103 protein-coding genes (2 of these 103 only partly in view) are annotated in these 113,922 nt (G+C 64.8%); 38 read left to right on the forward strand and 65 right to left on the reverse strand.

Features of this window, described 5'->3' with window-relative positions; all coding sequences use genetic code 11:
• The 7 genes from miaB to JN302_RS00295 form a co-directional block, all read right to left on the reverse strand.
• Positions 1 to 507: the 5' end (the start) of a tRNA (N6-isopentenyl adenosine(37)-C2)-methylthiotransferase MiaB gene (gene miaB, locus JN302_RS00265; protein WP_202309556.1), read on the reverse strand. 918 nt of this gene lie to the left of the window's left edge; 507 of the gene's 1,425 nt are visible here — the first part of the coding sequence; it begins with the start codon at positions 505 to 507; its stop codon lies off the left edge, out of view.
• A gap of 131 nt (positions 508 to 638) precedes the next feature.
• Positions 639 to 1,427, reverse strand: coding sequence for a lysophospholipid acyltransferase family protein (locus tag JN302_RS00270; RefSeq protein ID WP_202309557.1), 789 nt, complete (start codon positions 1,425 to 1,427; stop codon positions 639 to 641).
• A gap of 31 nt (positions 1,428 to 1,458) precedes the next feature.
• Entirely contained in the window at positions 1,459 to 1,953 is a 495-nt protein-coding gene (gene rimI / locus JN302_RS00275; RefSeq protein ID WP_202314415.1) for a ribosomal protein S18-alanine N-acetyltransferase, read from the reverse strand.
• A gap of 2 nt (positions 1,954 to 1,955) precedes the next feature.
• A complete protein-coding gene (gene tsaB / locus JN302_RS00280; RefSeq protein ID WP_202309558.1) occupies positions 1,956 to 2,636 on the reverse strand; it encodes a tRNA (adenosine(37)-N6)-threonylcarbamoyltransferase complex dimerization subunit type 1 TsaB in 681 nt (226 codons plus the stop codon).
• 262 nt (positions 2,637 to 2,898) lie between these two features.
• On the reverse strand, positions 2,899 to 5,076 hold the full coding sequence (locus JN302_RS00285) for a malate synthase G (protein WP_202331200.1): 2,178 nt from the start codon (positions 5,074 to 5,076) through the stop codon (positions 2,899 to 2,901).
• A 287-nt stretch (positions 5,077 to 5,363) separates the two neighbouring features.
• Positions 5,364 to 7,382 (reverse strand): hydantoinase/oxoprolinase family protein, encoded by a 2,019-nt coding sequence (locus JN302_RS00290; RefSeq protein ID WP_202331201.1) that lies wholly within the window; start codon positions 7,380 to 7,382, stop codon positions 5,364 to 5,366.
• Positions 7,383 to 7,494: 112 nt separating this feature from the next.
• Positions 7,495 to 8,178, reverse strand: coding sequence for a DUF1236 domain-containing protein (locus JN302_RS00295; RefSeq protein ID WP_202331202.1), 684 nt, complete (start codon positions 8,176 to 8,178; stop codon positions 7,495 to 7,497).
• 856 nt (positions 8,179 to 9,034) lie between these two features.
• On the opposite strand from JN302_RS00295, the gene JN302_RS00300 reads away from it, so the two are divergent.
• Entirely contained in the window at positions 9,035 to 9,979 is a 945-nt protein-coding gene (locus tag JN302_RS00300) for a LysR family transcriptional regulator (protein WP_202309562.1), read from the forward strand.
• Here the strand turns inward: JN302_RS00300 and JN302_RS00305 are convergent.
• Positions 9,970 to 10,563 carry a RidA family protein gene (locus tag JN302_RS00305; RefSeq protein WP_244846141.1) on the reverse strand — a complete coding sequence of 198 codons (594 nt, stop codon included), beginning with the start codon at positions 10,561 to 10,563 and terminating at the stop codon, positions 9,970 to 9,972. The two genes, JN302_RS00300 and JN302_RS00305, sit on opposite strands and share 10 nt — an antisense overlap.
• A gap of 182 nt (positions 10,564 to 10,745) precedes the next feature.
• On the opposite strand from JN302_RS00305, the gene JN302_RS00310 reads away from it, so the two are divergent.
• The 4 genes from JN302_RS00310 to JN302_RS00325 are packed head-to-tail and all read left to right on the forward strand — an operon-like array spanning position 10,746 to position 14,983.
• Positions 10,746 to 12,134 (forward strand): amidase, encoded by a 1,389-nt coding sequence (locus JN302_RS00310; RefSeq protein WP_202331203.1) that lies wholly within the window; start codon positions 10,746 to 10,748, stop codon positions 12,132 to 12,134.
• 39 nt (positions 12,135 to 12,173) lie between these two features.
• Positions 12,174 to 13,166, forward strand: a complete 993-nt coding sequence (locus tag JN302_RS00315) for a TRAP transporter substrate-binding protein (protein ID WP_202309565.1) — start codon at positions 12,174 to 12,176, stop codon at positions 13,164 to 13,166.
• Positions 13,167 to 13,185: 19 nt separating this feature from the next.
• Positions 13,186 to 13,695, forward strand: a complete 510-nt coding sequence (locus JN302_RS00320; protein WP_202331204.1) for a TRAP transporter small permease — start codon at positions 13,186 to 13,188, stop codon at positions 13,693 to 13,695.
• 13 nt (positions 13,696 to 13,708) lie between these two features.
• A complete protein-coding gene (locus JN302_RS00325) occupies positions 13,709 to 14,983 on the forward strand; it encodes a TRAP transporter large permease (protein WP_202331205.1) in 1,275 nt (424 codons plus the stop codon).
• Between the two features lie 415 nt (positions 14,984 to 15,398).
• Here the strand turns inward: JN302_RS00325 and JN302_RS00330 are convergent, their stop codons facing one another.
• Positions 15,399 to 15,980 (reverse strand): AAA family ATPase, encoded by a 582-nt coding sequence (locus JN302_RS00330; RefSeq protein WP_244846788.1) that lies wholly within the window; start codon positions 15,978 to 15,980, stop codon positions 15,399 to 15,401.
• Between the two features lie 58 nt (positions 15,981 to 16,038).
• Complete coding sequence (locus JN302_RS00335) at positions 16,039 to 17,049, reverse strand: LacI family DNA-binding transcriptional regulator (protein WP_202331206.1); 1,011 nt, start codon at positions 17,047 to 17,049, stop codon at positions 16,039 to 16,041.
• A 178-nt stretch (positions 17,050 to 17,227) separates the two neighbouring features.
• Between JN302_RS00335 and JN302_RS00340 the strand changes: the two genes are divergently transcribed.
• The 8 genes from JN302_RS00340 to JN302_RS00375 all read left to right on the forward strand — a co-directional run bounded on the left by JN302_RS00340 (position 17,228) and on the right by JN302_RS00375 (position 27,015).
• Positions 17,228 to 18,571, forward strand: a complete 1,344-nt coding sequence (locus tag JN302_RS00340; protein WP_202331207.1) for an amidohydrolase family protein — start codon at positions 17,228 to 17,230, stop codon at positions 18,569 to 18,571.
• Positions 18,572 to 19,537, forward strand: coding sequence for a nucleoside hydrolase (locus JN302_RS00345; RefSeq protein WP_202331208.1), 966 nt, complete (start codon positions 18,572 to 18,574; stop codon positions 19,535 to 19,537). It abuts the gene before it with no gap.
• Between the two features lie 57 nt (positions 19,538 to 19,594).
• A complete protein-coding gene (locus JN302_RS00350; protein ID WP_202331209.1) occupies positions 19,595 to 20,641 on the forward strand; it encodes a BMP family lipoprotein in 1,047 nt (348 codons plus the stop codon).
• A gap of 66 nt (positions 20,642 to 20,707) precedes the next feature.
• Entirely contained in the window at positions 20,708 to 22,252 is a 1,545-nt protein-coding gene (locus tag JN302_RS00355; protein ID WP_202331210.1) for an ABC transporter ATP-binding protein, read from the forward strand.
• Positions 22,249 to 23,367 (forward strand): ABC transporter permease, encoded by a 1,119-nt coding sequence (locus tag JN302_RS00360; protein ID WP_202309573.1) that lies wholly within the window; start codon positions 22,249 to 22,251, stop codon positions 23,365 to 23,367. The genes JN302_RS00355 and JN302_RS00360 overlap by 4 nt, the downstream gene beginning before the upstream one ends.
• Positions 23,364 to 24,311, forward strand: coding sequence for an ABC transporter permease (locus tag JN302_RS00365; RefSeq protein ID WP_202331211.1), 948 nt, complete (start codon positions 23,364 to 23,366; stop codon positions 24,309 to 24,311). The genes JN302_RS00360 and JN302_RS00365 overlap by 4 nt, the downstream gene beginning before the upstream one ends.
• Positions 24,308 to 26,164, forward strand: coding sequence for an adenine deaminase (locus JN302_RS00370; RefSeq protein ID WP_202331212.1), 1,857 nt, complete (start codon positions 24,308 to 24,310; stop codon positions 26,162 to 26,164). Before JN302_RS00365 ends, JN302_RS00370 begins: the two co-directional genes overlap by 4 nt.
• 191 nt (positions 26,165 to 26,355) lie before the next feature.
• Positions 26,356 to 27,015 (forward strand): peroxiredoxin, encoded by a 660-nt coding sequence (locus JN302_RS00375; protein ID WP_202309576.1) that lies wholly within the window; start codon positions 26,356 to 26,358, stop codon positions 27,013 to 27,015.
• 647 nt (positions 27,016 to 27,662) lie between these two features.
• Here the strand turns inward: JN302_RS00375 and JN302_RS00380 are convergent.
• The 8 genes from JN302_RS00380 to ubiE all read right to left on the reverse strand — a co-directional run bounded on the left by JN302_RS00380 (position 27,663) and on the right by ubiE (position 33,947).
• Positions 27,663 to 28,414 (reverse strand): IS5 family transposase gene (locus JN302_RS00380; RefSeq protein ID WP_202331213.1). Its coding sequence is split into 2 segments (ribosomal slippage): positions 27,663 to 28,084 and positions 28,084 to 28,414, totalling 753 coding nucleotides; the frame shifts between segments, so codons are not numbered across the junction.
• Between the two features lie 187 nt (positions 28,415 to 28,601).
• Entirely contained in the window at positions 28,602 to 29,123 is a 522-nt protein-coding gene (locus JN302_RS00385; RefSeq protein WP_202331214.1) for a GNAT family N-acetyltransferase, read from the reverse strand.
• A gap of 86 nt (positions 29,124 to 29,209) precedes the next feature.
• Positions 29,210 to 30,433, reverse strand: a complete 1,224-nt coding sequence (coaBC, locus tag JN302_RS00390; protein WP_202331215.1) for a bifunctional phosphopantothenoylcysteine decarboxylase/phosphopantothenate--cysteine ligase CoaBC — start codon at positions 30,431 to 30,433, stop codon at positions 29,210 to 29,212.
• A 9-nt stretch (positions 30,434 to 30,442) separates the two neighbouring features.
• The gene (locus JN302_RS00395; RefSeq protein ID WP_202309579.1) at positions 30,443 to 30,853 is read right to left on the reverse strand and encodes a type II toxin-antitoxin system VapC family toxin; all 411 of its coding nucleotides are present in this window, start codon (positions 30,851 to 30,853) and stop codon (positions 30,443 to 30,445) included.
• Positions 30,850 to 31,095, reverse strand: a complete 246-nt coding sequence (locus JN302_RS00400; protein ID WP_202331216.1) for a FitA-like ribbon-helix-helix domain-containing protein — start codon at positions 31,093 to 31,095, stop codon at positions 30,850 to 30,852. Before JN302_RS00400 ends, JN302_RS00395 begins: the two co-directional genes overlap by 4 nt.
• Positions 31,096 to 31,117: 22 nt before the next feature.
• Positions 31,118 to 31,513 carry a FitA-like ribbon-helix-helix domain-containing protein gene (locus JN302_RS39735; protein WP_342215904.1) on the reverse strand — a complete coding sequence of 132 codons (396 nt, stop codon included), beginning with the start codon at positions 31,511 to 31,513 and terminating at the stop codon, positions 31,118 to 31,120.
• Between the two features lie 69 nt (positions 31,514 to 31,582).
• Positions 31,583 to 33,157, reverse strand: a complete 1,575-nt coding sequence (gene ubiB / locus JN302_RS00410; RefSeq protein ID WP_202331217.1) for a 2-polyprenylphenol 6-hydroxylase — start codon at positions 33,155 to 33,157, stop codon at positions 31,583 to 31,585.
• Positions 33,158 to 33,170: 13 nt separating this feature from the next.
• Entirely contained in the window at positions 33,171 to 33,947 is a 777-nt protein-coding gene (gene ubiE / locus JN302_RS00415) for a bifunctional demethylmenaquinone methyltransferase/2-methoxy-6-polyprenyl-1,4-benzoquinol methylase UbiE (RefSeq protein WP_202309582.1), read from the reverse strand.
• Between the two features lie 110 nt (positions 33,948 to 34,057).
• Between ubiE and JN302_RS00420 the strand changes: the two genes are divergently transcribed.
• The 3 genes from JN302_RS00420 (at position 34,058) to JN302_RS00430 (ending at position 36,467) form a co-directional block, all read left to right on the forward strand.
• Positions 34,058 to 35,038: an adenosine deaminase gene (locus tag JN302_RS00420; protein WP_202309583.1), complete on the forward strand. Its 981-nt coding sequence runs from the start codon at positions 34,058 to 34,060 to the stop codon at positions 35,036 to 35,038.
• A 112-nt stretch (positions 35,039 to 35,150) separates the two neighbouring features.
• On the forward strand, positions 35,151 to 35,780 hold the full coding sequence (upp, locus tag JN302_RS00425) for a uracil phosphoribosyltransferase (protein WP_202331218.1): 630 nt from the start codon (positions 35,151 to 35,153) through the stop codon (positions 35,778 to 35,780).
• A 123-nt stretch (positions 35,781 to 35,903) separates the two neighbouring features.
• The gene (locus JN302_RS00430; protein WP_202309585.1) at positions 35,904 to 36,467 is read left to right on the forward strand and encodes a TIGR02281 family clan AA aspartic protease; all 564 of its coding nucleotides are present in this window, start codon (positions 35,904 to 35,906) and stop codon (positions 36,465 to 36,467) included.
• 292 nt (positions 36,468 to 36,759) lie between these two features.
• Here JN302_RS00430 and deoA read toward each other — a convergent pair whose 3' ends face one another.
• From deoA to JN302_RS00460, 6 genes are all read right to left on the reverse strand, one after another.
• Positions 36,760 to 38,079 (reverse strand): thymidine phosphorylase, encoded by a 1,320-nt coding sequence (deoA, locus tag JN302_RS00435; protein WP_202309586.1) that lies wholly within the window; start codon positions 38,077 to 38,079, stop codon positions 36,760 to 36,762.
• Between the two features lie 200 nt (positions 38,080 to 38,279).
• Positions 38,280 to 39,083 carry a purine-nucleoside phosphorylase gene (locus JN302_RS00440; protein ID WP_202309587.1) on the reverse strand — a complete coding sequence of 268 codons (804 nt, stop codon included), beginning with the start codon at positions 39,081 to 39,083 and terminating at the stop codon, positions 38,280 to 38,282.
• On the reverse strand, positions 39,080 to 39,472 hold the full coding sequence (locus JN302_RS00445; protein ID WP_202309588.1) for a cytidine deaminase: 393 nt from the start codon (positions 39,470 to 39,472) through the stop codon (positions 39,080 to 39,082). The genes JN302_RS00440 and JN302_RS00445 overlap by 4 nt, the downstream gene beginning before the upstream one ends.
• A gap of 3 nt (positions 39,473 to 39,475) precedes the next feature.
• Positions 39,476 to 40,438: an ABC transporter permease gene (locus JN302_RS00450; protein WP_202309589.1), complete on the reverse strand. Its 963-nt coding sequence runs from the start codon at positions 40,436 to 40,438 to the stop codon at positions 39,476 to 39,478.
• A 1-nt stretch (position 40,439) separates the two neighbouring features.
• Positions 40,440 to 41,579: an ABC transporter permease gene (locus JN302_RS00455; protein ID WP_202331219.1), complete on the reverse strand. Its 1,140-nt coding sequence runs from the start codon at positions 41,577 to 41,579 to the stop codon at positions 40,440 to 40,442.
• The gene (locus tag JN302_RS00460) at positions 41,576 to 43,108 is read right to left on the reverse strand and encodes an ABC transporter ATP-binding protein (RefSeq protein WP_202331220.1); all 1,533 of its coding nucleotides are present in this window, start codon (positions 43,106 to 43,108) and stop codon (positions 41,576 to 41,578) included. Before JN302_RS00460 ends, JN302_RS00455 begins: the two co-directional genes overlap by 4 nt.
• Positions 43,109 to 43,281: 173 nt before the next feature.
• Between JN302_RS00460 and JN302_RS00465 the strand changes: the two genes are divergently transcribed.
• Both JN302_RS00465 and JN302_RS00470 read left to right on the forward strand, forming a co-directional pair.
• Positions 43,282 to 43,491 (forward strand): SlyX family protein, encoded by a 210-nt coding sequence (locus JN302_RS00465; protein WP_202331221.1) that lies wholly within the window; start codon positions 43,282 to 43,284, stop codon positions 43,489 to 43,491.
• Between the two features lie 7 nt (positions 43,492 to 43,498).
• Positions 43,499 to 43,828 carry a hypothetical protein gene (locus JN302_RS00470; protein WP_244846142.1) on the forward strand — a complete coding sequence of 110 codons (330 nt, stop codon included), beginning with the start codon at positions 43,499 to 43,501 and terminating at the stop codon, positions 43,826 to 43,828.
• An 87-nt stretch (positions 43,829 to 43,915) separates the two neighbouring features.
• On the opposite strand, the gene JN302_RS00475 is transcribed toward JN302_RS00470, so the two are convergent.
• Positions 43,916 to 44,836, reverse strand: a complete 921-nt coding sequence (locus JN302_RS00475) for an MFS transporter (protein ID WP_342215998.1) — start codon at positions 44,834 to 44,836, stop codon at positions 43,916 to 43,918.
• A 32-nt stretch (positions 44,837 to 44,868) separates the two neighbouring features.
• Here JN302_RS00475 and JN302_RS00480 point away from each other — a divergent pair, with 32 nt between their 5' ends.
• On the forward strand, positions 44,869 to 45,129 hold the full coding sequence (locus JN302_RS00480) for a hypothetical protein (protein ID WP_202331223.1): 261 nt from the start codon (positions 44,869 to 44,871) through the stop codon (positions 45,127 to 45,129).
• A 126-nt stretch (positions 45,130 to 45,255) separates the two neighbouring features.
• Here the strand turns inward: JN302_RS00480 and JN302_RS00485 are convergent, their stop codons facing one another.
• Together JN302_RS00485 and JN302_RS00490 are read right to left on the reverse strand one after the other, a co-directional pair.
• Entirely contained in the window at positions 45,256 to 46,245 is a 990-nt protein-coding gene (locus JN302_RS00485) for a BMP family lipoprotein (protein ID WP_202309595.1), read from the reverse strand.
• A 240-nt stretch (positions 46,246 to 46,485) separates the two neighbouring features.
• Positions 46,486 to 47,379 carry a LysR family transcriptional regulator gene (locus JN302_RS00490; RefSeq protein ID WP_202331224.1) on the reverse strand — a complete coding sequence of 298 codons (894 nt, stop codon included), beginning with the start codon at positions 47,377 to 47,379 and terminating at the stop codon, positions 46,486 to 46,488.
• Between the two features lie 116 nt (positions 47,380 to 47,495).
• On the opposite strand from JN302_RS00490, the gene JN302_RS00495 reads away from it, so the two are divergent.
• The 6 genes from JN302_RS00495 to JN302_RS00520 are packed head-to-tail and all read left to right on the forward strand — an operon-like array spanning position 47,496 to position 55,474.
• On the forward strand, positions 47,496 to 48,551 hold the full coding sequence (locus JN302_RS00495) for a TRAP transporter substrate-binding protein (protein WP_202331225.1): 1,056 nt from the start codon (positions 47,496 to 47,498) through the stop codon (positions 48,549 to 48,551).
• A gap of 2 nt (positions 48,552 to 48,553) precedes the next feature.
• The gene (locus JN302_RS00500; protein ID WP_202331226.1) at positions 48,554 to 49,183 is read left to right on the forward strand and encodes a TRAP transporter small permease subunit; all 630 of its coding nucleotides are present in this window, start codon (positions 48,554 to 48,556) and stop codon (positions 49,181 to 49,183) included.
• The gene (locus JN302_RS00505; protein WP_202331227.1) at positions 49,180 to 50,463 is read left to right on the forward strand and encodes a TRAP transporter large permease; all 1,284 of its coding nucleotides are present in this window, start codon (positions 49,180 to 49,182) and stop codon (positions 50,461 to 50,463) included. Before JN302_RS00500 ends, JN302_RS00505 begins: the two co-directional genes overlap by 4 nt.
• A gap of 57 nt (positions 50,464 to 50,520) precedes the next feature.
• Positions 50,521 to 52,593 carry a hydantoinase/oxoprolinase family protein gene (locus JN302_RS00510; RefSeq protein ID WP_202331228.1) on the forward strand — a complete coding sequence of 691 codons (2,073 nt, stop codon included), beginning with the start codon at positions 50,521 to 50,523 and terminating at the stop codon, positions 52,591 to 52,593.
• A complete protein-coding gene (locus tag JN302_RS00515; RefSeq protein WP_202331229.1) occupies positions 52,590 to 54,329 on the forward strand; it encodes a hydantoinase B/oxoprolinase family protein in 1,740 nt (579 codons plus the stop codon). Before JN302_RS00510 ends, JN302_RS00515 begins: the two co-directional genes overlap by 4 nt.
• Positions 54,326 to 55,474, forward strand: coding sequence for an alanine racemase (locus JN302_RS00520; protein WP_202309602.1), 1,149 nt, complete (start codon positions 54,326 to 54,328; stop codon positions 55,472 to 55,474). Before JN302_RS00515 ends, JN302_RS00520 begins: the two co-directional genes overlap by 4 nt.
• Before the next feature lie 261 nt (positions 55,475 to 55,735).
• On the opposite strand, the gene msrA is transcribed toward JN302_RS00520, so the two are convergent.
• Together msrA and JN302_RS00530 are read right to left on the reverse strand one after the other, a co-directional pair.
• A complete protein-coding gene (gene msrA / locus JN302_RS00525) occupies positions 55,736 to 56,407 on the reverse strand; it encodes a peptide-methionine (S)-S-oxide reductase MsrA (protein ID WP_202309603.1) in 672 nt (223 codons plus the stop codon).
• Between the two features lie 53 nt (positions 56,408 to 56,460).
• Entirely contained in the window at positions 56,461 to 56,784 is a 324-nt protein-coding gene (locus tag JN302_RS00530; RefSeq protein WP_202309604.1) for a hypothetical protein, read from the reverse strand.
• A 384-nt stretch (positions 56,785 to 57,168) separates the two neighbouring features.
• Between JN302_RS00530 and JN302_RS00535 the strand changes: the two genes are divergently transcribed.
• From JN302_RS00535 to JN302_RS00560, 6 genes are all read left to right on the forward strand, one after another.
• A complete protein-coding gene (locus JN302_RS00535; RefSeq protein WP_202309605.1) occupies positions 57,169 to 58,425 on the forward strand; it encodes an ABC transporter substrate-binding protein in 1,257 nt (418 codons plus the stop codon).
• 106 nt (positions 58,426 to 58,531) lie between these two features.
• Complete coding sequence (locus tag JN302_RS00540; protein ID WP_202331230.1) at positions 58,532 to 59,407, forward strand: carbohydrate ABC transporter permease; 876 nt, start codon at positions 58,532 to 58,534, stop codon at positions 59,405 to 59,407.
• Positions 59,404 to 60,330, forward strand: coding sequence for a carbohydrate ABC transporter permease (locus JN302_RS00545; RefSeq protein ID WP_244742744.1), 927 nt, complete (start codon positions 59,404 to 59,406; stop codon positions 60,328 to 60,330). The genes JN302_RS00540 and JN302_RS00545 overlap by 4 nt, the downstream gene beginning before the upstream one ends.
• A gap of 58 nt (positions 60,331 to 60,388) precedes the next feature.
• The gene (locus tag JN302_RS00550; protein ID WP_244846143.1) at positions 60,389 to 61,399 is read left to right on the forward strand and encodes a LacI family DNA-binding transcriptional regulator; all 1,011 of its coding nucleotides are present in this window, start codon (positions 60,389 to 60,391) and stop codon (positions 61,397 to 61,399) included.
• A gap of 31 nt (positions 61,400 to 61,430) precedes the next feature.
• A complete protein-coding gene (locus JN302_RS00555; protein WP_202309608.1) occupies positions 61,431 to 63,335 on the forward strand; it encodes a glycoside hydrolase family 127 protein in 1,905 nt (634 codons plus the stop codon).
• Positions 63,336 to 63,369: 34 nt separating this feature from the next.
• Positions 63,370 to 64,470 (forward strand): ABC transporter ATP-binding protein, encoded by a 1,101-nt coding sequence (locus JN302_RS00560; RefSeq protein WP_244846144.1) that lies wholly within the window; start codon positions 63,370 to 63,372, stop codon positions 64,468 to 64,470.
• Positions 64,471 to 64,802: 332 nt separating this feature from the next.
• Here the strand turns inward: JN302_RS00560 and JN302_RS00565 are convergent, their stop codons facing one another.
• The 27 genes from JN302_RS00565 to ehuR all read right to left on the reverse strand — a co-directional run bounded on the left by JN302_RS00565 (position 64,803) and on the right by ehuR (position 95,415).
• Positions 64,803 to 65,999, reverse strand: a complete 1,197-nt coding sequence (locus JN302_RS00565) for a thiolase family protein (protein WP_202331232.1) — start codon at positions 65,997 to 65,999, stop codon at positions 64,803 to 64,805.
• 16 nt (positions 66,000 to 66,015) lie between these two features.
• On the reverse strand, positions 66,016 to 67,845 hold the full coding sequence (locus tag JN302_RS00570; RefSeq protein WP_202331233.1) for a feruloyl-CoA synthase: 1,830 nt from the start codon (positions 67,843 to 67,845) through the stop codon (positions 66,016 to 66,018).
• A 216-nt stretch (positions 67,846 to 68,061) separates the two neighbouring features.
• The gene (locus JN302_RS00575; RefSeq protein ID WP_202331234.1) at positions 68,062 to 69,375 is read right to left on the reverse strand and encodes a TRAP transporter large permease; all 1,314 of its coding nucleotides are present in this window, start codon (positions 69,373 to 69,375) and stop codon (positions 68,062 to 68,064) included.
• Positions 69,362 to 69,955, reverse strand: coding sequence for a TRAP transporter small permease (locus tag JN302_RS00580; RefSeq protein WP_202309612.1), 594 nt, complete (start codon positions 69,953 to 69,955; stop codon positions 69,362 to 69,364). Before JN302_RS00580 ends, JN302_RS00575 begins: the two co-directional genes overlap by 14 nt.
• A 60-nt stretch (positions 69,956 to 70,015) precedes the next feature.
• Complete coding sequence (locus JN302_RS00585) at positions 70,016 to 71,059, reverse strand: TRAP transporter substrate-binding protein (protein WP_202331235.1); 1,044 nt, start codon at positions 71,057 to 71,059, stop codon at positions 70,016 to 70,018.
• Positions 71,060 to 71,221: 162 nt separating this feature from the next.
• A complete protein-coding gene (locus JN302_RS00590; protein WP_202331236.1) occupies positions 71,222 to 72,664 on the reverse strand; it encodes a 3-hydroxyacyl-CoA dehydrogenase in 1,443 nt (480 codons plus the stop codon).
• A 186-nt stretch (positions 72,665 to 72,850) separates the two neighbouring features.
• Positions 72,851 to 73,813, reverse strand: a complete 963-nt coding sequence (locus tag JN302_RS00595) for a helix-turn-helix transcriptional regulator (protein ID WP_202309615.1) — start codon at positions 73,811 to 73,813, stop codon at positions 72,851 to 72,853.
• Positions 73,814 to 73,868: 55 nt separating this feature from the next.
• Entirely contained in the window at positions 73,869 to 74,327 is a 459-nt protein-coding gene (locus JN302_RS00600) for an acyl-CoA thioesterase (protein ID WP_202331237.1), read from the reverse strand.
• A gap of 3 nt (positions 74,328 to 74,330) precedes the next feature.
• The gene (gene boxA / locus JN302_RS00605; protein ID WP_202331238.1) at positions 74,331 to 75,512 is read right to left on the reverse strand and encodes a benzoyl-CoA 2,3-epoxidase subunit BoxA; all 1,182 of its coding nucleotides are present in this window, start codon (positions 75,510 to 75,512) and stop codon (positions 74,331 to 74,333) included.
• 251 nt (positions 75,513 to 75,763) lie between these two features.
• The gene (gene boxB / locus JN302_RS00610; RefSeq protein WP_202309618.1) at positions 75,764 to 77,215 is read right to left on the reverse strand and encodes a benzoyl-CoA 2,3-epoxidase subunit BoxB; all 1,452 of its coding nucleotides are present in this window, start codon (positions 77,213 to 77,215) and stop codon (positions 75,764 to 75,766) included.
• Between the two features lie 21 nt (positions 77,216 to 77,236).
• On the reverse strand, positions 77,237 to 78,895 hold the full coding sequence (gene boxC, locus JN302_RS00615; protein ID WP_202331239.1) for a 2,3-epoxybenzoyl-CoA dihydrolase: 1,659 nt from the start codon (positions 78,893 to 78,895) through the stop codon (positions 77,237 to 77,239).
• Between the two features lie 170 nt (positions 78,896 to 79,065).
• Complete coding sequence (locus tag JN302_RS00620; RefSeq protein WP_202309620.1) at positions 79,066 to 79,500, reverse strand: DUF309 domain-containing protein; 435 nt, start codon at positions 79,498 to 79,500, stop codon at positions 79,066 to 79,068.
• Positions 79,501 to 79,502: 2 nt separating this feature from the next.
• Entirely contained in the window at positions 79,503 to 81,056 is a 1,554-nt protein-coding gene (locus tag JN302_RS00625) for a 3,4-dehydroadipyl-CoA semialdehyde dehydrogenase (protein WP_202331241.1), read from the reverse strand.
• The gene (locus JN302_RS00630; RefSeq protein WP_202331242.1) at positions 81,053 to 81,877 is read right to left on the reverse strand and encodes an alpha/beta fold hydrolase; all 825 of its coding nucleotides are present in this window, start codon (positions 81,875 to 81,877) and stop codon (positions 81,053 to 81,055) included. Before JN302_RS00630 ends, JN302_RS00625 begins: the two co-directional genes overlap by 4 nt.
• Positions 81,877 to 83,415: a benzoate-CoA ligase family protein gene (locus tag JN302_RS00635; protein ID WP_202309623.1), complete on the reverse strand. Its 1,539-nt coding sequence runs from the start codon at positions 83,413 to 83,415 to the stop codon at positions 81,877 to 81,879. Before JN302_RS00635 ends, JN302_RS00630 begins: the two co-directional genes overlap by 1 nt.
• A 52-nt stretch (positions 83,416 to 83,467) precedes the next feature.
• Positions 83,468 to 83,935 (reverse strand): 4-hydroxylaminobenzoate lyase, encoded by a 468-nt coding sequence (locus JN302_RS00640; protein ID WP_202309624.1) that lies wholly within the window; start codon positions 83,933 to 83,935, stop codon positions 83,468 to 83,470.
• 362 nt (positions 83,936 to 84,297) lie between these two features.
• Positions 84,298 to 85,545, reverse strand: a complete 1,248-nt coding sequence (locus tag JN302_RS00645) for an MFS transporter (RefSeq protein ID WP_446720706.1) — start codon at positions 85,543 to 85,545, stop codon at positions 84,298 to 84,300.
• Positions 85,546 to 85,716: 171 nt separating this feature from the next.
• Positions 85,717 to 86,724, reverse strand: a complete 1,008-nt coding sequence (gene doeB / locus JN302_RS00650; protein WP_202331243.1) for a N(2)-acetyl-L-2,4-diaminobutanoate deacetylase DoeB — start codon at positions 86,722 to 86,724, stop codon at positions 85,717 to 85,719.
• Between the two features lie 7 nt (positions 86,725 to 86,731).
• Positions 86,732 to 87,913, reverse strand: coding sequence for an ectoine hydrolase DoeA (doeA, locus tag JN302_RS00655; RefSeq protein WP_202331244.1), 1,182 nt, complete (start codon positions 87,911 to 87,913; stop codon positions 86,732 to 86,734).
• A gap of 49 nt (positions 87,914 to 87,962) precedes the next feature.
• Positions 87,963 to 88,949, reverse strand: a complete 987-nt coding sequence (gene eutC, locus JN302_RS00660; RefSeq protein ID WP_202331245.1) for an ectoine utilization protein EutC — start codon at positions 88,947 to 88,949, stop codon at positions 87,963 to 87,965.
• Positions 88,946 to 89,932 (reverse strand): hydroxyectoine utilization dehydratase EutB, encoded by a 987-nt coding sequence (eutB, locus tag JN302_RS00665; RefSeq protein WP_202331246.1) that lies wholly within the window; start codon positions 89,930 to 89,932, stop codon positions 88,946 to 88,948. Before eutB ends, eutC begins: the two co-directional genes overlap by 4 nt.
• A gap of 8 nt (positions 89,933 to 89,940) precedes the next feature.
• Entirely contained in the window at positions 89,941 to 90,714 is a 774-nt protein-coding gene (gene eutA / locus JN302_RS00670) for an ectoine utilization protein EutA (RefSeq protein ID WP_202309629.1), read from the reverse strand.
• A gap of 5 nt (positions 90,715 to 90,719) precedes the next feature.
• Entirely contained in the window at positions 90,720 to 91,379 is a 660-nt protein-coding gene (gene ehuD, locus JN302_RS00675) for an ectoine/hydroxyectoine ABC transporter permease subunit EhuD (RefSeq protein WP_202309630.1), read from the reverse strand.
• Between the two features lie 2 nt (positions 91,380 to 91,381).
• The gene (gene ehuC, locus JN302_RS00680; RefSeq protein WP_202309631.1) at positions 91,382 to 92,041 is read right to left on the reverse strand and encodes an ectoine/hydroxyectoine ABC transporter permease subunit EhuC; all 660 of its coding nucleotides are present in this window, start codon (positions 92,039 to 92,041) and stop codon (positions 91,382 to 91,384) included.
• Positions 92,042 to 92,200: 159 nt separating this feature from the next.
• Positions 92,201 to 93,058: an ectoine/hydroxyectoine ABC transporter substrate-binding protein EhuB gene (gene ehuB, locus JN302_RS00685; protein WP_202309632.1), complete on the reverse strand. Its 858-nt coding sequence runs from the start codon at positions 93,056 to 93,058 to the stop codon at positions 92,201 to 92,203.
• 62 nt (positions 93,059 to 93,120) lie between these two features.
• Positions 93,121 to 93,906 (reverse strand): ectoine/hydroxyectoine ABC transporter ATP-binding protein EhuA, encoded by a 786-nt coding sequence (ehuA, locus tag JN302_RS00690; protein WP_202309633.1) that lies wholly within the window; start codon positions 93,904 to 93,906, stop codon positions 93,121 to 93,123.
• 123 nt (positions 93,907 to 94,029) lie between these two features.
• Positions 94,030 to 95,415: a MocR-like ectoine utilization transcription factor EhuR gene (gene ehuR, locus JN302_RS00695; protein WP_202331247.1), complete on the reverse strand. Its 1,386-nt coding sequence runs from the start codon at positions 95,413 to 95,415 to the stop codon at positions 94,030 to 94,032.
• 86 nt (positions 95,416 to 95,501) lie between these two features.
• Between ehuR and JN302_RS00700 the strand changes: the two genes are divergently transcribed.
• Positions 95,502 to 95,999, forward strand: a complete 498-nt coding sequence (locus JN302_RS00700) for an Lrp/AsnC family transcriptional regulator (protein ID WP_202331248.1) — start codon at positions 95,502 to 95,504, stop codon at positions 95,997 to 95,999.
• Positions 96,000 to 96,466: 467 nt separating this feature from the next.
• Positions 96,467 to 97,960, forward strand: a complete 1,494-nt coding sequence (locus JN302_RS00705; RefSeq protein ID WP_202309636.1) for an NAD-dependent succinate-semialdehyde dehydrogenase — start codon at positions 96,467 to 96,469, stop codon at positions 97,958 to 97,960.
• 218 nt (positions 97,961 to 98,178) lie between these two features.
• On the opposite strand, the gene JN302_RS00710 is transcribed toward JN302_RS00705, so the two are convergent.
• The gene (locus JN302_RS00710; RefSeq protein ID WP_202331249.1) at positions 98,179 to 99,129 is read right to left on the reverse strand and encodes an IS110 family transposase; all 951 of its coding nucleotides are present in this window, start codon (positions 99,127 to 99,129) and stop codon (positions 98,179 to 98,181) included.
• 250 nt (positions 99,130 to 99,379) lie between these two features.
• Here JN302_RS00710 and JN302_RS00715 point away from each other — a divergent pair, with 250 nt between their 5' ends.
• On the forward strand, positions 99,380 to 100,753 hold the full coding sequence (locus tag JN302_RS00715; protein ID WP_202331250.1) for an aspartate aminotransferase family protein: 1,374 nt from the start codon (positions 99,380 to 99,382) through the stop codon (positions 100,751 to 100,753).
• Positions 100,754 to 100,894: 141 nt separating this feature from the next.
• Here JN302_RS00715 and JN302_RS00720 read toward each other — a convergent pair whose 3' ends face one another.
• Entirely contained in the window at positions 100,895 to 101,320 is a 426-nt protein-coding gene (locus tag JN302_RS00720; protein WP_202331251.1) for a hypothetical protein, read from the reverse strand.
• On the reverse strand, positions 101,310 to 102,365 hold the full coding sequence (locus JN302_RS00725) for a hypothetical protein (RefSeq protein WP_202331252.1): 1,056 nt from the start codon (positions 102,363 to 102,365) through the stop codon (positions 101,310 to 101,312). Before JN302_RS00725 ends, JN302_RS00720 begins: the two co-directional genes overlap by 11 nt.
• Before the next feature lie 395 nt (positions 102,366 to 102,760).
• Between JN302_RS00725 and JN302_RS00730 the strand changes: the two genes are divergently transcribed.
• The 4 genes from JN302_RS00730 to JN302_RS00745 all read left to right on the forward strand — a co-directional run bounded on the left by JN302_RS00730 (position 102,761) and on the right by JN302_RS00745 (position 107,280).
• Positions 102,761 to 104,083: an ABC transporter substrate-binding protein gene (locus tag JN302_RS00730; RefSeq protein WP_202331253.1), complete on the forward strand. Its 1,323-nt coding sequence runs from the start codon at positions 102,761 to 102,763 to the stop codon at positions 104,081 to 104,083.
• A gap of 202 nt (positions 104,084 to 104,285) precedes the next feature.
• Complete coding sequence (locus JN302_RS00735; RefSeq protein WP_244743718.1) at positions 104,286 to 105,173, forward strand: carbohydrate ABC transporter permease; 888 nt, start codon at positions 104,286 to 104,288, stop codon at positions 105,171 to 105,173.
• Between the two features lie 88 nt (positions 105,174 to 105,261).
• Positions 105,262 to 106,146 (forward strand): carbohydrate ABC transporter permease, encoded by an 885-nt coding sequence (locus tag JN302_RS00740; protein WP_202309641.1) that lies wholly within the window; start codon positions 105,262 to 105,264, stop codon positions 106,144 to 106,146.
• A gap of 186 nt (positions 106,147 to 106,332) precedes the next feature.
• Positions 106,333 to 107,280 carry a ring-cleaving dioxygenase gene (locus JN302_RS00745; protein WP_202331254.1) on the forward strand — a complete coding sequence of 316 codons (948 nt, stop codon included), beginning with the start codon at positions 106,333 to 106,335 and terminating at the stop codon, positions 107,278 to 107,280.
• 141 nt (positions 107,281 to 107,421) lie between these two features.
• On the opposite strand, the gene JN302_RS00750 is transcribed toward JN302_RS00745, so the two are convergent.
• The 6 genes from JN302_RS00750 to JN302_RS00775 form a co-directional block, all read right to left on the reverse strand.
• A complete protein-coding gene (locus tag JN302_RS00750) occupies positions 107,422 to 108,366 on the reverse strand; it encodes an NAD(P)H-dependent flavin oxidoreductase (RefSeq protein ID WP_202331255.1) in 945 nt (314 codons plus the stop codon).
• A 132-nt stretch (positions 108,367 to 108,498) separates the two neighbouring features.
• The gene (locus JN302_RS00755) at positions 108,499 to 109,668 is read right to left on the reverse strand and encodes an ABC transporter substrate-binding protein (protein ID WP_202309644.1); all 1,170 of its coding nucleotides are present in this window, start codon (positions 109,666 to 109,668) and stop codon (positions 108,499 to 108,501) included.
• A gap of 43 nt (positions 109,669 to 109,711) precedes the next feature.
• On the reverse strand, positions 109,712 to 110,731 hold the full coding sequence (locus JN302_RS00760) for a branched-chain amino acid ABC transporter permease (protein WP_244846145.1): 1,020 nt from the start codon (positions 110,729 to 110,731) through the stop codon (positions 109,712 to 109,714).
• Positions 110,732 to 110,760: 29 nt separating this feature from the next.
• On the reverse strand, positions 110,761 to 111,633 hold the full coding sequence (locus JN302_RS00765) for a branched-chain amino acid ABC transporter permease (protein WP_202331257.1): 873 nt from the start codon (positions 111,631 to 111,633) through the stop codon (positions 110,761 to 110,763).
• Positions 111,633 to 113,474, reverse strand: coding sequence for an AMP-dependent synthetase/ligase (locus JN302_RS00770; RefSeq protein WP_202331258.1), 1,842 nt, complete (start codon positions 113,472 to 113,474; stop codon positions 111,633 to 111,635). Before JN302_RS00770 ends, JN302_RS00765 begins: the two co-directional genes overlap by 1 nt.
• On the reverse strand, positions 113,471 to 113,922 hold the 3' portion of the coding sequence (locus JN302_RS00775; protein WP_202309648.1) for an ABC transporter ATP-binding protein. The gene runs 322 nt beyond the window's last position; only the last 452 of its 774 coding nucleotides appear in the window; its start codon lies off the right edge, out of view; it ends in the stop codon at positions 113,471 to 113,473. The genes JN302_RS00770 and JN302_RS00775 overlap by 4 nt, the downstream gene beginning before the upstream one ends.

Genomic DNA, 113,922 nt, shown 5'->3' on the forward strand with positions numbered 1-113,922 from the left:
GCGTTTCGGCTGCGGCAGATGCTCGAACTTGTCCTCGATTGCATAATCGGTCTCGACGACTTTCGCGCCGCCGCGCGCCTTGCGCACCACCTCGGGCAGCCGGTGATATGTCTGGGGACCGACGACAAGGTCGACGACGGGCGCGCGCCGGATGATCTCCTGGCCTTCGGCCTGCGCCACGCAGCCGGTGACGCCGATCATCATCTCGCGGCCGGCGCGTTCGCGTTCCGTCTTCAGCCGGCGGATGCGGCCGAGCTCGGAATAGACCTTCTCGGCCGCCTTCTCGCGAATATGGCAGGTGTTGAGAAGGACGAGGTCGGCGTCCTCCATCGCATCGGTCCGGGAATAGCCGTCGGCGGCCAGCGCGTCGGACATGCGCTGGCTGTCATAGACGTTCATCTGGCAGCCATAGGTCTTGACGAAGACCTTGCGTGTCGCCGCCGGGCTTGCCTGAGGCAGGTCCACCGCGTCAGCGGCGCCGCGCTCCCCAATCTGGTCGAGTTCCATTCCGCGGCTTTTAGCGCTTCTCGATGACAAAGGACAGACGCTTTGTGGCGTCCGATTCAGGCAGCGAAGCCAATGCCGGCAGGGCGTCCTTCACGCCCCGAAGGCGCGCGGCGCTCTGGTCGGCGACGGCCTCAAGGATGGTGCAGCGCCTCGATCATCATGGCGCGGACCGCCTGCTGCGCCTGGCGCGCGGCCTGCTTGCGGTTGCTCTCGGACGTATATTCGACCGCCTCCCCGAACCGGACATGGACATCGATCGCCCCTTCGCGCAGGAGCCGGCCGACATGGGGCACAAGGTCGGCGTCGCCGATCCACGAGGCGATCACGCGGTGGCGCCGGCCCATGGGCAGGCCGTGAAGGCGCGTATAGGCGATCGCGACGGGCTGGATATACATCTTCTCGGCACCGCCGTCGGTCAGCGCGATATCGGCGGCCGCAAAGAGCGTGCTCTTGAACGGCGACAGGAAATTGCCGTCGGAGGTCGTTCCCTCGGCGAAAAGCACGATCGCCTCCTTGCCGGCAAGCCGCTTGCCGACTTCAGACACCTGCTCGCCCGATTTGCGCTTGCGGTCCCGCTCCACGAACACCGTGCGCTGCAGTTTCGCCAGCGAGCCGAGCACCGGCCAGCCGTTCAGCTCCGACTTGGCGATGAACGCCACGCCGCCGAGCGAGCCGAGCGCGATGATGTCGGTCCAGGAAATGTGGTTGGAGGCGATCAGCAGCGGTCTGTTGCGTGCCATCTCGCCATGCACATGGACCCGCAGACCGAGGATCCTGAGCAGGAACTTGTGCCACAGTTGCGGCATGACATGCTCGTTCATGAATCCGGACTTCATGACCACGAGCTGCGTCAGCGCCAGGACCGGCGTGACGATGGCAAGGCAAAGAAGCGCCAACCACGTCCTGATCGTTCCGACCATCGCCTCTCCCTGCCTTTTCCGGATGAACTGGCTAGCGAAGATCGCGCCGCATGACAAGCGCGCCGGAGCGGCCCTTGTCCGCGGTCTGATAATAAGCTGGGCGCCTGCCCACCTCCTGGAAGCCGAGCCGCCGATAAAGATGCACTGCCGGCACGTTGCTTTCGTCGACCTCAAGGAAAAGAGCCTCGGCGCGTTCCGAGTGGAGCTCGCGCAGGACCGCGTCCATCAACTGCCAGCCGAGGCCCTGCCGGCGATGGGCCCGCGCCACGGCGATCGTCAAGATCTCGCCCTCCCCTGCGGCCAGCCGCGCCAGCACGAAGCCCGCCGGGCCGGCGCTCGCCCGACCCGTCTCCAGCACGGTGAAGCCGAACACCGTGTCCTGGCTGAGCAGGGCGGTGAATTCGTCGTCGGTCCACGGCCGCACGAAGTCTTCCCGGTGCAGCGTCGCAATGGCCGGCGTATCCTTGACGGTCAGGCGAGCGATCGAGAAATCCCGCCGCTTCGGACGCATGAATGGAAGGCGCATCATCATGACGATCTCGGCAGGATGAAGCCGGCCTGGGGCTTGGCGTCGGGCTCGCGCAGATAGGCGGGCTTCGGCTTTTCGGACGCAGGCCCGCGCTCAGCGGCGAGGCGCGCATAGGTCGCGATATCTGCCGTGGCAGAACTCGGGCAGGTGGCGAGCGCCAGCGGCAGGGCGGCTTCAGCAAGACTGGCCGCTGCCGTTCCGGAAATCACCGGAGCCGTGTCCTTTGCGAGAGCGAGTGCGTCTGCGAAACTCAACACGGCCGCATCATAGCGCATTTTGCCTGCTGCATCGTAGACTGCCACATAGAGGTCGCCGCGCCCGGCGTCGATCGCCACCATGGCCGGCCGGCCGGGGAAGGCGGCGTGCGTTTCGGCCGCAATCGCATCGAGCGTCGTGATGCCCCGCGCCGGAAGCTTCAGCGCCAGCGCGAGGCCGCGAATGGTCGAGACACCTACGCGAACGCCGGTGAATGAGCCGGGTCCGGTCGAGACGGCGAGCGCCCCGAGACCCGCATAGTCCGTTCCGCCGGCGTCGAGCGCCTCGCCGATCGTCGCCATGAGCCGCTCGGCATGACCCTTGCCCAGATCCGCGACCGAACGGCCGAGCTCACGGGCAGCGACCGTGTCCCAGACGCAGGCGGCGCAGAGATTGGCCGCGGTATCGACGGCAAGAAGCTTCATGGGAACGCGCGGCCGGAAGGCTGGATGCGGACGGCATTGTTGAAGCGGAGCGCTCTACGTTGCCCCCCTCTGTCCTGCCGGACATCTCCCCCACAAGGAGGGAGATCGGCCGGCAGCATGGCTTTCGCCAATCGCCAACGTTGCAGGACAAGCGCCGTCGTCGATGACAGCCGATCTCCCCCCTTGTGGGGGAGATGTCCGGCAGGACAGAGGGGGGCAGCGTAGAGCGCCATCATTGCCGAAAGGATATCATGCCTTCCTATCAGGCAGCACTGCCCGTCGCCTTCAGCTCCAGCCGCCTTCTGTGCAGCACCGGCTCGGTGTATCCGCTGGGCTGGATGCGGCCCTCGAAGACGAGGTCGCAGGCGGCCTGGAAGGCGATCGAGGCGTCGAAGTCGGGCGCCATCGGCCGGTAGAGCGGGTCGCCGGCATTCTGCCGGTCGACGATCGCCGCCATGCGCTTCAGCGTCGCCAGTACCTGGTCCTTGCCGCACACGCCGTGATGCAGCCAGTTGGCGATGTGCTGGGAGGAGATGCGCAGCGTCGCGCGGTCCTCCATCAGCCCGACATCGTTGATGTCGGGGACCTTCGAGCAGCCCACGCCCTGGTCGATCCAGCGCACCACATAGCCCAGGATGCCCTGCGCGTTGTTGTCGAGCTCGAGCTGGATCTCGTCGGCCGTCCAGTTCGGCCGCGCCGCCACCGGCACCGACAGGATGTCGTCGAGTTTCGCCCGGGCCCTGTTCCGCAGCCCCGCCTGCACCGCCTTGACGTCGACCTTGTGGTAATGCGTGGCATGCAGCGTCGCCGCCGTCGGCGACGGCACCCAGGCGGTGTTGGCGCCGGCCCGGGGGTGGGCGATCTTCTGCTCCAGCATCGCCGCCATCAGGTCCGGCATCGCCCACATGCCCTTGCCGATCTGGGCATGGCCCGACAGCCCGCAGTCCAGCCCGATGTCGACGTTCCACGCCTCATAGGCGGCAATCCACGCCGCCTGCTTCATGTCGCCCTTGCGGATCATCGGCCCGGCCTCCATCGAGGTGTGGATCTCGTCGCCGGTGCGGTCGAGGAAGCCGGTGTTGATGAACACCACCCGCTCGCTCGCCGCGCGGATGCACTCCTTCAGGTTGACCGTGGTGCGCCGCTCCTCGTCCATGATGCCCATCTTCAGCGTGTTGGGCGCCATCCCAAGCGCGGCCTCGACCCGGCCGAAGATCTCCACCGCGAAGGCCACCTCGTCGGGCCCGTGCATCTTCGGCTTGACGATGTAGACCGAGCCGGCCGGCGAGTTCTTGCGGCGGCCGGCAGGGCCGACGTCGTGCAGCGCGATCAGGCTGGTGATCATGGCATCCATGATGCCTTCCGGCACCTCGTTGCCGTCGCGGTCGAGAACGGCCGGATTGCCCATCAGGTGGCCGACATTCCTGACCAGCATCAGCGAACGGCAGCGCAGCGTAAAGCGCGAGCCGTCGGGTCCGGTGTAGTCGCGATCGGGATTGAGCGTGCGGGTGAAGGTCTTGCCGGCCTTGGCCACTTCTTCAGCAAGGTCGCCCTTCATCAGGCCGAGCCAGTTGCGGTAAACCACCACCTTGTCGGCGGCATCGACGGCGGCGACCGAATCCTCGCAGTCCATGATCGTGGTGATGGCCGATTCCAGCCACACATCGGCGATATGGGCCGGATCGTCCCTGCCGATGGCGGAGCCGGCATCGATCAGCACCTCGACATGGATGCCGTTGTTGCGCAGCAGGATCTGGCCGGGGGCGGACGCTTCGCCGAGATAGCCGGCGAACTGTTCGGGCTTCTTCAGCCCCGTCGTGCGGCCGCCGTCGAGCGACACGACAAGCGCGCCGCCCTTGACCGCGAAGCCGCGGGCTTCCTGCCAGGGTGCACCGGCGAGCGGCACGGCCTCGTTCAGGAAGTTGCGCGCCCATTGGATCACCTTGGCGCCGCGCACCGGATTGTAGCCCTTGCCCTTCTCCGCCCCGTCGGTCTCGGGGATGGCATCGGTGCCGTAGAGCGCATCGTAGAGCGAACCCCAGCGGGCATTGGCGGCGTTCAACGCATAGCGCGCATTCATGACCGGCACGACGAGCTGCGGCCCGGCGACCGAAGCGATCTCGGGATCGACATTCTGGGTGGTGACGGTGAAGGCCGGCCCTTCGGGCACGAGATAGCCGATCCCGGACAGGAAGGCCTTGTAGGCGTCCATGTCGGCGGGGGCGCCATGCTCCCGGTACCAGCCGTCGATCTTCTCCTGCAGCGCGTCGCGCCTGGCCAGCAGCGCCCGGTTCTTCGGCGCCAGATCGTGCACGATCGCCGCAAACGCCTGCCAGAACGCCGCCGCCTCGACGCCCGTCCCCGGCAGCGCCTCCCTCTCCACGAAGTCACGCAGCTCGCGCGCGACCTTCAGGCCGGCAGTCTCGACACGGTCGCTCATCAATTCTTCTCCACAGGTCGGGATCGGCATTTCGGTTTGCCGGCCTTTTACATGGGAAGGATGCGCGGTCAATTCATCCTAAGGCTCAAGGGCCTCCGACCAGGAATGATTTGGGGCCTGTCGGCCGCCGGCTTCAGGCCACCGCGCTTGGGGCGCCGGGCGCTGGTGCGACGTGTCGAGATACGCGACTTCCTGATCCAGCTCTGATCCATCTACCTCGATCCGGATTGTGCCGGAAAGGACACTGCGCGTCGCCTTGGATCGAAACGTGCCGGTCAGGCTGAACTTCAGGCCGCGATACGCGGCCTGCCGCTCGCTGTCGCGACGAGGATCGCCTCGATGAAGGTGCGCTGCCCTTCGACGGTCGCGCTCTTGATGTCGCGATCCATCGTGATCTCTGCCGTGTCGGTGCCGGCCGCACCCGCCTTGCCTGCGACGAGCCGCCGGATCTCCGCCTCGGCGGCGGCCAGCGCCTCGTCCTCATCCAGGAAATCCTTGACGAGATCGCCGGCGCTGATGCGGAACAGGCCTTCCTTGGGCTGGCTGACGCGCGCCTCGGCCGAGACGCGCACCTGGCCGACCACCGCGCCGAGCGCATTGGCGACATCGGTGTCGTCCGGCACCAAACAACTATTGCCGACGAGCGGGGGCAGGCCGGCATAGTGCAGAGGCGCCGAAGCGCCGAGACCGATGACCGGCCGGTCGAGCGCGACCGTCAGCCGCGCGATGCCGTCATGGCCGTCGACCGCGCGCTGGACGAGCGCATGAGCGACCGTCGCGGCCCCGTCGAGACCGTCCTCGGCGAAAGCGGTCTCCAGGATGACCTCGGCGGAGAAGCGGGTCAGTGCAGCGAGCACGCGTTCCGAAATCGCCTCCGGAGACTTCGCGATCGGCTGGCCGCGACCGTCGCGCCTTCGGGCGAAAAGCTCGGCGCCGAGCCGCGCTGCGTCCCTGTTCCAGTTGGCCTGTCGGCCGAGCGTGTGCGCGGCGTCTGACGGCGTGAAGCCCAGGACATGAACGAGGCCGCGCGTTACCAGCCGGGCGAGCGTCGCATTCTGCGCGGTCGAGGCAAGCAGCCTGTCGAGCGGCTGCGGCGTCGCCGTGATCGTCCCGAAGAGCTTGGCTTCCGGCCCGGTCAGGCCGGCTGCGAGACGGTCGGGAACACCGGTGCGTAGCGCGAAACGTCCGTCCATGCGGCCGGGATTGGGCGCGCGCAGCTGCCGCTCGAGCTCGGGGATCACCACATCGGCATGCGCCATGCCCGCCAGTGCCAGCGGCACCAGGCGGCGCGGCCCGAGCAGGATGCGCGGCGTCAGCCCACCATCCTCCAGCGATATCTCGGAATCGCCACCGAGCCCGAAGGTGCGCATGGCGACAGCCTCGACCATGGTGCGGAAGCCACCGACCGTGGCTCCTTCGGGGTCGAGGCGCGGCCGGCCGCCGTCGAGCACCGCGACGTCGGTCGTCGTGCCCCCGATATCGGAGACCACGGCGTCGTCGAGCCCTGTCATGTGACGGGCGCCGACGAGGCTGGCGGCCGGGCCGGACAGGATCGTCTCGATCGGCCGCTGCCTCGCGAAGGCTGCCGAAACCAGGGCGCCGTCGCCGCGCACGACCATCAGCGGCGCCGCGATGCCGCGCTTTTCCAGGAAGCCCTCGGTCGCTGCGGCGAGCCTGTCGATCATCGAGATCAGGCGGGCGTTGAACAAGGTCGTCAGGGCGCGGCGCGGGCCGCCGAGCTTGGCCGAGAGTTCGTGGCTGGCGGTGACGGGCAGGCCGGTCCGCTCGCGGATGAGTGTGCGCGCCGCCAACTCATGGGCGGGATTGCGGGTGGCGAAATAGGCGCAGACGGCGAAACCCGAGACGCTGCCGGCGAGTTGCGGCAGCGCTTCCTCGAGCGCGCCGAGATCGAGCGGCTGGGCGTTGCCGTGGACGTCGTGTCCGCCGGGGCAGAAGATGACGGGATCCGTGCCGAGCGCCCTCTGCAGCCCGTCGCGGGCGAGATCGGCCTCGGAGAAACCGATCATGACCAGCGCGACGCGCCCGCCCTGTCCTTCGACCAGGGCGTTGGTGGCAAGGGTCGTGGACATCGACACCAGCTTGACGGCTGTCGGATCGACGCCGGCCTTGTCGAGCACTGCATCCACCGCACCCGATATGCCGACCGCGAGGTCGTGCCGGGTTGTCAGCGCCTTGGCCTTGGCGGCGACGCCTGTCGCCTCCGACCACAGCACCGCATCGGTGTAGGTTCCGCCGGTGTCGATGCCCAGGAAAAATGCCGGCTGCTCCTGGGAGATGACGTTCATTTCTGCTGCCGTTCCGTCGCGACGTGGTCTTGCCGCACGCCCTTACAGCAGCTTCACGATGCGAGGAAGGCCGGCCCGGTTGGGCCAGGCCGGCCTTTTCTGACCCTAAGTGCTACTGGTTCTGGACCCAGACGACTGTGCGGCTGCCGCGATTGACGACAACAGGGCCTTCGTCCGTGTAGACATAGCCATAGGCCGGATCGGCGGGGATCTCGACGAGCCGGACGGTCTCGGGCACGATCGTGCCAACCGTTGCGCCGCGCTCGATGACCACGGGATCGCTCGGATTGGCGCGGACATAACCGATCGCCTCGTCACGCACGACGTAACCCGGCGAGTAGAGCATCTCGCGGTTCTCGAGAGAGACGACGACGGGCCGACCCTCCGAGTAGAAATAGCCGAACTGCGGATATTCCGGGATCGGCGTGACCGCGACCGCCGCGGGGACGACCACGCCAGGCCTGACGCCGCCCTCGATGACGACCTGCCGGGTCGGGTGCGCCACCACATAGTCGACCGCCGGGTCCGGAACCGCCGTGGCGGAGCCGAGCATGGCGCCGGCAAAGCCGCCAACCACCGCTCCGACCGGGCCAGCGACGACAGCGCCGGTCACGGCACCGGCCGTGCCGCCGACCGCGACGCCGGCGTCCACTCTGGGATTGGTGCTCTGGGTCGTCATGTCGTCCATCGCTCTCTCGGCGGCAGGAGCATTGGGCGACTGTACGGGCGCTTCCTGAGCGTAGGCGCCCAAGGTAAGGGCCGAAATGGCCACGGAGGCAAACAGGATTTTGCGCATGGCTTTTCCTTTCGCTTCGGTTGTCCCTCGGCGGGCAAACGCAACTGCTCCCGGGTGGGTTCCTCTTTTTCGGATCGACTGCAAAGGCTTCTCGGGCGGTCAACGCCTCAAGGGTTCGACCGACTGGAATACTTTTCCTGCGACTTCGCGGGACCGGAAGGTCATGGACGGCGCCGGAAATCTCGACCAGATGTCGATACCGTCACGCGGCTTCAGCGGCATGACGCTGCGCCTCCACGACCCGCAGCCGGAGCGTGGCTGATCTGTTTGGTCCGATACCAGGAGTTTCCGCCTGTCTCCGCCGACGATCGGCAGTTTCGACAATGGACGCGGCGAACTCTTCGGCGACGGCGTCGAAGTCGGCAGGCCAGTTCGAGAACGCTTCCTTTGGACCGCAGGTGCGGGCCCGCGTTGGGAGCAATCCTTTTCAACCGATGGCGGCCGGTTGAACTGGGTGATGCGAGAGGGCTTGGCTCCGCGCTACCCCGCGACCTGCTCTTCCTGTTCCATCGTGAGCGGCTTGATCTCGGGCGGGAGCGGCTCCGCTTCGATCGGCACCTCCACGCGTGGCACTTCCACGCGCGGAGGTGCCGATCGCGGCGTGCAGGCGGATAGGAAAACGATGCACAAGGCGAAAACGATGCGAAAAGGCATGGGGTGGCGGTAGCGATGACCTGTGGCGGGATCGGGGCGAAGCGACGAGGTGCGGATTGATCGCCCGAGGCACGTCCCGCCTGCAAGCCCTTTCCTTCATCCACCTTGCCAGGCTTAACCATTGTGGATCGTCAAAGCGTAGGTTACGAAATTCCGGAAATGCGATCTGCCGTTGAGAATCTCACCTTTGCCGCAACTATCGATGCTGAATCTGGTGGCCGGGCGCTACTTTCTCGAGGTCGCTCGCGCCCAGTCCATACGCCAGGCCGCCGACCGGCTGCAACTGGCCCCTTCGGCCATCAGCCGCCAGATCAGCAAGCTGGAGCATGACCTGAACATCCGGCTGGTGGAGCGTCGGTCGGGAGGCGTCGTATTGACGGAGGCCGGACGCATTCTGGTCGGCCATCTGGAGGAAATCTTCGATAGGGTGGACAGGATCGAAGGAGAGATCGCCGACCTCCAAGGGCTGAAGGGAGGCACAGTGACGGTGGCGACCGTCGAGGGCATCACCCGGCCCTTCCTTGCCGATCAGATCGCCTCATTCCGGAAGACACACAGCGCGGTGAATTTCCGGGTACGGGTCAGAGGACGGATGCGGGTGCTGGAGGCGCTTGAACAGCACATCTGCCAGATCGGCTTCATCTATGACCATTACTCGCACCCGATGATCGAAACCGTCGGTTCATGGCGCCAGCCCTTGCTGGCTCTCGCCGGACCGAGCCATCCTTTCGCGGACGGCCGGGAAGTCACGCTGCACGACCTCGCCGAAATGCCCTGCGTGCTGCCGGACGACACTTTTGGTATCCATCACCTCGTCAAGCGTGCGTTCTCCCGTATCGACCGCCATCCGAGGGCTGCGCTGGTCGCCGACCAGTTCCACTTCCTTGCCTACCATGCCAGCAACACGGGCGCAGTCATCTACCTTCCGCTGCAGGCGGCCCTGAATGAGGTAAAGGCGGGGTTGCTTGTGCCCCTCAATCTGAAATGTCCGGAGTTCGAGCACCGGCACATCCATGCCGTTGTCCGGGCCAACCAGCAACTCCCGCCCGCCGCCGCAGCCTTCTTGAGATTCATCGTCGAGGCCTTCGCCGTCGGCGAAATGGCTGACGCCGAACTGATGGCCCGCCTGTCCGGCGGTCAGTCGTAGATTTCGATCGTCATCTCCGCTTCCACCGGCGCGTTGAAGCCCAACTCATGTTGTGTCAGGGCCGCACGGGCATGTTTGCCACGCTCTTCGCCCCACAGCGCCACATAGAGATCGGAAGCGCCGTTGAGAACCAGGTGGGGCAGAGTGAAGTCCCGGCCGCAGGTTATATAGCCGACCATCTTCACGATCCGCTTCACGCGATCCAGATCGCCAAGCACAGCCTTCATCATGGCGAGATGATTTATGGCCATCAGCCGAGCCGAGGCGTAGCCTTGCTCAATGGTCAAATCGGTGCCGACTTTGCCGACATAGGGAAGCACGTCGTCGTCATTCTCGTCCGGCAGCGTGCCCAGTGTTCCGGCCAGATAGAGAATATTGCCCACAACGACACCCGGAACATAGTTGCCGACGGCCTTGGGAGCCCTCGGCAGGACGATTCCCATTTCCTTCAGCCGCTTTTCGGTTTCATGCGCCATTTCTTTCTCCCATCGAAGTCGGGCCGAACCTAATTCGAAACGGCAGGCAATCGAGTGCGATCCAGGCAACAGACTTTTGCCTTCCCGGCAACACGCAGCCTGATCCAAGGACCGGCCCGGTCGCCATTCTTGCGAAAAAGCCAATAAATTTCAAAGCATTACAGTTCCGTATCAAGATCGACCGATCGCCGTCGCCCCGCAAGATCGCGCCCAACTCCACTGCACAAAACCGTTGCCGCGCTCCGTCGGTCCGGTCTTAGTCGTCGCCGATGAGAAGCGAGGAGAAACCGATGCTGCGTGCCGACAGGTCGCTTCATCAGATAGCAGGCGATTTGAGGGAAGGCCGTCTCACCGCGCAGGCGCTGATGGAGGAAGCGGCGGAGCGCCATCGCGCCACCGAAGGCCGGCTGAATGCCTACAAGACCTGGGCAGGCGAGCGCGCGAGACTTCACGCTCAGGCGGCGGACATGTTGCTGGGAAGCGGTGTGGATCTCGGCCCGCTCATGGGCATGCCCGTATCCGTGAAGGATCTCTACGGCGTTCCCGGTCTCCCTGTCTTCGCAGGCACGGACACGGCCTTTCCCGAAAGCTGGACAAACCCCGGACCGCTTGTGCGCCGGCTGCAAGGCCAACTGGGTATCGTGACAGGCAAGACCCATACGGTGGAGTTCGCCTTCGGCGGTCTGGGCGTCAATGCGCATTGGGGGTCACCGGTGAACCCGTGGTCCGCTCCGGGTGAACCGCGCGCGCCCGGCGGCTCAAGCTCGGGGGCGGGCGTGTCGCTCGGGCAGGGATCCGCGCTGGTGGCGCTCGGCACCGATACGGCCGGTTCGGTCCGCATTCCTGCCTCGCTGACCGGGCAGGTGGCACTAAAGACCACGCATGGGCGCTGGTCGGGTGAAGGGATCGTTCCGCTGTCTCCTTCGCTCGACACTCCCGGCATCCTGTGTCGCACGGTCGAGGATCTGGCTTTCGCCTTTGCCGCGCTCGATGGCAGCGCGGACAAGCCGGCTCCGCCGCGGTCTGTCGACGGGCTGCGGATCGGTGTTCCCCGCAACTTCTTCTGGGACGAGGCCGATGCTTCGATCGTCGAGATCACCGAAGCGGCGCTGCGCAAGCTCGAATCGAAGGGCGCGCGGCTCGTGCCGCTGGAATTGCCGGGCTGCGATGAGGTGATCGCGGTATTCCAGCAGGGCGGGCTTGCCGCTTCGGAATTGCACGCCTTCCTCAATGCCCGTTTCCCCGAACGCATCGCCCGGCTCGATCCGGTTGTGCGCATGCGGGTCGCGGGCGCCGACAGCGTCACCGCCGCGGAATATCTTCGACGGCGTGCGGTGCTGGCCGAGAATGGCCAGCGATCGAGGCAGGCCTTCGATCACTGCGACGTTCTCATGACCCCTACGGTGCCGATCAGCCCCCCGCTGCTGTCGGAACTGCAGGATGCCGAGACCTATCGCAGGGCCAACATGCTGGTGCTTCGCAACACCGCGATCGCGAACCTGTTCGGCTGGTGCGCCATGAGCCTGCCGGCCGGTCTCGACGCCAACGCCATGCCAGTGGGGCTGCAGCTAATCGGCCCGCCCTTGTATGAGCCGGGGCTGATCGCCGCGGGGCTCGCCACGGAGGCCGTTCTGGGGCGTGCGGCGGACTTGCTGGGCCAGGTTCCCCTGTCACGCTGAAGCAGCCCATCCATTGATCAACCAGAGAGGAAAAGAACCATGACGCTCCACAAACTCGGACTGTCCGTCGCGACAACCATCGCGGTCTGCTTCGGCGGGCTCCCGGCGGTGGCCGCGGAGTTCGATTTCACCTTCGCCCACGTGCTGTCGGAGGAAACCCCGAATGCGCGTGCCGCCGAGCGGTTCAAGGAAGAAGTGGAGAAGAATTCCGGGGGACGCATCCAGATCAACATCCGGCCGGCAGCGCAACTGGGAGGCGACGTCGAGATCATCGAACAGACCCAGATGGGACTTGTCCATATCGCCATTCCTCCGACGGGCAACCTCGCCAATTTCAATGAGAAGATGTACCTGATGGATCTGCCATTCCTGCTGACCGACGACGCGTCGATGAAGCGGGTGCTCGACGGCGAGGTCGGCGGAGAACTGCTCGACTCGCTCGAGCCGAACAACCTGAAGGGTATCGCCATCTGGGGCGCCGGTTTCCGGCACATGACCAACAATGTGCGCCCGATCGAAGGCCCGGACGATCTGAAGGGCATCAAGATGCGCACGCTGCAGGCCCCGGCGATCCTGTCCACCTATCGCGCCTACGGAGCGAACCCGACGGCGATGGCCTATACCGAGGTCTATAACGGGCTCCAGCAGGGCGTTGTCGAAGGGCAGGAGAATCCCTTTGCCAACATCCATTCCATGAAATTCTACGAAGTTCAGAAATACATGACGCTGACTGCCCACACCTATCACACCTACGCGGCGGTCATGAACAAGCAGGCCTGGGACAACCTGCCGGACGATCTGAAGAAAGTCGTCGAGGACGCCATGATCGTGGGCCGCGACGCGGGGCGCGAATACACGCTCGAGGACGAGTCCAAGATCCTCGAGGAGATCAAAGGTTCCACCGAGGTTCGGGAGCTTTCGGCCGAGGGCCGCGAGGCCTTCATCGAACGGTCGAAGCCGATCTATGACGAGTTCCGTCCCAAGGTGACGCCGGAACTGCTGGACAAAGCCATAGCCGCAGCGAAGGGCTGACGGTTCCAGGGGCCGGACGATGATCGAGGCACTGAACCGGGTCGTGGATTGGATCGAGAACGCCTTGGTCACGATCCTGATGCTCACTGCAACGATCGTCGCCATCACCCAGGTGGTGGCGCGATACGTCTTCAACAACTCCATCTACTGGTCGGAAGAGTTGATCCTGTACTCCCTCATCACCATGAGCTTCCTGACCATGGGAATGGGCGTTCGGTACGGCGCGCATATCAGTGTCGAAGCCGCCTATGCATTTTCCGGCCGCCGGCTGTCACAGGCCTTGCGGATAGGGTCTGCCTGTCTCGGCCTGATCTTTGCGGGCGCTCTGATCTACTACGGCAGCCGCCTGTCGATTAATACGCTGCGCATGGGGCAACTATCGCCTGCGATGCGCGCGCCGGTCGGCTACATCTATCTGGTCATACCGGCCGCCGGAGCGTTCATGACGCTGCGCTACCTGCTGGTGCTCGGCAATCTGCTCGCCGGGCGGGAATATGTCCCGCCGCAGGCCGACATCAAGAATACCTGAAGGGGACACGACCATGGTGGGAACGCTCGTTCCAGCCTTTTTCGGGCTGCTGGTGCTCGGCTTGCCGATCTTTGCGGCCCTGTCCTTGTCGGTCGCATTGATTCTCTACTTCGCGGGAGGGATCGACCCCCTCGTGGTGCCGATGCGCATGTTCTCGGGCATGAACAATTTCTCTCTCATGTCCATTCCCTTCTTCGTCCTGGCCGCCGAATTGATGCGCATCGGCGGCCTTTCGGACCGGCTGATCGACGTGGCACGGGCGCTGATCGGCTGGCTTCCGGGCGGGCTGGCGGCCGCCACGGTGGTGGCCTGCCTGATGTTCGGTTCGATTTCCGGTTCAAGTCCCGCCACCGTCGTCGCCATCGGTACGATCATGTATCCGGCCATGGTCAAGGCAGGCTATGATCGCTTCTTCTCGATCGGGCTCGTCACCACCGCCGGCACGCTCGGCCCGATCGTACCACCTTCGATCGCGCTGATCATATACGGTTCGGTAACCGGCACTTCGGTCGGCAAGCTGTTTGCCGCCGGGCTGCTGCCGGCGCTCCTGATCGGTGGGTTGCTGATCGGCTTTGCCTGCTGGTACTCCGCGCGCAAAGGCTATCCGCGCGATCCATTCCCCACCTTCGAGCGCATCGTGACAGCTTTCAAGCGCGCCGCCTGGGGACTGGGGTTGCCCGTGATTCTGCTGGGCGGAATCTATTCGGGCGTATTCACGCCTACCGAATCGGCTGCGGCCGCCTGCATCTACGGCTGGTTCATCGGTGCCATCGTCTATCGCGCCATCTCCGCGCAGGAGACCCTCGTCATATTGCGCAATACCGGGTTGCTCGCCGGGCCACTCCTGTTGATCACAGCCGGTGCTTCGGCTTTTTCCTGGCTCCTGGCCACGACGGGTGCGCCATCGCAACTGGCGAGCCAGGTCCTTTCGGGGACCGACAATCCGGTTCTGATCGTGGCGCTCTTCAACCTCATCCTGCTGGTGGCAGGCTGCCTCCTTGACAGCGCGTCCGCGATTATCGTCCTGGGCCCGCTGATGCAGCCCATCGCACAGCAGGTCGGTGTCGACCCGATCCACTTTGGCATCATCATGCTCGTCAACCTGTCGGTGGGCATGCTCACTCCTCCGGTCGGCCTGAACCTGTTCGTGGCCATGGGCGTGGCCGAGATGACCCTGTTCGAGGTCTTCAGGGCAACATTGCCGACTATTGTGCTGATGTTGGTGGCCCTGATCATCGTGTCATACGTCCCGGTGCTTAGCCTGTTCCTGCCGAGCACTCTGTTCTGAAGGGGATGGAACCATGTGCAGCGGCTCATCCGATCCGGCTGGGATCCGTTCGCTTTCAAAGGCTCCTATCCAAGCCGGCGGGTGCCACGCTGCCCTCGCCGCACTTTGATCGCTGTGCCCGCGCAATGCCAGCGGTCGATGGAATCGACCGCTGGAGCGCGCGACTCTATGGCCCGTGCCTCCTTTGAGGCGAAGCCAAGCGGCCCAGAGGGCCGCACCGGTGATTCAGACCGCGCGGATGCGCCGGCATCCATGTCCCCTGGATGTGTGAACATCCAGTGCTGGTGGCACAGGATGGCCATGAGGATCGGCTGAGCGAAAACTGCCCTCTTACCAGGTAGCGCCCTCCATTCGGGCTGTCTTTATGGAGGACCAGGCTGCATCTCAGAAGGTAGTCCCGGCGGCGCCTTCATCCCTATTCCAGCTTCCCCTTATCCAGCGCATCGATGATCCAGTCGCGCCAGGTCTGGTCCTTGTCGGCGATCTCGGGCACCACGCGCGACGCTTCCTCCATGAAGAAGCGGTAGTCGCGCCCCATCTCCTGGCCGCGCCGCGTGTGCATGTCGAGCGCCACGTCGATGATCTCGGGCAGCCTCTCGCCGAGCGCGACGGAATGTTTCGCCCAGTTCACAAGATCGTCGCTGGTGCGGTCCTTGGCGCTGGTGGCGAGCAGGCGGATGGCGTGCGCGGCGAACAGGAACCTGTCTCCGCTCGGCCGCTCGTGACGTTCATGCTGCCGGTAGAGCGTCTCCACCAGAACGGGCGCCTGCCTGTTTCCGAAACCGATGTCTTCGACCGAAATGACCGAGAGCCGCGACCACAGCTTCTCCTCAAGGGCCTCGCTCGTGAAATACATTTCCCAGCCGAGCAGGACGGCATTTTCGAGCAGGCCGCGCCTGATGCTCTTCTGCAAGGCCGAAATCACCTCGTCGGCCGCGAAGCCGTTCGCGGTCCTCACCTCCTGCCACGGATCCGGCGGCTGCTGGACCTTCATCATCACGTCAATCTCCTCTTCATATGCCGTATGTTCGCGCAGCGCGCCCGCAGTCGTCCCGTCACGGAGACTTGTCCTGCCGCCGGGCGACCGAGCGGCGGACCACCAGTTGCACGGGCAGCCGCGTCAAGGGCGCCGCCTCGGTGTTGCCGAGCAGGGCCACGAGCCGCTCGAAAGCGATCCTGCCCATCTCGGCCACGGGCTGCCGCACGGTGGTCAGCGGCGGATCGACCAGTTCGGCGAAAGGCATGTCGTCGAAACCGACCAGGGACATGTCGGCCGGGACGGCGAGCCCGCGCTGGCGCGCGGCCTGGAGCACGCCGACGGCGATATAATCGGAGCAGGCGAGGATGGCGGTCGGCCTTTCCCCGCGGTCGACCAATTGCAGCAACGCCTCATGGCCGAACTGCCGGGAATAGTCTCCCAGCAGCATCCTTTCCGGCCGCACCGGCAGGCCGCGCTCGCGCATCGCCCGCTCGAACCCGGCGAGACGTTCGCGCACGCTGAGCAGCCCGGGCGGACCGCCGATGAGTGCAATGTCCCGATGCCCGGCGTCGATCAGGTGCATGGCGGCGAGATAGGCACCGTTCTCATTCTCCACGAAGATGCGAGGCAAATCGACGCCGGGCACGTCTTCATCGACCAGCACGACATTGGCATGCCGGCGCAGGAGCGCCGCCAGCGTGCCGTCGTCCGGACGGTTGGTCATCATGATCAACCCGTCGACATGCTGGTCCGCAAGGCGACGGATCGCGTCGACCGCGCGCGCGGGGTCGCCATGGGTGGAGGAGATATAGACCGCATAACCGTGACGTTCCGCCTCCGCCTCGATCGCCGCGGCGAGTTCGGCGAAAAAGGGATTGGCGATCTCGGGCGTGACCAGGCTGATCGACTCGGTCCTGCCGGTGGAGAGCCGTTTCGCCAGGAGATTGGGCCTGTAGTCCAGCCTGGCGACCGCCTCGTCGATGCGCTTCCGGGTCGCCGCAGGCAATTCGATGCGGTGGTTGAGATAGCGCGACACCAATGTCGGCGAGACGCCCGCCGCTTCGGCAACGTCGTTCAGCGTCGCCATGGACTCACCCCGCTTCTCCCACGACAGTGCGCCGCTCACGGATGTGTCGAAGTCCCGCCTCTTTCACACTTGAGCGCCGCTCGAAAAACATGCGTCGACGCCTCTTTTGCATTTGACAGCACCGCGGCGAATGGACTTACATGAGCGCAATGTAAAGCGGTTTACACACGCAGGTCAAATGGGTTCAGTCCTCGTCCACGACGCCACCGTCCTGACCGTCGACAGTGACGGCACGGTCTTCGCCGATGGCTGGGTCGCTTTCGCCGACGGCCGCATCACCGGCGCTGGCCCCAGGGCCACCACGCCCGACAAGACAGGGTTCGACGAGGCCCACTCGCTCCCCGGACATCTGGTGATGCCGGGGCTGGTCAATGCCCACACGCATTCCGCCATGATCCTGTTCCGCGGCTGCTCCGAAGGGCAGAGCCTGCTCACCATGGAAGGCTGGTACAACGCCATTCGCGAGCCGGAACAGTCGCTCGACGCCTCCGATATCGGCCCCGCCGTCGCGCTCTCCTGCGCGGAAATGGTGCTGTCGGGCACGACCACCTTCTGCGACCAGTATTTCTTCGCCGACGAGATCGCCGATGCCGCCGCGGCCAGCGGCATGCGGGCCGTCATCGCCTACGGCATCGTCCAGCTCGGCGACAGCGCGCGCGGCCTGGAGGAACTCGACAAGGCGGCCGCCTTCATCGAGCGGCAACGATCGGGCGGCGGGCGCATCGTCCCCTGGTTCGGTCCGCATGCGCCTTATGTGGACAATTCCGAGGATCTGCTCCGGGCCGAGGCGGCGTTGGCCGTCAAATATGGCTGCGGCATGCATCTGCACATGGCCGCCGGTCCGGAGGACAATGCCGAGACGATGGCCCATTACGGCCTGACGGCGACCGAGGCGCTCGCGCGCGACGGCTTCTTCGCCGGCCGCGTCCACGCCGCCCACTGCCTCGACCTTTCCGAGGCCGACATCGCCATCTTCGCGGCAGCACCCGCCGCCTCGGTCGCCCACTGCGCCAGCGCCGGCCTGCGCTCCGGCCGCGAAGGCATCTGTCCGGTGGTCGACCTTCGCCGGGCGGGCGTGACCGTCGCGCTCGGCACCGACAATGTCGCGGCCAACAATTCCTACGACATGGTTTCGGAGATGCGGGTCGCCGGCCTCGTCGCCTCTCACCGGGAAGGCCGGGCGCAGCCCATCTCCAGCCGCGAGTTGATCCGCATGGCGACGATCGAGGGCGCGCGAGCGCTCGGACTGGAGAACGAGATCGGCTCGATCGAGCCGGGCAAGGCCGCAGACATCATCGCGATCGACATCTCCGGGCCTGGCTATTCCGAAACACCCGACGTCGAGACCCTGCTCGTCTATTCCGGCAGCGGTCGCGATGTCCGCCATGTCTGGGTTTCCGGCGAGGCGCTGGCGCGCGACGGGAAGCTGACACGCACCGACCATTCAGCCATCCGCAACAATTATTCGAAGACCTACCAAAACTTCTGGGCCCGTGTCGCCGCGAGAAGAAAGGCCGCCTGATTGACGCACAACAAGCTGATCCTCGATACCGACGGCGGCGTCGACGACGCCCAGGCCCTGCTCCTGCTGATCGCGGCAGGCCGCGCGCCCGACGCGATCACTACCGTCTTCGGCAATGTCGGGCTCGATGCCGCCACCCGCAACATGCTGGCGACGCTCGCCGTCGCCGGCGTCGACATACCGGTCTACAAGGGGGCGGCCGGCCCGCTCACCCAGCCGATCATCGACGCAATCCATATCCATGGCGAGGACGGGCTCGGCGGGGCGCCACGTCCGGGCAATATCGGCGATGTCGCCGGCACCGACGCAGTCGGCTTCCTTCGCGAGACGTTGCGCGCCGCGGCGGCCGATGGGCGCCGTGTCGACCTCCTGATGATCGGCCCGCTCACCAACCTCGCTCTGGCGCTTCGGCTCGAGCCGGACATCGTGGCCGGCATCGGTCAGCTTACCATCATGGGCGGCACCGTCTACGGCCGCGGCAACACCACCCCGGCGGCCGAATTCAACATCTATGCCGATCCGGAAGCCGCGGCGATCGTCTTCGCCGCGGAAATCCTGACGGTGGTCGTCCCGTGGGAACCCTGCGTCACCCACAATCTGACCGGCATGGAGATCGACAGGCTGTTCGGACAGGTGAGCGAAGGCCTGGAGAAAACCTTCTCGCAGGCGCTGGCGCGTCATTCCCGTCAGATCGTCGCCGGCTTCGGTGCCGGTGACCTCTTCCGCTTCGTCGACCCCTTCGCCGCGGCCGTGGTGGTGGAGCCCGATATCGTGACGAAATCGGTGCGGGCCTCGGTCGAGGTGGCGCTTGCGCCCGGCGTAACGCGCGGCATGACCGTCGTCGACCCGTCAGGGCGGCTGGGTACGCCCATGGTCACGCTGGTCGAGGAAGCCCGACTCGAACGCCTCGTCGCGCTCTATGCCGCGTCGATCGCCTATGTCCCAAAGCGGAGCCGACCCGGTTGACAGCGCCGACACGCAGTCGATCATAAGAAGAAACAAGAACCACAGAGGTGAACAGAAATGAACAACCCGATTTCGCGCCGGGCCTTCGCCGGCTTCGTGCTGGCCGCCAGCCTGTCGATCCCGGCCATGTCCGCGGCCCAGGCCGCTGACTACTCCAAGGACAATCCGCTCAAGGTCGTGCTGGTGCTGCATGGCACGCTGGGCGACAAGAGCTTCTTCGATTCCGCCGCCGCCGGACTGGAGAAGGCCAAGGCCGAACTGCCGGTCGACGTCAAGATCATCGAGGCCGGTTACGACCGCGGCCGCTGGCAGCCGGCGCTGGCCGACGCGACCGACGGCGGCTACGACGTGGTCATCGCAGGCACCTTCGACATGACTGGCTTCGTGGCGGAGCTCGCGCCGCAATATCCCGACACCAGGTTCATCATCTTCGACGACGCGCCCGACTACTCGACCGGCTGCTGCGGCAACGTCATGGGGCTGCTCTACCAGACCTCTTCGGCTGGCTATCTCGCTGGTTTTGCGGCCGCCAAGCTCAGCAAGAGCGGCACGCTCGGCACCATCATCGGCATGGATTTCCCGACGGTGACGGACTTCAAGGTCGGCTTCGACGAGGGCGCCAAGGCCGCCAAGCCTGACATCAAGCTGCTCAATGCCGTCTCCGGCACCTTTTCCGATCCGGCGAAGGGCAAGGAGATGGCGCTCGCCCAGCTCGGCCAGGGCGCGGACATCATCTTCCCGATCGCCGGAGGCACTGGAATCGGTGCGCTGCAGGCCGTGCGCGACGCCCACAAGCTGGCCGTCGGCGTCGACAGCGACCAGGCATCGATCTTCGAGGCGACCGACCCGGCCCAGGCGGCCGTGATCTTCACCTCCGTCGAGAAGAAGGTCGGTGAATCGCTCTTCATCGCGCTCAAGGACACGATCGACGGCAAGGCCGAATACGGCAAGCGACTGCTGCTCGGATTGAAGGACGGAGCCGTCGGCATTTCGCGCAACAAACAATACGAGACGATCGTGCCGGCCGAGCTGCGTGCCGAGGTCGACGCGCTGCAGGAAAAGATCGCCTCCGGCGAGATCACCCCCGCCACCGTGATGAAATAGTCGCGGCTGAAACAGGCATGGCCGGGGTCGCCAATGGCGGCGCCGGCGACTGCACGGACTGACATCATGACACCGCTTCTCGAAGCGATCGGGATCGGCAAGACCTATCCCGGCGGCGTGGTCGCCAATGACGGCGTGAACCTCTCGGTCGCATCGGGCGAAGTGCATGCCGTCGTGGGCGAGAACGGCGCCGGCAAGTCGACGCTGATGAAGATCCTGTTCGGGATCGAGCAGCCCGACCAGGGCGAGTTGCGACTCGACGGCCGGCCCATCCGTTTCTCCAATCCGCGCGAGGCAATCGACGCCGGCATCGGCATGGTTTTCCAGCATTTCTCGCTGGTTCCTTCCTTCGCGGTCTATGAGAACGTCGTGCTCGGCTCCGAGCCGCGAACCGGTATCCGCTTCGACCGCGGCAAGGCGATCGAGGGCGTGCGTGCGCTCTCCGAGCGGTTCCGGCTGCGGGTCGACCCGACGCCGCCGGTCGGTCTGCTTCCGGTAGGACAGCAGCAGCGCGTGGAAATCCTCAAGGCGCTCTACCGCAACGCCCAAGTGCTGATCCTCGACGAGCCGACTGCGGTGCTCGCTCCGCAGGAGGTGACGGAGCTCTTCGCAGCCATACGCGCGCTGGTCGAACAGGGACGCACGGTCATCTTCATCGCGCACAAGCTGCCCGAGGTGCTGGAGATATCGGACCGTATCACCGTGATGCGAGCAGGCAAGGTCGTGGGCTCCGTCACGACATCAGACGTGACCGAGAAGGCCCTCGCCACGATGATGGTCGGCCGCGACGTGGCGCTGCGGGTCGAGCGCAAGCCCCACAGAGGAGAGCGCGCTCTTGCCGTGGAAAGACTTCACCTCGTAGACGAGAAACGCGCAACGGTCTGCGACGACCTGACCCTTCACGTCCGGTCGGGAGAGATCGTCGGGTTGGCGGGCGTTGAAGGCAACGGCCAGGCGCAGCTCCTGGAAGCGATCGCCGGCCTGCGACCCGTCGCGGGCGGCCACATCAGCGTCGACGGCGCCAGCATCCTATCGCTCGACGTGCTGCAACGCCGGGAGCGCGGTGTGGCCAGCATTCCGGAGGACCGCATCGCCGAAGGCCTGGCGACGGGCGCGACAGTCGCGGAAAACCTGGTGGCGACGCGGTTGGACGACCGGCGCTACGTCCGCAACGGCCTGCTCGACCTGAAGGCGATCCGAACCCATGCCGAGCGCATGATCGGGCGCTTCTCGGTGCGGGTCAGCGGCCCGCAGGCGGCGGTCGGCACGCTGTCGGGCGGCAACATGCAGAAGATCGTGGTGGCCCGCGAATTGTCGGAGCAGCCGAAGGTGCTGCTGGTCAGCCAGCCGACGCGCGGCGTCGACCTCGCCTCCACGCAGTTCATCTGGCATTCCCTGACGGAGGCGCGCGATGCCGGCGCGGCTGTGCTGCTCTCCTCGGCGGACCTGTCCGAGCTGCTGGCGCTGTCCGACCGGATCCTGGTGTTCTATCGCGGCCGGGTCGTCGCCGCCTTCATCAATTCCGACGAGGTCACGCCCGAGACGCTCGGTGCATACATGCTCGGCCTCTCCCGGCAATCGCCCGAAGAGATGAAAGCGGCTCTCGCATGACGGCCCCGGCTAGGAAACCGCTTGCGTCGGAGACGCGCTGGAGCACGATCCGCCGCGAGGCCCTGCGGGCGGGCGTGGCCGCGGCCGCCGCCCTGATCGTCGCCTTCCTGATCATCCTTCTGACGTCGAAGGCGCCGCTCGAAGCCTTCCACACGCTGTTGACCGCGCCGATCTCCAAGACCCGCACGATCGGCCTGTGGATCGACGACGTCGCCAAGCTGACCGTCACCGGCCTCGCCTTCAGCCTGGTCTTCCAGGCGCGCCAGTTCTCGATGGGCGTCCAGGGCCAGGTCTATGTCGGCGCGCTGGCGGCCAGCTACATTGCCCTCTCGCCCGTCGGCCAGACCTGGCTGGCGATTCCGCTCGGCGTGTTCTGCGCCATGGTTGCGGGAGCCTTCTACGGTTTCCTGCCCGGGATCGCCAAGGCGAAGCTCGGCGCCAGCGAGATCGTGTCGTCGCTAATGCTGAACTACATCGCAATCGAGCTCACCAATTATCTGGTGCGAACGCAGCTCGTGCCGCCGGGCAGCGGCGTGCTGACCACCAATGCGTTCCCTCCGATCGCGGTGTTTCCTGCGCTGGTATCAAACACGCGCATCGACATCGGCCTGATCTTCGCGATCGTCGCGGTGATCGCCGTATGGTTCGCGCTTTACCGCACGAGTTGGGGCCTGAAGCTCAGGCTCGTCGGGCACAATGCCCGCTTCGCCGAATATGCCGGGATCAGATCCGCCTTCATCATGGTCTCGGCCATGACAGCCGCCGGCGCGCTCGGCGGCCTTCTGGGCGCGATGTTCGTGCAGGGCCGCGCCTTCGGCAAGCTGACGGTGCTGTTCGAGGGTGGCCTCGCCTTCGAGGGCATCCTCATCGCCATCGTCGCCCGCAGCCGGCCGCTCGCCGTCCCCATCGTGGCGCTGTTCTACGGCTACCTGCGGCAGGGCGCACAGCTCATGAATATCCGGACCGATGTACCCTCGGAAGTAATCAGCGTCGTCACGGCCATCATCATCCTGCTGGTGGCCTCGTCCTTCACCATCAGGCCGCGCGTGATCCTCGCCTGGATGCGCGGCGACCGGGCGGCGCGACGAGCCGCCTTGGCGGAGGCAGGCAAATGACCGAACTCCTGATGACCGTCTTCTCCGCGACGTTCTTCGTGACCATCGTGCGCACCTCGACGCCGCTGCTCCTGGCCACGCTGGGCGGGCTGGTCGCTGACCTCTCCGGCGCGCTCAACGTGGCGCTGGAAGGCATGATGCTCGTGGGCTGCTTCACCGCCGTCATCGTGTCGGTCTACGCGCCCTGGTACGTCGCCGTGGCTGCGGCTCTCGCTGCCGGCGCGCTGCTCGGCGCTGTGATGGCCTTCTTCCATCTCAGGCTCAAGGCCGACATCATCCTGGTCGGCTTCGCCATCAACATCTTCGCGGCCGGCGGCACCGTCTTCGCGCTCACCCAGGCGACCGGCGGCGACAAGGGCACCTCGATCAATCTCGTCTCCAAGGCGGTTCCGGCGCTCGACCTGACCTTCCTCGCCGGCGTGCCTGCCGTCGGAGACATGGCTGTGCGTTTCCTTTCCGGCCACTCACTCCTGTCCTGGCTCGCCGCGCTGCTCGTCTTCGCGCTCTGGTACTTCCTCTACCGCACGCCCTGGGGCTCCTGGCTGCGCGGCGTCGGCGAATATCCGGCCGCGGCCGCGGCGGCCGGTATCCCCGTCAACGCCGTCCGCGCCTGGGGCCTGCTCGCTTCGGGGGCGCTGGCCGGGCTGGGCGGCGCCCAGCTCGCAATGTTCAACTATATCGGCTTCACGCGCGACATGACGGCAGGACGCGGCTTCATCGCGCTCGGCGCCGTACTGCTCGGCGCGCGCCATCCCGTCGGCGCGCTTCTTGCCGCCCTGCTGTTCGGCATGTTCGAAGCGCTCTCGGTGGTCATGCCGGGCCTCTTCAACTGGATGCCGGCCGAGATCATCCGCATGATCCCCTTCATCGTCACCGTGCTCGCCCTGGTGCTCTTCAGCTACCGCGTCATGCTCGCGCGCCGCATGATGGCAGGCGCCAGATGAGCCTGCCGGACGATCTCATCCTCGACGCCGCCGACGAGGTGGCGATCCGCCAGAACCTGACGCTGGTGGCGCTCGGCAAACATCCGGCCGACCGCGTGATCGAGGTCGGCCGCCTGCTCGCCGTCCATGCCAATCACTGGCTCCACGACCAGGAGATCGCGATCTCGGGCCGGCGCATCGCCTATGTCGGCCCCATCGGCTCCTATCGCGGCACGGTCCGTGAGCGCATCTGCCATCGCGGCCTTTCGGCGGTGCCGGGATTCGGCGAAGTCCACAAGCATATCGAATCCACCCATCTGACGCCCGAGTTCGAGGCCGCCCTCGTGCTGCCGCGCGGCAACACCTGGACATGCGAGGCGAGCCACGAATTCGCCAATGTGAACGGCGCGAAGAACACCGAGTTCTGGCAAAAGGCACGGCGCGCGGGGTCGCCGCTCAAGGTGTTTGTCCAGCCCGGTTCGGCGGTGCCGCCCAGCGCATGGGAAGAGAGCGGCGGCTGGTACGGCTACGACGAGCAGAAGCGCTTCCTGGCCGGCGACCTCTCGGTGACCGGCCTCGACGAGGTGATGGACTGGCCCTCCGTCTCGGACCCCGCCAATCCCGGCTACCAGCGCATGTGGGGCATGATCCGCGCCACCTTCGAGATGCGCGGCGTCGTCGAGGGCCACGGCTCCGGCCTGACCGACCCGCACGACATCTCGGCTTTCGTCGCGGCCGGGCTCTCCTCCGACCACGAGGTATGGGCACTGGACGAGGCGTGGGACCGGCTGATGCGCGGTATCTTCACCGAGATCAGGCCCTTCTCCTTCGATGCCATCCTTCCCGGTCTGATCGAACGCGGCCTGAGGGACTGGTCGAACGTCGCTTTCACCACCGACGACCGCAGCGCTTCCGAGACGCTGCGCCTCGGCGCAAGCGACCACAATGTGCGCCATGCCGTCGGGCATGGGCTCGCGCCGGAGATCGCCATCCAGTGCGCGACGATCAATCCGGCCCGCCATATGCGTATCGATGCGTGGGTCGGCTCGATCACGCCGGGCCGCTACGCCGACATTGTGCTGTTGGGCGACGTGCCCTCGATCGACATCGCCCATGTCTATGCGGATGGGCAACTGGTTTCCAACGCCAGGACCTATGTCGGCCCGGTGCCTGCGATCGACTGGCCCGACTGGGCGACCAGGACGATGAATGTCGGGCGGCGTCTCGACGCGGAGGATTTCGAGATTGCCGCCGAGCCCGGACGGAAGACCATGCAGGCGGCGGTGCTGAGGCCATTCCACTGGAACGAGGACTTTCTCGTGGAGGAACTGTCCGTGGTCGACGGAGCCGTCCAGCGCGATGCCGGGATCACCAAATGGGCGCTGGTCGACCGCTATCGCGGCGACGGCGCCGTGGCAAAGATGTTCTGGACGGGCTGCGGCCCGGAAGACCCTGATACCGCGCTCGCCTGCTCGGTCGCCCATGACAGCCACAATGTCTGGGTGATCGGCTCATCCGATGCGGCCATGGCTGCGGCGGTCAACCGGCTCCAGGAGATCGACGGCGGCTGGGTGCTGGTGCATCGCGGCGCCGTGGCCGGCGAGGTGCGCTACGAGGTTGCCGGATTGATGACCGCACGCCCGGCGGAGGCGCTCGATGCCGAGATGCAGGAATTCTACCGGGCGGCGGAAAAGGTGACGTGGATGTACAAGCCTTCGGCGCTCAATCTCTGGAAGCCGGGATTCCCCGAATTCCTGATCTTCGCGACGCTGACATGCTCGCCCTGGCGCTGGGTGCTGGTCGCGCCCTCCAAGCTCGCGCCCGAAGGCTTCGTGAACGTGCAGACGGGTGAAACCCACAAGGTGGTCTGGTAATCCCGTCATATCGCCGGCCGGCACAAATCCCTGCCCGCGCCAGTGGTTGTGGGAACGATATTTCGCGATAAACGGGAAACACGCCAGCACTATCTTATCGCGAGGCGATTTACGCCCGCTTCGTTCTCGAAACCGGCTGGATTTGCGCTATGATGCAGAAAAATTCCGCACGGTCACAAGGGAGAATGGCGATGGGCCTTCGCATCAACGACACTGCACCCGACTTTACCGCCGAGACGACGCACGGCACGATCAACTTCCACGAATGGATCGGGGACGGCTGGGCCGTGCTGTTCTCGCATCCGAAGAACTTCACGCCGGTCTGCACCACCGAACTCGGAACCATGGCCGGGTTGGAGGGCGAGTTCACGAAACGCGGCGCAAAGATCATCGGCATCTCCGTCGATCCGGTCGAGGACCACAACAGATGGAAGGACGATATCCGCAAGGCCACCGGCCAGGCGGTCGACTATCCGCTGATCGGCGACCGCGATCTCAAGGTGGCAAAGCTCTACGATATGCTGCCCGCCGACGCCGGCGACAGCGCCGCCGGCCGCACACCTGCAGACAATGCCACCGTGCGCTCGGTCTATGTGATCGGCCCCGACAAGAAGATCAAGCTGGTGCTCACCTATCCGATGACCACCGGCCGAAACTTCGACGAGATCCTGCGGGCGATCGATTCGATCCAGCTCACGGCCAAGCACCAGGTCGCGACACCTGCCAACTGGAAACAGGGCGAGGACGTGATCATCACCGCGGCGGTATCGAACGAGGACGCCATCAAGCGCTTCGGTGCCTTCGAGACAATCCTGCCGTATCTGAGGAAGACCAAGCAGCCGACGGCCTGAGGCGGCTCGGGGCTGCTGCAGTGCCACCCAGACCGGTCTTGACCGTTGGCGCTGGCCCCTCATCCGCCTGCCGGCACCTTCTCCCCGTCATGGACGGGGAGAAGACGGCCGGCCGCTATGGCAGCCCTCATTCTGCGACGTCGAAGATTGGCGAAACCCTTGAAGACATTGATCTTCTCCCCGTTCACGGGCTAGGGCATATACACATCTCTCGAGCCCAACCGTTACCTGGTCTCGTCCTTTGCCCGTTTTGGTCGACCGCCGCGCTCCCTGGAGCACCCCTCATCCGACCCAGCCTGTATTTCGGCGTCACCCTTGAGCCCAGCACGATCGTAGGGGCCGAAATACAGTCTGGGCCACCTTCTCCCACAAGGGGAGAAGGGAGAGCTTGGCTTCGACGGTTCCGCAAATCGCCGACGTTGAAGGTTGGCGGCAACGCCTCTGCAATCCTGCCTTCTCCCCTTGTGGGAGAAGGTGGCCCAGACAGTATTTCGGCTCCGGCGGTGATGACGGGCTCGACAGTCGAGCCGAAATACTGGCTGGGTCGGATGAGGGGTGCTCCAGGGAGCGCGGTGGTCGACGAGGCGTTGCAGCAGGCCGCGTCCCTTGCAGAAGAGATGTGTATATGCCCTAGGGTCTGTCGACATTCACCTGACGGCGAGGACGGTTGCGACGAGATGAACGGTGGCCCGGTAACTGGTGTCGGTTTTGTCGTAGCGTGTGGCGACGCGCCGGAATTCCTTGATCTTCTGGAAGAAGTTTTCGACCAGATGGCGCCATTTGTACATCTCTTCGTCATAGGGAATGTTTTTAGCGCGGCTGGCCATTGGCGGGATGACCGCCAGAGCGCCGCGCTGGTCGAGTTCGAGACGCAGCCAGTCGCTGTCGAAGGCTTTGTCGCCGAGGAGCGCGCCAAGCGCGACGCCGTCAAGCAGCGGCTTGACGCCGATGCTGTCGTGGCGTTGGCCAGGCAGCAGGATGAAGCGGGCGAGATTGCCGAGCGCATCGACGAGCGCCACGATTTTGGTGGTCAGGCCGCCGCGCGATTTGCCGATGGCCTGATTTTGAGTCCCCCTTTTGCGCCGGTCCCGTGCCGGTGGACCTTGACGATGGTGCCGTCGATGAGCGCGTACTCGAAATCGAGATCTCCCGACGGTTCAACGAATATCCGCTCGAAAACGCCTTTCTCGGCCCAACGCCGAAAGCGCTTCCATACCGAGGACCATTTGCCGAACTCTGGCGGCAGATCGCGCCACGGCGCGCCAGCCCGAACAAGCCACAGCACCGCTTCTACGAAAAGCCGATTATCCTCGCCGGAGCGGCCGGGGTCCCCTTCCTTCCCAGGAACAAGGGGTGCCAGGCGTTCCCACTGTGCGTCAGTCAGCACCATCCGAATCAAGGCCGATCTCCATTTTTCAGCCTTGAATCAAATTTCGACCGCTTCCGGAATCGCGGCGGCCACGAATGTCGACAGACCCTAGCGTTCACGGGGAGAAGGTGCCGGCAGGCGGATGAGGGGCAGGCACCAACGGTCAAGGTACCGGCGCCACGGCTTTGGGGTGAAAATTCTACCGTTCCAACAGTCCCTACCGCTCCAGCAGGATGATCGGCCCGCCGTGGAACTCCGTCCGGGCAAATTCGCGAAAGCCGAGCTTCTCCGCCACGCGCAATGAGGCGGTGTTTTCGGGATCGATCATGCAGGTGATGCGCTTATCAGGGAAATTGTCCCCGCCCCAAACCAATGCCGCGCCGACGGCTTCGGTCGCGAAGCCTTTCCCATGCGCCGCCGGACGAAGGGCCCATCCGGCTTCGAGCGTGCCTTCGAGGCTCGGCTTGAGGTCGCGCCGCAATTCGTGGAAGCCGACTTCGCCGAGCAGTTCCCCGCTCGCCTTCTTCTCGACCGCCCAGAAGCCGAAGCCCATGACCTGCCACATGCCGGCGATCCTCAGGAAGCGGACCCAGGCCTGATCCCGCGGAAACGGCGTTCCGCCGATAAAGCGGGTGACATCGGGGTCGCTCCACATCCGGGCATGGGCGTCGAAATCATCGGGCCGATGAGCGCGCAGGATCAGGCGATCCGTTTCCAGCGTCGGAATGATGGTGGGCATCGGGGGCTCTTTGTCTGGTGCTGCCCTGGGCAATCCCGGCGAATGCGCAACAGCCTTGCATGCGGAATTGCGTGAGAACGATCAGATCAGGACCTGACCAGCCTCTCGGCGATCAGGGCGGCGAGGCGTGTCGCCACCTCCTGCTTGGTCATTTCGGACCACTCCTCGACGCCTGATTTCGAGACGATCTTGACCCGGTTGCGGTCGCCGCCCATCACTCCGGCGCCGTCCTCCCCGTGCGAGACGTCGTTGGCGACGATGACATCCGCGCCCTTCTTCTTCAGCTTCGCTTCGGCATTGCGCAGCACGTCCTGCGTTTCCGCCGCGAAGCCTACGACGAGGCCGGGCCGGCTGCTATGATGGCCGATACCGGCCAGTATGTCGGGGTTCTCGACCATTTTGAGCACAGGCGGCCCCTCGCCCGCGACCTTCTTGATCTTCTCGCCGGCCGACGTCTCGGTGCGCCAGTCGGCAACCGCCGCGACGAAGACGGCGGCATGGGCAGGAAGCAGCGCCTCGACCGCATCGCGCATCTGCCTTGCGCTCTCGACATGCTGTGTCGTCACGCCGGCTGGATCGGCCAGCGTCACAGGCCCGGAGACCAGCCGGACATCGGCGCCAAGCGCGGCAAGCGCGGCGGCAATGGCATGGCCCTGCTTGCCGGACGAGCGGTTGGCTATATAGCGCACCGGATCGATCGGCTCGTGGGTCGGACCCGAGGTCACGATGATCTTCTTGCCGGCCAAGGGCTTTTCCGGCACCGGCCCGAGGATCGCCTCGACGGCGGCCACGATCTCCAGCGGCTCGGCCATGCGGCCTTCGCCCGCCTCCGTCGCCTCGGCCATCTCGCCCTTGTTGGGTCCGACGAAGGCGACGCCATCCTTCTCCAGCGTCGCACGGTTGCGGCGGGTGGCCGGATGCGACCACATGCGCGGATTCATCGCCGGCGCCATCAAGACCTGCTTGTCGGTCGCCAGCAGAACCGCCGAGGCGAGGTCGTCGGCGAGGCCGTTGGCGAGCTTGCCCATCAGGTCGGCGGTCGCGGGGGCGACGACCAGCAGATCAGCCTCGCGTGACAGCCTGATGTGGCCGACGTCCTGCTCGTCCTGCCGGTCGAACAGATCGGTGAAGACATGGTCGGCCGACAGTGCGCCGGCGGCAAGTGGGGTCACGAATTGCTGGGCCGCCGCCGTCATCACGCAGCGCACCGACGCCCCGCGCTCGCGCAGGCGCCGGATCAGGTCCAGGCTCTTATAGGCCGCGATGCCGCCACCGATAATGAGGAGAATGCGTTTGCCCGAAAGGGTCATGGTCCCATCTCATGCGGGCTTCAATGCCGGCTCGACATCAGCGTGAATGAAATCGTTGCCCTTGAAAAGTAGCGGCAACCGTCGGGTCTTGGCGAGAGCATAAGCGAAACAGTCCCCCATATTCAGGTCGGCCGGATGGCCCGTGCCACGCCCGAAGCGAAAATAGGCAGCCTTGGCGACAGCCAACTGATCGAGGTCGAAGGGGACGATATCAGGTGAAAGGCTCTCGATGAGAACGTCCAGGCGCCTGCGCCCTTCGTCCAGTCGCCTTCGGGAGACAACGCAAGCCGCTTCAAGCAACGTTGCAGTGCTGAGAAACAAGGCGTCGGCTTGATGAAAGGCCTGCTTGTAGAGCATTACGTCTGGCTCGTCGTTGAGCACCGCGATCAAGGCTGACGTATCGACGGCGAAGGTGATCACAACAGGCCTTCGTCCCACATCTCATCCGTGAGTTTTTTGAGATCGAAGGGCTGTGGGGGCTTGACGCCCAAACGCGTCATTTCCTCGATCGTCGGCTTTCGCCTCCGTTTGCCGTCGTCAGTGACGCTTCTTGCCAAGGTATCCCGGACTTCCTGCTCCATCGAAACGCCGCGAGCGGCAGCGCGCTCGCGCAGCTTCTGCTTCACGACATCGTCAAGATTGCGGATGGTCAAACTGCCCATGGCTCGCCTCTTTCCAACAACATCAGCCGGCATCCGATCCCGATATGGCCGGCTCTGTGACCGCCCGGCTGCGTGGCGGGATATCGAGCTCGACTGTGCCATATTTCGCCTTGAGGCGATTGACGGAGTCCATGAAGCTCTCGCTCCTGACAGCAGCAGGATCATGCTCGGTCGGAGGATCGCGCGACGGAAGCGAGCGCTCGGGAATCTCCAGGTCGAAGCCGCCATGCGGTTCAACGAGTTCGCGGATGGCGTCGTACAGATTGCCATGCTTTCGTCCCGGCCGCTCCTCCTCGGACGCCACGCGGCGCAAGATCATACGCACCTCTTCCTCGAGCGAGTTTCCATGACGCGCGGCGCGCAACCGCAAGATCTGCCTGGTGTCGTTTTCAAGGTTGCGGATCGTGAGCGAGGCCATCGCAAGCGCCCTCTGCAATGGATCGATTGCAATGTATGCACTGATTGCAATGCAGTCAAAGCTGCTTTGTCAGGACACCTGCCAGGCGATGTAGACCAGCGTCAGCGCCATCACCCACAGGGCGATGCGGCCGGAGCGCGTGTGGCGCGCCTCCGCCTTGCCGATGGCCTTGGCCGTCGCCTCATCGAAACGCAAGCCGTTTTCCGCCATGGCATCGATCTCGCGCGCCAGGCGATCGGTGCGGGCGGCGAGTTCCGGCGCCTGGCGGGCGAGCGACAGGAGCGCGCCGACGCCCTCGCGCGCATCGCTCAGCATGCCGCGCGGCCCCAGATTCTCTGCGATCCAGCGGCCGACCACCGGCTCCGACGTCTTCCACATGTTGAAGGCCGGGTCGAGCGTGCGCGCCACCCCTTCCACGACCACCATGGTCTTCTGGAGGAGAATCAGCTCGGGCCGCGTCTCCATGTCGAACAGTTCCGTCACTTCGAACAGCAGCGTCAGCAGCTTGGCCATGGAGATGGTCTCGGCCGGCTGTCCGTGGATCGGCTCGCCGATGGCGCGAATCGCCTGGGCGAACGCCGCCGCATCATGCTTGGGCGGCACGTAGCCGGCCTCGAAATGCACGTCCGCCACACGCCGGTAGTCGCGCGTGATGAAGCCGTAGAGGATCTCCGCGAGGAAGCGACGCTCCTTCTTGCCGAGCCGTCCGGAAATGCCGAGATCGACAGCGACGATCGTCCCCTCGGCATCGACGAACATGTTGCCGGGATGCATGTCGGCGTGAAAGAAGCCGTCGCGAAGCGTGTGTCGCAGGAAAGACTGGACGAGATGCGCCGCCAGCGCCTTCATGTCGTGGCCGGATGCGCGCAGCCCCTCGAGATCGTTCAGCTTGATGCCGTCGATCCATTCCAGTGTGAGCACGTCGCGCCCGGTGCGTTCCCAGTCGACAGCAGGCACGCGGAAGCCGGGATCGTCCTTCGTGTTCTCCGCGAGCTCGGACAAAGCGGCGGCCTCGAGCCTCATATCCATCTCGAGCTTCGTCGTCTGGGCGAGTGTCTCGGTGACCTGCACCGGCCGCAGCCGGCGGGTGGACGGGATGTATTTCTCCTGGAGGCGGGCCGCCAGGAAATAGGCTTCGAGATCCTGGAAGAAGCGACGGCGCACGCCGGGCCGGATGACCTTGACCGCGACCTTGGTGATGGCGCCGTCGCGCTCGACCTCCGCCTCGTGCACCTGAGCGATCGAGGCTGCCGCGGAAGGCTCCGCCAGGCTCACGTATAGCTCGCGGGCAGGCCGTCCGAGCGAGCCTTCGATCGTCGCGATCGCCTGCTCCTTGGGGAAGGTCTCCATGCGGTCCTGCAGCAGCACCAGATCCGCCGCGATGTCGGCGCCCACCACGTCGGGGCGCGTCGCCAGGAACTGGCCGAGCTTGACATAGGAGGGTCCGAGCCGCTCGACCGCTTCCGACAGCCGCTCTGAGCGTTGCTTGCCCTTCGCGCGGCGTCGGGTGAACAGCCGCGCGACGCGCCACGCGAATTTCGGCGCGCCGACGAGCTGATCGCCGGGAAGCGCGGCGACCACACCCTCGCGAACCATGATCCAGCCGGCCCGGGCCAGCCGGAAATAGGCGCCTGCGGTGCTCATCCGATCCGGCCCGTCAAAGCTTCCAGCCGGAATGCAGCGCTGCGATGCCGCCCGAATAGTTGCGGAAGGTGACGCGATCGAAGCCGGCGCGCCGGATCATCGCCGCGAAATTCTCCTGGTTCGGAAACTTGCGGATCGATTCGACGAGATACGCATAGGGCTCGCCATCACCGGCGACGAGACGACCGATGCGGGGGATCGCGTTGAAGGACCAGGCCTCGTAGGCCTTGTCCAGCAGCGGCATGTCGACCTCGGAGAATTCGAGGCAGAGGAAGCGGCCGCCCGGCTTCAGCACACGCCAGGCTTCGGCCAGCGCCGTCTCGATGCGCGGCACGTTGCGGATACCGAAGGCGATAGTATAGGCGTCGAAAGTGTCGTCGGCGAAAGGCAGTTCTTCCGCATTGGCCTCGACGAAATCGATATTCGCCTCCAGGCGGCGCCGCGCGGCGCGCTCGCGGCCGACCTCCAGCATCGAGCCATTGATATCGAGCACGGTCGCATGGGCAAGGCCGTGCGAGGCATCGACGATGCGGAAGGCGATGTCGCCGGTGCCGCCGGCAACGTCGAGCACCTTCCAGCCCTGCCGTTTCGGCGGATTCAGCCAGGCGACCATGGCGTCCTTCCACAGCCTGTGCATGCCGGCCGACATCAGGTCATTCATGAGGTCGTAGCGGTTGGCGACGCGGTGGAACACCTCGTTCACCAACGGCTGCTTCTCGCCGGTGGCGACATCCCTGAATCCGTAGGATGTTTCCATGCCGCCCGTGGCGGTCGTCCTCTGTTCTGACATTTTTGTGTTCCAGGCAGTTTCGGCCGGACCATAGCCGATCGGGCTATCGGGCGCTATTGTTTAAGACGCGGCGAACGACCGCGCTCAGGGACTGCATCAAGGGGACACGCATGCCATTGAAAGCGGAGCTCCACTGCCACATCGAAGGTGCGGCAGCGCCCGATCTCGTGATTGCGCAGGCCCGCAAATACAACGCCGACACCACGCCCTTCATCCACGAAGGGTCCTTCGTCTGGCACGACTTCACCTCCTTCCTGGCGGCCTACGATTTCGCAGCCGACCTCTTCCGGACCGAGGAGGACTACGCTCGCCTTGCGGAGCACTATCTCACCAGCCTCGCCCGCGACGGCGCGATCTATTCCGAGGTCTTCACCTCGCCCGACCATGCGATCAAGGCCGGGCTGTCGCCCGCTGCCTACACCGGCGCGCTCGGGGAGGGCATGGAGCGCGCCAAGGCCAAGACCGGCATCGAGGGCCGCATGATCGTCACCGGCGTGCGCCATGTCGGCGTCGAATCGATCGAGGCCGCGGCGCGCTTCGCCGCCAAGTGCGGCCATCCGCTGGTGACGGGTTTCGGCGTGGCCGGCGACGAGCGCCAGGGCGACATGGAGGATTACGTCCGTGCCTTCGAGATCGCCCGCGAAGCCGGCCTCGGCATCACCATCCACGCCGGCGAATTCGGCGGCTGGGAAAGCGTCGCCCTGGCGCTCGACCACATAAGGCCGTCCCGCATCGGGCACGGGGTGCGGGCGATCGAGAACCCCGATCTCGTCAAGCGCATCGCCGACGAAGGCGTGGTGCTCGAATGCTGTCCGGTTTCCAACATCGAGTTGAGGGTATTCGACAGTTTCGGCAGCCATCCCTTCGTGAAGCTCAGGGAGGCGGGATGCAAGGTGACGCTCAATTCCGACGATCCGCCCTATTTCTGGACGACGCTCAAGCGCGAATACGATGTGGCGCGCGAGCATTTCGGACTGGACGACAAGGCGCTGACGGCGATAACGCGCACCGCGATCGAGGCGGCTTTCGTCGACAAGAAGACCAAGGCGGCGCTGCTCGCCAGGCTCGCCGAGCCGGCACGCATGCGTTGAGATGCGGCGGAAGGGGCACCGACAAAACTGTGGTTCGCGGAACTCCGGCGTTCCTTGGCCGGCCACGAGCCGGTAGTATCCGGTTCAAACCACATTTGCGGGAGAAGAACCTATGAAAGGCGTCACCGTCGTCGACCACCCGCTTGTCCAGCACAAGCTGACGATCATGCGGAACACGGAAACGTCGACGGCCGGCTTCCGGCGGCTGCTGCGCGAGATCTCGCTGTTGCTCGGCTATGAGGTGACGCGCGATCTCGAACTGACGACCACGACGATCGAGACGCCGCTGCAGACGATGGAAGCGCCGACGCTGGAAGGCAAGAAGCTGGTCTTCGCTTCGGTGCTACGGGCCGGTAACGGGCTGCTCGAAGGGCTTCTCGATCTCGTCCCTGCCGCGCGCGTCGCCCATATCGGCCTCTATCGCGACCACGACACGCTGGAGGCTGTCGAATATTTCTTCAAGGCGCCGAGCGACCTGGGCGACCGGCTGGTGATCGTGGTCGATCCGATGCTGGCAACCGCCAATTCGGCCATCGCCGCAATCGACAAGTTGAAGGGCCGGGGCGCGACCAACCTGCGTTATCTGTGCCTGCTTGCAGCTCCCGAAGGCATCGAGCGGTTCACCAAGGCCCATCCCGATGTGCCCGTCTTCACGGCGGCGATCGACGATCGCCTCAACGAGAAGGGTTATATTGTGCCCGGTCTCGGTGATGCCGGCGACCGCATGTACGGGACGAAGTAGCCTCTTCATCGAATATTAACGCCGCTGCGGATTTTCCGGCCCGGCGGGCTTGGCCGTGAGCGGTCATTAAGAGGCCGCATACCGGATAGCGCCTAGCGTCCTCCCGACAATCGGGGCAGGACCATGCTGCGCAAATTCATCATCGTCGGGCTCTCGGCCGGTGTCTCGGCTGCAATCCCCACGATCTATCAAACCAACCCGGAACGCTTCGACGCGATGCTGGGCCAGGTGCTGCGCCGCCAGGAGCCCGATCGCTTGCAGGTCTCCGCGATTCCGGCCGAAGCGACCAGGAAAGCGCCGACGGCGGCCCTGTTCGGCAAGAAGGTGCGCCTCGATGCCGACGAGCGCGGCCACTTCATCGCCGACTTCAGGCTCAACGGCCGTCCGTTGCCGGCGCTCGTCGATACCGGCGCGACGATGGTCGCCATCAACGCCTCGACGGCGCGGCGCATCGGCGTCACGCTTCGCCAGGAGGATTTCAAATACAGGGTCGAAACGGCCAACGGCATGGCCAAGGCCGCGTCGGCCAACATCGACCGGCTGCAGATCGGCCGCATCTATGTCGAGGACGTCCAGGCCGTCGTGCTGGAAGACAAGGCGCTCGACGGAACGCTGATCGGCATGAGCTTCCTGAAACGCCTCGCCGGCTTCGAAGTGAAGGACGGCGCGCTGGTGATGGTGCAGTAAGGCCTTCCAGGCACGTGGACATGTAGGCAAGTTCGCCTCCCCCGCGAAATGTCGCGGCGCTACATTATCCCTCATCCGACCTCGCTGCGCGAGGCCACCTTCTCCCACAAGGGGAGAAGGTCGGAGCCTAGCTTTGCCGGCTCTGCAAATCACCACTGTGGACGATTGGCCGCTGCGCTCCTGCAGGCGCTCCCTTCTCCCCTTGTGGGAGAAGGTGGCCTCGCGCAGCGAGGTCGGATGAGGGGTAGTCGCGGACGCCGGAGAGTTGGTGCGAAAGGCCCCGTATGCGAGGCTACTCCCGCTCCGCCACCCGGCGGATCACCGCCTTCTGCGCTGGCGGCTTGTTTTGCCCGATCTCATAGGCGTCGGCGACCAGCGCGGCGGCCCGCTCCGCCTCGCCCTGCGATCGGGCATGGACGATAGCGAGCGCTTCGCCCGTCCGCACTTCCGCCCCGATGGGAAGCAGGCGCGCGACGCCCACGCTATGATCTACGGCGTCCTCGGGTTTTGTCCGGCCGCCGCCGAGCGCCACCACGGCAAGACCGATCTCACGGGTCGCCACGCCTGTCACGAAACCGCCGCGGCCTGAAGTCACCGCGAGTTCCACATTGGCTTTCCGGAGATACTTTCCCGTCTTCTCGACGAAGTCGGCTGGCCCGCCGAGATCGGAGACCATCCTGCCGAAGATCTCGGCCGCACGTCCGCCGTCGAGCGCCTGTTTCGCTCGGGCCAAGGCCTCCTTGCTGGACGACGCCAGCCCGGCAGAGCAGAGCATTTCGGCGGCGAGCGCAAGTGTCACGTCGAGCAGCCTGCGGTCGCGGGCCCGGCCGGTCAGGAAGTCGACCGCGTTCTGCACCTCGACCGCGTTGCCGGCCGCCGAGGCGAGCGGCTCGTTCATGCCTGATATCAGGGCCGTCGTCTTCAACCCGGCCCCGTTCGCCACTTCGACCAGGCTGGTCGCCAGGGCCGTCGCGTCACGCGACCGCGCCATGAAGGCGCCGTTGCCGAGCTTCACATCCAGCACCAGCGACTGCAGCCCCGCCGCGAGTTTCTTCGACAGGATCGAGGCGGTGATCAGCGGCACGGATTCCACCGTCGCCGTCACGTCACGGATGCCGTAGAAACGCTTGTCGGCAGGCGCGAGATCGGCTGTCTGGCCGATGATGGCGCAGCCGGCGCTGAGCACGACCTTGCGGAACAAGCTGCTGTCGGGCTGGCTGACATAGCCGGGGATGGAATCCATCTTGTCCAGCGTGCCGCCGGTATGGCCGAGCCCCCGGCCGGAGATCATCGGCACATAGGCGCCGCAAGCCGCCACGATCGGCGCCAGCATCAGCGAGACATTGTCGCCGACGCCGCCGGTCGAGTGCTTGTCGGTGACGGGCCCCGGCAGGTCCGACCAGTCGAGCACCTCGCCGGAATCGCGCATGGCGAGCGTCAGGGCAACCGCCTCGTCCCGGCTCATTCCGTTGAAGAAGACGGCCATGGCGAGTGCTGCGACCTGGCCCTCGGAGATCCGTCCCGGCGCGATGCCGGCGACGAATTCAGCGATCTCCTCGGCGGAAAGCTTCAGCCCGTCACGCTTCTTGCGGATAATTTCCTGCGGCAGCATGTCAGTGTCGCACTCGCGCGGCTGCACATGCGCGGCTACCCCTGCCGGCCATCTCCCCCTCAAGGGGGGAGATTGGGAGCTTCGACGGCATCGACTGTTCTGCCGCGTCGCAGATTGGCGAAAACGCCGATGCAGTCCGATCTCCCCCCTTGAGGGGGAGATGGCCGGCAGGCCAGAGGGGGGTGAGGGGGGCCACGTCGTCAGTCCAGCATGCCGTCGGCGAACATCCGGCGCAGCACCGTCGCCAGCCGGGCGCCGCCGAGCGGGGCCACGTCCTTGGTCTCCTGATGCGACAGCTCCGCCCCGGTCATGCCGGCGGCGAGATTGGTGATGACCGAGCAGGCGGCGACCCTCAGCCCCAGGAAGCGGGCGAGGATCACCTCCGGCACGGTCGACATGCCGACGGCGTTGGCGCCCAGGACCCGCGCCATGCGGATCTCCGCCGGCGTCTCGAAGGACGGCCCGGAGAACCACATATAGACGCCCTTGTGCAACCTGGTGCCGGTCGCTTCGGCCGCCTTCTCGAAGGCGGCGCGGATGTCCTTGTCATAGGCCTCGGTCATGCCGACGAAACGCCGGTCGGTCGGCTCGCCGAACAGCGGGTTCGAGCCGGAGAAGTTTATGTGGTCGGTCAGGAGCATGATCGAACCCGGAGGCATGTCCGGATCGACCGAGCCGGCCGCGTTGGTGAGCAGCAGCTTCTCTATTCCGATGCCCTGGAGCACCTCCAGCGCCGGCCGCATGGCCGCGGCATTGGCATGCTCGTAATAATGCGCGCGCCCGGCAAGCATCAGGATCGGCCGGCCTGCGAAATGTCCGGCGACCACCGTGCCGGCATGGCCGGTGACCCCGCTCGCAGGGAAGCCGGGCAGATCCGAATAGGGAATGCGCACGGCGCCTTCCACCTCGTCGACCAGCCCGCCCAGGCCGGAGCCGAGCACCAGGGCCGTGGTCTGCGCGAGGCCGTCGAGCCTTTCGACCAGCCTGTCGACTGCTTCCTTCATTTCAGCACCTCGCCTTGGAAGCCATAGGGCAGCATCGCGCCAATTGTGACGGTCTCGACAATGCCGGTCTCGTCGCACAGATGGAGCTTGGTGTCGGCATCAGCGAACTCTGCGAGCCGCTGCCGGCAGCCGCCGCAGGGCGTGATCCGCGCCATGCGCTCCGCGACGACGGCGATCTCGGTGATCCGGCCGCCGCCGCCCATCACATAATGGCCGAGCGCGGTGGTCTCGGCGCACCAGCCTTCGGGGTAGGAGGCGACCTCGATGTTGCAGCCGGCATAGATGCGACCGTCCTCGGTGCGCAGCGCAGCCCCCACGGGGAACTTGGAATAAGGCGCATAGGCCTTGGCCATGGCGGCCGTGGCCGCCTCGAAGAGGTCGTGCGACATTGATCAGCGTTCCTTCACATAGGGCACGCCGCCGGCCCGCGGCGGGATCGCCTTGCCGATGAAGCCTGCGAGCAGGACGACGGTCAGGATGAAAGGCAGCGCGTTGATCAACTGCACCGGCACCTTGCCGATGCCAGGCCAGGGCATGCCCTGAAAGCGGATCGACGCGGCCTCGAGGAAGCCGAACAGCAGGCAGGCGAACATCGCCGGCACCGGCCGCCACTTGGCGAAGATCAGGGCTGCGAGCGCGATGAAACCCTTGCCCGCCGTCATGTCCTTCACAAAGCCGGCATTCTGCGCGACCGAGAGATAGGCGCCGGCGAGACCGGTCAGGATGCCGGTGCAGATGACAGCGCGATAACGCAGCCAGGTGACCGATATGCCTGCCGTGTCGACGGCCGCCGGGTTCTCGCCGACGGCGCGCAGCCTCAGGCCGAAACGGGTGCGGAACAGCGCCCACCAGGTGAAAGGCACCATCAGGAAGGCAACATAGACCGGGATCGAATGGCCCGAGATCAGCTCGGAATAGATCGTGCCGATGACAGGCACACCCGAAAGGGCCTCCGCTCCCGGCAAAGTGATGGCCTCGAAGCGGGCCGGACCGCTGAGCGCCGGCGTACGGCCGCCCTGCCGGAACCAGGCCTGGCCCAGGATGATGGTCGAACCGGCGGCGATGAAGTTGATTGCCACGCCCGATACGATCTGGTTTCCGCGATGGGTGATGGAGGCGAAGCCGTGGACCAGCGCCAGCCCGACCGCGACGGCGACCGCCGCCAGAAGGCCGATCCAGGCTGAACCGGAAACGGCTGCTGCCGCGGCGCCCGCAAAGGCGCCTGCCAGCATCTTGCCTTCGAGGCCGATGTCGAAGACACCCGAGCGTTCCGAATAGAGACCGGCAAGGCAGGCGAGCAGCAGGGGCACGGAGACACGGATCGTCGCGTCGATGAGTTGGACCAGAACATCCATGTCAGACGCCCTCCCCCTTGACGGCCGCCACCCCGACGGAGCGCGGACTGAACGAGGCGAAGATCGTCTGGACGGCCGGACGGAACATGTGCTCCAGCGCGCCGGCGAAGAGGATCACCAGGCCCTGGATGATAACGATCATGTCGCGGCTGATGTTGGGCATCTCGAAGGCGAGTTCGGCGCCGCCCTGGTAGAGCATGCCGAACAGGATCGCGGCCGGCACGATGCCGACCGGATGGGAGCGTCCCATCAGCGCCACGGCGATGCCGACGAAGCCGGCGCCCGCGACGAAGTCCAGCGCCATGCGATGCTGGTCGCCCATGATCGGGTTCAGCGCCATCATGCCGGCAAGCGCGCCGGAGATCATCATGGTGACGATGATGATCTTCGCTTCGCCGATGCCGGCGTAGCGCGCCGCCTTGGGGCTGAAGCCGAAAGTACGGATCTCGTAGCCGAGCCTGGTGCGCCAGATCAACGCCCAGACGAAGACCGCCATGACGAGCGCCAGCAGGAAGGAGATGTTGAGCGGGGCCGAGCGCACCGACATGCCCATTGCCTCAAGCAGCCAGTTCATCTTGGGAAGCTGGCCGCCGGGCAGGAGATCGCGCGTCTGCGGGGCCATCGAGCCGAGCGGCTTCAGCACGTCGACCAGCATGTAGACCATCACGCTGGCGGCAATGAAATTGAACATGATGGTGGTGATAACGATGTGCGACCCCCGCTTGGCTTGGAGCACGGCCGGAATGAAGGCCCACAGCGCGCCGGTGGCGGCCGCGCCTAATATCGCCAGCGGGAAGGTCAGCCACCAGGGCAAGACCGAATCCAGCGACAGCGCCACCAGCGCCACGCCCAGGCCGCTGATATAGGCCTGGCCCTCGCCGCCGATGTTGAACAGACCGGCATGGAAGGCGACGGCGACGGCGAGGCCGGTGAAGATGAAGTTGGTCGCGTAATAAAGCGTATAGGCGATGTTCTGGCCGCTGCCGAAGGCGCCTTCGAACAGGATGCCCGCGGCGCGCAGCGGATTCTCTCCGACCAGCAGCACGACCAGCCCCGCGACAAGGAAAGCCACGGCGAGATTGATGAGCGGGATCAGCCCGTAGTCGGCCCAGGCCGGCAGCTTGGAGAAGGGGGTGCTCATTCCGCGGCCTCCCGATGCTCGACGCCCGCCATCAGCAGTCCGAGTTCGCCTTCGGTGGCGTCCGGTCCACGCTCGCCGACGACGCGGCCGTCGAACATGACCAGGATGCGATCGGAGAGCGAGCGTATCTCGTCGAGTTCGACCGACACCAGCAGCACGGCCTTGCCGCGGTCGCGCATGGCGATCAGGCGCTTGTGGATGAACTCGATGGCGCCGACATCGACGCCGCGCGTCGGCTGACCGACGATGAGCACGCCCGGATCCTGCTCCATCTCGCGGGCAAGCACGATCTTCTGCTGGTTGCCGCCTGAGAAATTGGCGGTCTTCAGCCGCGGATTGCCCGGCCGGATGTCGTATTTCTCGATCTTGTCCTTGGCGTCCTGCAGGATCGCCTCGGCATTGAGGAACGGCCCCTTCAGATATTTGGGATCGTCATGATAGCCCAGGATCGAGTTCTCCTGTTCGTCGAAGGCGAGGACCAGCCCGACATGATGGCGGTCTTCCGGCACATGTGCGAGGCCGCGATCGCGCAGGTCGCCGGGATCGGCATTGCCGGTCACGTCGATCGGCTTGCCGTCGAGGAGCACGGACCCGGACACCGCCCTGCGGATGCCCGAGATCGCCTCGATCAGCTCGGACTGGCCGTTGCCGGCAACGCCGGCAATGCCGACGATCTCGCCGCCCCTGATGTCGAAGGAGACGTCCTTGACCATCGTGACGCCGCGCGAATCCTTGACTGTCAGATCCTTGACCGCGAGCTTGACCCCGCCCGGCTTCGCTTCACCCTTCTCGACACGCAGCAGCACACGGCGCCCGACCATCAGCTCGGCCAGTTCCTCGACGGTGGTCTCGGCTGTCCGGCGGGTGGCGACCATGGTGCCCTGGCGCATGACCGACACATTGTCGGTGATCGCCATGATCTCGCGCAGCTTGTGGGTGATCAGCACCACCGTTTTACCCTGTTCCTTCAACTGCTGAAGGATGCGGAACAGATGGTCCGCCTCGGCGGGCGTCAGAACCCCGGTCGGTTCGTCGAGAATGAGGATCTCGGCGCCGCGATAAAGCGCCTTCAGGATCTCGACGCGCTGCTGCAGGCCGACCGGAAGTTCCTCGATGATGGCGTCCGGATCGACCTCGAGACCGTATTCCTTCTCCAGCCGATTCAGTTCCGAACGCGCCTTGCCGATCGACTTGTTGAGCAGCGGCTCGCCTTCGGCGCCCAGGATGACGTTTTCCAGCACGGTGAAATTCTGCACCAGCATGAAATGCTGATGCACCATTCCGATGCCCACCGCGATCGCGTCGTTCGGCGTCCGGATGGCCGTCGGCTTGCCGTCCACTTTTATCTCGCCGCTGTCGGCCTGGTAGAAGCCGTAGAGGATCGACATCAATGTCGACTTGCCCGCGCCGTTCTCGCCGATGATGCCGTGGATGGTGCCGCGAGGAATCTCCAGATGGATATCCCGGTTGGCATGCACCGTCCCAAAACTCTTGTTGATGCCGATAAGCTCGATCGCAGCTTCAGCCATGCGATGGCTCCGCCTTCCCATTTTTTATCATTTGGTCAAACGCCCTATCATGCCGCCTTCCCCTTGCCAATCGGCGCGGCCTTTTTCCAACACTCTCGACAAATACGCTCCTGCTTGTCAATTTCGAAGCCGCGACAGGCAGGATTTATTTGGCCGGCATTCGGAGTACTCCCATGACAATGCCTGCGGACCGTCTGACGACGCTGGAAATCAGGATCGCCGAGCAGGAAAATACCATCGAGGAACTGTCAAGGCAGATCGCCGAACAGTGGAAGGTGATCGAGCGGCAGCAGAAGAAGCTGGACGCCCTGACGCACCGGTTTCTCGCGCTCGAAGAGCAGACCGCGCCCGCCCACGAGGCGACGAAACCTCCGCATTGGTGACGGCGGCGTGCCGCGCGAAGCCGATCAGATGAGGCGGGCCGGCAATTATGTGCTCGGCCTCATGGATGATATCGAGCGGGCCCGCGCGGAACGCGATCTCGAGATCGATGCGGATTTCCGCGGCGCGGTTCTGCGCGTGGCCGAGCGGATGCGCCTGCTCGACCTGAGGCCCGATACCGCCTCCGCCGATGCCTGGCGGGCGATCTCGGCGCGGATCGCGGAAATGCCGCAGATGCGCGGCCGGCCCTCCCTGCTGTCGGCCCATCGCAGGGCGCCGGGCCGGATGGGCGCGGCCTTCATTCGGTTTCCGGCCCTCGTGGACGGCTCATCGCCATAGGGCTCGTCGCAGCCTGCGCCGTGGGCTATGCAGCAGGCGTGGCGACGGGCAGTTTCTGGTAGGCTTGCCCCGATCGTCACACCGAAATCAGACGGCAAGGCCGCGCTCCGACCTCCTCGTCAGCAGCGGCACAAGGCAGAGCGCGCCCACGACGCCCGACCCCGCCAGGAACCAGCCGAAGCCGTCCCAGCCCTGCCCGTCGATGACATGGCCGGCAAGCGGCGGACCGAAGACCGTGGCGATGCCGCCCGTCTGCGCGATCAGGCCGATCGCCACGGAAGCCGAACCGCCACGCGGCACGATGAAGGGAACGCTGGCGAACAAAGCCGACGCCGTGACGCCGCCGGCGAGCGCGACGGCCACGGCCGCGGCGGTGGCCAGCGTCGCGTCCTGGCTCCCGAACGCGGGAAAGGCGGCGACGGCCGTCGCGGCGAAGCCGGCCAAGGCAAGGGTAGCGGCGAAGCGCGCGTCGCTGCCGCGCACCAGCACCGTCGTCGCGAGGTTTCCGAGCGGCACCAGCAGCGCCACCGTGCCGGCCGAAAGCGCGATCGCCGAATTGCCGCTGCCGACAAAGGCCGGCATGAAGGAGAAGAAGCCGACCGACAGGATGACGTAGACGCCGAAGGCGAGCGCCACCAGGACGACGTCGATGTTCAGCGTGGCCGCGAAGGAACCACGGGCGGGCCCGGTCGCCGGCTTCGCATCCAGATCCGGAAAGTCGGGGACGCGCGCCAGCAGCGTCGCCGAGACCACGGCCAGCAGGGCAAAGAGCATGGCGGCCGCCAGCAGGTAGATCTGCGGGCCGGCGGCGGGAAGCACCCATCCGGCGAGGAAGTCGGCCAGGGCGAAACCGACCGGCACGAAGCCGCCCCATACGGCAAGGACCGGCGCACGCCATTCGGGCGGCGCCACCGCGGCGGCGATCGCGGGAATGGCGATGACGAGGACCAGATAGCCCGCCCCTTCGAGCACGCGCGCGGCAAGGATCGCCTCCGGCGACGTGAACAGCGCGAGCGCGACACCCCCCCAGCGCGAGCAGGATGGAGGCGCCGACGAATGTCCGCCTCATGCCCAGGAACTCGATCGCCCAGCCCGCCGGCAGCGCCACCAACGCGACGAAGATGCCGATTGTCGAGGTCAGCCAGCCGATCAGCACGAGCGAGAAGCCGCTCTCGGTCCTGTACCAGTCGACCAGCGGCGCGATCTTGCCGAACTGCGTGCCAGCCAGTATCCCGGCGAGCATCAGCACGGTGATCGCGACGAGGCGCAGCGGTCTGTCCCGGTTCATGAATTTTCCCTGAGGGCCGTCGATCCATGGATGAGGCGGCGCCTCTTGCGGCGGCCGAAGCGCACGGACGGCATCGTTTGCAGGCGTACAACGAAACCGCCGGCCCGAAGGCCGGCGGTTCGCGGGTCATTCGACTGGATCAGTACGGGCAGTTGTTGTCCGACATGTAGTCGTGCACGGTGATCGTGCCGGCGATGATGTCGTTCTTCGCCTTTTCGGCCGCTGCCTTCATGTCGGCAGAGACGAGGTCCTTGTTGTTGTCGTCCATGGCGTAGTCGACGCCGCCTTCCTTGAGGCCGAGATTGTTGAAGCCTGCGGTGAAGGCGTCATTCTTGGCGTCGCTGAAGGCGTTGTAGACCGCGACGTCGACACGCTTCACCATCGAGGTCAGCACCTTGCCGGGCTGCAGGCCGTTCTGGTTGGAATCGACGCCGATGCCGAGCTTGCCGGCATCGGCCGCTGCCTGGAGCACGCCCACTCCCGTGCCGCCGGCGGCGGCGTAGATGACGTCGGCGCCCTGGTCCATCTGCGACTTGGCGATCTCGCCGCCCTTGGTCGGGTCGTTCCACGCGGCCGGCGTGTCGCCGGTCATGTTGTAGATGACGTCGGTCGCGCCGGCGGCCTTGGCGCCGCCCACGTAACCGCAGCCGAACTTGCGGATCAGCGGAATGTCCATGCCGCCGATGAAGCCGACCTTCTTGCTCTGCGAAGCGAGCGCGGCGAGCACGCCGACCACATAGGAGCCTTCCTGCTCCTTGAACACGACCGAGCGCACGTTCGGCTTGTCCACGACCATGTCGATGATGGCGAACTTGGTGTCCGGGAACTCGGCGGCGACCTTCTCAAGTGCCGCAGCCCAGGAGAAGCCGGCCATCACGATCGGGTTGTTGCCGTCCTCGGCGAATTTGCGCAGCGCCTGCTCGCGTTGGGCGTCGTTCTGGATCTCGAAATCGCGGTACTCGATTCCGGTTTCGGTCTTGAACTTCTCGGCACCGTTGAAGGCAGCCTCGTTGAAGGATTTGTCGAACTTGCCGCCGAGATCGTAGATGATCGCCGGCTTGATGTCCGCGGCGAAAGCCGAGGCGGACATTGCTGTTGCGGCCAGAAGGCCGAGAACGATACGCTTCATGTGATCCACACCCTGTCGGTTGTCATCCGTTGACGCCGCCCGCGCCTGCCTCGATCCCCGGCCGGCCCGGCAGCCATGGCGGGAGTTTCCTCCTCCCGCTCATCACGCCAATGTTGCATGGCGCAGAACAAAATTCACGCGGAATTTTGACCCTTTGGAAAATGGTTGCGCCGGTGCAAGCGGAGCAGAAATGCCCGGTTTCCGGTAGGCTGATGAAAAGGAGGCTCTTGCCCCAGCCGGCTAGCGCAGCGCCTTCAGCTCTCGAAACGTATCGGCCACGAACCGTGCTATGAACTCGGTGTCTCCCGACCACGTCTCGTCGAGCGCGGCGAGCGACAGGGTCCGCGGCGCGATGCAGGGGCTAGCCTCGAACCGGTGGATCCGGTCGGCAATGTCTGATCTTATGATTGCCGGCGTCATCACCGCGAAACCCAATCCCGAGGCGACCAGTTCACTCGTCACCGAGAGCGAATTGCAGCCGCTCATCGATTTCGGCGTGCAGTGGGCGGTTTCGAACCACTCCCGTATCGTCCTGCCTATGGTCGACGTCTCAGGCTGCGTGAAGATCGCCTCGGCGACGAGGTCGCCAGGCGTCAGCGTCCGTCCGACCAACGGATGGGAGGCTGGGCCGAGCCAGGCCAGATCGACCTCGCCCAGCGGCTTCACGGTTATGCCCTCGGAGGCGGCTGCGTCTGTGGTGATAGCAACATCGAGCTGCCGTTCGGCCAACTGTTTCAGGAGCACCGCGCCGACATCGACTTTCAGCTCTATGCGCAGCGACGGTCGCGTGGCGTTCAATTCGCGGATGAGCCTCGGCAGCGCCAGATGCGCCACCGTCTCGACCACACCGAGCCGCAGCAAGCCCCGGAGTTTTCCGGCGGTCGTTTGGTCGTGGATCTCGCGCGCCAGAGCCAGCATCTGCTCGGCCTGGCGCTGGATCGCCTTTCCGGCCTCGGTGAGACGCGCACGTCCGCTGCTGCGGTCGAACAGGACACAACCCAGGTCGCGCTCAAGCTCGCGAATTCGTCCTGATATGGACGGTTGGGTGATGCAAAGCTGGCGCGCGGCGGCATGAAAGGAGCCCAGCCTGGCAATCCAGTAGAAGGATTCGATCTGAGCGAGGGTCAGACGCATGATAGGCAGAGACTATCATCGATGGTCGCGAAATCAATTAGAAGCAATCACTCTTCTTGTGTAGCTTCATTCCCAGCCGCTGTCCGGCAGCGGCGTCCAGCAGGGGAGACACGACAATGAGAAAGCTACGCACGACACTCTTGTCGCTGGCATTCGCCGCCGCGGCGATGGGAGCGGCCCATGGGGAGGAATTGCAGGAACTTCGCCTGAAAGTGATCGGCGGCTGGAGCAACGTCACCATGACGACGGTGGTAGAGCAGCCGTTCTGGCAGCGCACGCTGCCGGAGATTTCAGGCGGCAGAATCACGGCCGATTTCAACAGCCTCGATACGCTCGGCCTCAAGGGCGACGAGACACTGCGACTGCTCAAGCTGAAGATCGCCGACATCGTCACCGGCCCGGTCAGCTTCGTCGCAGGCGATTTCAAGCTTTATGACGGGCTCGATCTTTCAGGCGCGATCCTCGACCTCGGCTCCATGCGCAAGGCGGTCGACGCCTACCGCCCTGTCATCGACAAGAACATGCAGGAGAACTTCAATGCCCATCTCCTGATGATGTGGCCGTCGCCGCCGCAGGTGCTCTTCTGCAAGGGCGAGATCAAGGGCGTCGCCGACCTGGCGGGCAAGAAGATCCGAACCTTCAACCAGACGCTTTCGGACTTCGTGGAGGCGGTCGGCGGCACGCCGGTCAATCTTTCCTTCGCCGAGGTGGTGCCCGCGCTGCAGAACGGCACCGCCGATTGCGGGGTCACCGGCACCGGCCCCGGCAACTCCGCAAAATGGTGGGAAGTGACCGACCATCTCTTCCCGCTGGTGCTCGGCTGGGCGCCCTATTTCAGCGCCATCAACCTCGATAGCTGGAACCAGCTCGACGAACCGACCAGGACGTTCCTCACAGACGCCTTCGCCAGGCTGGAGGATGAGATGTGGACCCATGTCGGGGCAGCCGCGGCGGAAGGCATCAACTGCAACACAGGCGTCGGCGAATGCAAGACCGGCACAAGGGCCAATATGAAGCTGGTCGACGTTTCGGACGCGGACAAGGCCCTGCTGACCGGCATGGTGACCGAGACGATCCTGCCGCGCTGGGCGAGCCGGTGCGGCGAAGCCTGCGTGGCGGAGTGGAACGGCACAGTCGGCAAGGCGCTCGGCTTCGAAGCCGGGGCAAAGTGATCATGGCGGCGCGCGAACCTCAGGCCCGGCCCAGCCCGCTTCGTGGATTGCGCGCCGTCTCACGACTTGTTCTGCTTGCTGGCGGGCTTCTGCTGGTCGCCGCGACGGTCTTGATCATCATTGAGATCGTCATGCGCCAGTTCTTCCGCCGAACGCTCGGCGGTGTCGACGAACTGGCGGGTTTTGCACTGGCCGTCGGAACCGCGTGGAGCTTCGGCTCCGTGCTCCTCGACAAGGCCCATGTGCGCATCGATACGCTCTACGCCCGTTTCGGCGAGCGCGGCCGGGCCATATCGGACGTGATCGCGCTCGCCGGAACCGTGCTGTTCGCTGCCACGCTGGTCTATTTCTCGACCGATGTTCTGGCCAGCAGCCTGCGCTTCGGCGCTACGTCGCAGAGTTCGCTCGCCATTCCGAAATCGGTGCCGCAAGCCTTGTGGCTCGGCGGTCTCGTCTGGTTCCTGCTTGTCGCGGTGGTCCTTCTGCTTTCGTGCCTGTCGGCCCTTCTGCGAGGGGACTGGCGGCGGGTCGGGTTGCTCGCCGGCGCGCCGGAACTCGAGCGGGAGCTGCAGGCCGAACTCGCGAACAGGCAACAGCGCACCGCCGAAGAGCCCGGAGGGCTGCCCCTATGATCGCCTTCGCAATCGGCGCGATGGTCCTGTTTCTGGCGCTCGGGCTGCCGATCGCGGTCAGTCTCGGGCTGGTCGGCATGGGCCTTTCCGAATTCTTCAGCCCGCTGCCTCTCACGCGGGCCATCGGGGAGGTCGCCTGGAGTTCGTCGACCGGTTTCCTGATGGTCAGCATCCCGCTGTTCGTGCTGCTCGGCGAAGTGCTGCTGCGTTCCGGCATCGCCGACCGCATGTATGCCGCAGTGGCGGCATGGTTTTCCTGGATGCCGGGCGGCCTCATGCACGCGAATATCGGGTCCTGCGCCCTCTTTGCCTCGATGTGCGGATCCAGCGTCGCGACGGCGGCAACGGTCGGCACGACGGCGATGCCGCAGATTGGCAAATACGGCTACAACCCACCGCTCTTCCTCGGAACGCTCGCCGCCGGCGGCACGCTCGGGATCCTCATCCCCCCTTCGATCAACCTCATCGTCTACGGGCTGATCACAAATACCTCGATCCCAAAGCTCTATCTGGCGGGCATCGTCCCAGGCCTGCTCCTGGCGGCGATGTTCATGGGCGCGGTCGCACTCGCCTGCACGGCCTGGCCGAGCCTGGGCGGGCAAAGGGTGGCCGTCACGTGGAACGAGCGGCTCGCGCTTCTGGCGGAATTCCTGCCGCCCGTCTTCATCTTCGGGGTGGTCATCGGCTCGATCTATCTTGGCTGGGCAACCGCCACCGAATCGGCGGCTCTTGGCGTCGCCGCCGCAGTCATTCTGACGATGGCGCGCGGCCGCTTCACGATCGCCATGTTCATGACGGCGGTGGAGAACACGATGAAGACCACCGGCATGATCATGCTGATCGTGCTCGCGGCATTCTTCCTCAACTTCGTGATGACCGCCGTCGGGCTTACGACGGCCATCGTGAACCTGGTCACCGCCTATGATCTGCCGCCGCTCGGCCTGATGCTGGCGGTCATTGTCTTCTATCTCATCCTCGGCGCCTTCATGGACGAGATGGCGATGATGATCTCCACCGTGCCGATCATCGCGCCCGTGGTCTTCGCGGCCGGCTTCGACGGTGTCTGGTTCGGGGTGGCTCTGGTGGTCCTCATGCAGGCGGGGATGATCCTGCCGCCGGTCGGCATCAATCTCTTCGTCATCCAGGGGATCCGCCGCAACGGACGCATCGGCGAGATCGCCACCGGCTCGATGCCCTTCGTGCTCTCGATGCTGTTGCTGCTCGCCCTGCTCGTCGCATTCCCGGGAATCGCGCTTTTCCTGCCGGCTGCCTTGAACTGACGAGACCCGTCCTACGGGCCGGCGCTGCGTCCGTGTATCCGAAAGAAGCTGAAAGAAATGAACGACAAAGCATACCGCATCGGCATCGACATCGGCGGGACCTTCACCGACATCGCGCTGGTAGACGAAGCCGGCACCGTCGAGATCAGGAAGGTCGCGTCGACGCCCGACGACTACAGCCGGGGCATCGCCTCCGGTCTGAGCGTGCTCATGCGCGATCTCGGCATCGACCCGAAGGCGATCACCGGCATCGTTCACGCGACCACGGTCGCGACCAACACCATCCTCGAATTCAAGGGCGCCCTCACCGGCCTGGTCACGACGGCGGGCTTTCGCGATGTGCTCGAACTCAGGCGGCTGCGGATTCCGGTCCTTTACGACCTGCAGTACGACAAGCCGCCACCTCTGGTGCCGCGGCGGCTGCGACTGGAAGTGCGCGAGCGGCTCGGTCCCGACGGCACGATCCGCTTGCCGCTGAACGAGGAAGACGTCTTGCGCGCCGCCGACACCTTCCGGAAAGAGGGTGTCGAGGCCGTCGCGATCAGCTACCTCCATGCCTATGTCAACGCCGCGCACGAAGTGCGGACAGAAGAGATCCTGCGCGATGCGCTGGGCCACGGCATCTATATCTGCCGAGGCTCGGAGATCCTGCCTGAGATCCGCGAGTTCGAACGCAGCTCGACGGCGGTGGTAAACGCCTATGTCGGCCCCGTGATCGGCAATTATGCCGATGCCCTGGCAGGCAGGCTGGCCGGGATAGGGATCGAGGCGCCGATCGAGATGATGCATTCCGGCGGCGGCATCATGCGGCTCGCGGCCTCGGTGAAGCGCGCGGCCTCGCTGGTGGAGTCCGGGCCCGCGGCCGGCGTCATAGCCTGCGCGCGCCTGGTGCGCGGCGAGCGCCGAGCGGCCAACATCATCTCCTTCGACATGGGCGGCACCACCGCAAAGGCGGCGCTTATCGAGAATGGCGAAGCGGCGCGTACCGACGAATACGAGGTCGGCGCCGGTATCAATCTTTCCAGCAAGCTGGTCAAAGGAGGAGGCTATCCCATCAAGATGCCGTTCATCGACGTGTCGGAGATCGGCGCCGGAGGCGGCAGCCTGGTGGCGCTGGACAGGCTCGGCCGCGTCACCGTCGGCCCCGAAAGCGCCGGCGCCATGCCAGGTCCGGTCTGCTACGGCCGTGGCGGCATGCGGGCGACCCTGACCGACGTCTTCGTCACGCTCGGCTACATCAACGACACGACGCTGGCCGGCGGCTCGATCGACGTCGATGCGGAAGCTGGCAGGCGGGCACTGCGAAGCCAGGTCGCCGAGCCGCTCGGTCAGGACCTCATCGGCACGGCGCGAGGGGTCCTGACGCTCGCCGTCTCCACCATGACGCGTGCGGTGAAGGCGGTGTCCACCTATCGCGGCCGCGATCCGCGCGATTTCACACTCGTCGCATTCGGCGGCAACGGACCTGTCGTCGCCGCCGACATCGCCTCTGCGCTGGGCATAGGCCGGATCGTGGTGCCGGTGGCTGCCGGGGTGTTCTCGGGCTTCGGCCTGTTGCGGTCCGACGTCGAGCAGGAGTTCGTACAGCCGGTCCTGGCCGATGCGGCGGAGCTTTCACCGGAATCGCTGTCGGTGCTGAGGAACGAACTCTACACCCGCGCGGCGACAGCGCTCGTCGCCGAAGGTTACGACACGGCAACAGCGGATTTCCGCTTCAGCGCCGATCTGCGCTACTTCGGCCAGGCCTATGAGCTCAACGTCATGGACGAAGCGGACGGCGCCCCCGAAGCGCTGGTGGAAGGGTTCCATCGCGAGCACGAGCGAACCTACGGCCACCGCTCCAGCGGCGACCCTGTGCAATTGGTCAATGGGCGACTGTCGGTGCGCGTGCCGATGGCCTCGAAGATCGGACGCTTTGCGGCGACCCCAGCCTTCCCACGCCGCGACCGGCAGGTCGCATTCGGCATAGAGCCGCTCATGACGCCGGTCATCGGGCGCGCCTCCTTGGACGGCACCCCGCGGCAGGGCCCCTTCATCGTCGAGGACTATGATTGCACCTGCGTGGTGCCGCCACACGCGGCAGCAAGGCTCGATGCAGCCGGCAATATCGAGATCGAGGTCGGACAATGAGCAGCGTCGATCCGATCACGCTCGAAGTCATCCGCAACGGCCTGGCTTCGGTCGCCGACGAGATGGCCCTCATCATCATGCGCAGCGCCTACTCGCCCGTCGTGCGCGACATCATGGACTATTCGACAGGGCTCTGCGACCCGCAGGGACGCATCATCGCCCAAGGGCTGACCTTGCCGATCCAGCTCTGCTCGTTTCCCCGCGTCATGCATTTCCTGAAGGAGCGCTTCGCCGACGACCTGGCCCCCGGCGACATCTTCATCACCAACGACCCCTACGGCTCGGGCGGACAGCATCTCCCAGACATCTACGTGCTGAAGCCGATCTTCTTCGGTGCCGCACTCGCCGGTTATGCGACGACGGTGGCGCACCACACAGATGTCGGCGGCATCGTGCCAGGGAGCGTCGCCATATACGCGACCGAGATCCAGCAGGAAGGCCTGCGCATTCCGCTCATGAAGCTGTACGAAGGCGGCCGCCCCAACAGGACGCTGCTCGACCTGATCGAATCGAACACGCGCCAGCCGGTCGAGGTACTGGGCGACCTCCGCGCCCAGATCGCCGCCTGCACGACGGCGGAGAAAGGGCTGCTCGCTCTCGTGGAACGCTACGGCACCGAAAGCTTTGCCGCATATGTAGCGGCGCTTCACGACCAGGCAGAAGCGATGATGCGCGAGACGATCCGTGAACTGCCAAACGGGATCTATGTCGGCGAAGACTTCCTCGACGGGCTCGGCGAGAATCCCGAACCGATCCGTATCCGCGCCACCGTCACCATAGCCGACGACACGATCGACATCGATTTCGCGGGCACGTCGGAGCAGATGGCGGCGAGCATCAACTGCCCGATCTCGCTGCCGGAGTCAGCGGCATTCACCGCAATCCGCTGCGTGTCGCGCCGCGACATTCCCAATTGCGACGGTTACCTCAGGCCGATCACCGTGCGGGCACCGGAACGCTGCCTGCTCAACCCGGTCTTCCCCGCGGCCTGTGGAGCCCGCGGCGTCGTCGGCTACCGCGTGTTCGACACGATCATGCAGGCGCTGGCCAAGGCCGTGCCGGAGCGTGCGATCGGAGGGTCGGAGGGGGGGCCGTTCCTGATGGCTGCCGGCGGCACCTGGCAGGGCAGGCAATTCGTGCTCAACGAGATGATGGTCGGCACATGGGGCGCGCGCGCGCAGCGCGACGGCCTGGAGGGCGTTTCCAATCCGGCGGCCAACATCTCCAACCAGCCGATCGAAATGATCGAAGCGGAGATGCCGGTGGAAGTGGTGCGTTATGGGCTCGTGCCGGATTCGGGCGGTCCCGGCCAGAATCGCGGCGGGCTCGCCTTCGTGCGCGAGTTCCGTTTTCACCAGGATACCGTCGTGAACCTGCGCGGCGACCGGCGGGATCATCCGCCCTTCGGCATCGACGGCGGCCAGCCAGGCGCTCCCTCGGCCCACATTATCCTTGCGCCCGATGGCGCAAGGCGCATGCTTCCGACGATGCCGATGGAGGCTTTTTCGGTCAAGGCGGGGGACGTGTTCCGCCTGGTCGGGGCCGGGGGAGGCGGATTCGGCGCCGCGTTCGAGCGTGAGCCGGCGCGGGTGCTGGCCGACGTGATCGAGGACAAGGTGACCGTGGAGGGCGCGGCCCGCGACTATGGCGTCGTCATCGATCGATCCACGCTGAGCGTCGACATCGCGGCCACAAATGCCTTGCGCGCCGCAGCCGCAAGCGGAGATGCGCGATGAAGAGCGGGGTCGCTGCCCTCAATGCCCCGCTCGTCGGGTCTGCGGGAAGCCGCTCGTTGCTGGAGACGCCCGCGCTGCTGCTGGATGCCACCGCCTTCGAGGCGAACATACGCATCCTGGCAGATCTGGCCGCGGCCAACGGGCTCGGCCTGCGTCCGCACGCCAAGACCCACAAATGTGCCGGCATCGCCCAGCGACAGATGGCGGCAGGGGCGCTCGGCATCGCCTGCGCCAAGCCGGGCGAATTGCTCGCTTTGTTCGACGCTGATGTCAACAAACTGATGTTGACGGCTCCGGTCGCGAGCCGGCTCAAGATCGACCGCCTTGCGGCGGCCGCGGCGCGAGGGGCCGACCTCACGGTGGTCGTCGACCGAGTGGAACTGGTCGCCGCCTATGGCGCGGCCGCGCGGGAAGCGGGCGGGCGGATCGCGGTGCTGGTCGACTGCGACACCGGGCTGGGCAGGACCGGCGTGGCCGAACCGGAAGCGGCGGTCGCGCTGGCGCGAGCCATCCGCTCCGAGGACTGTCTGGTCTATGCCGGCATTCAGGCCTATGCCGGTCACGTGCAGCATGTCTTCGGCCTTGAGGAACGTCGCGTGGCCAATCGTGCGGCCAATGAGCGATTGAAGACCATCATCACGGCACTTCGGGCGGCCGGTCTTGCACCCGCCGTCGTCAGCGGCGGCGGCACCGGCAGCCACCTGCTGGACTTCGAAGACAAGCTGCTGACCGAGGTGCAGGCAGGCTCCTATGTGTTCATGGACGAAGCCTATCGACCCGTGGACCTGCATGGGACCGGCGCGGACATATTCGAATTCGCCCTGCTCGTCGCTGTGACGGTGATCGGCCATAGCGCCAGCGGCGAGGCGATCACCGATGGCGGCACAAAGAGCTTCGCCGTGGACGGCCCGCCGCCGCGGGCTTTTCTCGACGGCAGGGAATTGGGGCTGATCCTTTGGGCCGGCGACGAGTTCGGCCGGCTGAAGACGCATCCCGGGATTGCCCCGCCTCCTGCGGGAACGCGCATCGAATGCACGGTGCCGCATTGCGATCCGACGGTCAATTTGCACGACGCAATCCACCTGGTGCGCGGCGATGCGCTGGAGGCGATCTGGCCGATAGAAGGTCGAGGGCGTTCGGACTAGTGCCTCTGCACAAAGGAAATGACAGGTTGGATTGAACCTTCTTTGGTGCGTCCTTCGAGGCTCGCTGCGCTCGCACCTCAGGATGGGGGATGCTGGCGCTACGCACTCAAGATGAGTGAGGCTGGCACTACGCCTCAAGATGAGGGAGCCGGGCACTACGTCCCTCATCCTGAGGTGCGAGCGCAGCGAGCCTCGAAGGACGCACCGAACGTCACCCCCCAAAAAACACAAAGAGTCACAAGGGCCTAGCGTGACCAGGTATCAGGCGGTGGCGGCCGCGGCGGTGGGCACGGCGCAGGCGACGCCGGTGCCTTTCAGCCCGCAATAGCCATAGGGATTCTTGGCGAGATATTGCTGGTGGTCCCCTTCGGCGAAGTAGAACGCCGGCGCCGGCGCGATCTCCGTTGTGATCTTGCCGCGCCCCGCCTTGCGCAGTTCGGTTTCGTAGGCGTCCCGCGAGGCGCGCGCGGCATTCTGCTGGGCCTCGCCGAACGTGTAGATTGTCGAGCGATAGGTCGTGCCGACGTCGTTGCCCTGGCGCATGCCCTGCGTCGGGTCATGGCTCTCCCAGAACAGCTTCAGCAGTTCGGCATAGGAAACGATCCTGGGGTCATAGACCACCAGCACGACCTCGGCATGGCCGGTCAGGCCGGTGCAGGTCTCCTGGTAGGTCGGGTTCGGCGTCTGGCCTCCGGCATAACCGACCGCCGTCACCCACACGCCCTCGGTCTGCCAGAACAAACGCTCCGCACCCCAGAAGCAGCCCATGCCGAACATCGCCGTCTCGAGGCCTTCAGGATAGGGTCCCTTGAGCGGGCGCTTGGAGACGAAGTGCTTCGACGCAGTCGGAATGGCGCGGCTGCGGCCCGGCAAGGCTTCGCCGGGCTTCGGCAGTTGGAGCTTCTTGTTCAGCATGTCGCTCAGGAAAAACATCAGGCAATTCTCCCTTCGTCTTCATGTCGGGCAAAGGCCGGCGGATCGGACGATCAGCTTCCGGTTGCGAAGCCGTCGCGGCGCTCGGGCCGGTAACCGACGGCATAGAGGATCAGCGCCAGCAGGCCGAACACCACGAAGCCGGGCAACTGCAGGATGCCGAGCGCGACCGGATCCCACAGCAGCGGATGCAGCGTCGTCTCGATGAACTCCTGGGTGGCGGCCAGCGTGTCGGGCGAGACCCCCTGCCAGCTTCGGCCGAGCGGCGTCGTCACCAGCGCCGAGGATGCCACGCTGCGCGTCGCGTCGAGCACGGCCATCACCACCGCGACCGCCAAGGATACGGTCGAAAGGAAGCGGAACAGAAAGCGCAGCATGCTGGTCCTTGTCCGTCACCGGCGGGAGTCGTCCGCCGGGGCGCCCCAGACATATGGCGGCGGGCGGCGTTCTGCAATCGTCAGCGGACGAAATTGAACGCCCGTCCTAGGCGGCGACGCTGGACGTGGCCAAATCTTCGGCAGAGACGATCCGCCGACCTATTGGCCGCCGAACCATTGGAACGGCAGTTGTGGACATGCGTCACCCTCCACGGCCTGTCATTTTACCGCTTGTCGACATTGAAAAATACGTGCAGACTGGGTTGAGAAAAGCTTTTCCCAACCTCGATACCGAAACCTGCGATCAAAGCAGGCGCGAATCAAGGAAAAGCTTTTCCCAGACCGGGAGGAACCCGGCCAAAGGTTGGCTCAGGGAGGAAACCGATGAGTTTGCCAAGCTTCAAGAAATGCCGGCTGGTCCTGGCGGCGCTGCTCACAGCGGTCGCGCTTCCGGCCTTGTCCCAGGAAATGCAGATGTGGGAGAGGACCGGCGGCAATGCGGGCATGGTCGATGCCCTTGTCGCCCGCTGGAACGAGAAGAACCCGGACCGCAAGATAAACCTGACCTACATTCCGCACACCGAGATGGTGCCCAAGATCGCCCAGGCGATTGCCAGTGGGGAGGTTCCGGATTTGATGGGCATGGATCTGATCTACGGCCCGCAGTTCGAAGCCGCCGGACAACTGGTCGATATCACCGACCTGATCGGCAGCGATCCCGCGCTCAAGACCGCGAGCCCGGGCCATATGGCGGTGTCCACCTATGACGGTCGCCTCTACGGCGTGCCGCTCTACGCGGACGTCTCGGCCCTCTTCTACAACAAGGACCTGTTCCGCAAGGCCGGCCTCGATCCCGAGAAGCCGCCAACGAGCCTCGCCGAGATCAGGGAATATGCCGACAAGATCACCGCGCTCGGCGGCGATGTGAAGGGCTACTTCCTGCCGGGCTCATGCGCGGGCTGCAACATCTTCACGGTCGGCCCGCTGATGTGGGCGAGCGGCGCCACCATCGAACCAAAGGACGCCAATGACGAACCGCTCCAGGGCGAAGGCGTGAAGGAGGTCCTGCAGTGGGCGCGCGACATGATCAAAGCCGGGAATGTGCATGACGACGCCCGCGCCGAGAACGGCGAAACCTTTCATCTGCGCTTCGGCTCGGGAAAAGTCGGCATGATGGGCACGGGCAACTTCAACATCACGCTCGCCAAGGAGCAGAACCCGACCATGGATTTCGGCATTGCGCTCCTGCCCGGCGTGAAAAGCGGAGAGGTCTCGTCCTTCGCCGGCGGCGATATCGTCACCATTCCCAAAGGCAGCAAGCGGGTCGACGACGCCATCGACTTCATGAAGTTCCTGCTCTCCGACGATACGCAGGTCGAGGGCTACGCCAAGATGCTCAACATGACGACACGCGGCGACATGGCGGACAACAAATACTTCCGCGAGAACCCCAAGGTGCAGGACGTGGCCAAGGCGATCGCCGTTGCGCGCACGCCCTACACGCTGAAGTTCTTCGAACTGATCAACTCGCCGCAGGGGCCATGGCTCCAGATGCTGCAGCGCGCCTATTATGAAGACACCGACATCGACACGATCATCGCGGACGCCAAGGCCCAGATGAAGGCGATTGCCGCGGAATAGGCTCTCCCCGGGCCGCGGCGCGAGGTCTTGCCGGACCCGCGGCCTCCTTTTTCAAGATGCGATCAAGGCGCAGTTCCTGCAGGGCGGATCGGAAGGCGAAGGCAGCATGCATTCCATAAATGGCAGGTTCGTCGGGTTCCTCTACCTCGCGCCGGCGCTCGCATTCGTAACGGCGTTCACCGTCTATCCCCTGATGCAGATGGTCTGGATGTCGCTTCACAACTGGTCGCTGATCGCCGAAAAGAAATTTGTCGGCGTCGGCAATTTCGTGAAGGCCTGGCACGATCCGCAGTTCTGGGTCTCGCTCGGCTTCACCCTCAAATACACGCTGCTGATCACGCCGATCCTCATGATCCTCGGTTTCGCGATCGCCTTGCTGACCTCGGCCAACACGCCGCTGCGTCAGATCACACGCGGTGTGGTCTTTGCGCCCGTGGTCATCGGTCTCGGCGCATCGAGCCTGCTCTGGTACTGGCTGTTCAGCTACGATTTCGGGCTGGTGAACCGGGGGCTGATCGACCTCGGTGTCGTATCAAGGCCGGTCCTCTGGTTCGGGGCCGACGCCGATCTTTCGATGTGGGCGGTCATCGCGTCGATCGTGTGGAAGGTTCTCGGCTTCGGCACCATCCTCTTCGTCGCCGCGATCCAGGCCGTGCCGGGCGAGATCAACGAGGCCACGATGGTCGACGGAGCGAGCTACTGGCAACGGGTGCGCCGCATCACGCTGCCGCTGACGGCCCGCACGGTCCTGCTGGTCACGCTGGTGAGCGCCATCGGCTCGCTGCTCGCCTTCGACCAGTTCTACATCATGACCGCCGGCCAGCCACGCAACCTGACCACCACATCGGTCCTTCTCATCTATCTGAATTCATTTCCCTATCTGAAGCTGGGCTACGGTTCGGCCCTGTCGCTGATCCTGGCTGCGGTCATCCTCGCCTGCACCATCCTCCAGATCGCCCTGACCAGGAGAAGTTACCGTTGAAAGCGCAGCCCGAAACCCGCCTTGATATGGGCTACTTTCGTGACCTTCCGGCTGCGTCGGCAACGTGGCGCGGCCTTGCCGAGCGCATGTTCGACGGCCGCAGGAAATATCTGACCGCCGCCGTCTGCGTGCTGTTGTGCGCCGTCATGCTTTTGCCCCTGCTCGCCTCGGTGCTGGCGTCGCTCAAGTCCACCACGGAAGCTGCCGCGGTGCCGCCGACCTATTTCCCGCACGCCTTGAGCCTCGACAGCTACCGGCGGCTGTGGAATTTCCAGGCCGGGCTCCCGACCTATCTCGTCAACAGCGCAGGTGCTGCGCTGTTGACGATCCTGTTCTGCCTCGGGCTCACCATCCCGGCCGGCTATGCGCTGGCGCGCTTTCCCGTGCCGGGCAAGGAATTCTTCTTCGTCCTCCTGCTCCTCGGCCTCATCATTCCCTATCAGGCGCTGCTCACGCCGCTGTTCTTCATGTTCGTCCAGCTCAGGCTGCACAATTCGCTGGTCGGGCTTGCCATCGTGCATACGGCGATCCAGCTGCCATTCAGCATCTATGTGATGCGCAACGCGTTCGAAGCCGTGCCGAAGGAACTCGAGGAGGCAGCGGTGATCGACGGCTGCAACAGCTGGCAGGTTCTCATACGGGTGTTCTTGCCGGCGATCGTGCCCGCCGTCATCACGGTCTCGCTGTTCGCCTTCATCACGTCATGGAACGAGTTGCTTGCCGCGCTCGTCATCATGAACAAGGATTCGAGCTTCACACTCCCGCTGATCCTTGCCGCCTCCCGGCAACAGACGAGCATCGGCGGAACCGACTGGGGCATGCTGCAGGCCGGCATCACCATCTCGATCATACCCTGCATGGCATTCTATCTGCTGCTGCAGAAATACTATGTCGCCGGCCTCCTCAGCGGCGCGGTCAAATAGGCGAAGCATGGATACGCCCCCTCCTCCTTCACCGAGCCCTCCGGAAAAGGTCGCCCCCTTGCAGCGCGGCACGCCGACCATCCGCGACCTGGCGCGAATCGCAGGTGTCTCCATCGGCACAGCCTCCAAGGCGCTCAACGCCGGCGGCCGGCTGAGCAAGGAGACGCGCGAAAAGGTCCTGCGAATTGCCCGGGAGATCGGCTATCGCCCGAACGACCTCGCCCAGAGCCTGCATCGCGCGAAATCGCGGACGATCGGCATCATCTCCAACGACAGTTTCGGGCGTTTCACCTTCCCGATCGTCGAAGCGCTGGAGGAGCGCCTTGCCGATGAACGCATCGCGGTGTTCATGTGCAACGCCACCGACGACCCCGGCCGCGAGCGCCAGCATCTGGACCAGTTGCTCGGCAAGCGCGTCGACGGCCTGGTGGTGACCGCGCGGCGCGCCGACAAGCGGCCGCCTATCGGTCCCCTCGTCCATGGGCTGCCGGTCGTCTACGTGTTCAGTCAGGCGGACGACCCGGACGGCCTTTCGTTGCTGCCCGACGACGAGGGCGGCGCGGTGCTCGCAGTCGAGCACCTTGCCCGGCTCGGCCGCCGTCGCATCGCCCATGTCACCGGCCCGGAGCATTTCGAAGCCGTACGCCTGCGCCGGAACGGCTACCTTTCGGCGCTGTCGGCGGCGGGACTTCCGGCAATCGATGGCTTCTATCTCTCCGGCGTCTGGTCCGAGGCCTGGGGCCGCGAAGCCGCGGACAGGATCTTTGCAAAAGGCTCCGTTCACCCCGACGCGTTGTTCTGCGGCAACGATCAGATCGCCAGGGGCTTGGCCGACGCGCTGCGCGAGCGGGGCATAGGCGTTCCCACCGATGTGGCAATCGTCGGCTTCGACAACTGGGACGTCATGACGCTGGCGGCGCGGCCGCCGCTCACCAGCGTCGACATGAATCTGAAAGCCCTCGGGCGCGAGGCCGGCGACCGACTGATCGACATGATGTCGGGCAAGCGGGTGAGCGGGGTCAGCCGCCGGCCCTGTTCGCTTGTGGTGAGGCAGTCAACAGGCGGCTGAGAGAGTGGATGCGAGTGAAAGGGAACCTGGAATGAGCCGGTTTGTGCCGATGCGGTTCGTGGATGTGCATATCGAAGGCCGGTTCTGGCGCGAACGGCTCGAAACGGTCCTTGCCCGCACGATACCCAGCCAGCATGTCCAACTCGCCGAGCACGGCATCCTGGAATCGCTGACGCTGCCCAAACCGCCGCCGCCTCTGCGTTTTCCCCGCAACGAGCACAACTTCACCGTCCAGGTGTTCTGGGACTCCGATGTCGGCAAATGGATCGAAGCGGCTTCCTATGCCCTGTCCCATCGCCGGGATCCTGAAATCGAAGCGAAGATCGAGACCATAATCGACGATCTCGAAAAGGCCCAGGCGCCGGACGGCTATCTCAATTGCTGGTACCTGCAGCGCGAGCCGGAAAAACGCTGGACCAATCTGCGGGACAATCACGAGCTCTACAATCTCGGTCACCTGCTCGAAGGCGCCATCGCCTACTTCCTGGCAACCGGACGGCGGCGCCTCCTGACCATGCTGGAACGCTATGTCGACCATGTGCGCGAAACGTTCGGACCGGGAGCGGGCCAGAAACGCGGCTACTGTGGGCATCAGGAAATCGAGCTCGCGCTGGTCCGGCTCTACCGCCTGACCGGCGAACGGAAGCATCTCGAGCTTGCCAGCTACTTCATCGACGAGCGCGGCCGGCAACCCCACTATTTCGACCAGGAAGCCGCCGACCGCGGCGACGATCCAAAGAAATTCTGGGCGAAGAGCTATGAGTACAACCAGTCGCACAAGCCGGTGCGCGAACAGGACAGGGTCGTCGGCCACGCGGTTCGCGCCATGTATATGTACTCGGCCATGGCCGATCTCGCGGCCGAGCTGTCCGACGACAGTCTGAAACGCGCCTGCGAGTTGCTGTGGCAGGATGTCATGGCCTCGAAGATCTACATCACCTCGGGCCTCGGTCCGGCCGCGGCCAATGAGGGCTTCACCGAGGCCTACGACCTGCCCAACGACACGGCCTATGCGGAGACCTGCGCGTCGGTGGCTCTCATCTTCTGGGCGCAGCGCATGCTGCATCTCGACCTCGACGGCAAATACGCGGATGTGCTGGAGCAGGCCTTGTTCAACGGCGCGCTCACCGGCCTGTCCCGGGATGGCGAGCACTATTTCTACTCGAACCCGCTGGACAGCGACGGGCGGCACAGACGCTGGGCCTGGCACACCTGCCCCTGCTGCACGATGAATGCCTCGCGCCTCGTGGCGTCGGTCGGCGGCTACTTCGTTTCGCACAGCGACGACGCGATCGCCTTCCATCTCTATGGCGGCATCGCTACGTCGGTCACCTTGAAGTCGGGCAAGGTCACCTTGCGCGAGACGAGCGACTATCCCTGGTCCGGCGATATCAGGATCGAGCTCGAGCCGGAGCAGGCGGCGGAGTTCACGCTCAAGCTGCGCATACCGGGCTGGTCGCGCGCGGCGAAGGCATCGGTCAACGGACAGGCGATCGCCGTCGAGCCGTCGACAACGAACGGCTACCTCTCGATCTCACGGAAATGGCAGGCCGGCGACGTCGTGGAGCTAGACCTGCCGATGCCGCCGGAGCGCGTTTACGCGCATCCTTCCGTGCGCATGGATGTCGGACGCGTTGCGCTGAAGCGCGGGCCACTCGTCTATTGCGTGGAGCAGGTCGACAATGCTGAAGGTCCGGTGCAGCGGCTGAGACTGCCGCGGCGGTCGAAGGTCGGGATAAAGCGGCGTAGCGATCTCTTCGACGGCATAGTCGTCCTCGCCGCCGAGGCATTGCGCCTCGACGATCGCGAATGGAGCGACACGCTCTATCGCCGCGAGCCTCCGGCCGAGGAAAGGGTGACGCTGACCGCGCTTCCCTACTATCTCTGGAGCAACCGGGAAAAGGGATCCATGACGGTCTGGCTCGCCGAAGCCTGAACCGATCGAAATGAACGAATGGACGGAGCGATCCTTGCACCACGTTGAAATGCGCGCCGTCAGCAAGCGATACGGCGAGTTCACCGCGATCCGGAATCTCGACCTGGCAGTCGACAAGGGCGAATTCTGCGCTTTGCTGGGACCGTCGGGCTGCGGCAAGTCGACGATGCTGCGCATGATCGCCGGGCTCGAGGAGGTGAGTGCCGGGTCGATCTTCATCAACGGCGTCGATGTCACCAGAGTGCATCCGGCCAAGCGCCGCATGGCCATGGTGTTCCAGTCCTATGCACTCTATCCGCACCTCACGGTCCGCCAGAACATCGCCTTTTCGCTCTCGGTCGCCGGAGCACCCCGCCAGGTGCAGACCAAGCGCGCCGACGAGATTGCCGCGTTGCTGCAACTCGACGATCTTATGGATCGCAAACCCGCACAACTGTCCGGCGGACAACGACAGCGCGTCGCCATCGGGCGCGCGCTCGTGCGCGAGCCGGAAGTCTTCCTTTTCGACGAGCCGCTCTCCAATCTGGATGCCATGCTGCGGGTGCAGATGCGCATCGAACTGGCAAGGCTTCACAAGACGCTGGGCAGCACGATGATCTACGTCACGCACGACCAGGTCGAGGCGATGACGCTCGCCGACCGCATCGTCGTGCTCGACCAGGGCGTGGTCGCCCAGGTCGGCGCGCCGCTCGAGCTCTATGCGAAGCCGGAGAACAAGTTTGTCGCCTCTTTCATCGGTTCGCCGACGATGAACTTCCTTCCGGTGGCGACAAGGCGCATCGACGGCATCGACATCACGCTGGCTTTCGATCGGCCCGGCGGGCCCGACAAGGGAGAATTCTCCGTCGCGGCACGCCGACGGCCCGACACCCACGGGCCGGCCCCCTCGGAGATCGGGATCCGCCCGGAACACATCGCCATCACCGACTTTTCCGACACCCGTTCGGATCTCACCGGCACCGTCCAGTTGGTCGAGCGGCTCGGCAATCTGACGATCGGCTATGTCGAGACAGGCGCCGGGCTGCTTGTGATCCAGGGCGACGGCGAACTGGCGATTCATGCCGACGACGTCGTCGGGCTGGTTTTCGATCGATCCCGCACGCACATGTTCGACGCGGACGGCCGCGTGATCTGATTGGTTACATCGGCGGGCGGTCACCCCCTGACGCCAACGCCTCGACGGGCGGCGATGACCAGTTCGCATCAACGCGGCCTTCCACGAAACGCTGGCGGTCTGTTCCGGCAACCGCTTCCTGACGAGATGGAGTGGGCCGAGGCGCTGCGGCGGCGGCATCTGCAACAGGCTTCGGAATTGGCCACGCCGGAGCGGCAGGCCACCTACCGCATCGGCCCGAAATTCGTGCCCGATGCTTGCCGTGGACTCGACCGCGCCAGCCGCCCACCGCCGGCATCGTGTCATCAAAGATGATGTGGCGCTTCAGGCGCCAGCCCGGCCGATCCACCTCGTCAGCCTACCCTCAGGACAAGGGCCATGCCGGAATCGCCCGCCGCGCAACCCGTGAACAGGCCGTGCCCGCCGCCCTTCGATGCAAGCTCCTCGATGAGCTCGATCACGGATCGCAGGGCGGTCGGGCCCTGCGGGTGCCCCCAGATCAGCGAGCAGCCGAAATTGTTCATGCCGCGCCAGTCGAGACCGAAAGCGCGCGCGAAGGCGATGTCGTTCACGGCGAACGGGTTGTGTGTCTTGATCGCGTCCAGGTCGCCGATTCCAAGTCCCGCCATGGAGAGCGCCTTTCGCGATGCCTCGATCGGCGCCGCCGGCATGAAGCCCTTCTCCTCGCGACCCGACCCCCACGCGAGGATCTCCACCGCAATGCTGCCGTCGCCGGCCAGGTCGCGGGCCTTGGCGGCATCGGCGGTGACGACGATCCCCGCATTGCCGTCGGCGGGATGCGTCTGCGCCGCATAGGTGACGGTACCGCCCTCGCGCACCGGCTTCAGTTTCGACAGTTTTTCCGGATCCGTTGGATGGACTCCGCCATCGCCCTCGAGGGTCGAGACTGTCCTGCGGAACCCGGCATCCGGCACATCGAGCCGTGCCGGCATGTAGCGCTTCTGGAAGGCGCGGTCCCCGGCCAGTGCATCGGCATATTGCCGCGAGCGGTGGAGGACGACCTCATGCTGCTCCTCCATGGTGATGCCTTCGCGACGCGCCACGTTTTCGGCGGTATCGACCATGGCGCACCTCGCCCACGGGTCGCTGTTGAAGCTGTCGAGGACGATGTTCTCGCTCTCGCCCGTCCCGCCCGGGCCGGCGGGAGCGGGGTAGTAGACATGCGGGCTGTTGGAAGTCCGGTCGCCGGAGAGCGCCAGCGCGCAGTTCGCCGCTCCGGCGGCCATTTCAGCGCAGACCATCGCCAGCAGACGGGTGCCGGTCGCGCAGGCCTGGTTCACCAGCGGCCCGGGCAGCCGTTCGGCGCCCAGCATCGCCGTGACCCAGGGGGTTCCGTAGAAGCTTCGATGCTGCGGCACCGTCATGCCATAGGCGGCCAAGTCGAACGCGTCGACGGGAATGTCACGTACGCGTAAAGCGGCCTGCGCGACATGAGCGGCGAACTTCATGGAATGGAGATGGGCGAGCTCCGTCTGCCAGCGCGCGAACGGCGTGGACCAGTAGGCTCCGTATGGAATGTAGGCGGGCACGGTATGCTCCTTGATGTCAATTCGCCGGGAAGATGAAGCTGTCAGGGTCGTCCCCGTAGAGCCGTTCCAGATCAGCCTGGCGATTGGCAAGCGTCTGGCGCTGGTTGATATAGCCCTTATCGGTGATCTCGCCCCGGTCGGGATCGGGCGGCGAAGCAAGAAATCGCGCGCGCACGGCGTAGCGCGAGGAGCCACCGCCCGACATCTTCAGCGCCTTCAGCCCGTCGGCCACGTGGCCGCGCACGGCCGGATGGTCGAGCACCTGGCCGAGCGGCGCTTCCGGGAGCCCGGCCAGATTGCGGCATGCAGCTTCGTTCGGGAAGATCAGGAAGGCGACCGCGTCGCGGTCGTGCCCAGCCACGACGATATCCTGCGCCACCGGCGACAGGGCGTCTATGCCCGCGATGCGCAGTTCGCCGACGCTGACCCAGGTGCCCGACGTCAGCTTGAAGTCCTCGCTGACACGCCCGTCGAAAAAAAGGCCCCTGGCGGGATCGTCGGGATCCGCGAAGCGGACCGCATCGCCCATGATGTAGAAGCCTTCCGCGTCGAAGGCCTTGCTGGTTATTTCCGGATTGCGGAAATAGCCCGGCGTCACCTGGGGACCCTTGACGCGGACCTCCAGCTTGCCACCGTTCGGCAGGAGCTTGAGCGCCGTGCCGGGCACCGGCACGCCGATATTTCCGGTGCGCTCGGCTTGAAAATGACAATAGGTCGCCAGCGGCGCCGTCTCGGTCGACCCCCAGGCCGCGACCATCGGCGTCGCCTCACCCTTGGTGTCGGCCGAGAGCTCGATCAAGCGGCTCCAGATCGATCCCGGCAGCGCCGCGGCGGCATAGAATATGAACTCCACGCCGAACAGCGCCTCGCGGAAGTCCGCATCGGTCTCTGCCGCCCGCAGCAGCATCTCGTAGCCGCGAGGCACGTTGAAACACATGGTCGGACGGATCTCGATCATGTTCCTGATCGTATGTTCGATCAGGCCCGGCGCCGGCTTGCCCTCGTCGATATAGAGTTCGCCGCCGTTGCGAAGCACCATGTTCGACGTGAAATTCGCACCGAATGTGTGGCTCCACGGCAGCCAGTCGACGATGCGGGGCGGCGTTTCCGACAGGAACGGGCAGACTGCGCCATTCGCCTCCTGGTTCGAGGTGAGCATAAGATGCGTGTTGATGACCGCCTTCGGCGTGCCGGTCGATCCGGAGGTGAAGAGCAGGCGGGCGGTCGTGTCCGGCGTGATCGCGGCAAAGCGCTCGGCGACGTCGCTGTCGCGCCCGCTGGCCTTGGCATCGGCAAATGCGACCATGGTTGTCGAAGCACCGGCGCTCGCGACAACGACCGCGGCGTGCCGCCCCTCGATCGCCTTCAGCGCAGCGCCAAACCGGCCAGCGTCGGAGACCATGATGACGGCCGGCGTGACAAGCTCGATCATCGCCTTCAGCTTCTCGTGATCCGACGACATCAGCGAATAGGCGGTCGAGATCGTCGCGACGGGCACACCGACATGCATGGCCGCGAATGCCATCAGCCAGTGGTCGACCGAATTCTCGGAGAGGATGGCAACCGGCCTGTCCTGTCCCGCTCCTGCATGAAGCAGCCAGCCGGCGATCTCCCTGACCCGCCGCAGCGCTTCCCCATAGCTTACCCGACGCCAGCCATCGCCCGCGCGCTCGGCCACACAAGTCGCGTCAGGCCGTTCGGAAGCCCAGCGTTCAAGCCACGCGCCGACGCAGGGGACCGACTGCGGCAGCGCGATGCCGGATTCCAGATATGTGACGCCGTCACCGGTGTCGCGGCGCCGCACGTCCACTTCGGCAAACAGCCGATTTGCCCCGTCTTTGCGCATCGAGTCGATCTCCTCCGAGCATGTCCTGATTCCTCCGGCGAAGCGCCGTCCGGCGGACCCGTGCCACCCGGACAGGCCATGCGCCGCTAGCCGCGACCGGCCCCTCGCCGCCCGCGGTATTCCTGCCGTTCTCCTCCACCTGCATGAGGGACGGTATAGTTATGATTCATATCTATTGTCGCGCATTCTGGACCCTTGCCGAACATCATCGGGAGCTCAGGGGATTAGAAACAGCGTGATGGCCGGAAAGAGCATCAGGATGACGACACGCACGATGTCGGACAACACGAAATACATCACCGCCTTGTAGGTCTCGATGATCGGCGTGGCCTTCTCCATCGTATTGATGATGAAGAGGATCATCCCGACGGGCGGCGTGATCAGCCCCACCTCCACGACGATCAGAACGAGGATGCCGAACCATATCGCGACATGTTCCGCGCTCATGCCGAAGTCGAGGCCGGATATCACCGGAAAGAAGATCGGGATGGTGAGCAGGATCATCGACAGGCTGTCCATCAGGCAGCCGAACACGAGATAGAACAGCAGCACGATCGACAGCACCATCCAGGGGCTGAAGCCTTGGTCTACTACGAAGGCCGAGAGCTCCTGGGGGACCTGCGTCAGCGCGAGGAAACCGTTGTAGAAGGCGGCACCGAGCACGATGAAGAAGATCATCGCCGTTGATCGGCCGGTGGAAAGGAAGCTGGCGAACAGGCTGCCAAACGTCAGGCCGCCATTGAGCCAGGCAATCAGTCCGGTACCGAAGGCGCCGACTGCCGCGCCTTCCGTCGGCGTGAAGACGCCAGCATAGATGCCGCCAACGACCGCGAGGAACACCAGCAAGACCGGCCAGACGTCGAGGAGTGAGCGAAACCGCTCGCCATAGGGCATGCGCTCGCGCAAGCCGGCGGCTTCGGGATTCAGCCGGACATAGACCGAAATCGTGATGACGTAGCCGATTGCGGCCAGCACGCCCGGCACGAACGCGGCCAGGAACAGCTTGGCGATGTTCTGCTCGGTCAGGATCGCATAGATGACCAGGACGATCGAGGGAGGGATGAGAATGCCCAGAGTGCCGCCTGCGGCAAGAGCGGCGGTCGCAAACCCTCCTTCATAGCCGTATTTGCGCAATTCGGGCAGCGCGACCCGTCCCATGGTCGCCGCGGTCGCCAACGACGACCCGCAGATGGCCCCGAAGCCGGCGCATGCACCGATAGCCGCCATCGCCACGCCCCCGCGGCGATGTCCGAGCCATGACTCGGCCGCGCGAAACAGCGCCTGGCTCATCCCGCCGAGCGTGGCGAAATATCCCATGAGCAGGAACATCGGAACGATCGACAGCGAATAGCTGGAGAAGGTCGTGAAGGTCTCCGACTTCAGTTTCGCGAGCGCGATGGCGATGTTGCCGTTGACCAAAGCGAGTCCCGCAAAGCCGACCGCGAACATGGCCAACCCGATCGGCACCCTCAGAAATATGAGGACCAGGAGAGCGGGAAACGAAACGAAGCCGATCTCAAGATTGCTCAATGTCGTCCCCGATCGCATCGCCGATGAGCGTTTTTCCGCTGGCCAGTTCGACCACCCGAACGATGGCCATGTATATTCCGACGATCGCCGCGACCGCGGCGCCGAAGAAGCTGAGCGCGTAGGCCCACCAGATCGGAAACTGCAGCAGGAAGGTCGTCTGGCCGCTACGCATCTTGCTTTGCATTCCCGCTTCGAGTTGGACCGCGATCACGACCAGCACGACGGCGAAAAGCATCTCGATCAGGACGCCCTGTATCTTTTGCGCCCTTTCGGAGAACCAGCTCGTGAAGATGTCGACCGAAGCATGGCCGAGAGTGATGTGGCAGTAGGGCATGAAAGCGAATATCGAGAACGCGATACCCGCTTCGACCAGTTCGAAGTCGCCCTCGATGGGTCCTATTCCGGTTGACAGCGCCCAATCCGCAAATCCCGGCATCAGTGCCTGAACGGCGGCCGCATGGAGTACGGTATTGAGGGTACGGCCGACGACGGACAGGCACATAAGCAGAATCAGCCCGCTCAGAACCAGCCCGCCCAACGCGGCCATCAGGCGTGACAATCCGACGAAGAATCGATGCATGGCGTCACCATTCAGTCGAAGGGCCGCCGCCTGGCGTATGCGGCGGCCCGAGCGAGGAGACTACTTGCCGTACGCATCCATCAGCGCACGGGCATTGCCTATCAGCGCCTGACCGTCCACATTCGCCCCCTTAACGTTGGCGACCCAGCTCTCATAAATGGGCTGGACGAGGTCCTTCCACTCCTGGGTGTCGGCTTGGTGAACCGTGACGATGTTGTTTCCACGATCGACGGCGACCTGGCGGGCCGGGCCGTCGGCGTCCGCCTGTGTGCCGCCGGCAAAGATGGAGAATTCCAGACCGGAATTCTGGTCGATGACCGCCTTCAGGTCATCCGGCAGGCTGTCGTATTTCGCTTTGTTCATCGCGAGCACGAAGGTGAGCGTATAGAGGGCCGGGCCCTCGAACTCGGTGTGGTTCGTGACCAGTTCCGGCACCTTCAGCGCGGACGTCACCTCCCAAGGAATGGTCGTGCCGTCGATCACGCCCTTCGAGAGCGCCTCCGACACCGCCGGGACCGGCATGCCGACAGGTGTCGCCCCGACAAGGTCGAGAAGCTGGTTCACCAGGCGCGAGCCGCCGCGGATCTTCATGCCCTGCAGGTCCCCGGGCTTCGTTACCGGCTTGTTGGTGTGGAACATGCCGGGACCATGGACCCAGGTCGCCAGGATCTTCAGATCGGCGAATTCCCCATCCTTCATATGCTTTTCGAACAGCTGCCAGTAGGCGCTGGAAGCGGCACGGGCGTCCGAAACGAAGAACGGCAGTTCGAAGACCTCCGTCGACGGGAAGCGGCCCGGCGTGTAACCGGGTAGCGTCCAGACGATGTCCGCGACGCCGTCGATCGCCTGATCGATGAGCTCCGGCGGCGTGCCGCCGAGCGACATCGAGGCGAAACGCTCGATCTTGATGCGGCCACCCGAGTCCTTTTCCACCTTGTCCGCCCAGACATCCAGCACCAGGCGCGGCACGTTTGACTGTGCCGGCAGGAAGTGGTGCAGCCTCAGCGTGACTTCCTGCGCGAGCGCGGCCGTTGCGCCGAGGCCTATCATTGCAGCTGCCGCGGCACCGCCTATCAGTCCCACAATCGTTCTGCGTGTCGTCATAGTCTCCTCCCACTCAGGACCATTTTCTGGTCAGGTCAAACGCATCATTCCCGCCCCGCCGGCGGGATCGGGTTTCCTCGTGCTCGGGCCTCCGAACCCATATTAGTTATGTATGATAATTATTACTAGATATATCTTTTTATGTTGCCCACGTCGGCATTGTCACAGGGCGCCCGGCGATCCAGAAAAAGGCGCAGACTGCCCTGCTGGCGCGAGGGACGGGACGGCCTCCCTCCTGCGCCATTCCGCAAACGTCACACCGCGGCCGACGCAATCCACGATCATCCGGCTTGGTCGCCAGACGACAGGATCCTCCTTTGCAAGTTCGTGAAGCGCCGCCAGGATTTCCTCGGCTCCCAAAGTTTCCGCATAGTGCATCAGCCCGCCGCGCCAGCGCGGGAAGCCGTAACCGTGTATCGTAACGAGATCGATGTCCGACGCGGAGGCGGCGATCCCCTCGAACAGGATCTCCGCCGCCTCGTTGATCATGGCAAGGAGCAGGCGGTGGCGTATGTCGTCGGCGGTGAAGGTTCGCCGCGTCACCTTGGCAAAATACGCCTCCTCCCGCACCAGGTCCTCGACCAGTGGATCGATCACCTTGCCGCCGCCGCCCGGATAACGATACCAGCCGACCGCCGCTTTGCGTCCGAGACGGCCCTCCGCCACCATCCTGTCGGCAATCGGGATGTAGCGGCGGTTACGGTCGCGTGTCGCGTCCTGGCGCCGGCGGTTTGCATGGGCGATGTCGAGCCCCGACAGGTCCTGAGCTTCGTAGGGGCCCATGCGATAGCCGAAATCGACCATGGCCTCGTCGATATCCCATGGGGTCGACCCGTCCATCAGAAGCGTATCCGCCGCCTCCCTGTAGCGCGCGAGGATGCGGTTCCCGATAAATCCGTCACAGACGCCGGCCAGGACCGGGACCTTGCGCAGCCTCCCGGCCAGAGCAAAGCCGAGCGCGACCGCCGCGTCCGAACTCTTCCTGCCCTGGACGATCTCCAGCAGCTTCATGATGTGCGCTGGTGCGAAGAAATGCAGTCCCACGAGACGCGCGGGATCGTCCAGCACCTCGGCCATCGTATCGATGTCGAGGTAGGACGTATTCGTGGCCAGCACCGCGTCGCGCGGCAGAGCGGCTTCAAGTGCAAGAAGCACCTGTCGCTTGACGTCCATGCTCTCGAACGCGGCCTCGATCGCCAGGCCGCAGCCGGATGCCCGGGAATAGTCGGTCGTGACGGTCAACCTGCTGCGCAGCGCCTCTACCGACCCGGATGTCAGGAACCCGCGCCCAAGCCCTACTTCCACGAGTTTTGCCAGATTGGCTTCGGCGCGTGACGCCCCCTCATCGTCCGCTTCGAGAACAGTGACCGAACAGCCCGCCGAAAGGAGCGCAAAGGCGATCCCCGCGCCCATCGTCCCGCCACCGACAACGGCGATGCCGGGAAGATCATGCGCAGCCAGGTGCCGCAGCCGGTCCGGCATCCCGGCACCACGCTCCGCGACGAGCACGTGATGCAGGGCACGGGACTGAACGCTCGCCTCCACGAGAGCATCGTCGGACTGCGCATGTCCGGATATCCCCCCTTCAGGCAACGAAACAGTCATCCGCGTCTCCTCCCTTGTTTGCTATATAACGCATATTGTGTAGTATAATGCAACAACAGAATTCAGCGCCCCCCGAGAAACCCGTCCGGATCGCGAAGCTGACGGCGACGGCTCGGAATGGGGCGCAGGCTCCGGCATCGGCCGGTCTCCCGCCCGCTCGCCCGGCTGGTCGCAAATGTGATCAAGTCACGCGCGGATCGCGTTCCGGCCTCCAGGGCCGATCGGCTTCAGCTCGTCGAGGAATCCTTCCTCGCGGATCAGCCGAAGGAGATCCTGAAGCGAGGTTTCCAGCGTCCTGTTGGACGTATCGAGCTTGGCGGAAGCCTTTTCGTACAAGGCTTCGCGGCTGTGGAGGATGGATTTGAGCTGCTCCATTGCCTCGGGATTGCCGGCCATCGGACGGGTGTCACCCTGGGCACGCACCCTTCCCATGTGCTCCTCCGGACTGGCCTTGATCCAGACCGTATGGAAATGCGACAGAAGCGTCTTGTAGGTGTCAGGCTCGGCGACTATGCCGCCCGCAACCGCAAGGATCATCGTATCATGCGTGGCGATGATGCGGCTGACGGCCTGGGCCTCCAGCCTGCGATAGCCCTCCTGGCCGTAAAGAGCCATCACTTCGTTGACGGGCATGCCCGACTGTTCCTCGATATCGTGGTTGAGCTCCACGAACGGGATGTTCAGAGCCTTGCTTGCGAGATCTCCGAGTGTGGATTTGCCGGCCCCCCTGAGACCGACGAGACAAATGCGGTGCGCCCGCAGGCTTTCGGGCGGGGCGGGATTGAGGACATCGAGCACCCGACGCCGCACGTCCGCGGGCGACGAGCGGAAGAGGTCGGCGACGCGCACGGCCTCAGACGTCCAAGGATCCTCTTCGCCCACGAGCCACTCGATCCTGTGATCGAGGGCGATTGCCACGCGCTCGAGCAGGCCGATCGAGATGTTGCCCTCGCCGGCCTCGAGTTGCGCAAGGTATCTTGGGGACACGCCCGAAATCTCGGAGACCACGCGGCGGGGAAGCCCCTTCAGTTCCCGCGCCTTGCGCACGCGCTCGCCGACCCTGGAAATCAGCCTGTCGACGGCGACTTCGAGCCCGTCATGCGGCTCGACGCGTGTCGCTTCACCCTTGAAGTTGGTGATCTCGCTCATAACGGCAACACTTGTGAATTATAATGCACAAGCGTAGGAACGTTGTGCGCGGATTTCAATTGGTTTCCTTCAACGCGGGCAAATCCCCGGTGGTTTTCCACTCATCAGGCACGAGATGCGACGCGACCAGATCGCGGATTTGCACAGGCGGAGGGCTCTTTCGGAACGCATCGGCAATCGTGAAGACGCAGACGAACCGTCCCTCGAAACAAAGCTCGCCATTCTGATAGCCATCTACCCGGAAGCCCACCGACGATTCGCCGAGGCGATTCGGCCAGACACGGCAGACGAGCCTGTGCCGCGGCGTCACGGGCGCGCGAAAATCCAGACTCATATGGACGAACGGCGTTCCGACGTTGTGATCCAGTTCCATCTGGTACCAGCCCGCTCCGCCGACGTCTTCCCACCAGGCATTGATCGCATCGAGGGCAAACGACGGTATGCGCGCCGTGTACACGATCCTCGCGGGGTCGCAGTCACCCCAGGTAACACGGATCTCGTGCTCGAATGCCATGATCTAATATGTCTCTACGTGATATCGCCCGGCGACGCGCATGGCATCCCGCATCGTTTCCCAGTGTTCGCCAATGCCCTCGGCAATCTGGGAAAACGCGCGCTCGACCCCTTCCTCCATGCCGCGCAGGCCGCAAATGTAGATATGGGTATCGGGATCGGCAAGCAGTTCGGTGATGGCCTCCTGCTCGGCCATCATGCGGTCCTGCACGTACTCCTTCTCGGCACCGGGAAGACGGCTGAAAACGAGGTGCTTCTTCAGCAACCGTTCCGGAACCTTGTTGAGAGGGCCGAAATAGGGAAGGCTGTCGGGGGTCCGGGCGCCGAAGAAGATCATCATGTCGCCGGACGATGCCGCCATTCGCTGGCGGCGCATCGTGAAGGCGCGAAATGGTGCCGAGCCAGTGCCGGTGCAAATCATCAGCAGCCGCGCCGAAGGATCGTCTGGCATCAGGAAGGTTGCGCCGAACGGACCCGCCACGCTCACCTCGTCGCCCTTCCGGAGATTGCACACATAGTTCGAGCAGGTGCCGTGCTCTTCACGCTTCACGGTGAGGGCGATGTTGTTGTAGTTTGGTCGTTCGCCGTCGCGCGGGCTGGACACTGAATAGAGTCGCGGCAGATGCGGCTTGCCGTCGGCCCCGACGCCGGGCGGAATGATCCCGATCGACTGCCCTTCGAGCACCGGAAACGGCTGGGCGCCGAAATCGAGAATGATGTGGCGGACCTCAGTGCCCGAATCCTCCGACGTCAGTCGATAGCTCCCCTGCACTTTGGCGATGGCGGGCTTGCCGATGTTGTAGAGGTTGACCGAGGGCTTCGCGGCGCTCGCCGGCGCTTTCGCCTTGCCACCTGCCCCCTTGTGCGCGTCGGCCAGCAGCGCCGCCATCACCTCGTCGAGGGCTTCAATCTGCTCGCTCTCCGATCCCACGTCCTGCTGCACGGGCAGTTCCGCCCAGGAAAACTGCTCTTCGAGGGAATACGGGACCGTAACGACGCGCCATTCGTCGATGGAACCTGTAGGACAGACCGGAATGCAATCCATGCAGAAATTGCAGTTGGCCGCATCGACCACAACGTTGTTGTCGTCATGCGTGATCGCGCCCACCGGACACGTCATCTCGCAGGTATAGCAGCGGATGCATATCTCGGGATCGATCAGGTGCTGCTTGAGCGGCTGGTTCATTGCTGAATGCCTCTGCACGGCTCCTCGCCTAGGCCCGTCGCTTCCCTGTTCAAACTCGGCGAAGGAGCGGCGAGCAATTGGAGAATCTCGCGGCAGGCTCCATTGCAGTCTGCGCAGCCAAGGCAGCTTTCGGCATCGAAACGCGGCTCACGGAACGGTTTGGCTTCACGAACAACCAGCATCGTCCTCATCCCCATCTTTTGCTGGCCGACCCCGGGCAAAAAGTCCCGAGGTCGGCCAAACGAATGGCATCAGGCGACGTGCAGCTTCACGTATTCGAAGTCGCCCGGCTTGTTGTCGATGCCCACCTTCGGCGGCGCGATCCACCCCGCATATTTGCCGGGCTCGTAGACCGGCTTCATCAGCGACTGGATGAAGTCGCCGTCCGCGCGGGTCGGCAGCCATTCGTCCACCTTGGCATCGTACTCCGCCTTCGAAATGGGGTTTCCTTCCGGATCGAATGTGCCCGCGGCGAAGACGCCGATCTGGCGGTGGAACGCCTCATGCGGCAGCTTCATGCGGAAATCGATGCCGGCCTTCTCGACGATCTTGTTCCAGCGGCCTACCCCGCCTTCGGCGTCACGGGTGTAGTCGTCGCGCAGCCGCATGTTGATCGCCGTGAGGGCGGGAACGTCCTTGCGCACGACACGACCCTCCTCGAGTACGCAGACGTGGTACGTATCGCCCTTGAGCTGGTGATCATCCTCGATCCTGTGCTCCATGTAGCGACCCTTGATGCCGGCGTTGAAGGCATTGGCCGCGTTGGTCGAGACCTCCTGGCCGAACAGGTCCAGCGATAGCGTGTAGTGCAGATTCAGCTTCTTCTGGATGGTGGGGAGGTCGATGACCCCCAAGTCGCGGATCCGGTTGATGTCGTACGGATCGGCAATGCCGTTCTCGTTCATCGCCTGACAGGTGCGCTCGATGGTTCTTCCCACGCCGGTCTCGCCGACGAACATGTGGTGCGCCTCTTCGGTCAGCATGAAGCGGCAAGTCCGCGACAATGGATCGAAGCCCGACTGCGCCAGGGACTCCAGCTGCATCTTGCCGTCGCGGTCGGTGAAATAGGTGAACATGAAGAAGGACAGCCAGTCAGGCGTTTCTTCGTTGAAGGCGCCCAACATGCGCGGTGCCTCCTCCGAGCCGGACGAGCGGCGCAGCAAATCGTCGGCTTCCTCGCGGCCATCCGCGCCGAAATACTTGTGCAACAGATAGACCATGGCCCACAGGTGCCGCCCTTCCTCCACATTCACCTGGAAAAGATTGCGCATGTCGTAGAGCGATGGGGCCGACAGCGCGAGAAACCGCTGCTGCTCGACGGACGCCGGCTCGGTGTCGCCCTGGATCACGATCAGGCGCTTGAGCATGTTGCGGTACTCGCCCGGCACCTCCTGCCAGGCCGGTTGTCCGGCATGCTCGCCGCAGGGAATCCGGCGGTCTTCCATCTGCGGCGCCAGAAGTACGCCCCAGCGATATTCCGGCATCTTCACATAGTCGAACTTCGCCCACCCCTTGGGATCGACCGACACGGCCGTGCGCAGATAGACAAGCGACTGCTGGAAATTGTCGGGGATCAGGTCGTTCCACCAGTTGATGTAGCCGGGATGCCACTTCTCGAGCGCCTTGAGCACGCGCTTGTCCGAGGACAGGCCGACATTGTTCGGAATCTGGGTGTCGTAATTGACATTGATGAGGTCGAGCATCGCCTTGGTCCTTCTGAGAAATCACACGCGCTGCATGTTGTAGTCGCCACGCACGCCGGTGCCGTAGCGCTGCAGGGCCCCGTCCGGGCCGGTAGCGTTTGGCCTGTTGAATATCCAGTTCTGCCAGGCTGTCAGACGGCCGAAGATCCTGGTTTCCATGGTTTCCGGCCCGGCGAAGCGAAGGTTCGCCTCCATGCCCGTCATGGCGTCCGGGCTGAAGGAAGCGCGCTCCTCCATGAAAATGCGCACCTCGTCTTCCCAGTCGATGTCGTCGAAGGCGAAGGTAACGAGGCCAAGCTTTTCCGCCTTTTCCGCATCAAGGGCTTCCCCGACATGCCCCCTGAGCGCTTCGACGGCCTCCGGGTTGCCGAGGAAGCGGGTCTGCAGTCGGGTCAGGCCGTTGCCCATCGGGTACCTGCCGAAATTGGATTCCGTCAGCGTGACGGCGGCCAGCGGACGGTTGTCGCCCTCGAACTCGCCCTGCATCATATATGAGCGGTCCACCGCCCAGATGAGCTCGGCGAGCACGCCCGCGAAGCACGAGCCGTGCTCGACGATCGCCACGAGGCTGCGCGAGGTCATGTCGACCCGCTTGAGCACCCGTTTCCAATAGGCCAGGATTTCGTTGACCAGCCAGTCGCCACCGTTGTCCAGCAGGAGCTTTTCGTGCGCGAGCACCGCGGCCGGATCGCCCTGGCTGCGGAATACCACGAGACCGAGTTCCATCTCGTTGAGGCGCAAATGGAGGATCGCGTCGTCAAGCTCGCGCGCCAGGCGCAGCAGATAGCTCTGGTCTCCCAGGGCATGCAGCGTCTCGACGCTCGTCGGCGCATCGCCATCCGGACCGGACAATGTGACCGTTGCCCGCCTGCCGGCACGGTCGATCGCGACCTCAACCAGCGAGTAGGTCACCGAGCCGTCGTCACCGAAGGTGCGCGAAAGCGGTCCCAGCTTGATGCCCGTACCCGTCACCTTGCCGGATGCGGCGGCGAACTCCTTCGCCCGCTCCTTGACGATCTCGTCGAATTTAGCGTTGGAAACCACTTCGTCCACCAGGCGCCAGTCCACGGCGCGCTTTCCCTTGACCCCCTCCTCGATCGAGCAGAAGACGTCGGCGAGGTCCCTGCGCACCTTGCGCTTGTCGGTGACGCGGGTCAGACCGCCGGTGCCCGGCAGCACCGCGAGCAGCGGCACTTCCGGCAGCGCCACCGCGGATGTGTTGTCGTCGGTCAGCATGATGTGATTGCAGGCGAGGGCCAGCTCGTAGCCGCCGCCCGCGCAGGCACCCTTGATGGCCGCGATATACTTCTGACGGGAATCGGCTTCAGCAGCCTCGTAGGTGTTGCGGGTCTCGTTGGTGAACTTGCAGAAATTCACCTTGTGCGCGTGGCTTGCCCCGCCGAGCATGCGGATGTTCGCGCCAGCGCAGAAGACCCGGTCCTTACCGGACCGTAGAACCACAACTTTGATTTCCGGATGCTCGAACCGCATCCGCTGAACGAGGTCGGCGAGTTCGATGTCGACCCCGAGATCGTAGGAATTCAGCTTGAGCTGGTACCCCTCGAACAGGCCGGCATTCTCGTCGACGTCCATATAGACGGTTGCGACATCGCCGTCATATTCGGCGCGCCAGTGACGGTATTTGGATGGATCGGTCTGAAAGTCGATGATCTTGCTCATATGCGCTCCCTCGAACAGGCCCTCCATCTTCTGACCGATGCACGATAGTGCCGCAGCAAGCCGAGGTAAAGCCAAATATTGCAATTTTTTGCATATTTTTCGCCATTTTGGCCGCCATGTGGTTTGACCCTCCAGCCAACCAATGCCGGTATATGCATTATATTACATATTTATGAAGCAATTCGCTCACGAAGAGCCATAACGTCGTCATTCGACAAGCCCATCAGGCAGTCGGAACGATGGAGAAATGCCTCAGCCAGAGCCGAGTCGGCCAGAGCCAGGATACGCTCCGCAGCCGCCGGCCGGTCCATCGCGCGCTTCAGGCCGGCATTTGCGAGCTGGATGATCCCACGTAACAGATGGCGTTCAGCGCTTGCCTGCGGAAGGCACATCCAGACCGCCTCCCATAGCTCATGGGCCTCCCAGTAGTAACCGGTCTCGTAAAATTCCAAACCACCACGGAACGCGCGGCTTGCTGCGATGTCGGCGATCGAGCAGCTCTCGGAAAGCCCCTCTTTGTAGACCTCGAACGCGGTTTCGCCCGGCCGCTCGCCACGACCGGGAATGTAGGCAACTGCGGGGTAGGCATCTCCCGCGTGCGTCATCGTCACAGAGCCTGTTCTGCCGCATGTTCAGCGATCGTCGCCAGCATCCGGGGACCGCCCTGAACGGCGCTGCGCTGCATGTGGAACCGCAATCCGCGCAGGCCGCCGAGTTCCTCGCCTCCGCCGGCGCGCCCCGGCCCACCGTGCACGCATTGCGGCATGACGATCGCATGCCCGGTATGCGCCTTGCCGACCTCGCCGTCGACAAGCATGAGGCGCCCGTGCCAGGGACCGAGTTCGGCGACCGCCCGGGCTTGCACTCCGGCATCCTCGGAGAAGAGGCTCAGCGCCAGCGAGCCCTCCGCCTTCGTGGCCAGCACGATTGCCTCTGTGAGGTCGCGATAGGCAAGTACCGTTGCGCAGGGGCCGAAGACTTCGAGTTCGTGCACGGCGCTGCCGGAAGCCGGCTCGGCGCAGCGAAGCAGGGTCGGCGCCACGAAACCGGAACTCTCGGCCACGTCCGGGAGGACTGCTTGGGCGACGACCTTCGTCTCGGCGGAAAGCCGGTCGATGTTGCGCAACGCCTCCTCGCGCTGCGCAACATTGATCAGCGGACCCACGCGCGTGCTTTCGTCCGCGGGGTCGCCGACCCTGAGTACCGAGACCATTGCCGCCAGTGCGCCGGTGAACTCCTGCTCTATCTCCGCCGGCACGAGGATGCGGCGGATGTTGGTGCAAAGCTGGCCCGCCTTGACGGACAGCGCCTTGACCGCTTCGCGCAGCGCGAGATCGAACACCGCTTGCCCAGGCTTGACATCCGGCCCGAGGATCGTCGCATTGACACTGTCTGCCTCGACCGTCAGCCGCGGTGCGGCGGCCATGCCGGCCACCTGGATCCGCAGCACCATCGCCGTCGCGGATGAGCCGGTGAAAGCGACCGAATCCATTGGCCCGAGCGCTTCGACCAGCCCCTCTCCACTGCCGCAGACCAGCGACAAAACCCCATCCGGCACCACGCGGGCGGCCACGACGTCGCGAACCATTGCCTCCGACAGCAGCGCCGTCGCCACCGCCGGCTTTGCCAGGCTCGGCACGCCGGCAAGGGTGGCTTGGGCGACCTTCTCCCACATGCCCCATGATGGAAAATTGAACGCATTGATCTGCACGGACACGCCGGGACGGGTCGCCCAGACGTGGCGCGCGAAGAAGACCGGATCTCGGGCAAGCTGTTCCTGACCTGGTTCGAGGATCCGGGTTGTGTCGCCGAGAAGCTGCCCCAGGCGCGCATAGGTCTTCAGCGTGAAGATGCCGCCGTCGATATCCACCGACGCATCCGCCGCGGTGTTGCCGGAATTCTCCCGTGCAATCGCCCCGTACTCATCACGTCTGGCCTGCAGCGCATCGGCCACGGCCTTCAACAGGGCGCCGCGTTGCGCAAAGGTCATGGCACGCAGGGCCGCGCCCCCTTTTTCCCGCGCATGGTCGAGCGCCCCCCGGATATCGAGACCCGTCGCGTCGGCGCGAGCGATCTCCACCCCGGTTGTGGCATTCACCAGCGGGCGACCAGCGCCGGTGCCCGACTGCCACCTGCCCGCAAGATAGCTTTGGAGCCTCATGCGACCACTACCTCGGCGGCTTCGATCCTGACCAGCCGAGCGGCGAATTCGCGCACCGCCTCGATTGTCCGCTCAGGCTGATCGAATTGCGGCGAATGCCGGCAGTCTTCGAGAAGGACCACGTCCACCGGAGCGTAGCTGCGGTTCTCGATCTCTTCGATCTGGGCGACGGTTCCGTACTGGTCGTGCTCGCCTTGGATCACCAGCACCGGGACGCGCAGGTAATCGATCACATCGGCGACATTCCAGGACACGAAGCCGGGATCGAGCCATGCATCGTTCCACCCGCGGAAGGTCGCCTCGGGATCGCGGTGATGCCTGGCCATGCGCTGCCTGAGATCGGTCGTCGCGAAGGCTTCCTTGGCCTTGGCGATCTCGGCCAGCCCCATGGGTTCGGTGAAGAAATGCGGCGCCATCAGAACCGCCCCGCGTATCCTGAAATCGCCCACGCTACCTGCATGGATCGCGGCGATCGTCGCTCCGTCCGAATGCCCGAGAAGGATGTAGTTCCGGGCGCCGATCGCATCGAGGACAGCGGGAAGCACGTCGATCGCTTCCCGCGTCATATAGTCTGGCGGGCGTGGCAGCTCGGCCGGATCCGACTGGCCGTACCCGGCTCGGGAATAGGCAAACACCGGCAGACCCGTCGCGTCGGCGATCTGGCCCGGAAAGCCGCGCCACAGCGACAGGCAGCCGAGCCCCTCATGCAGCATCACGATGACTGGCGCATCTTCCGCGGATTCGCGCCACCAGGCGGCCCATTCTAAAGATTTTCCCCCGGCGACCAGCCGTCCCGAACTCTCCGTGCGGCTCACCGCCATCAGGCCAACTCCCTTTCACGCAGCTTGAAGCGCTGGATCTTGCCGGTCGCGGTCTTGGGGAGTTGATCGACCAACTCGATCCAGCGCGGATATTTCCACTTGCCGATCTTGTCCTTGACGAACTCCTTGAGTTCGCCGACGACCGCCGGGTCGACCCCGCCCTTGAGAACAATGTAGGCGGCCGGCTTTGTCAGCCCGTCGTCGTCTTCCCTCGCCACCACCGCGGCCTCCAGCACCGCCGGGTGCTCCACAAGCGCCTGTTCGACTTCGAAAGGCGACAGCCAGATGCCGGAAACCTTGAACATGTCGTCGGCGCGACCGCAGTAGACGTAGCGGCCGTCCACGGTCCGTTCATACTTGTCGCCGGTCCGGGTCCAGTATCCGGCAAACGTCCATCTCGATTTGTCGCGGCGGTTCCAGTAGCCGTCCGCGCTGGACGGTCCGCGCACGAGAAGCTCGCCGACCTCGCCGTCGGCCACATCCTCATCGTGCTCATCTACGAGGCGCACCTCGTAGCCGGGAACAGGCGTGCCGGACGTTCCGTAGACGACTTCGCCGGGCCGGTTGGAGAGGAAGATGTGCAGCATCTCCGTGGAACCGACGCCGTCGATGATCTCCGCGTTCCAGATCTTCTGCCAGCGTTCGCCGATCTCGCGCGGCAGCGCCTCGCCGGCGGAGAGGCAGAGCCTCACGCAGTGATCAGGCGCCTCGGCCAGCTTCTCCTGCAGCGCGACAAGCGCGGCATAGAGGGTCGGAACGCCGCAATAGATGGTCGGGCGCTCATGCGCCATGATGGCCAGGACAGCATCGGGCGTCGGGCGTCCACCGTAGAGCACCGTGGTCGCCCCTGCAGCCATAGGAAAGGACATCGCGTTGCCAAGCCCATAGGCGAAGAACATCTTCGCCGCGGAGAAGACCACGTCGTCCTCCCGCACCCCGAGCACCCGCGCCCCGAACGTGTCGGCGGTCGCCTTCAGGCTGGAATGGACGTGGCGCACGCCCTTCGGGGCACCGGTGGATCCGGACGAATAAAGCCAGAACGCCTGTTCGTCTCCGACCGTGTCGACCGCGTCCTCACACGAAGCGTCCCTGACGAAATCGAGATAGCTTTGCGCCCCTTCCGGGGATGCTCCGATCACCACCACCTTGCGCAGGAAACGGCTGCCTTCGATCGCGGGCCTGACCGTCTCCCACAGCGGCGCCGAGACGACCAGCACGGAGGCGCGGGAATCGCTCAATATCGACTGGTAGACCGACGCCGACAGAAGCGTATTGAGAGCAACAGGAACCACGCCGGCCTTGAGCGCGCCCCAGAAAATCACCGGGAACTCGATCTGATCCAGCACCAGCATCGCGAGGCGCTCCTCGCGTCGCACGCCGCTGCGGGAGAGCGCGCCCGCAAACCGCGATGTCTGCTCGGCCAGTTCGCCATAGGTGATCGACCGTTTCGCGCCGTCGGCTTCGCGGAAGGCGACCTTTCCGGCCCGACCCTCGGCGCCATGACGATCAACGAAGTAGATCGCCGCGTTTTCGTTCATCTTTCCCTCCCAGTATCCAGCCTGTCCGACTCTGACGGTCGATGTGGGGCTGTCAGTGGCCGGTGAATTCGATCGCGCCGTTCGGCAGCAGATAGAGCACATAGGCATCGCCGCCCGAGACGGTCGGATGGTGATCCGAACCCGGCCCGTAGACGTACCACCCTTCCGTGAAGGCATCGAAGGTCGGGACGCCTGATATTCCCAACACCGCGCCGATTTCGCCGTTGGGATGGATGTGATGGGGTCCCCGCACATCCTTCATGCGCACCACATCGACGCTGAAATCGCCAGCCGACTGGCCGGGCTTGACGGCCCTGCCGAACTTGATGCCGCCGGCTTCCCGGGACATCAGCCAGCCATTCTCCTCACCCTCTTCGCAGAGTGCCCTGAGTTCCGCGAAGACCGGCGCGTCGACGGGATATGTCCGGTTGAGGAAGCCGGCCAGCGAAGCGTCGAGCGGCCTGCCGGCAATCGTGCCGGCGATTTCGCCGACCAGCTCATTGAAACGCTCTCGCGACATGAAACTCCTCCCGGATCCATAATTCTCCCGACTGTGTGTTATAATGCATAAATCGATGACGCAAGCAACAACGATGGTATGGCAGATGCATTTTTTTGCACATGCCTGCAGGGCAAGCCGCATGCGCTGCCGGAGGCCGCCATCCAGGGGAGCACCAAATTGTGTGGGGTTGCGGACCGTTTCGGCGTTCAGCGCAGAACCGACCGGAAGCACATCCTTCAAAAGTCGACGGTGACGCCGCCGATCCGCAGCAACTCGCTCCGCTCAGGCGCGCGCATGAGCGCATCGTCGAGGAAAGCGCGTCCTTGCGCGTCCAAATGGCCGCGCAAGGACGCTCCAAGGCAAGCGACCGACGCAGCGGCTCAGGCGGCGACCGGTCCCGGCCGCGACCGCCAGAGCAGCAGAAGGACGGCGCCGATATTGAGCAGGTTCCAGGCGATGCCGTTCAGGAAGGCGGCCGCATAGGAGCCGGTCAGGTCGTAGATCCAGCCCGACATCCAGCCGCCCAGCGCCATACCGACCACGGTCGCCATGATCACGATGCCGACGCGCCGGCCAGCCTCCGCGGCCGGCATGTATTCGCGCACGACGATGGCGTAACACGGCACGATGCCGCCCTGCGAAAGACCAAAAAGCAAAGACACGACGTAGAGCGAGGCCAGCCCGTTGAAGGGCAAGTAGAAAAACAGCGACAGACATTGCAGAACGGAACCGACGAGCAGCGTCTTCACGCCGCCGATGCGGTCGGCGACGAAACCGGAAGCGATGCGGCTGACGATGCCCCCCGCCAGCATGATCGCCAGCATCTCCGAGCCGCGCGCCACGCCGAAGCCGAGGTCCATGCAATAGGCGACGATGTGCACCTGCGGCATCGACATGGCCACGCAGCAACCGAGGCCGGCGACGACGAGCAACCATTGCAGCGCTGCCGGCGACAGCGGGATTGAGCGCTTGGGCGCCTGCCCACCGTGAACCCCTCCGTCGGCACCGATCGGCGCCGGACGCCGCAGGAGGAAGACGAGCGGGACCATGCAGACGAGGCAGACGATGCCAATCAGAGCATAGGCGAAACGCCAGCCGCCGGCCTCCATGGTGTAAGACATGGCCACCGGCCAGACGGCGCCTGCCAGATAGTTGCCGGCCGCGGCGACCGACACCGCGAGGCCGCGCCGGCGGTCGAACCAGTGCGATATGTCGGCGATCAGCGGCCCGAAGATCGCGGAAGAACCGACACCGATGAGGAGGCCCTGCGCGACCGAGAACATGAGGATCGAGTTCGCCAGCGACGCCAGCACAAAACCCGCGCCCATCGCCACCGACGCGATCAGGGCCGGGCGCCAGTAGCCCATGCGGTCGATCGCGCGGCCGATGAGCACATTACCGAGAGCGAAGCCGACCATGGTCGCCGTGTAGGGAAGCGACGCGTCGGCGCGATCGACGCCGAACTCCGCCTGCACCGCGGGCAGCACCACGACCACCGCCCACATGCCGACCCCGCCGATCGTGGCGAGCACCAGCGAGACCGCGAGCCGCGTCCAGGCATAGCGGCCGTCGATATCGGCCGCGCCGTGGCGATCCCCGATGTGCTGACTGGCGACCTTCATGTCCATGGCGGGCTTTTCCCTGACTGAGGCCGCGCAGTCTCCGTGGTTCGGCGTCGCCGCGGCAGCGCCACGGGCACGCTTTCATGGCGCCAAGGACAGGGCAGGCCGGAGCCAATCCGCCATCCGGCCTCGCCTCGCAAGCTCAGGGGCGAATGGGACACATTCCCTGGCGCGGCCTCACTCCAGCACGGCTGCAACCACGGCCGCACAGTCGCCTGCGTTCACCAGGCCCGGAAAATGCCTTGCGGCAAGCATGCCTGACATCTTCGCCCGCATTTCACAGGGCTTTGTGCCGGTACGAGCGACGCCATGGATACGGGCGATAACCTGTCCCCGCGCAACCATCTCGCCGAGGTCGGCCATCGGCTCGATCATCCCGTCGTCTTCGGCGAAGGAGAAACAATCGCCCGACGGCATGTCGAGCCAGCGCGTCGGTCGCAGCTCCGGAGCGCCGGCGACGATGCCGGCATGGCAAAGCACATTCAGGACCCCACGCCGCGCGATACGCACCGTTTCGGCCCGTGCGGTGCCGCCGCCGCCGAGTTCGGTCGTGACGAAGACCTTGCCCATCTCTTCGGCCGCGGTGTCGAACATGCCGACGGCATCGATCTCCAGCATCTTCATGGAGAAAGGTGCGGAGAAGGCCGTGACGGCCTCGAAGGCCCGAGCTTCCAGCGCCTTGTCGGCAAGGATGTGCGCGGCGCAAAATGGCACGAAATCGAGTGTCCTGCCGCCCGAATGGAAATCGAGCACGATGTCGGCGCGCGGCAGGAGCTCACGCTGGAAGTAGTCGGCGATCTTTTCCGTGATCGTGCCGTCTGGACGCCCCGGAAAGCAGCGGTTCATATTGCCCTTGTCGATCGGCGAGGTGCGCGTGCCCGCGCGGAAGGCAGGATAGTTCATCGCCGGCACGATAATCACCGTGCCTGACACCTCCATTGCCTCGAGGGTGCGGGCGAGTTCGAACAGTGCCAATGGACCCTCGTATTCGTCACCATGGTTGCCGCCGGTGAGCAGGGCCGTCGGGCCGCTGCCGTTCTTCACCACGGCGATCGGGATCATGACCGAGCCCCAGGCGGACTCGTCGCGGCTATAAGGAAGGCGCAGGAAACCATGCTGCTTGCCATCGTGATCGAAGTCGACCGTCGGCACGACAGGCGAGGGTCGGAATGCGTTGGCCGACATCACAACCTCAGTCCTTGACGAAAAGTTTCCGCGGCACGTTCGCCAGGCATTCGACACCGGTCTCGGTGATCAGGATGCTCTCGGTGATCTCCAGCCCCATCGTCTCCAGCCATAGGCCGGTCATGAAGTGGAAGGTCATGCCGGGCTGCAGCTCGGTGCGGTCGCCGGGGCGCAGGCTCATCGTCCTTTCGCCCCAATCCGGTGGATAGGAGAGCCCGATCGGGTAGCCGGTGCGGTTGTCCTTGACGATCCCGTATTTGCGCAGGACCGCGAAGAAGGCGTTGGCGATGTCCTCGCAGGTGTTGCCGGGCTTCGCCGCCGCCAGCCCCGCTTCCATGCCTTCGAGCGTCGCCTTTTCCGCGTCGAGGAAGGCCTGGGTCGGCTTGCCGAGAAAGACGGTGCGCGACAGCGGGCAGTGATAGCGGTTGTAGCAGCCGGCGATCTCGAAAAAGGTGCCTTCGTCCGCCCGCATCGGCCTGTCGTCCCAGGTCAGATGCGGAGCGGCCGCATCGGCGCCGGATGGCAGCAGCGGCACGATCGCCGGATAGTCGCCGCCGATCCCGTCAACGCCGCGCGTGCCCGCGTCATAGATCTCGGCGACGAGGTCGCATTTGCGCATGCCGACCTCGACCTTGTCGACGATGCGGGCATGCATGGCCTCGACGATCCGCGCAGCCTTGCGCATATAGTCGATTTCTGTCGGGCTCTTTACCGCGCGTTGCCAGTTGACGAGCGCCGTGGCGTCGCTGAAACGGGCATTCGGCAGATGTTTCGTCAGCGACGCGAAGGCGGCGGCCGAAAACCAGTAATTGTCCATCTCCACGCCGATGGCGAGCTTGTCCCAGCCCCGGCCGGCCAGCACCTGCGAGAGGAAATCCATCGGATGGCGCTCGGTCGACTGCACATAGTGGTCGGCGTAACCGACGATGTTGTCATGGCCCAGATAGGCTGTCCGTTTCGCCCCGGCTGCGTCCTGCCCGCGCCCGAACCAGACCGGCTCGCCGATGGGCGGCACGATGACCGCCTGATGGACGTAGAACGACCATCCGTCATAGCCGGTGAGCCAGGCCATGTTCGAGGGGTCGCTGACGACAAGGAGGTCGATGCCTCTCGCTTCCACGGCGCGCCGGGTCTTTGCGAGGCGGTCCGCATATTCTTGCCGCGAGAATTTGAGATCGGGCATGGTCATCTGTCGCTGGGTCCTCGTTTCTTGGGTCGCCTCGGCCGGATGCTTGGGGCTAGTTGTCGAAAGCCGTGCCCGCCGCGGCAGCCCTCGCGCGATCGCGGGCGAGAATGGCGATCGCCGTGTCCTGCACGCCAGTGCCGGTCAGGTCGGCCAGCGTCACCGCATCGGCCGAAGGGCGGCCGGGACGCAGGCCCGCAATCACGTCGCCGAGTTCGGTCACGTCTTCATCGGCTGCCATCAGACCGGCCGCGATGGCATGGTGCAGTTCGCCCAGACGCCGCGTCTGCTTCGCGCTGTCGGCGACATAAGGATCGGCGCGCTTCAGGATCGGCGGAGCGATCTCGTTCTTGTGCTCCGCGTCCGAGCCCATGGCGGTTACGTGCTGCCCGGCCTCGACGCCAGTCAGCAACGGCTCGCTCGAGGGCGTCGTGGTTACAACGATGTCGGCGCCGGCGACTGTCCGTTGCGGATCACGTTCTGCGCGGACGGCAATGCCGAGCCTTTCACTGAGCTTCGCTGCCGCGACTTCAGCCTTGGCAGGATCGCGTGCCCAGATCCTGGCCTCCCGGATGGAGCGGACTAGCATCAGAGCCTCCAGTTGAAGCGTGGCTTGCAGGCCTGCGCCGAGGATCGCGGCGACGGAGGAGTCCTCGCGCGACAGATGTTTGGCCGCCACCGCTCCTGCCGCCGCCGTGCGCACATCCGTGAGGTAGCCATTGTCGAGCAGCAGCGCCTCCACCAGACCGGTCCTGGCGGACAGGAGCATCATCATGCCGTTGCCGCTGGGCAGGCCGAGTTTCGGATTGTCGAAGAAGCCGGAGCTGACCTTAACGGCGAGGCCGTCGAGCCCGGGTACATAAGCGGTCTTCACGTCGACTTCGCCATGATGCTCGGGGATGTCCAGCCTGAGGATCGGCGGCATGACGACCGGCAGCGTTGCCAACGCCCGGAACGCGTTCTCCACGCAGGCAACGGCGTCGAGATCGAGCCTTACGATCCTGCGCAACTCGGCTTCGGTGAGCACGGTCATCCGGTTCATTTGGTCGTCCCTTCGACAGGCTGGGCGCAGACGATGGCCCGATGCCGCACCATGTCGATGTTGCGGCCGGACAGGAGCAGCACGGTCGGACCAACCGGCCGCACTTTCCCGGAAAGCAGGGCGCCGATGGCGACCGCGCCCGCACCCTCGACCACCTCGCGCTCCTGGCCGTAGGCATGAAGGATGCCGGCCGCGATCTCTTCCTCGGACAACAGCACCACGTCGTCGAGGAGGTCGCGGCACATCGAGAAAGTCAGGCGGTTGTCGAGGCCGATGCCTCCGCCGAGTGAATCGGCCAGCGTAGGCACCTCCTCGACCGATACCGGCCGACCCGCATCGAGGCTCGCCTTCATGGCGGCCCCGCGTGCCATGGAGACGCCGACTACTTTGATCTCCGGCTTCGTCGCCTTCACCGCCGCCGCAATGCCGGCCGCCAGACCGCCACCGGACAACGGCACCAGGATCGTGCCGGCATCGGGAACATCCTCCAGCATCTCCAGCCCGAGCGTGCCCTGGCCGGCGATGACACCAGGATGATCGAAGGGCGGCACCATGGTGAGCCCTTCCTCCGCGACAAGGCGGTCGACCTCTTCCTGGGCATCGTCCTGGCTGTTTCCGACGATGAGAACCTCCGCGCCGAGCCGCCTGATTTCTTCGAGCTTGTTGGCCGGCACCAGGCGCGACATGCAGATCACCGCGCGCAGCCCTTCGAGCTTCGCCGCATGCGCCAGCGCCCGACCGTGATTGCCGGTCGAGGCGGCAACGACGCCACGCGCCTTCTCCGCCAGCTTCAGCATTGCCACCGCATTGGAGGCGCCGCGCAGCTTGAAGCTCCCTGTCGTCTGCCGGTGTTCCAGCTTCAGGTGGACAGGCACACCCATCGCATCGGAGAGCGAGCGCGACAGGACCATCTGCGTCGGCACGATCCTGCCGACGATGCGATCACGCGCAGCATTGACATCGGGAAGGGAGACGGAGCCCACGGCGGTTCTCACTCGGCTGCCAACTGCATCGTCATCAACCGGCCGAATTCCGGCCGCGGCTTCTCGTCGCCGCAAAGCCGCAGGCAGTTCCACGCGGTTGCCTGGTTGCTCGTCACGACCGGTCGGCCAATCGCCAGTTCGATCGCCGGCGCTGCAAGGGCGGCCCGCAGAGCCGTGCAGGAGATGAACAGAGCCTGGGCATCGGGTGCCGTCGCCGCCTGCGCGAGGGCGAGGAGGGACGCGGGCGGGATTCGGGCCATCTCACGGTCGTCGTCGAATCCCAGACAGGTGAAGCTCGCAATCTCGAAGCCGCGACCTGCAAAATAGTCGGCCATCGGCCGGCTGGTCTCGACCGTATAGGGCGTGAGGATGCTGATCCGCTTCGCCCCGAAAGCCTTCAGCCCTCGCATCGCGGCCAAGGGCGGCGTCACCACGATCGAGGCAGGTTTGGCCTCCTTGACCACCGCCTCGATTTCGGCGTCGCCGATGACGACGGAAGCCGAGGTGCAGGAGTAGCAGATCGCATCCAGCGTTTCGCCCGGCAGGATGAGGCGGGCGCCTTCCGTAAGCGCCGGCTGCATCCGCCGCAGATTCTCCGGCGTCGTCGGATTCGCGTAGAAGATGCGGGCGACATAGACGCCGATGCGCTCGCTCGCCACCATGCGGCGGAAGTCGGGTTCGGTCGTATGATCGGTGGCAAGGACGATCAGGCCCACCCTTTTCTCGAGCGGACGCGCTTCCAGCGCCGGCTTTTGGGGGCTGAGGCGAATGTCGATATCCATGGCGCTCAATACTCGATCTTTCCGTAGCGCCGCTCGAGCCAGCGCAGCAGGACGACGGAAGACAGGCTGATGACGAGGAAGAAGACACCGACCAGGGTCATCGGTTCGATGTAGCGATAATAGCTGTTGGCAACGCTCTTGGCCTGGTTCATCAGTTCCAGCACGGTGATCGCCGAGAGCAGGGGAGTTTCCTTGAACATGGCGATGAAATAGTTGGCCAGCGCCGGAATCATCGGCGGGATCGCCTGCGGCAGGATGATCCTCGTCCAGGTCTGGGCAGCGCTGAGATTGCACGCCTTGGCCGCCTCCCACTGGCCGCGCGGCACATTGTCTATCCCGGCGCGATAGACCTCGGCGACATATGTCCCATAATGCAGGCCTAGCCCTATCACCCCGGCCGCCAGGGGCGGCAGCAGGACGCCGAAATCGGGCAGCACATAGAAGATGAAGTAGAGCTGCACGAGCAGCGGCGTGCCGCGGATGAATTCGGCGAAGAAGCCGACGCCCCGCGACACCAGCCGGTTCGGCGAGCGGCGGGCCAGAGCGATCGCCAGGCCGATGGCGGCCGCGAGCACCGCGCCGAGCAACGTCGCCAGGATGGTGATCTTCACGCCCTCGATCAGGGTCGGGAGGATCTGCCGGACGAAATCCCAGTCCCATTCCATGGTCAGGCCCTCACGCCGTCGAGGCCGCGGGCCATTCGGCGCTCGAGCCACCGCATGGCCTGCGAGATGGCCAGCGACATGATGAAGTACAGCACCAGGATCGTGGCAAAGGGCACCAGCGTGTTTCCGGTCTGGGCGCGCACGATCTGCGCCTGAAAGGTCATGTCCGCGAGCGAGATCAGCGAAACGACCGAGGTCGCCTTGAGCAGCTCGATGGCGTTGTTGCCGAAGGTCGGCAGCATGACCAGCAAGGCCTGCGGCAGGATGACGTGGCGCATCGATTGCCAGCGTCCCAGATTGAGCGCCACGCAGGCCTCATATTGTTCCTTGCCGATCGACTGGACGGCGCCGCGCACCACCTCGGCGCCATAGGCCCCGACATTCAGCCCTAGCGCCAACACGCCGGCCTGCAATGGCGTCAGGCTGAACCCGGCAAAAGGCAAGACGAAATAGGCCCAGAACAGCTGGACGAAGATCGAAGTGCCGCGGAAGAATTCAATATAGGCGGTCGCGAGCGCCCGCACCGCGAAGAAACGCGACAGTCGTCCAAGGCCCGCAAGGAAGGCCACGACCAGGGCCAGCGCCGAGCCCATGACCGTCAGTTGGATGGTCACGAGCGCGCCGTCGACGATCAGACCGAGATAGCCGGACCATTGGGTCATGCGGTAGCCGTACTCCGTGAAGTCTATGCCGAGGAGGACCCAGCCGGGCGCCCTCCCCCGCTCGACGGAAAGTGCCGAGCGAAGCAAGACAAGGCCGGTGAGCCGTCGCCCTTCGTTTTCGCCCGGCCCCTTCTGAGGCGGGAGGACTTCGCGCTCAGCTCACTTCGCCGCGCAGAGCTTTTCGCGCGTGGTCGACATGGCCGCCGCCGCCGAAAAGCCGTAGGGTTCGATGATCTTGGCGAACTCGCCGGAGTCCTTCATCTTGGCAAGCTCGACGTCGTAGGCGTCACGAAGCGCTTCATCGCCCTTTTTGAAGGCGGCTCCGTCGCAATAGACCGGCGCGCCGACGACCGGGGCAACCACTTCGAGGCCGGGGTCATTTGCCTTCTCGACGAGATCGTTGATCGAAAGCACCGGCAGCGAATAGACATCGATGCGCCCGTCCTGGACCATTTTCAGGCCGCTCTGGCCGTCAGGAACGACGATCACCCGGTCGCGCGGAACACCGGCCTCGAGGGCCAGCTTCTCTTCGGTGCCCCCGCCCGGTGCGCCGATCGTGCCGGTCGGATCCTTGGCGATGTCGGCATAGCTCTTGAACCCCTTCGGATTGCCTTTCTTCAGGAGAAAAGCCTCCGCGTCGCACAGCACCGGCTCCGAATAGGCGACGGCCGCACAGCGTTCCGGCTTCATGAAGAGCCCCGCCGTGACGACGTCATGGCGGCCGGCCTGCAGGCCCGGAATCATCGCGCCATATTCGGAGATCGAGGCCACGATCTCCGGCACGCCGAGGCGCTTGAAGATCTCCCGCGCCACATCGGGAGCCGCGCCCGAGACCTTGCCGTCGGCGGCGACGGCGGTGAAGGGCGGCTCGTTGGCTATGGCGACACGGGCGAAACCTTGCGCCTTCAATTCTTCCAGCTTGTCGCCGTCGGCCGAGCTCGGCCCCGACGCCAGCAATATTCCGGCGACCGCCGCCGCTCCTGCCCCGCCGGCCAGAATTCCGAAAATCTTCCTCATTGTTCCCAAACTCCTGTGGTTCTTCCGGTTATGTTGGCGGCGACACCGCCGCGGCATGGCGGTCAGACGCGATGTCCGGCCGCGATGATCTTTCGCAGGAAGGCCTGCGTTCGCTCCTGCGTGGGATGGCGGAATATCTCGTCGGGCTTGCCTTCCTCGACGATGCGACCGCGATCGAAGAACAGAACCCGGTCCGCGAAATCGTGAGCGAATCCCATTTCGTGGGTGACGAGCAGCATGGTCATGTCGGTCTCGGCGGCGAGCCTGCGCATGACGGTGAGCACTTCCTCCACGAGTTCGGGGTCGAGCGCCGAGGTCACCTCGTCGAAGAGCATGATTTCGGGCGACAAGGCGAGAGCCCGGGCGATGGCGACGCGCTGCTTCTGCCCTCCCGAAAGCTGCGCCGGCATGGCCTTGGCCTTGTCGGCCAGCCCGACCATGTCGAGAAGTTCCATTGCCCGCTTCTCGGCCGCCGGGCGCGCGATGCCCTTGGTCAGCATCGGCGCCAGGGTGACATTGTCGAGCACGCATTTGTGGGGAAAAAGATTGAACAGCTGGAAGACCATGCCGATCTTCCGGCGCATCCTGGTCAGATGGCGCTCGTCGGCGGGCACCAGCCGTCCCTCGCGCTCCATGTGATAGAGCTGCTCGCCCCCGATGCGGATATGGCCGCCGTCGATCCGCTCCAGCGTCATCAGAATGCGCAGGATCGTCGTCTTGCCCGAGCCCGACGGTCCGATCAGTGCCAGCTTTTCGCCCGGCATGACCTTCATCGACAGTCCGTCCAGCACCTTGAATGCGCCGAAGCTCTTGGTGATGCCGTCAATGTCGATGATGGGTGTGGACATGCCTGTCTCCGCGCTGGAGAGCCGATGCCCTTGACGATGGGGAAGTCTTCAAATCATGTCAATTGATAAAATAATATCATGACAATAATTCCTGATCGGTGACACTTTGCGCGAATCGATCGTTCAGATCGCCAGCAGCAGCGGCTCCGGATCCCCTTGCAAAAGCTTGGCGACGGTGCCGAGGCCGGCCCGCAGTTCACCCTCGGTGGTCGATCCGAGCGAGATGCGCACGGCCGGCTGCCAGGGCGCGTCTGAGGTTCGGAACGACAGGCCGGGCGCGATCGCGACCCCCTGCAGCCGCGCCTGGGCGACAAAACCCTCCTCGGTGCGATCACCGGGCAGCGGCAGCCAGACATGCAACCCGCTTCGATGCGCATTATATGTCATGCCCTGCAGCACATCGTCGGCGATGTCGTGACGGCGGGCGAGTGCTGCGCGTTGCCAGCGGACCAGTTCCATCGCGGTCCCGTCAGCCACCCAGCGCGTTGCGATCTCGGCGACCATCGGTGTCGCCATCCAGTTCGACACGAGATGGCGATTGGCGACGGCGGCCACATAGCGGTCCGGCGCGGCGAGATAGCCGATGCGCAGCCCCGGCACGGTGACCTTGGTGAAGCTCGTCACATAGAGCGTACGTTCGGGCGCATAGGCGGCCAGCGGCGGCGCCCGGCTCTCGACCAGCGGCCCGAGCACGTCGTTTTCGATGATCGCGACGTCGTGCTTGCGCGCCACCGCGACGATCGCTTCGCGCCGCCCGGCACTCATCAGCGTCGCCGTGGGATTGATGACCGAGGGCTGGACGAAGACCGCACGGATGCCGGACCGGGCGCACGCCTCGTCGAGCGCTTCGGGAACCAGCCCGTCGCGATCGATCGGAAGTCCTTCGAGATTGAAGCCGAGATAGGTTGCGAGCGGCACCAGCGTGTGGTGCCCGATCGCCTCGGTCGCGACCGTCGAACCCGGCGGCGCCACGCTCATCAATGCCACCGTCATGCCGGCCGTAGCGCCGTTGGTCAGGCTGACATTCTGGGGAGACACGGTCAGGCCGCATTCCTTCAGCCATTCGACGGCCACGGCTCGATGGCGCGGGAAGACGACGTTCGGCCGGAACGACAAGGCCGAGCTCGACGGCAGTGTTTCCGACAGCCAGGCCAAGGCCTCCTTGAGGCGCTGATGATGCATCGGCTCGCAGACCGGCTTCAGGATGGACAGGTCGATCACCTCGCCCGGTCGCTCCGGCAGGTAGGGAGGTTCGGGCTCGGCGCGCCTGGCCTGGACGAAGCTGCCGCGGCCGATCTCGCCGGAAACGAGGCCGCGGCGGATCAGTTCCTCATAGGCGCGGCTCACCGTCTGGACCGACAGCGCAAGGTCCTCCGCAAGTCGCCGATGCGTCGGCAGCCTCGTGCCGTTCGGCAAGCGCCCGTCATGGATCGCGCGCGCGAACTGATCGGCGAGCGAGAGATATGCCGGGCGGCGGATCAGGGCTGGGTCGGGGCGCCACAATGTCATGATCCATATGAGATCGAAATCAGTGCAATTGACAATCGAAATCTTGCCGCGTCATGTGGATCGCACGGCAATCACGGAACGGAATCATGACCGGCGTCAGGCTGGACCCGATCGACCTGAAGATCCTCGACGCGATCCAGCGCGACGGACGCATCACCAAGCTCGCTCTGGCCGAGAAGGTCGGTCTCTCGCCGACGCCCTGCTGGATGCGGCTGAGGAAACTCGAAAAGGCCGGCATCGTCGCCGGCTATCACGCCAGGATCGCAATGCGCCATGTGGCTCCGGTGACGACCGTTCTGATGGAAGTGACGCTCGGCAACCACCGCCAGGCGGATTTCGACCGCTTCGAAAAGGCCGTGCGCGACATTCCTGACATCGTCGCCTGCTGGGCGGTTGGCGGCGGCGTCGACTACATCCTCAAGGTCATGACCCGTGACATCGACGCCTATCAGCGGCTCGTCGATCGGCTGCTTGAGCGCGAGATCGGCATCGACCGCTATTTCACCTACATCGTCACCAAGGCGGTGAAGGAGAATGTCGTGCTGCCGGTGGCGGCGCTGACTGATGCGGAGGGCTCGAAATAGGTATTGCTCCACCGAGATTGGGGCTCTTTGCGTTTTTGGGGGCCGACATTCGGTGCGTCCTTCGAGGCTCGCTGCGCTCGCACCTCAGGATGAGGGACGTAGTGCCGCCGTCCTCGGACTGAGGTGCGGAGTGCCAGCCTCACCCATCCCGGGTGTTGGCGTACCAGCCTCGCTCGTGCTGGGTGGGAAGCGCCAACCTCGCTTATCCTGGGTGTGTAGCGCCAGCCTCCCTCATCCTGAGGTGCGAGCGCAGCGAGCCTCGAAGGGCGCACCAAAGAAGGCCCAAGCCTACCCGTCCAGAGATACCAGGCGCGGGGCTGTCGCAGGCGGGACATCCCGGAAAGACGATCTCTCTCCTCCCCGACCCTAAATCAGCCAATCTCTCCATCGCAGCCACGCCAAACAGCCACCCTTTCCGGCCGCCGCCGCGTAGTCTCGTTCCGAAGCCGAACGGGAGGCCCCTTTCGATGTCCGCGCATTTCGCCCGCATGCACCGTCATGACGCTCTCGACCGGCTGGCCGACCGCCGGCTGCTGCGCGAACTCGCTTATGTCGACGGCCAATGGACGGCCGGCGCGGCCGGACGGGGCTTCGAGGTGCGCGATCCGGCCGGCGGCGAGTTGGTCGGCTGGGTGGCAGGATTGGACACCGCCGAGACCGGCGCCGCGATCGATGCGGCCGCGCGCGCCTTCCCGGCCTGGCGCAGCATGGCCGCGCAGGACCGCGCGCGCATCCTGCGCGACTGGTTCGAACTGATCATGTCCGCGCGGGACGACCTGGCTTTGTTGATGACGCTGGAGCAGGGGAAGCCGCTCAGGGAGGCGCTGGGCGAGATCGATTACGCCGCCTCCTTCGTGGAATGGTATGCCGAGGAAGGAAAGCGGGCGAACGCCGAAGGCGTCACCAGCCATCTCGCCCATGCCGAGATGATCGTGCGCCGCGAGCCATTGGGCGTCGTCGGTCTCGTCACACCGTGGAACTTCCCTTCGGCGATGCTGACCCGCAAGGCCGCCGCCGCACTTGCCGCCGGCTGCACGGTGGTCGCGCATCCCTCGTCCGAGACGCCGCTTTCCGCCCTCGCGCTCGCCGAGCTCGGCGGACGCGCCGGCCTGCCCGCCGGTGTCTTCAACGTCGTGACCGGCGAGGCCGAGACGATCGTCGGCCGCCTGTGCGACGACGCGCGGGTGCGGGCGATGAGCTTCACCGGTTCCACCGCCATCGGCCGGCTGATCGCGGGACGATGCGCGCCGACCATGAAACGCCTGGTCATGGAGCTCGGCGGCCATGCCCCGCTGATCGTGTTCGCCGACAGCGACCCCGCCAAGGCAATCAGCATCGCACTCGACGCGAAATTCGCGACATCAGGCCAGGATTGTCTGGCGGCCAACCGCATCTATGTCGAGCGCCCGGCCTATGAGGAATTCTGCCGGCACTTCGCCGCGGCCATAGCGGAGCTGAACACGGCGCCGGGCCTCGACGAGCGCGCTGATATCGGCCCGCTGATGCATGAGCGCGCCATTGCCAAGGTCGAGCAGCAGGTGGCCGATGCGCTGGCACGAGGCGCACGCCTGCTCGCAGGCGGCCGACGCCATGCGGCCGGGCCCCTGTTCTTCGAACCGACGCTGCTCGCCGACGTGCCCGACGACGCGCTGATCATGCGCGAAGAGACCTTCGGGCCCGTCGCCGCAGTGGTTCCCTTCGACGACGAAGCCGAAGTGGTGGCGCGCGCCAACGACACCGAATACGGCCTCGTGGCCTATGTCGTGACGGAGAACGGCGCCCGCCAGTTGCGCATGGGCCGCGCCCTCGACTACGGCATGGTCGCGATCAACCGGGTGAAGATCACGGGCGCGCCGATCCCCTTCGGGGGCGTCAAGCAGTCCGGCCTCGGCCGCGAAGGGTCGCGCCATGGGCTGGAGGCCTTCACCGAGCTCAAATATCTCTGCCTCGACGCTGCTTGAGAGCGACTCTTGCGATGCGTCTTTCCCTGGCATACCCCTCATCCGACCTCGCTTCGCGAGGCCACCTTCTCCCACAAGGGGAGAAGGCTGGAGCCTGGCTTCAGCGGTTCTGCAAATCATCGACGTCGACAACTAGCGGAAGCATCGCTGCAGCCTTCCCTTCTCCCCTTGTGGGAGAAGGTGGCCTCGCGAAGCGAGGTCGGATGAGCAACCATGATTCAGGCGCTGGCATTTTGAGGGTTCCACGGCGTTCCTCTGGCGAGGACAGCGTTGGCCATGTGGACCAGCTTTCTGGCGCAAGCGACGATCGCCTGTTTGTAGGTCTTGCCCGCGTCGACCAGACGTTTCCTGAAGGCCACGAGGATCGGGTTCCAGTGGTTGGCGGCCGAGAAGGCCGCCATGTAGACGGCCTTGCGCAGCCGCCGGCGTCCACCCGCGATGCGGCGCTGTCCGGCATGGGTTCCACTGTCGTGGTCGAAGGGGGCCACGCCGACGAGCGCCGCCGCCTCGGCTCGGCTCAAGCGGCCGAGTTCGGGCATGCGCACGACGAAGACCAGGGCGGTGATCTCGCCCAGGCCGGGGATGCTCAGCAGCAGGGCGAACCGCTTGGCCAGATCGGCATGGGCCTTCACCTTTGCAATGAGCTTGGCGAGCTCCTTGGACTTGCGCTTGCTCAACCGCCGGATCTCGGCCTCGAGGTAGCGCCGATGCGCCGGATCGCTGAAGCGGTCACGCCGGGTCTCGTGCCGGGCAATGTCGTCGGTGAGGGCGTCGATCAGCGTCATGTGCTCCTGAAAGGCCGCCAGCCGCGGATCGGCCGCCGCGCCGCCGCTGCCCAGCGCCGCCGTGGCGGCGAGGATCAGATCGGCATCGATCGCATCATTCTTGGCACGGCGACCGCGAAAGATGCGATAGCCGTGGACCTGACGCGGATCGAAGACCTTGACCGCGAAGCCCACCGCTTCGAGCGCCGCTCTGACGGCGGCTTCGTAGTTGCCGCTCGCCTCCATGCCGACCCGTTCGACCCCGGCCGCCGTCAGCCGCGCCGCCAGCCGGCGGTGGCCGGCGGCGTCGTTGGTCTCCACAAAACGCTGCCCGTCGAAAACGGCAACGTCGAGCGTGGCCTTGGAGACATCCACACCGGCGCATTTCATGCTAGTATCGTTCATCTTCGTCGACCCAACCTTGCGTTAATGCGAACCAGGGTGTTCAAGCAACCATCCGGGTCCGATGAAGAAAGTCGACTGCGATCACGCTCATCCTCAGCCAGCAACGGCTCAGGGGTTTCCGATCCGACAATCGACCGGCTCTGCAGGGGTGGCCACCCCTGCAGAGCCAACTCCTCATCCATAGCAGGATTTCCTCATACAAGGGGTCTTTGCGTTCCTGCCCTCATAACATCACATCGGAGTGTCTGACATGCTCGACCACTCGAACGAACTCGCCGCCTGGGACCGGGATCATTTCTTCCATCCTTCGACCCATATGGGCATGCATGCGCGGGGCGAGACGCCGAACCGGGTGATCGCCGGTGGCGAGGGCGTCTACATCACCGACACGTCGGGGCGCACGAGCCTCGATGCCTTTGCCGGCCTTTACTGCGTGAATGTCGGTTACGGCCGCAAGAAGATCGCCGATGCGATCGCCGAGCAGGCCGGCCGGCTCGCCTACTACCACGCCTATGTCGGGCACGGCACGGAAGCCTCGATCCGACTTTCCAAGATGATCGTCGACCGCGCCCCCGAAACCATGAGTAGGGTCTATTTCGGCCTGTCGGGTTCGGACGCCAACGAGACCAACATCAAGCTGATCTGGTACGCCAACAATGTGCTCGGTCGCCCCAAGAAGAAGAAGCTGATCTCGCGCTGGCGCGGCTATCATGGTTCCGGCGTGATGACGGGCTCGCTCACCGGCCTGGAGCTCTTCCACAACGCCTTCGACCTGCCGCGCGCGCCGGTGCTCCACACAGAAGCGCCGTACTATTTCCGCCGTGCCGATCGCTCCATGAGCGAGGGGCAGTTCTCGCAGCATTGCGCCGACAAGCTGGAGGAACTGATCCTGGCCGAGGGACCGGACACGGTCGCCGCCTTCATCGGCGAGCCGGTCCTCGGCACCGGCGGCATCGTTCCGCCACCGGCCGGCTATTGGCAGAAGATCCAGGCGGTGCTCAACAAATACGACGTCATGCTCGTCGCCGACGAGGTCGTGACCGGCTTCGGACGGCTCGGCAGCATGTTCGGATCGGACCACTACGGCATGGAGCCCGACCTCATCACCATCGCCAAGGGTCTGACCTCGGCCTATGCACCGTTGTCGGGCGTGATCGTCTCGGAGAAGCTTTGGCAGAAGCTCGTCGAGGGATCCGACCGGCTGGGTTCGTTCGGCCACGGCTGGACCTACTCGGCGCATCCGATCTGCGCGGCCGCCGGCATCGCCAATCTGGAGCTGATCGACGAACTCGACCTGGTGCGGAACGCCGGCGAGACCGGCGCCTATCTTCGTGCCGGCCTGGCTTCCGCGCTTGCCGACCACAAATATGTCGGCGACATCCGCGGCGAAGGCATGCTGGCGGCCGTCGAATTCGTCGCCGACAAGGACGACCGCGTGTTCTTCGATGCAGCAAGGAAGGTCGGACCGCAGGTGGCGGCAGCTCTCGCCGAGCGCGGCGTTATCGGGCGTGCCATGCCGCAAGGCGACATACTCGGCTTTGCCCCGCCGCTCTGCCTGACACGCGATGAAGCCGACATCGTCGTGGCGAAGACCGTGGAGGCGGTGAAAACCGTCCTGGGGTGAGCGAGTAGCGAGTAGCGAGTAGCGAGTAGCGAGTAGCGAGTAGGCTAATCCAGCCGCCGCTGGCGGCAATCCCTCATTTCCCCTATTCGCTACTGGCTATTCGCTATTCGCTATTCGTTACTCGCTCCCTGGCAGCAGGCCCTACTGAGCCTTCCCCTCGCCTGACGGCGCGTCGGGGCCCTTCAGCTGAACGTCGTTGATACTGACCGAGCCATCGGCCTTCCGGACGACCTTCCAGCGCAGGCTGCCATCGGGCTGAGGCTTGGCGAAGCCCTTGGCGATGAGAGCCATCGGAAGATATTGCGAAAGCTCCGGCGCCTGTTTGGAGGCGGCCTGGAGATTCTCGAACATCTTGTCGAAACCGGCGACGTCGACCGTCACGTCGGCATTCGGCTCCGTCCCCACGAAGGTGACTTCGCCGGCAAGCGAGACCTGCGTATCCCGGTTCTTCATGGAACTCGGCGCGATCACCAGCTTGGGCGGCCTGGCCAGGAAATCCGCGGCGATCTCCGCGCCGACCTCGTCGGGCACCACCGCGTCCCGATTGAGGTCGAAACTATCGATCACCTTTTTTGCCATATCCTGGAAATCGAAACCGACACCGTCGAGATTGAGGTCGACATCGGTCGGCAGCAGCGTGGCGCTCCACTCCGGCAGCGCCGGTCGGGATGGCCAGGCTGGCCAATCCGATCTTGTAGGAAACGGTCGCGTTCTGGACGACGCCATCCATGCCGAAGCCGAACGACACCGTCTTGGCGCCGAAGTTTCCGACCGGTGTCGTCACATCGAGATCGCCGAACCGGTAGGTTCCGTCGAGCCTGTTCCACATCGGCAACGCCGTCAGCAGCAGCCTCTTCAATTCCGCCTGATTGGCCTTCAGCTTGGCCTCGTCGGAATTGGCGACGCCGAAGGCGACGAGGTCGAGAAGCTGGCTTGTGCGATAGCCCTTGCCGGTGCCTTCGAGGGTAAGGCTTGCGGCCTTGAGCGTGACGGGCATCGTGGCGCCGCCGGCCTCGGCCGCAACCTGCATGTTCTGAACGAAATCGGCAACGGACTGGTTGAAGCTGATGTCGACGCCGCCGCCTTGCGCCGCGACCCCCGTGGATCGGAACGTGCCGGCGCCCGTGGTCGACTGCATGTCGCCTGCGGCATCGCGCGAGGCCACGGCCATGCCCGCATGCGAGCCCGACGCGGTCGGGAAGGCTGCCAGCGCGGGATCGTAGACGCCCGCGAACCTCCCGTCGGAGACCGTCCACTTCATGGATTGGCGGCCGTTCGGACCTTCCGTCTCGAGCGCCCCGTCGGGTATCGTATCGCCGACCACGTCCCATTTGCCGTCGGAGAGCGGCTTCACCAGAACTGAAAAGGGAGAAATGTCGAACTTGACCTTGGCTTTCGCCGGGAGCATCGCTGCGAGAGGCTCGATATCGAAGCTCAAGCGATAGGCGCCGGCTTCCGGCGCGACCGCGAGGATCTTCCGGTCGAAGGCGTCCTTTCCGACATAACGCGAAAGACTGTCGGTGAGACGCGCCGCACCATCCGCATCGACGGTCTGGGCGAGCGCCGGCGTGGCGAGCACGAAGCAGGAAACGATCGGCAACAGGAGACGCAAGCAACCCTCCAAACCTTCGAGCGGGAATATAGACTAGTAGACAATTGCGGAGGTGCCGGCAAGTCGCATCTACAACTTTTGCGTGTACAATTCACCCGAAGCTCGCGCAGACGGCTTGGCATCCCCGCCTTGCCATGTCATCTTCCACCCGGTGCCCTGGGTAGCATTTCCGGAACGGTCCGGCGAGGAGGATGTTTTGGCGCCCTCGACCGTGGGCGGAAAGTCCCCGACCCGGGACGAAGCCTGTCCCGGGCGATGTGCGACGGCGGCGAGCGTCCTGACCGGCATCGCCTCGTGCACGGTTCAGTTCCTTACGCCAGCGTTAGCCGGCTGAATGCCGGCCGCATGAGGAGTGCATACGACCAGAGGACTGCAATCAACGGAGGAAGCACAGCATGAAATTCACCAGGCGTGGTGTCATTCAGACCGCAGCCGGACTGGCTGCCGGTGCCATCGGCAGCCGTTTCGGCAATCGGCCGGCTTTCGCCCAGGAGCTCAAATACGAGCCGGAAGAGGGCGCGACATTGCGCCTTCTCCGCTGGTCGCCCTTCGTCAAGGGCGACGAAGACCAGTGGCTGGCCAACACCAAGCGCTTCACCGAAGCGACCGGCGTCGAGGTCCGGGTCGACAAGGAGAGCTGGGAGGATATCCGGCCCAAGGCTGCGGTGGCGGCCAATGTCGGCTCGGGGCCCGATCTGATGCTCGTCTGGTTCGACGACCCCCACCAATATCCTGACAAGCTGCTCGACGTGACCGAGCTCGGCGACTATCTCGGCGGCAAATTTGGCGGCTGGTACGACGGGCCCAAGGACTATGCGACGCGGGAAGGCCGCATGGTCGGCCTGCCGCTGGCGACGATCGGCAACGCCATCGTCTATCGCGAAAGCTGGGTGAAGGAAGCAGGCTTCTCCGAGTTCCCCAAGGACACGGCCGGGTTCCTTGAGCTGTGCAAGGCGTTGCAGAAGAACGGCCATCCCGCCGGCTTCACCCATGGCCACGGCGTCGGCGACGGCAACAACTACGCCCATTGGCTGCTTTGGAGCCATGGCGGCAGGATGGTCGACGAGAGCGGCAAGGTGGTGATCAACAGCCCCGAGACGATGGCGGCCGTCAACTACGCGATGGAGCTCTACAAGACCTTCATCCCCGGAACCGAGAGCTGGCTCGACGTCAACAACAATCGCGCCTTCCTGGCCGGCGAACTGTCCGTCATCGCCAACGGCATTTCCGCCTACTACTCGGCCAAGATGAATCCGGACAAGGATCCGAAGCTCGCCGAGATCGCCAAGGACATCCGTACCACCAACCTGCCGATCGGCCCCATCGGCAAGTCCGTCGAACTCTATCAGGTCACCACGGCGGTCATCTTCAAATACACGAAGTACCCGAATGCGGCGCAGGCCTATCTGCAGTTCATGTTCGAGCAGCCGCAGATGTCGGAATGGATCACATCCTCGGCCGGATATTGCTGCCAGACGCTGAAGGGCTTCGCCGACAATCCGGTCTGGAGCGCCGATCCCAACAACGCGCCCTATGCCAAGGCATCCGAAACACTGCGGCCCAACGGCTATGCCGGACCGCTGGGCTATGCATCGGCGGCGACCATGGCCGACTATGTCCTGGTCGACATGTTCGCCAAGGCGGTGACCGGCCAGGCTACGCCGCAGGAGGCAATCGAGGAGGCCGAGAAACGGGCCAATCGCTACTACCGGGTCTGACCGCATCGCGGGCGGCGTCCTGCTGCGGCGCCGCCCGACGCCTGCCACATCGGCCCGAGAGTCGTACCTGATTACCGGAAAGCACGATTGGCAGTTTGGGCGGAATGGGCGAGCGGCGCTCCAGGCGAAACGGGATGGTTCGATGGTCTCCACCTCCTCGGAATTGAGCGAAGCCCAGCCGCGCGGTTCGGCGCTGTCGCGCATGACCAACAGCCATAACTGGCTGGGCCTCGGCTTCATGGTGCCGGCGGCCGTGCTGCTGCTCCTGTTCCTGACCTATCCGCTTGGGCTCGGCGTCTGGCTCGGCTTCACGGACGAGCGTATCGGTCGGCCCGGCATCTATGTGGGCCTGGAGAACTACGAGCTGTTGTGGGACGACAGCGTCTTCTGGCTCTCCGTCTTCAACACGCTGCTCTACACCATCGTTGCGTCCGTCCTGAAGTTCGGACTGGGGCTCTGGCTCGCTTTGATCCTCAACCAGCGCCTGCCGTTAAAATCGTTCTTCCGCGCTGTCGTGCTGCTGCCCTGGGTGGTGCCGACGGTGCTGTCGGCCATCGCCTTCTGGTGGATCTACGACGCGCAATTCTCGATCATCTCCTGGGCGCTCCAGGAACTCGGCCTGATCGACGGCCGCATCAATTTTCTCGGCGACCCCGAAAATGCCCGTGCTTCGGTGATCGCCGCCAATGTCTGGCGCGGCATCCCCTTCGTGGCTATCACCCTGCTTGCCGGTCTGCAGACGATTTCGCCCTCTCTCTACGAGGCAGCGACGCTGGACGGGGCGAACCGGTGGCAGCTGTTCAGGCACGTCACCCTGCCGCTGCTGACCCCCATCATCGCCATCGTCATGACATTCTCGGTGCTGTTCACCTTCACCGATTTCCAGCTGATCTATGTGCTGACGCGCGGCGGTCCGGTGAACGCGACGCATCTGATGGCAACCCTGTCCTTCCAGCGCGGCATCTCCGGCGGCCAGCTCGGCGAGGGGGCGGCGATTGCGGTGGCGATGATCCCGTTTCTGCTCGCGGCCATCCTGTTCAGCTATTTCGGGCTGCAAAGACGGCGATGGCAGCAGGGAGGGAGGGATTGATGCAACCATCGGCATTTCTCCTTCCGTCGAAGGAGAAGTAGGCGTTTCCCGTGGCCAAAATACCCGGTCCAGCGCGCAAGGACTTCGAATGACCACCTCAAGCACGACCAAAGGCGACGAAGGCGGCATGGGCTATCTGCAGAGCCTGCCGCGGCGCGTGGTGACGATCTATGTCCCGCTCGCGGTCTTCATGTTCGTGCTGCTCTTTCCCTTCTACTGGATGACCATCACGGCGCTGAAGCCCAATGACGAGATGACCGACTACAGCAGCTACAGCCCGTTGTGGGTGGTCCGCCCGACGCTGCAGCACATACGCTACCTGCTGTTCGAGACCTCCTACCCCGGCTGGCTGATCAATACGATCATCATATCGGTCGCCGCCACCTTCATCTCCCTGGTCGCCTCGGTGCTCGCGGCCTACGCGATCGAGCGTCTCCGCTTCACCGGGTCACGGTCGATCGGACTGGCGATCTTCCTGGCTTATCTGGTGCCGCCCTCGATCCTGTTCATCCCGCTGGCCGTGATGGTGTTCAATCTCGGACTCTACGACACGCGCTTTGCCCTGATCCTGACCTATCCGACATTCCTGATCCCCTTCTGCACCTGGCTGCTGATGGGCTATTTCCGCTCGATCCCCTTCGAGCTCGAGGAATGCGCTCTCATCGACGGCGCCACGCGCTGGCAGATCCTGACGCGGATCGTACTTCCGCTCTCCGTGCCGGGCCTGATCTCGGCCGGCATCTTCGCCTTCACGCTTTCCTGGAACGAGTTCATCTACGCGCTGACCTTCATCCAGTCCTCGGAGAACAAGACCGTTCCGGTCGGCGTGCTGACCGAACTCGTGCGTTCGGATGTCTATGAGTGGGGCGCGCTGATGGCCGGAGCCCTCATCGGATCGCTGCCGGTGGTCATCCTTTATTCCTTCTTCGTGGAGTACTACGTGTCGTCCCTGACAGGGGCCGTGAAGGAGTGAGACCGCTTCAATAGGCGCCAAATTCCGCGCACCCGCCGACCTTCTCCTGCTTGGCTCGGTCGCGTCGGAGGCTGTCCGGCGGGTGGAAAAGGCCTGTCCCGTCGAACTGTCCGTTCAGCATCGCGCACTTCTTCAGCGCGTTTCCAGGACCGATATTGACGCCAGGAAGAAATCCGGAGGAAAGCCATGCAACTGACCGGCATCCATCATCTGACGGCGATCACCGCCAATGCGCGCGAGAACCTTCGCTTCTATACCGAGGTACTCGGCCTGCGCCTGGTCAAGAAGACCGTCAACCAGGACGACACCAGCGCCTACCACCTCTTCTACGCCGACCGCCAGGCGACGCCGGGCACCGACCTCACCTTCTTCGACTGGCCCGTGGGCCGCGAAGGACGCGGCACCCACAGCATCGCGCGCACCGGCCTCAGGGTTGCCGGCGCCGGTACGCTCGCCTGGTGGAAAGCGCGCTTCACTGAACTGGGCGTGACTGCCGGCGACATCGCCGAGATCGACGGCCGCGCTTCGCTCGACTTCGAGGATGGCGAAGGGCAGCGTTTCCGTCTCATCGACGACGGCGGCCCCGCCCCCGCGCATCCCTGGGAAAGGAGCCCGGTGCCGGCGCGGCACCAGATCAAGGGGCTGGGGCCGGTCGTGCTCAGCGTGCCGGATCTCACCAACACGGCCCTCATGCTCGTGCATGTGATGAACATGGCGGAACAGCGGAGCTATGTCTCTCCCGACGGCATCGGCGAGGTCCATGTCTTCTCCATGGGCCAAGGCGGTCCCGCCGCCGAACTTCATGTCGCGGTCCAGCCGGACCTGCCGGTTGCCCGGCAAGGCGCCGGAGGCGTCCATCACGTCGCCTTCCGCACACCCGACGTCGAGGCGATGCACAAATGGACGGAACGCCTGCAGGAGTTCCGCCTTCCCTCCAGCGGCGAGGTCGAGCGCTACTATTTCCGCTCGCTCTATTTCCGCGAGCCCAACGGCATCCTGTTCGAGATCGCGACCGACGGCCCGGGCTTCACCGCCGACGAGCCTCTGGAGACGCTCGGCGAAAGCCTTGCCTTGCCGCCCTTCCTCGAGCCGAAGCGCGCCCAGATCGAGGCCAATCTGAAGCCGTTGAAATGAAGCCTCGCCTTTCTCCTCCCTTGAGGGGAATATGGCTGCAAAGCAGCCAGAGGGGGTTCGTGCGGCAGTGCTCGACCTAAGGACAGCACGCCGCACTGGGCAGGAAGGACCCACCCGATCTCGAGAGTAGGCCGCCCTCAGCTACCGCAGTCCGCTCATGAGCCCGTCCGTCGCGCCGCTCACGGCAGCGTGGTAGTCGGCAGCGATGCGAGCGCACAGCTCACCGACGCCAGGCACGTCGTCGATCGCCCCCACGCCCTGGCCCGCCGCCCAGATGTCCTTCCAGGCCTTGGCGTCCGTGGTGCCGAAATTGTAGCTCGACGGCGGCGTCAGGTCGTCCGGATCGCGGCCGGCGGCTTCTATGCTCGGGCGCAGGAAATTGCCCGGCACGCCGCTGATCGCGGGCGTATAGACAATGTCGGCAGCCTTGGCGTCGACGATCATCTGTTTCTGGCGCTGCACGGCCAGGCTCTCCCTGGTCGCCATGAAACGCGTGCCGACATAAGCGAGGTCGGCGCCCATCATCCGCGCGGCGGCGATCTGGGCGCCGGTCGACATCGCCCCACCCAGGAGCAGCGTGCCGTCGAAGATGCTCCTGATCTCGTGCAGCGCGGCGAAAGGGCTGATCATCCCGGCATGGCCGCCGGCCCCGAAACTCACCGCGATCAGGCCGTCGACGCCGGCTTCGACCGCCTTTTCCGCATGTTTCAGGTTCGTCACATCGTGGAAGACAAGCCCGCCATAGGCATGGACGTCGCGGATCAGGTCGCGGTTGAGGCCGAGCGAGGTGACGACCAGCGGCACCTTGCGCTCGATGGTGATGGCGAGATCGGCTTCCAGGCGCGGATTGCTGCCATGCACGACGAGGTTCACCCCATGGGGTGCCGCATCGGCGCCGAGACGCCCCGATATCTCGTCCAGCCAGTCGCCGTATCCGGCGCTCGTGCGCTGGTTGAGCGCCGGAAAGGTGCCCACGACGCCGGCCTTGCACGCTTCCACGACGAGGTCCGGCCCGGAGATAAGGAACATCGGGGCCGACACGACGGGCAGGCTGAGGCGCCCGGCCCAGGCAGCAGGCAGCGGCATCGCGGCAAGACTCCTTTTTTGGCTTTCGCGCCAACGGGCGCGGCGCGCGGTCGCGCGCTCCAACGGTCGGAAAGTCGACCGTTGGTTTGTGTCGAGGAAGGGTCCGCCGGCGCATTGCCGGCGGGCTGCTCGTCAGTACTGGGTAAAGTCCTGCAGCGTCTTGAACGTCTTGTCCTTGGCATCGAGCTGGTAGATCTTCAGCGCCGTTCCGGACAGCTGCTTCTCGTTGTCGAAGCTGATCGGCGCGCTTACGCCCTGGGTGTCGAAATCCTTGAGGCCGCGGAGCCGTTCGATCGTGCACTCGCGCGTCAGTTCCTGGCCGCAGCGCTTCATCGCCTCGGCCAGCGAATGCAGGCCGACATAGGTGACGTAGGTATAGCGGTTGATGGCGGCGACCTCTTCGGGCGTGGCATATTTCTTGGCCTTCTCCATGAAGGCGTCGATGGCCGGGCCGTCGAGCGCGACATAATCGGCGACCAGATAGTCGTAGCCGGCGGGTGCCGAGAGATTGACCGAGGGCGGCATGTCCTCGCTCCACACGCCGGCGACCTGGAGGTCCAGGCCGAGCTTGCGCGCTTCGCCGAGGATGTTGGCCGCGCCCGCAATGATGCCGCCATTGGCCAGCACATTGACGCCCGCCTGCTTCATCTGGGCCATCTCGGCCGCGTAGTTCGCCGTGCCCTTCTTGAAGCGGACGCGGAGCGCGTCCTTGACGCCGAATTCCTTCACCGCCCTTTCGTAGCCCTGCTCGATCGCGCCGCCGAAATCGTCGTCCTGGCGGATCAGGCCGTAGACGGGGTTCTCCACCTTCATGTTGTCGTGGATATATTTCAGTTGCCCGTAGAAGGCATCGGAATAGGACGCGCCGATGGTGAAGACCGACGGACGGACCGGTTCGTAGACCAGTTCGTTGGGCGCGGTGGTCACAACCGTCGGCAGGTTGTGCTCCTCGATCAGCGGCATCATGGCCAGCACATTGGCCGTGCCGGAGGTGCCATTCAGCGCGAAGATGCCGTCGACCTCGATGAGCTTGGTCAGCGCCTGGAAGGAGCGGGCCGGAACATAGCCGTCGTCCTCGGTGACGACCGTGATCTTGCGGCCGTTGACGCCGCCGTTCTCGTTGATCTCACCGGCGGCAATCTTGGAGCCGACCGAAACCGCCTTGCCGATGAAGGAGGCGGGACCGGTCATGATGTTGACGTCGCCGATCTTGATCTCGGTGTCGGTGATGCCCGGGTCGGCTGCGTAGGCGGCTGTCGACGCCAGCAGTGCGGCGGCAAATGCGATAAGTCCGTTTCTCATTCCGTTTCCTCCTATGATGCCCGCCTCGCCGGTCTGTTGCCGGCTAATAGGCGAGCGGCCAGTTGCTCCAGTATTTGCGGATGTCGCGCCACAATCCGATCAGCCCTTCGGGCTTGAGGCGCAGGAAGGCGACGATGACGATGCCGTAGGCGATGCCGCGGATCTCGTAGACATAGGTCGTGTAGAGGGTCGAATTCGGGTCGGCGAAGGCTTCGAAGAACAGCCGGATCGCCTCCGGCAGGAAGGACAGGAAGATCGCGCCCAGGACCGCGCCGGCGATCGACCCGAGCCCGCCCAGGATGATGATGGCGAGCGCCTCGATGGACAGGATCAGGGCGAACACGTCGATATTGACGAAGCGGATCTGCAGCGAGATCAGCGCGCCGGCAATGCCGACGATGAAGGAGCTGATCGCGAAGGCGAGCAGCTTGTAGCGGACGAGGTCGACGCCCATCACCCGCGCCGCTATGTCGTGGTCGCGGATCGCCATCCAGGCACGGCCGATGCGCGTGCGCTGTATGTTGAGCGCCGCGAGGATGACGAGCACGGTGATGCCGAGCGTCAGGAAATAGAGCGCCTTGCCGCGCTGCAGGTCGACGCCGAGGACCTTCGCGCCGGAGACGAAGACGCCGTTCGGACCGTGCGTCACGCCTTCGGCATAAAGGATGATGTGATTGATGATGAAGGAGAAGGCGAGCGTGGTGATGGCGAGGTAGAGCCCCTTGAGCCGCAGCGACGGCACGCCGACGAAGACGCTGATCAGCGCCGCCATCAGGCCCGCTGCTGGGATCGACAGCCAGACCGGCCAGCCGTAATCCATCATCAGGATGGCGTTGGTATAGGCGCCGACGGCGAGAAAGCCGGCCTGGCCGAGCGAAATCAGCCCGGTGGTGCCGGTCAGCATGTTGAGCCCGACGGCGCCGATGATGGCGATCAGCGCCGAAACCATCAGCGTGACCTGGTAGTTGCCGAGCAGGAACGGCGCGACGATCGCGGCGGCCAGAAGCAGGCCGGTCCACGTCCAGACAGCCCTGCTGTCGCTGAGCGCGACGAGTTGACCCATCGTTTCCTTGTAGTGTCCCGTGCGCATGGTCAGACCCGCTCGATTTCCTTGCTGCCGAACAGGCCGTAGGGACGGACCATCAGCACGATGACGATGACGATGAAGCCCGAGATCTCGCGCAGGCCCTGGCCGATATAGCCCTGGAAGAGGTTCTCGATGACGCCTATGACGAGACCCGCGGCGGCGGAGCCGATGACGGAGTCCATGCCGCCCAGGATGACCGCCGGAAAGGACTTCATGCCCTGGAACCAGAGATCCGGCGCCAGCTTGAAGTTGGCTGCGAAGAGCACGCCGGCGACCGAGGCGATCGCGGCGGAGAACATCCACGCCACGGCATGGATGCGGCTGACGCTGATGCCGACGAGCAGTGCCGCCGTCTCGTTGGCCGCCACGGCGCGCATGGCGATGCCCATGCGGCTAAAGCGCAGGAACGCCCAGCCGACCACGGTCATCACGGCGAGCGCGGCGATCAGGTAGAGCTGCGCCGGGTAGAACGGGGCGGAGCCGATATAGACGACATCGGTCGAAATGCCGGCCGTGAAGTTGAACGGGTCGGGACCCCAGATCATGATGGTGACCCCGCGCAGGATCACCGCCAGACCGACTGTCACCATGACGATGGCGAAGATCGGCTCGCCGAGCATGGGACGGATGAAGATGCGCTCGAGAACCAGGCCGAGCAGCATCGAAATCGGGATTGTGAGGAGCATCAGCGGCACGAAGGAAAGGCCGAAGGTCGTCGACAGGGCATAGGCGATGTAGGCTGTCAGCATCACCAGTTCGCCCTGGGCGAAGTTGACCACGCCTGTCGACTTGTAGATCAGCGCGAAGCCCATCGCGATGAGACCGTAGGCGGCTCCGGAGACGAGGCCGGTCGAGACGAGAAGGACGAGGAAGTCCATCAGGCGGCGCTCCCGTAGATCATTGCGATCTCCTCGCGGAATTTTTCCTCGATGATCCTGCGGCGCACCTTCATGGTGGCGGTCAGCTCGCCGTCGTCATGGTCGAGTTCCTTGGCGAGGATGACGAATTTGCGGACGTTCTCGACTCGGGCGAAACGGTCGTTGACGCGCCGGACCTCGCCGCCGACCAGATCCCTGACCTTTTCGTGCTGGGCGAGCGAACGATAGGTCGTGTACTGGATGTCCTGCTGCTGCGCCCACTTGCCGGTGGTCTCGAGGTCGATCTGGATCAGGGCCGCGAGGAAGTTGCGGCCGTCGCCGAGCAGGATCGCCTCCCTGATATAGGGCGAATCCTTCAGCGCGTTTTCGATCAGCGACGGGGTGATGTTCTTGCCGCCCGAGGTGATCAGTATGTCCTTCTTGCGATCGAGCACGTGGACTTCGCCGCCGTCCTCGACCTCGACGATATCGCCCGTATGCAGCCAGCCGTCGGAGAAGGCGCGTTCGGTCGCGGGCTCGTCGAACAGATAGCCCTTGAACACGCTGCGTCCGCGCAGCATGAGTTCCCCGTCGGGCGCCAGCTTCTGCTCCATCCCGTCGATCAGGCTGCCCGAGCGGCCGAGCGTCGTGGCCCCGGGGCGCTGCGTGTGCGAGACGCCGGCGCTCTCCGTCATGCCGTAGATCTGGTAGACCGGCACCCCGAGGATCCAGAAGAACAGCAGGACTTCGGGCGACACGGTCGCGCCCCCGCAGAACCCCGCGCGCACACGGTTGATCCCCAGGAAATGCTGCAGGCTGCGGAAGCAGACCAGCCACAGGAGCGCGAACATGAGCCGGTCGGAAAGACCCGCGAGCCGGCCGCCATTGGCAAGGCGGCGTTCGGCGACGGGACGGCCGAGGCCGACGCACTTCTCGAACACCCATCGCTGGAAGGGCGTCGTGTCCTTGACCCGATAGAGGATGCTCTGCTGCATCTTTTCCCAGATGCGCGGGACGCCGAGGAACCCCTTGGGCGCGATCTCTCGCAGGTTGACGACGACCGTATCCACCGACTCGGCGAAGCTGACTGTGCAGCCCGTCACCAGTTGCATGACAGTGGAGAAGCTGCGCTCCGCGACATGACAGAGCGGCAGGTAGCAGAGAACGGAATAGCTGTCGCTGTCGAGGCCGTGGATCGAGACGACCTGGCCGGCGGAATGCAGCATGTTGCGATGGGTCAGCATCGCACCCTTCGGCATGCCGGTGGTCCCCGAAGTGTAGACGATGATGGCGACGTCGTCGGGTTTGCCGCCGGCGATCGCGGCGTCGATCACCTTGCCGAATTCGGCTTCCTTCGCCTCGCCGAGTTCCATCACCCCGGCGAAGGACATCAGCCCCTCCTCCGCATAGTGGCGCATGCCCTTCATGTCGACGCAGATGATGGTCCCGAGGTCAGGCAGCCCTTCGTCGTTGCGGCGGGCGTCGAGAACCTTGTCGGTCTGTTCCTGATCGCCGCAGACGACGATCCGGGCACGCGAATGGCGCACGATATATTGCAGCTCGGGCCAGGGATTGGTCGGATAGATGCCCAGGCAGGCGCCACCGACCATCTGCGCGGCAAGATCGGCATAGAGCCATTCCGGGCTGTCGTCGCTTGCCACCGCAAGCCGGTCGCCCGGACGGAAGCCCAGAGCATAGAGCCCGATCGCCAGACGGCGGGCCATGTCGAAATAGCCCTTCCAATCGGTGCGCAGCCACAGGCCGCGCTCCTTGACCCTCAGCGCCAGTGCGCTCCCCTGGGCTTCGGCCCGATGCCTGAGCACCTGCGGCATCGTCATCAAGGACAGGTTCTCCACCGTCATGCCGCCCGCCTCGTTCCGAGATAGGCGTCGACGACGGCGGGGTTGGCGGCCACTTCCGCCGGCCTGCCCTCTGCGATCTTGCGGCCGTGATTGACGACGCAGACATGGTCGGAGATGTCCATGACGATGCCCATGTCGTGCTCGACCATGAACACCGTCATGCCGAGTTCCTCCTTCAGGTCGAGGATGAAGCGGGCAATGTCCTCGCGTTCCTCCTGGTTCATGCCCGACACCATCTCGTCGAGGAGCAGCAGCTTCGGCGAGACGGCCAAAGCGCGACCGAGCTCGACGCGCTTCTGCTGGCCGTAGGACAGCGTGCCGACGACATGGTCGCGGATATCCTCGATCTCGAGGAAGTCGATGATCTCTTCGACGCGCTCGCGCGCCCGGATCTCCTCGCGGCGCGCCCGCCCCCAGAAGATGGCTGCCGAGAGCGGGTCGGCCTTGA

This window comes from Mesorhizobium sp. L-8-3, assembly GCF_016756615.1.
In the GTDB taxonomy this organism is placed as follows: domain Bacteria; phylum Pseudomonadota; class Alphaproteobacteria; order Rhizobiales; family Rhizobiaceae.

What these genes read in the sequence shown, in the direction of transcription:
- JN302_RS39735 (WP_342215904.1), bottom strand. Translation starts at nt 31,513, where the DNA reads ATGGCCTCGCTCACGATCCGCAACCTTGAAAACGACACCAGGCAGATC.
- JN302_RS00500 (WP_202331226.1), top strand. Translation starts at nt 48,554, where the DNA reads ATGGCGGCGCGCGAACCTCAGGCCCGGCCCAGCCCGCTTCGTGGATTG.
- JN302_RS00520 (WP_202309602.1), top strand. Translation starts at nt 54,326, where the DNA reads ATGAAGAGCGGGGTCGCTGCCCTCAATGCCCCGCTCGTCGGGTCTGCG.
- JN302_RS00730 (WP_202331253.1), top strand. Translation starts at nt 102,761, where the DNA reads ATGAAATTCACCAGGCGTGGTGTCATTCAGACCGCAGCCGGACTGGCT.
- JN302_RS00750 (WP_202331255.1), bottom strand. Translation starts at nt 108,366, where the DNA reads ATGCCGCTGCCTGCTGCCTGGGCCGGGCGCCTCAGCCTGCCCGTCGTG.
- JN302_RS00300 (WP_202309562.1), top strand. Translation starts at nt 9,035, where the DNA reads ATGCTGAATCTGGTGGCCGGGCGCTACTTTCTCGAGGTCGCTCGCGCC.
- eutC (WP_202331245.1), bottom strand. Translation starts at nt 88,949, where the DNA reads ATGAACCGGATGACCGTGCTCACCGAAGCCGAGTTGCGCAGGATCGTA.
- JN302_RS00385 (WP_202331214.1), bottom strand. Translation starts at nt 29,123, where the DNA reads ATGCCCACCATCATTCCGACGCTGGAAACGGATCGCCTGATCCTGCGC.
- JN302_RS00370 (WP_202331212.1), top strand. Translation starts at nt 24,308, where the DNA reads ATGAGCCTGCCGGACGATCTCATCCTCGACGCCGCCGACGAGGTGGCG.
- ehuA (WP_202309633.1), bottom strand. Translation starts at nt 93,906, where the DNA reads ATGTCCACACCCATCATCGACATTGACGGCATCACCAAGAGCTTCGGC.
- JN302_RS00530 (WP_202309604.1), bottom strand. Translation starts at nt 56,784, where the DNA reads ATGCTGCGCTTTCTGTTCCGCTTCCTTTCGACCGTATCCTTGGCGGTC.
- ehuD (WP_202309630.1), bottom strand. Translation starts at nt 91,379, where the DNA reads ATGGAATGGGACTGGGATTTCGTCCGGCAGATCCTCCCGACCCTGATC.
- boxC (WP_202331239.1), bottom strand. Translation starts at nt 78,895, where the DNA reads ATGAGCAAGATCATCGACTTTCAGACCGATCCATCCAAATACCGTCAC.
- JN302_RS00700 (WP_202331248.1), top strand. Translation starts at nt 95,502, where the DNA reads ATGACCGGCGTCAGGCTGGACCCGATCGACCTGAAGATCCTCGACGCG.
- JN302_RS00640 (WP_202309624.1), bottom strand. Translation starts at nt 83,935, where the DNA reads ATGTCGCGAGAGCGTTTCAATGAGCTGGTCGGCGAAATCGCCGGCACG.
- ehuB (WP_202309632.1), bottom strand. Translation starts at nt 93,058, where the DNA reads ATGAGGAAGATTTTCGGAATTCTGGCCGGCGGGGCAGGAGCGGCGGCG.
- JN302_RS00590 (WP_202331236.1), bottom strand. Translation starts at nt 72,664, where the DNA reads ATGACTGTTTCGTTGCCTGAAGGGGGGATATCCGGACATGCGCAGTCC.
- JN302_RS00755 (WP_202309644.1), bottom strand. Translation starts at nt 109,668, where the DNA reads ATGAGAAACGGACTTATCGCATTTGCCGCCGCACTGCTGGCGTCGACA.
- rimI (WP_202314415.1), bottom strand. Translation starts at nt 1,953, where the DNA reads ATGCGCCTTCCATTCATGCGTCCGAAGCGGCGGGATTTCTCGATCGCT.
- JN302_RS00400 (WP_202331216.1), bottom strand. Translation starts at nt 31,095, where the DNA reads ATGGGCAGTTTGACCATCCGCAATCTTGACGATGTCGTGAAGCAGAAG.
- JN302_RS00765 (WP_202331257.1), bottom strand. Translation starts at nt 111,633, where the DNA reads ATGGACTTCCTCGTCCTTCTCGTCTCGACCGGCCTCGTCTCCGGAGCC.
- JN302_RS00420 (WP_202309583.1), top strand. Translation starts at nt 34,058, where the DNA reads ATGCCATTGAAAGCGGAGCTCCACTGCCACATCGAAGGTGCGGCAGCG.
- JN302_RS00335 (WP_202331206.1), bottom strand. Translation starts at nt 17,049, where the DNA reads ATGGCGACGCTGAACGACGTTGCCGAAGCGGCGGGCGTCTCGCCGACA.
- eutA (WP_202309629.1), bottom strand. Translation starts at nt 90,714, where the DNA reads ATGGATATCGACATTCGCCTCAGCCCCCAAAAGCCGGCGCTGGAAGCG.
- JN302_RS00600 (WP_202331237.1), bottom strand. Translation starts at nt 74,327, where the DNA reads ATGGCATTCGAGCACGAGATCCGTGTTACCTGGGGTGACTGCGACCCC.
- JN302_RS00495 (WP_202331225.1), top strand. Translation starts at nt 47,496, where the DNA reads ATGAGAAAGCTACGCACGACACTCTTGTCGCTGGCATTCGCCGCCGCG.
- ehuC (WP_202309631.1), bottom strand. Translation starts at nt 92,041, where the DNA reads ATGACCCAATGGTCCGGCTATCTCGGTCTGATCGTCGACGGCGCGCTC.
- JN302_RS00440 (WP_202309587.1), bottom strand. Translation starts at nt 39,083, where the DNA reads ATGAAGGAAGCAGTCGACAGGCTGGTCGAAAGGCTCGACGGCCTCGCG.
- JN302_RS00465 (WP_202331221.1), top strand. Translation starts at nt 43,282, where the DNA reads ATGACAATGCCTGCGGACCGTCTGACGACGCTGGAAATCAGGATCGCC.
- JN302_RS00645 (WP_446720706.1), bottom strand. Translation starts at nt 85,545, where the DNA reads ATGGACATGAAGGTCGCCAGTCAGCACATCGGGGATCGCCACGGCGCG.
- ubiE (WP_202309582.1), bottom strand. Translation starts at nt 33,947, where the DNA reads ATGTCAGAACAGAGGACGACCGCCACGGGCGGCATGGAAACATCCTAC.
- JN302_RS00710 (WP_202331249.1), bottom strand. Translation starts at nt 99,129, where the DNA reads ATGAACGATACTAGCATGAAATGCGCCGGTGTGGATGTCTCCAAGGCC.
- JN302_RS00270 (WP_202309557.1), bottom strand. Translation starts at nt 1,427, where the DNA reads ATGGTCGGAACGATCAGGACGTGGTTGGCGCTTCTTTGCCTTGCCATC.
- JN302_RS00770 (WP_202331258.1), bottom strand. Translation starts at nt 113,474, where the DNA reads ATGACGGTGGAGAACCTGTCCTTGATGACGATGCCGCAGGTGCTCAGG.
- JN302_RS00450 (WP_202309589.1), bottom strand. Translation starts at nt 40,438, where the DNA reads ATGGATGTTCTGGTCCAACTCATCGACGCGACGATCCGTGTCTCCGTG.
- JN302_RS00510 (WP_202331228.1), top strand. Translation starts at nt 50,521, where the DNA reads ATGAACGACAAAGCATACCGCATCGGCATCGACATCGGCGGGACCTTC.
- JN302_RS00595 (WP_202309615.1), bottom strand. Translation starts at nt 73,813, where the DNA reads ATGAGCGAGATCACCAACTTCAAGGGTGAAGCGACACGCGTCGAGCCG.
- JN302_RS00375 (WP_202309576.1), top strand. Translation starts at nt 26,356, where the DNA reads ATGGGCCTTCGCATCAACGACACTGCACCCGACTTTACCGCCGAGACG.
- JN302_RS00620 (WP_202309620.1), bottom strand. Translation starts at nt 79,500, where the DNA reads ATGACGCACGCGGGAGATGCCTACCCCGCAGTTGCCTACATTCCCGGT.
- coaBC (WP_202331215.1), bottom strand. Translation starts at nt 30,433, where the DNA reads ATGACCCTTTCGGGCAAACGCATTCTCCTCATTATCGGTGGCGGCATC.
- JN302_RS00480 (WP_202331223.1), top strand. Translation starts at nt 44,869, where the DNA reads ATGGAGGCGCCGACGAATGTCCGCCTCATGCCCAGGAACTCGATCGCC.
- JN302_RS00445 (WP_202309588.1), bottom strand. Translation starts at nt 39,472, where the DNA reads ATGTCGCACGACCTCTTCGAGGCGGCCACGGCCGCCATGGCCAAGGCC.
- ubiB (WP_202331217.1), bottom strand. Translation starts at nt 33,157, where the DNA reads ATGAGCACCGCAGGCGCCTATTTCCGGCTGGCCCGGGCCGGCTGGATC.
- JN302_RS00310 (WP_202331203.1), top strand. Translation starts at nt 10,746, where the DNA reads ATGCTGCGTGCCGACAGGTCGCTTCATCAGATAGCAGGCGATTTGAGG.
- JN302_RS00490 (WP_202331224.1), bottom strand. Translation starts at nt 47,379, where the DNA reads ATGCGTCTGACCCTCGCTCAGATCGAATCCTTCTACTGGATTGCCAGG.
- JN302_RS00515 (WP_202331229.1), top strand. Translation starts at nt 52,590, where the DNA reads ATGAGCAGCGTCGATCCGATCACGCTCGAAGTCATCCGCAACGGCCTG.
- JN302_RS00455 (WP_202331219.1), bottom strand. Translation starts at nt 41,579, where the DNA reads ATGAGCACCCCCTTCTCCAAGCTGCCGGCCTGGGCCGACTACGGGCTG.
- JN302_RS00330 (WP_244846788.1), bottom strand. Translation starts at nt 15,980, where the DNA reads ATGATGAAGGTCCAGCAGCCGCCGGATCCGTGGCAGGAGGTGAGGACC.
- JN302_RS00540 (WP_202331230.1), top strand. Translation starts at nt 58,532, where the DNA reads ATGCATTCCATAAATGGCAGGTTCGTCGGGTTCCTCTACCTCGCGCCG.
- upp (WP_202331218.1), top strand. Translation starts at nt 35,151, where the DNA reads ATGAAAGGCGTCACCGTCGTCGACCACCCGCTTGTCCAGCACAAGCTG.
- JN302_RS00365 (WP_202331211.1), top strand. Translation starts at nt 23,364, where the DNA reads ATGACCGAACTCCTGATGACCGTCTTCTCCGCGACGTTCTTCGTGACC.
- JN302_RS00360 (WP_202309573.1), top strand. Translation starts at nt 22,249, where the DNA reads ATGACGGCCCCGGCTAGGAAACCGCTTGCGTCGGAGACGCGCTGGAGC.
- JN302_RS00320 (WP_202331204.1), top strand. Translation starts at nt 13,186, where the DNA reads ATGATCGAGGCACTGAACCGGGTCGTGGATTGGATCGAGAACGCCTTG.
- JN302_RS00735 (WP_244743718.1), top strand. Translation starts at nt 104,286, where the DNA reads ATGACCAACAGCCATAACTGGCTGGGCCTCGGCTTCATGGTGCCGGCG.
- JN302_RS00355 (WP_202331210.1), top strand. Translation starts at nt 20,708, where the DNA reads ATGACACCGCTTCTCGAAGCGATCGGGATCGGCAAGACCTATCCCGGC.
- JN302_RS00350 (WP_202331209.1), top strand. Translation starts at nt 19,595, where the DNA reads ATGAACAACCCGATTTCGCGCCGGGCCTTCGCCGGCTTCGTGCTGGCC.
- JN302_RS00340 (WP_202331207.1), top strand. Translation starts at nt 17,228, where the DNA reads ATGGGTTCAGTCCTCGTCCACGACGCCACCGTCCTGACCGTCGACAGT.
- JN302_RS00460 (WP_202331220.1), bottom strand. Translation starts at nt 43,108, where the DNA reads ATGGCTGAAGCTGCGATCGAGCTTATCGGCATCAACAAGAGTTTTGGG.
- boxB (WP_202309618.1), bottom strand. Translation starts at nt 77,215, where the DNA reads ATGCTCGACCTCATCAATGTCAATTACGACACCCAGATTCCGAACAAT.
- JN302_RS00635 (WP_202309623.1), bottom strand. Translation starts at nt 83,415, where the DNA reads ATGAACGAAAACGCGGCGATCTACTTCGTTGATCGTCATGGCGCCGAG.
- JN302_RS00505 (WP_202331227.1), top strand. Translation starts at nt 49,180, where the DNA reads ATGATCGCCTTCGCAATCGGCGCGATGGTCCTGTTTCTGGCGCTCGGG.
- JN302_RS00290 (WP_202331201.1), bottom strand. Translation starts at nt 7,382, where the DNA reads ATGAACGTCATCTCCCAGGAGCAGCCGGCATTTTTCCTGGGCATCGAC.
- JN302_RS00570 (WP_202331233.1), bottom strand. Translation starts at nt 67,845, where the DNA reads ATGCGCAAAGACGGGGCAAATCGGCTGTTTGCCGAAGTGGACGTGCGG.
- JN302_RS00715 (WP_202331250.1), top strand. Translation starts at nt 99,380, where the DNA reads ATGCTCGACCACTCGAACGAACTCGCCGCCTGGGACCGGGATCATTTC.
- JN302_RS00325 (WP_202331205.1), top strand. Translation starts at nt 13,709, where the DNA reads ATGGTGGGAACGCTCGTTCCAGCCTTTTTCGGGCTGCTGGTGCTCGGC.
- boxA (WP_202331238.1), bottom strand. Translation starts at nt 75,512, where the DNA reads ATGAACCAGCCGCTCAAGCAGCACCTGATCGATCCCGAGATATGCATC.
- JN302_RS00555 (WP_202309608.1), top strand. Translation starts at nt 61,431, where the DNA reads ATGAGCCGGTTTGTGCCGATGCGGTTCGTGGATGTGCATATCGAAGGC.
- JN302_RS00580 (WP_202309612.1), bottom strand. Translation starts at nt 69,955, where the DNA reads ATGCATCGATTCTTCGTCGGATTGTCACGCCTGATGGCCGCGTTGGGC.
- JN302_RS00535 (WP_202309605.1), top strand. Translation starts at nt 57,169, where the DNA reads ATGAGTTTGCCAAGCTTCAAGAAATGCCGGCTGGTCCTGGCGGCGCTG.
- deoA (WP_202309586.1), bottom strand. Translation starts at nt 38,079, where the DNA reads ATGCTGCCGCAGGAAATTATCCGCAAGAAGCGTGACGGGCTGAAGCTT.
- JN302_RS00285 (WP_202331200.1), bottom strand. Translation starts at nt 5,076, where the DNA reads ATGAGCGACCGTGTCGAGACTGCCGGCCTGAAGGTCGCGCGCGAGCTG.
- JN302_RS00295 (WP_202331202.1), bottom strand. Translation starts at nt 8,178, where the DNA reads ATGCGCAAAATCCTGTTTGCCTCCGTGGCCATTTCGGCCCTTACCTTG.
- JN302_RS00705 (WP_202309636.1), top strand. Translation starts at nt 96,467, where the DNA reads ATGTCCGCGCATTTCGCCCGCATGCACCGTCATGACGCTCTCGACCGG.
- JN302_RS00485 (WP_202309595.1), bottom strand. Translation starts at nt 46,245, where the DNA reads ATGAAGCGTATCGTTCTCGGCCTTCTGGCCGCAACAGCAATGTCCGCC.
- JN302_RS00630 (WP_202331242.1), bottom strand. Translation starts at nt 81,877, where the DNA reads ATGGCGGTGAGCCGCACGGAGAGTTCGGGACGGCTGGTCGCCGGGGGA.
- JN302_RS00745 (WP_202331254.1), top strand. Translation starts at nt 106,333, where the DNA reads ATGCAACTGACCGGCATCCATCATCTGACGGCGATCACCGCCAATGCG.
- msrA (WP_202309603.1), bottom strand. Translation starts at nt 56,407, where the DNA reads ATGTTTTTCCTGAGCGACATGCTGAACAAGAAGCTCCAACTGCCGAAG.
- doeB (WP_202331243.1), bottom strand. Translation starts at nt 86,724, where the DNA reads ATGTCGGCCAACGCATTCCGACCCTCGCCTGTCGTGCCGACGGTCGAC.
- JN302_RS00585 (WP_202331235.1), bottom strand. Translation starts at nt 71,059, where the DNA reads ATGACGACACGCAGAACGATTGTGGGACTGATAGGCGGTGCCGCGGCA.
- JN302_RS00740 (WP_202309641.1), top strand. Translation starts at nt 105,262, where the DNA reads ATGACCACCTCAAGCACGACCAAAGGCGACGAAGGCGGCATGGGCTAT.
- JN302_RS00625 (WP_202331241.1), bottom strand. Translation starts at nt 81,056, where the DNA reads ATGAGGCTCCAAAGCTATCTTGCGGGCAGGTGGCAGTCGGGCACCGGC.
- ehuR (WP_202331247.1), bottom strand. Translation starts at nt 95,415, where the DNA reads ATGACATTGTGGCGCCCCGACCCAGCCCTGATCCGCCGCCCGGCATAT.
- JN302_RS00430 (WP_202309585.1), top strand. Translation starts at nt 35,904, where the DNA reads ATGCTGCGCAAATTCATCATCGTCGGGCTCTCGGCCGGTGTCTCGGCT.
- tsaB (WP_202309558.1), bottom strand. Translation starts at nt 2,636, where the DNA reads ATGAAGCTTCTTGCCGTCGATACCGCGGCCAATCTCTGCGCCGCCTGC.
- JN302_RS00315 (WP_202309565.1), top strand. Translation starts at nt 12,174, where the DNA reads ATGACGCTCCACAAACTCGGACTGTCCGTCGCGACAACCATCGCGGTC.
- JN302_RS00760 (WP_244846145.1), bottom strand. Translation starts at nt 110,731, where the DNA reads ATGGGTCAACTCGTCGCGCTCAGCGACAGCAGGGCTGTCTGGACGTGG.
- doeA (WP_202331244.1), bottom strand. Translation starts at nt 87,913, where the DNA reads ATGACCATGCCCGATCTCAAATTCTCGCGGCAAGAATATGCGGACCGC.